General features: G+C 71.0%; 97 protein-coding genes, 4 tRNA genes, 1 other RNA gene and 4 pseudogenes (1 of these 106 cut by a window edge). 38 read left to right on the top strand and 68 right to left on the bottom strand.

Annotated features, from left to right (window positions below):
• Nucleotides 1-306, top strand: partial view of a DUF4191 domain-containing protein gene (locus IGS67_RS12075; RefSeq protein ID WP_192281395.1) — the end only. Its footprint begins 429 nt before the window's first position; only the last 306 of its 735 coding nucleotides appear in the window; the start codon falls outside the window, past its left edge; it ends in the stop codon at nt 304-306.
• A gap of 78 nt (nt 307-384) precedes the next feature.
• On the opposite strand, the gene IGS67_RS12070 is transcribed toward IGS67_RS12075, so the two are convergent.
• Nucleotides 385-819 (bottom strand): RDD family protein, encoded by a 435-nt coding sequence (locus tag IGS67_RS12070; RefSeq protein ID WP_192281392.1) that lies wholly within the window; start codon nt 817-819, stop codon nt 385-387.
• 166 nt (nt 820-985) lie between these two features.
• Here IGS67_RS12070 and glnA point away from each other — a divergent pair, with 166 nt between their 5' ends.
• Nucleotides 986-2,410 (top strand): type I glutamate--ammonia ligase, encoded by a 1,425-nt coding sequence (gene glnA / locus IGS67_RS12065; RefSeq protein WP_192281389.1) that lies wholly within the window; start codon nt 986-988, stop codon nt 2,408-2,410.
• Between the two features lie 108 nt (nt 2,411-2,518).
• The gene (locus tag IGS67_RS12060) at nt 2,519-3,721 is read left to right on the top strand and encodes an AI-2E family transporter (protein ID WP_328742607.1); all 1,203 of its coding nucleotides are present in this window, start codon (nt 2,519-2,521) and stop codon (nt 3,719-3,721) included.
• On the opposite strand, the gene IGS67_RS12055 is transcribed toward IGS67_RS12060, so the two are convergent.
• Entirely contained in the window at nt 3,709-6,795 is a 3,087-nt protein-coding gene (locus tag IGS67_RS12055) for a bifunctional [glutamine synthetase] adenylyltransferase/[glutamine synthetase]-adenylyl-L-tyrosine phosphorylase (RefSeq protein ID WP_328742606.1), read from the bottom strand. The genes IGS67_RS12060 and IGS67_RS12055 overlap by 13 nt on opposite strands.
• A 16-nt stretch (nt 6,796-6,811) precedes the next feature.
• Nucleotides 6,812-8,149, bottom strand: a complete 1,338-nt coding sequence (locus IGS67_RS12050; protein WP_192281386.1) for a glutamine synthetase family protein — start codon at nt 8,147-8,149, stop codon at nt 6,812-6,814.
• 101 nt (nt 8,150-8,250) lie between these two features.
• Between IGS67_RS12050 and IGS67_RS12045 the strand changes: the two genes are divergently transcribed.
• Nucleotides 8,251-9,957, top strand: a complete 1,707-nt coding sequence (locus tag IGS67_RS12045; RefSeq protein WP_192281383.1) for an NAD+ synthase — start codon at nt 8,251-8,253, stop codon at nt 9,955-9,957.
• Nucleotides 9,954-10,790, top strand: a complete 837-nt coding sequence (gene panB, locus IGS67_RS12040; protein ID WP_407925826.1) for a 3-methyl-2-oxobutanoate hydroxymethyltransferase — start codon at nt 9,954-9,956, stop codon at nt 10,788-10,790. The genes IGS67_RS12045 and panB overlap by 4 nt, the downstream gene beginning before the upstream one ends.
• 65 nt (nt 10,791-10,855) lie before the next feature.
• Here the strand turns inward: panB and IGS67_RS12035 are convergent, their stop codons facing one another.
• Both IGS67_RS12035 and IGS67_RS12030 read right to left on the bottom strand, forming a co-directional pair.
• On the bottom strand, nt 10,856-11,797 hold the full coding sequence (locus tag IGS67_RS12035) for a hypothetical protein (RefSeq protein WP_192281380.1): 942 nt from the start codon (nt 11,795-11,797) through the stop codon (nt 10,856-10,858).
• Entirely contained in the window at nt 11,790-12,005 is a 216-nt protein-coding gene (locus tag IGS67_RS12030) for an SPOR domain-containing protein (protein WP_192281377.1), read from the bottom strand. Before IGS67_RS12030 ends, IGS67_RS12035 begins: the two co-directional genes overlap by 8 nt.
• Nucleotides 12,006-12,175: 170 nt before the next feature.
• On the opposite strand from IGS67_RS12030, the gene map reads away from it, so the two are divergent.
• The gene (gene map / locus IGS67_RS12025; protein ID WP_192281375.1) at nt 12,176-13,048 is read left to right on the top strand and encodes a type I methionyl aminopeptidase; all 873 of its coding nucleotides are present in this window, start codon (nt 12,176-12,178) and stop codon (nt 13,046-13,048) included.
• Nucleotides 13,045-13,815: a polyphosphate--glucose phosphotransferase gene (gene ppgK / locus IGS67_RS12020; protein ID WP_192281373.1), complete on the top strand. Its 771-nt coding sequence runs from the start codon at nt 13,045-13,047 to the stop codon at nt 13,813-13,815. The genes map and ppgK overlap by 4 nt, the downstream gene beginning before the upstream one ends.
• 30 nt (nt 13,816-13,845) lie before the next feature.
• On the opposite strand, the gene IGS67_RS12015 is transcribed toward ppgK, so the two are convergent.
• Entirely contained in the window at nt 13,846-14,220 is a 375-nt protein-coding gene (locus tag IGS67_RS12015) for an STAS domain-containing protein (RefSeq protein WP_192281371.1), read from the bottom strand.
• A 304-nt stretch (nt 14,221-14,524) separates the two neighbouring features.
• Nucleotides 14,525-14,896: RNase P RNA component class A (gene rnpB, locus IGS67_RS12010), an RNA gene on the bottom strand.
• A gap of 60 nt (nt 14,897-14,956) precedes the next feature.
• On the opposite strand from rnpB, the gene IGS67_RS12005 reads away from it, so the two are divergent.
• Nucleotides 14,957-15,727, top strand: coding sequence for a YaaA family protein (locus tag IGS67_RS12005; protein WP_192281369.1), 771 nt, complete (start codon nt 14,957-14,959; stop codon nt 15,725-15,727).
• 35 nt (nt 15,728-15,762) lie between these two features.
• On the opposite strand, the gene IGS67_RS12000 is transcribed toward IGS67_RS12005, so the two are convergent.
• The 6 genes from IGS67_RS12000 to IGS67_RS11975 all read right to left on the bottom strand — a co-directional run bounded on the left by IGS67_RS12000 (nt 15,763) and on the right by IGS67_RS11975 (nt 23,838).
• Nucleotides 15,763-16,485: a histidine phosphatase family protein gene (locus IGS67_RS12000; protein ID WP_328742602.1), complete on the bottom strand. Its 723-nt coding sequence runs from the start codon at nt 16,483-16,485 to the stop codon at nt 15,763-15,765.
• 2 nt (nt 16,486-16,487) lie between these two features.
• Nucleotides 16,488-17,228 carry a zinc ribbon domain-containing protein gene (locus IGS67_RS11995; RefSeq protein ID WP_192281367.1) on the bottom strand — a complete coding sequence of 247 codons (741 nt, stop codon included), beginning with the start codon at nt 17,226-17,228 and terminating at the stop codon, nt 16,488-16,490.
• Nucleotides 17,229-17,354: 126 nt separating this feature from the next.
• Nucleotides 17,355-18,206: a Nif3-like dinuclear metal center hexameric protein gene (locus IGS67_RS11990; protein WP_192281365.1), complete on the bottom strand. Its 852-nt coding sequence runs from the start codon at nt 18,204-18,206 to the stop codon at nt 17,355-17,357.
• A 5-nt stretch (nt 18,207-18,211) separates the two neighbouring features.
• Nucleotides 18,212-19,063 (bottom strand): SDR family NAD(P)-dependent oxidoreductase, encoded by an 852-nt coding sequence (locus IGS67_RS11985; protein ID WP_192281363.1) that lies wholly within the window; start codon nt 19,061-19,063, stop codon nt 18,212-18,214.
• Between the two features lie 111 nt (nt 19,064-19,174).
• Nucleotides 19,175-21,589: a GH36-type glycosyl hydrolase domain-containing protein gene (locus tag IGS67_RS11980; protein WP_192281360.1), complete on the bottom strand. Its 2,415-nt coding sequence runs from the start codon at nt 21,587-21,589 to the stop codon at nt 19,175-19,177.
• Between the two features lie 56 nt (nt 21,590-21,645).
• A complete protein-coding gene (locus IGS67_RS11975; RefSeq protein ID WP_192281357.1) occupies nt 21,646-23,838 on the bottom strand; it encodes an NTP transferase domain-containing protein in 2,193 nt (730 codons plus the stop codon).
• Nucleotides 23,839-24,036: 198 nt separating this feature from the next.
• On the opposite strand from IGS67_RS11975, the gene IGS67_RS11970 reads away from it, so the two are divergent.
• On the top strand, nt 24,037-25,023 hold the full coding sequence (locus tag IGS67_RS11970; protein WP_192281354.1) for a diaminopimelate dehydrogenase: 987 nt from the start codon (nt 24,037-24,039) through the stop codon (nt 25,021-25,023).
• A 145-nt stretch (nt 25,024-25,168) separates the two neighbouring features.
• Here the strand turns inward: IGS67_RS11970 and IGS67_RS11965 are convergent, their stop codons facing one another.
• From IGS67_RS11965 to IGS67_RS11950, 4 genes are all read right to left on the bottom strand, one after another.
• Nucleotides 25,169-25,408 carry a glutaredoxin family protein gene (locus tag IGS67_RS11965; protein ID WP_102508335.1) on the bottom strand — a complete coding sequence of 80 codons (240 nt, stop codon included), beginning with the start codon at nt 25,406-25,408 and terminating at the stop codon, nt 25,169-25,171.
• A 73-nt stretch (nt 25,409-25,481) separates the two neighbouring features.
• Nucleotides 25,482-26,411, bottom strand: a complete 930-nt coding sequence (locus tag IGS67_RS11960; RefSeq protein ID WP_192281351.1) for a cation diffusion facilitator family transporter — start codon at nt 26,409-26,411, stop codon at nt 25,482-25,484.
• A gap of 1 nt (nt 26,412) precedes the next feature.
• Nucleotides 26,413-26,775, bottom strand: a complete 363-nt coding sequence (locus tag IGS67_RS11955) for an ArsR/SmtB family transcription factor (protein WP_192281348.1) — start codon at nt 26,773-26,775, stop codon at nt 26,413-26,415.
• Nucleotides 26,776-26,815: 40 nt separating this feature from the next.
• Entirely contained in the window at nt 26,816-29,587 is a 2,772-nt protein-coding gene (locus tag IGS67_RS11950; RefSeq protein WP_192281346.1) for a cation-translocating P-type ATPase, read from the bottom strand.
• A 156-nt stretch (nt 29,588-29,743) separates the two neighbouring features.
• Between IGS67_RS11950 and pdxY the strand changes: the two genes are divergently transcribed.
• Nucleotides 29,744-30,595 carry a pyridoxal kinase PdxY gene (pdxY, locus tag IGS67_RS11945; protein ID WP_192281344.1) on the top strand — a complete coding sequence of 284 codons (852 nt, stop codon included), beginning with the start codon at nt 29,744-29,746 and terminating at the stop codon, nt 30,593-30,595.
• An 88-nt stretch (nt 30,596-30,683) separates the two neighbouring features.
• Here pdxY and IGS67_RS11940 read toward each other — a convergent pair whose 3' ends face one another.
• The 4 genes from IGS67_RS11940 to IGS67_RS11925 all read right to left on the bottom strand — a co-directional run bounded on the left by IGS67_RS11940 (nt 30,684) and on the right by IGS67_RS11925 (nt 33,367).
• Nucleotides 30,684-31,553, bottom strand: a complete 870-nt coding sequence (locus tag IGS67_RS11940; RefSeq protein ID WP_192281342.1) for a hypothetical protein — start codon at nt 31,551-31,553, stop codon at nt 30,684-30,686.
• Nucleotides 31,554-31,607: 54 nt separating this feature from the next.
• Nucleotides 31,608-32,585 (bottom strand): LLM class flavin-dependent oxidoreductase, encoded by a 978-nt coding sequence (locus IGS67_RS11935; RefSeq protein WP_192281340.1) that lies wholly within the window; start codon nt 32,583-32,585, stop codon nt 31,608-31,610.
• A gap of 34 nt (nt 32,586-32,619) precedes the next feature.
• Nucleotides 32,620-32,811 (bottom strand): hypothetical protein, encoded by a 192-nt coding sequence (locus tag IGS67_RS11930; protein WP_328742593.1) that lies wholly within the window; start codon nt 32,809-32,811, stop codon nt 32,620-32,622.
• Nucleotides 32,812-33,281: 470 nt separating this feature from the next.
• Nucleotides 33,282-33,367: transfer RNA gene (locus tag IGS67_RS11925), tRNA-Val, on the bottom strand.
• Nucleotides 33,368-33,387: 20 nt separating this feature from the next.
• Between IGS67_RS11925 and IGS67_RS14525 the strand changes: the two genes are divergently transcribed.
• The 3 genes and pseudogenes from IGS67_RS14525 to dnaN all read left to right on the top strand — a co-directional run.
• Nucleotides 33,388-33,651, top strand: a complete 264-nt coding sequence (locus IGS67_RS14525; RefSeq protein ID WP_407925825.1) for a DnaB-like helicase C-terminal domain-containing protein — start codon at nt 33,388-33,390, stop codon at nt 33,649-33,651.
• Between the two features lie 452 nt (nt 33,652-34,103).
• Entirely contained in the window at nt 34,104-34,307 is a 204-nt protein-coding gene (locus IGS67_RS11915; RefSeq protein WP_192281338.1) for a hypothetical protein, read from the top strand.
• Nucleotides 34,244-35,221: pseudogene (dnaN, locus tag IGS67_RS11910) on the top strand (DNA polymerase III subunit beta); the annotation flags it as partial. The gene IGS67_RS11915 and the pseudogene dnaN, both read left to right, overlap by 64 nt.
• Before the next feature lie 175 nt (nt 35,222-35,396).
• Here dnaN and IGS67_RS11905 read toward each other — a convergent pair.
• Nucleotides 35,397-35,708 (bottom strand): hypothetical protein, encoded by a 312-nt coding sequence (locus tag IGS67_RS11905; RefSeq protein ID WP_192281336.1) that lies wholly within the window; start codon nt 35,706-35,708, stop codon nt 35,397-35,399.
• A gap of 172 nt (nt 35,709-35,880) precedes the next feature.
• Between IGS67_RS11905 and IGS67_RS11900 the strand changes: the two genes are divergently transcribed.
• Nucleotides 35,881-36,105, top strand: coding sequence for a hypothetical protein (locus IGS67_RS11900; protein WP_192281334.1), 225 nt, complete (start codon nt 35,881-35,883; stop codon nt 36,103-36,105).
• A gap of 89 nt (nt 36,106-36,194) precedes the next feature.
• Nucleotides 36,195-36,842: a hypothetical protein gene (locus IGS67_RS11895; protein WP_235978309.1), complete on the top strand. Its 648-nt coding sequence runs from the start codon at nt 36,195-36,197 to the stop codon at nt 36,840-36,842.
• A 2-nt stretch (nt 36,843-36,844) separates the two neighbouring features.
• Here the strand turns inward: IGS67_RS11895 and IGS67_RS11890 are convergent, their stop codons facing one another.
• Entirely contained in the window at nt 36,845-37,246 is a 402-nt protein-coding gene (locus tag IGS67_RS11890) for a hypothetical protein (protein WP_192281331.1), read from the bottom strand.
• 17 nt (nt 37,247-37,263) lie between these two features.
• Here IGS67_RS11890 and IGS67_RS11885 point away from each other — a divergent pair, with 17 nt between their 5' ends.
• A complete protein-coding gene (locus IGS67_RS11885) occupies nt 37,264-37,848 on the top strand; it encodes a terminase large subunit domain-containing protein (protein WP_192281327.1) in 585 nt (194 codons plus the stop codon).
• Between the two features lie 52 nt (nt 37,849-37,900).
• On the opposite strand, the gene IGS67_RS11880 is transcribed toward IGS67_RS11885, so the two are convergent.
• The 3 genes from IGS67_RS11880 to IGS67_RS11870 all read right to left on the bottom strand — a co-directional run bounded on the left by IGS67_RS11880 (nt 37,901) and on the right by IGS67_RS11870 (nt 39,003).
• Nucleotides 37,901-37,974 (bottom strand) — tRNA-Val (locus IGS67_RS11880).
• Between the two features lie 131 nt (nt 37,975-38,105).
• Nucleotides 38,106-38,585: a peroxiredoxin gene (locus IGS67_RS11875; protein ID WP_328742588.1), complete on the bottom strand. Its 480-nt coding sequence runs from the start codon at nt 38,583-38,585 to the stop codon at nt 38,106-38,108.
• On the bottom strand, nt 38,569-39,003 hold the full coding sequence (locus IGS67_RS11870) for a DUF3052 domain-containing protein (RefSeq protein ID WP_192281324.1): 435 nt from the start codon (nt 39,001-39,003) through the stop codon (nt 38,569-38,571). The genes IGS67_RS11875 and IGS67_RS11870 overlap by 17 nt, the downstream gene beginning before the upstream one ends.
• A 342-nt stretch (nt 39,004-39,345) precedes the next feature.
• Here IGS67_RS11870 and aceE point away from each other — a divergent pair, with 342 nt between their 5' ends.
• Nucleotides 39,346-42,093, top strand: a complete 2,748-nt coding sequence (gene aceE, locus IGS67_RS11865) for a pyruvate dehydrogenase (acetyl-transferring), homodimeric type (RefSeq protein ID WP_192281321.1) — start codon at nt 39,346-39,348, stop codon at nt 42,091-42,093.
• Nucleotides 42,094-42,204: 111 nt separating this feature from the next.
• On the opposite strand, the gene IGS67_RS11860 is transcribed toward aceE, so the two are convergent.
• Nucleotides 42,205-42,900, bottom strand: a complete 696-nt coding sequence (locus IGS67_RS11860) for a hypothetical protein (RefSeq protein ID WP_192281318.1) — start codon at nt 42,898-42,900, stop codon at nt 42,205-42,207.
• Between the two features lie 121 nt (nt 42,901-43,021).
• On the opposite strand from IGS67_RS11860, the gene IGS67_RS11855 reads away from it, so the two are divergent.
• The 5 genes from IGS67_RS11855 (at nt 43,022) to IGS67_RS11835 (ending at nt 47,952) form a co-directional block, all read left to right on the top strand.
• Nucleotides 43,022-44,215 (top strand): PucR family transcriptional regulator, encoded by a 1,194-nt coding sequence (locus tag IGS67_RS11855; RefSeq protein ID WP_192281315.1) that lies wholly within the window; start codon nt 43,022-43,024, stop codon nt 44,213-44,215.
• 88 nt (nt 44,216-44,303) lie between these two features.
• Entirely contained in the window at nt 44,304-45,281 is a 978-nt protein-coding gene (locus tag IGS67_RS11850) for an ACP S-malonyltransferase (RefSeq protein WP_192281312.1), read from the top strand.
• On the top strand, nt 45,278-46,282 hold the full coding sequence (locus IGS67_RS11845) for a beta-ketoacyl-ACP synthase III (RefSeq protein ID WP_192281309.1): 1,005 nt from the start codon (nt 45,278-45,280) through the stop codon (nt 46,280-46,282). The genes IGS67_RS11850 and IGS67_RS11845 overlap by 4 nt, the downstream gene beginning before the upstream one ends.
• A gap of 92 nt (nt 46,283-46,374) precedes the next feature.
• Entirely contained in the window at nt 46,375-46,623 is a 249-nt protein-coding gene (locus IGS67_RS11840; RefSeq protein ID WP_102508315.1) for an acyl carrier protein, read from the top strand.
• A gap of 84 nt (nt 46,624-46,707) precedes the next feature.
• On the top strand, nt 46,708-47,952 hold the full coding sequence (locus tag IGS67_RS11835; RefSeq protein WP_192281308.1) for a beta-ketoacyl-[acyl-carrier-protein] synthase family protein: 1,245 nt from the start codon (nt 46,708-46,710) through the stop codon (nt 47,950-47,952).
• Nucleotides 47,953-48,297: 345 nt separating this feature from the next.
• On the opposite strand, the gene IGS67_RS11830 is transcribed toward IGS67_RS11835, so the two are convergent.
• The 8 genes and pseudogenes from IGS67_RS11830 to IGS67_RS11795 all read right to left on the bottom strand — a co-directional run bounded on the left by IGS67_RS11830 (nt 48,298) and on the right by IGS67_RS11795 (nt 57,106).
• Nucleotides 48,298-48,798 carry a DUF3145 domain-containing protein gene (locus tag IGS67_RS11830; RefSeq protein ID WP_102508313.1) on the bottom strand — a complete coding sequence of 167 codons (501 nt, stop codon included), beginning with the start codon at nt 48,796-48,798 and terminating at the stop codon, nt 48,298-48,300.
• Between the two features lie 161 nt (nt 48,799-48,959).
• Nucleotides 48,960-49,448, bottom strand: coding sequence for a peptide deformylase (def, locus tag IGS67_RS11825; protein ID WP_102508311.1), 489 nt, complete (start codon nt 49,446-49,448; stop codon nt 48,960-48,962).
• A 73-nt stretch (nt 49,449-49,521) separates the two neighbouring features.
• The gene (locus IGS67_RS11820) at nt 49,522-50,367 is read right to left on the bottom strand and encodes a hypothetical protein (RefSeq protein ID WP_192281306.1); all 846 of its coding nucleotides are present in this window, start codon (nt 50,365-50,367) and stop codon (nt 49,522-49,524) included.
• Nucleotides 50,364-51,038 carry a SatD family protein gene (locus tag IGS67_RS11815; protein ID WP_192281304.1) on the bottom strand — a complete coding sequence of 225 codons (675 nt, stop codon included), beginning with the start codon at nt 51,036-51,038 and terminating at the stop codon, nt 50,364-50,366. Before IGS67_RS11815 ends, IGS67_RS11820 begins: the two co-directional genes overlap by 4 nt.
• Nucleotides 51,039-51,117: 79 nt before the next feature.
• Nucleotides 51,118-52,623: pseudogene (gene kdpA, locus IGS67_RS11810) on the bottom strand (potassium-transporting ATPase subunit KdpA); the annotation flags it as partial.
• Between the two features lie 243 nt (nt 52,624-52,866).
• Complete coding sequence (locus IGS67_RS11805) at nt 52,867-54,516, bottom strand: ABC transporter permease (RefSeq protein WP_192281302.1); 1,650 nt, start codon at nt 54,514-54,516, stop codon at nt 52,867-52,869.
• Nucleotides 54,513-55,436: an ABC transporter ATP-binding protein gene (locus IGS67_RS11800; RefSeq protein WP_192281299.1), complete on the bottom strand. Its 924-nt coding sequence runs from the start codon at nt 55,434-55,436 to the stop codon at nt 54,513-54,515. Before IGS67_RS11800 ends, IGS67_RS11805 begins: the two co-directional genes overlap by 4 nt.
• 557 nt (nt 55,437-55,993) lie before the next feature.
• A complete protein-coding gene (locus tag IGS67_RS11795; protein ID WP_407925824.1) occupies nt 55,994-57,106 on the bottom strand; it encodes a fatty acid desaturase family protein in 1,113 nt (370 codons plus the stop codon).
• 299 nt (nt 57,107-57,405) lie between these two features.
• Between IGS67_RS11795 and IGS67_RS11790 the strand changes: the two genes are divergently transcribed.
• Genes IGS67_RS11790 through mobF form a run of 4 tightly spaced genes read left to right on the top strand, consistent with a single transcriptional unit; the run spans nt 57,406 to nt 59,718 of the window.
• A complete protein-coding gene (locus tag IGS67_RS11790; protein ID WP_192281297.1) occupies nt 57,406-57,945 on the top strand; it encodes an FHA domain-containing protein in 540 nt (179 codons plus the stop codon).
• A gap of 3 nt (nt 57,946-57,948) precedes the next feature.
• Nucleotides 57,949-58,458, top strand: coding sequence for a hypothetical protein (locus IGS67_RS11785; RefSeq protein WP_192281295.1), 510 nt, complete (start codon nt 57,949-57,951; stop codon nt 58,456-58,458).
• A gap of 24 nt (nt 58,459-58,482) precedes the next feature.
• Entirely contained in the window at nt 58,483-58,959 is a 477-nt protein-coding gene (locus IGS67_RS11780; protein ID WP_192281293.1) for a DUF421 domain-containing protein, read from the top strand.
• A gap of 9 nt (nt 58,960-58,968) precedes the next feature.
• Nucleotides 58,969-59,718 (top strand): MobF family relaxase, encoded by a 750-nt coding sequence (gene mobF, locus IGS67_RS11775; RefSeq protein WP_192281291.1) that lies wholly within the window; start codon nt 58,969-58,971, stop codon nt 59,716-59,718.
• A 782-nt stretch (nt 59,719-60,500) separates the two neighbouring features.
• On the opposite strand, the gene IGS67_RS14520 is transcribed toward mobF, so the two are convergent.
• A complete protein-coding gene (locus IGS67_RS14520; RefSeq protein ID WP_407925823.1) occupies nt 60,501-61,232 on the bottom strand; it encodes a hypothetical protein in 732 nt (243 codons plus the stop codon).
• Nucleotides 61,233-61,700: 468 nt separating this feature from the next.
• On the opposite strand from IGS67_RS14520, the pseudogene IGS67_RS11765 reads away from it, so the two are divergent.
• A pseudogene (locus IGS67_RS11765) lies at nt 61,701-62,908 on the top strand (IS3 family transposase).
• On the opposite strand, the gene IGS67_RS11760 reads toward IGS67_RS11765, so the two are convergent.
• From IGS67_RS11760 to IGS67_RS11735, 6 genes are all read right to left on the bottom strand, one after another.
• Complete coding sequence (locus IGS67_RS11760; RefSeq protein WP_192281288.1) at nt 62,887-63,267, bottom strand: hypothetical protein; 381 nt, start codon at nt 63,265-63,267, stop codon at nt 62,887-62,889. The pseudogene IGS67_RS11765 and the gene IGS67_RS11760 sit on opposite strands and share 22 nt — an antisense overlap.
• A 151-nt stretch (nt 63,268-63,418) precedes the next feature.
• A complete protein-coding gene (locus tag IGS67_RS11755) occupies nt 63,419-63,886 on the bottom strand; it encodes a hypothetical protein (protein WP_192281286.1) in 468 nt (155 codons plus the stop codon).
• 152 nt (nt 63,887-64,038) lie between these two features.
• Nucleotides 64,039-65,367 (bottom strand): chymotrypsin family serine protease, encoded by a 1,329-nt coding sequence (locus tag IGS67_RS11750; RefSeq protein WP_192281284.1) that lies wholly within the window; start codon nt 65,365-65,367, stop codon nt 64,039-64,041.
• Between the two features lie 318 nt (nt 65,368-65,685).
• The gene (locus IGS67_RS11745; protein ID WP_192281282.1) at nt 65,686-66,189 is read right to left on the bottom strand and encodes a hypothetical protein; all 504 of its coding nucleotides are present in this window, start codon (nt 66,187-66,189) and stop codon (nt 65,686-65,688) included.
• Between the two features lie 158 nt (nt 66,190-66,347).
• Nucleotides 66,348-66,420: transfer RNA gene (locus IGS67_RS11740), tRNA-Asn, on the bottom strand.
• A 43-nt stretch (nt 66,421-66,463) separates the two neighbouring features.
• Entirely contained in the window at nt 66,464-67,021 is a 558-nt protein-coding gene (locus IGS67_RS11735; RefSeq protein ID WP_192281280.1) for a hypothetical protein, read from the bottom strand.
• Nucleotides 67,022-67,142: 121 nt separating this feature from the next.
• On the opposite strand from IGS67_RS11735, the gene IGS67_RS11730 reads away from it, so the two are divergent.
• Both IGS67_RS11730 and IGS67_RS11725 read left to right on the top strand, forming a co-directional pair.
• Entirely contained in the window at nt 67,143-68,375 is a 1,233-nt protein-coding gene (locus IGS67_RS11730; protein ID WP_192281278.1) for an MFS transporter, read from the top strand.
• Between the two features lie 162 nt (nt 68,376-68,537).
• Nucleotides 68,538-68,614 (top strand) — tRNA-Ile (locus tag IGS67_RS11725).
• A 64-nt stretch (nt 68,615-68,678) separates the two neighbouring features.
• Here IGS67_RS11725 and dnaG read toward each other — a convergent pair.
• The 6 genes from dnaG to IGS67_RS11695 form a co-directional block, all read right to left on the bottom strand.
• Nucleotides 68,679-70,619, bottom strand: coding sequence for a DNA primase (dnaG, locus tag IGS67_RS11720; protein ID WP_192281276.1), 1,941 nt, complete (start codon nt 70,617-70,619; stop codon nt 68,679-68,681).
• 161 nt (nt 70,620-70,780) lie between these two features.
• Entirely contained in the window at nt 70,781-72,043 is a 1,263-nt protein-coding gene (locus tag IGS67_RS11715) for a deoxyguanosinetriphosphate triphosphohydrolase (protein ID WP_192281274.1), read from the bottom strand.
• Nucleotides 72,044-72,149: 106 nt separating this feature from the next.
• Complete coding sequence (locus IGS67_RS11710; protein ID WP_235978239.1) at nt 72,150-74,096, bottom strand: glycoside hydrolase family 13 protein; 1,947 nt, start codon at nt 74,094-74,096, stop codon at nt 72,150-72,152.
• Nucleotides 74,093-75,031 carry a sugar ABC transporter permease gene (locus tag IGS67_RS11705; RefSeq protein WP_192281272.1) on the bottom strand — a complete coding sequence of 313 codons (939 nt, stop codon included), beginning with the start codon at nt 75,029-75,031 and terminating at the stop codon, nt 74,093-74,095. The genes IGS67_RS11710 and IGS67_RS11705 overlap by 4 nt, the downstream gene beginning before the upstream one ends.
• A 1-nt stretch (nt 75,032) precedes the next feature.
• Nucleotides 75,033-76,664, bottom strand: coding sequence for an ABC transporter permease subunit (locus tag IGS67_RS11700; RefSeq protein ID WP_192281270.1), 1,632 nt, complete (start codon nt 76,662-76,664; stop codon nt 75,033-75,035).
• A gap of 147 nt (nt 76,665-76,811) precedes the next feature.
• Nucleotides 76,812-78,077 carry a sugar ABC transporter substrate-binding protein gene (locus IGS67_RS11695; protein ID WP_192281268.1) on the bottom strand — a complete coding sequence of 422 codons (1,266 nt, stop codon included), beginning with the start codon at nt 78,075-78,077 and terminating at the stop codon, nt 76,812-76,814.
• A 250-nt stretch (nt 78,078-78,327) separates the two neighbouring features.
• On the opposite strand from IGS67_RS11695, the gene IGS67_RS11690 reads away from it, so the two are divergent.
• Both IGS67_RS11690 and IGS67_RS11685 read left to right on the top strand, forming a co-directional pair.
• A complete protein-coding gene (locus IGS67_RS11690) occupies nt 78,328-79,365 on the top strand; it encodes a LacI family DNA-binding transcriptional regulator (RefSeq protein ID WP_235978237.1) in 1,038 nt (345 codons plus the stop codon).
• A 233-nt stretch (nt 79,366-79,598) separates the two neighbouring features.
• On the top strand, nt 79,599-81,329 hold the full coding sequence (locus IGS67_RS11685; protein WP_407925822.1) for a glycoside hydrolase family 13 protein: 1,731 nt from the start codon (nt 79,599-79,601) through the stop codon (nt 81,327-81,329).
• A 138-nt stretch (nt 81,330-81,467) separates the two neighbouring features.
• Here the strand turns inward: IGS67_RS11685 and IGS67_RS11680 are convergent, their stop codons facing one another.
• The 3 genes from IGS67_RS11680 to IGS67_RS11670 all read right to left on the bottom strand — a co-directional run bounded on the left by IGS67_RS11680 (nt 81,468) and on the right by IGS67_RS11670 (nt 85,724).
• Nucleotides 81,468-82,994, bottom strand: a complete 1,527-nt coding sequence (locus IGS67_RS11680) for an alpha-amylase (protein ID WP_192281264.1) — start codon at nt 82,992-82,994, stop codon at nt 81,468-81,470.
• 83 nt (nt 82,995-83,077) lie between these two features.
• A complete protein-coding gene (gene dusB / locus IGS67_RS11675) occupies nt 83,078-84,262 on the bottom strand; it encodes a tRNA dihydrouridine synthase DusB (RefSeq protein ID WP_192281262.1) in 1,185 nt (394 codons plus the stop codon).
• Between the two features lie 73 nt (nt 84,263-84,335).
• A complete protein-coding gene (locus tag IGS67_RS11670) occupies nt 84,336-85,724 on the bottom strand; it encodes a glycine--tRNA ligase (RefSeq protein ID WP_192281259.1) in 1,389 nt (462 codons plus the stop codon).
• 172 nt (nt 85,725-85,896) lie between these two features.
• Here IGS67_RS11670 and IGS67_RS11665 point away from each other — a divergent pair, with 172 nt between their 5' ends.
• From IGS67_RS11665 to IGS67_RS11645, 5 genes are read left to right on the top strand one after another with little or no spacing between them, the layout of a single operon-like run.
• Nucleotides 85,897-86,967: a metal ABC transporter substrate-binding protein gene (locus tag IGS67_RS11665; protein WP_192281256.1), complete on the top strand. Its 1,071-nt coding sequence runs from the start codon at nt 85,897-85,899 to the stop codon at nt 86,965-86,967.
• Nucleotides 86,960-87,808: a metal ABC transporter ATP-binding protein gene (locus IGS67_RS11660; RefSeq protein ID WP_192281253.1), complete on the top strand. Its 849-nt coding sequence runs from the start codon at nt 86,960-86,962 to the stop codon at nt 87,806-87,808. Before IGS67_RS11665 ends, IGS67_RS11660 begins: the two co-directional genes overlap by 8 nt.
• A gap of 1 nt (nt 87,809) precedes the next feature.
• On the top strand, nt 87,810-88,709 hold the full coding sequence (locus IGS67_RS11655; protein WP_192281250.1) for a metal ABC transporter permease: 900 nt from the start codon (nt 87,810-87,812) through the stop codon (nt 88,707-88,709).
• 11 nt (nt 88,710-88,720) lie between these two features.
• Nucleotides 88,721-89,134, top strand: a complete 414-nt coding sequence (locus IGS67_RS11650) for a Fur family transcriptional regulator (protein WP_328742561.1) — start codon at nt 88,721-88,723, stop codon at nt 89,132-89,134.
• Nucleotides 89,135-89,136: 2 nt separating this feature from the next.
• A complete protein-coding gene (locus IGS67_RS11645; RefSeq protein ID WP_192281244.1) occupies nt 89,137-89,904 on the top strand; it encodes a DedA family protein in 768 nt (255 codons plus the stop codon).
• Here the strand turns inward: IGS67_RS11645 and IGS67_RS11640 are convergent.
• The 10 genes from IGS67_RS11640 to IGS67_RS11595 all read right to left on the bottom strand — a co-directional run bounded on the left by IGS67_RS11640 (nt 89,871) and on the right by IGS67_RS11595 (nt 103,355).
• Nucleotides 89,871-90,689 carry an isoprenyl transferase gene (locus IGS67_RS11640; protein WP_192281241.1) on the bottom strand — a complete coding sequence of 273 codons (819 nt, stop codon included), beginning with the start codon at nt 90,687-90,689 and terminating at the stop codon, nt 89,871-89,873. The two genes, IGS67_RS11645 and IGS67_RS11640, sit on opposite strands and share 34 nt — an antisense overlap.
• Before the next feature lie 211 nt (nt 90,690-90,900).
• Nucleotides 90,901-91,671 carry a DNA repair protein RecO gene (gene recO / locus IGS67_RS11635; RefSeq protein ID WP_192281238.1) on the bottom strand — a complete coding sequence of 257 codons (771 nt, stop codon included), beginning with the start codon at nt 91,669-91,671 and terminating at the stop codon, nt 90,901-90,903.
• 166 nt (nt 91,672-91,837) lie between these two features.
• A complete protein-coding gene (gene leuA / locus IGS67_RS11630; RefSeq protein ID WP_235978229.1) occupies nt 91,838-93,613 on the bottom strand; it encodes a 2-isopropylmalate synthase in 1,776 nt (591 codons plus the stop codon).
• 256 nt (nt 93,614-93,869) lie between these two features.
• Nucleotides 93,870-95,759 (bottom strand): variant leucine-rich repeat-containing protein, encoded by a 1,890-nt coding sequence (locus tag IGS67_RS11625; protein WP_192281232.1) that lies wholly within the window; start codon nt 95,757-95,759, stop codon nt 93,870-93,872.
• Between the two features lie 58 nt (nt 95,760-95,817).
• A complete protein-coding gene (locus IGS67_RS11620; RefSeq protein ID WP_192281612.1) occupies nt 95,818-97,920 on the bottom strand; it encodes a DUF7937 domain-containing protein in 2,103 nt (700 codons plus the stop codon).
• A gap of 117 nt (nt 97,921-98,037) precedes the next feature.
• Nucleotides 98,038-99,594, bottom strand: coding sequence for an alpha/beta hydrolase family protein (locus IGS67_RS11615; protein WP_328742555.1), 1,557 nt, complete (start codon nt 99,592-99,594; stop codon nt 98,038-98,040).
• 2 nt (nt 99,595-99,596) lie between these two features.
• A complete protein-coding gene (era, locus tag IGS67_RS11610) occupies nt 99,597-100,505 on the bottom strand; it encodes a GTPase Era (RefSeq protein WP_192281229.1) in 909 nt (302 codons plus the stop codon).
• A complete protein-coding gene (locus IGS67_RS11605; RefSeq protein WP_192281226.1) occupies nt 100,502-101,785 on the bottom strand; it encodes a hemolysin family protein in 1,284 nt (427 codons plus the stop codon). The genes era and IGS67_RS11605 overlap by 4 nt, the downstream gene beginning before the upstream one ends.
• A complete protein-coding gene (gene ybeY, locus IGS67_RS11600) occupies nt 101,782-102,234 on the bottom strand; it encodes an rRNA maturation RNase YbeY (protein WP_192281224.1) in 453 nt (150 codons plus the stop codon). Before ybeY ends, IGS67_RS11605 begins: the two co-directional genes overlap by 4 nt.
• On the bottom strand, nt 102,231-103,355 hold the full coding sequence (locus tag IGS67_RS11595; RefSeq protein ID WP_192281221.1) for a PhoH family protein: 1,125 nt from the start codon (nt 103,353-103,355) through the stop codon (nt 102,231-102,233). Before IGS67_RS11595 ends, ybeY begins: the two co-directional genes overlap by 4 nt.
• A 223-nt stretch (nt 103,356-103,578) precedes the next feature.
• Here IGS67_RS11595 and IGS67_RS11590 point away from each other — a divergent pair, with 223 nt between their 5' ends.
• Complete coding sequence (locus IGS67_RS11590; RefSeq protein ID WP_192281218.1) at nt 103,579-104,064, top strand: Gmad2 immunoglobulin-like domain-containing protein; 486 nt, start codon at nt 103,579-103,581, stop codon at nt 104,062-104,064.
• A 79-nt stretch (nt 104,065-104,143) separates the two neighbouring features.
• Here the strand turns inward: IGS67_RS11590 and IGS67_RS11585 are convergent, their stop codons facing one another.
• From IGS67_RS11585 to hrcA, 3 genes are read right to left on the bottom strand one after another with little or no spacing between them, the layout of a single operon-like run.
• On the bottom strand, nt 104,144-104,911 hold the full coding sequence (locus IGS67_RS11585) for a 16S rRNA (uracil(1498)-N(3))-methyltransferase (protein ID WP_192281215.1): 768 nt from the start codon (nt 104,909-104,911) through the stop codon (nt 104,144-104,146).
• Nucleotides 104,912-104,955: 44 nt separating this feature from the next.
• A complete protein-coding gene (gene dnaJ, locus IGS67_RS11580; protein WP_192281212.1) occupies nt 104,956-106,068 on the bottom strand; it encodes a molecular chaperone DnaJ in 1,113 nt (370 codons plus the stop codon).
• 59 nt (nt 106,069-106,127) lie between these two features.
• A complete protein-coding gene (gene hrcA / locus IGS67_RS11575) occupies nt 106,128-107,162 on the bottom strand; it encodes a heat-inducible transcriptional repressor HrcA (protein ID WP_192281209.1) in 1,035 nt (344 codons plus the stop codon).
• A 152-nt stretch (nt 107,163-107,314) separates the two neighbouring features.
• Here hrcA and IGS67_RS11570 point away from each other — a divergent pair, with 152 nt between their 5' ends.
• Nucleotides 107,315-108,178 carry a DUF3097 domain-containing protein gene (locus IGS67_RS11570; RefSeq protein ID WP_192281206.1) on the top strand — a complete coding sequence of 288 codons (864 nt, stop codon included), beginning with the start codon at nt 107,315-107,317 and terminating at the stop codon, nt 108,176-108,178.
• A gap of 74 nt (nt 108,179-108,252) precedes the next feature.
• Here IGS67_RS11570 and IGS67_RS11565 read toward each other — a convergent pair whose 3' ends face one another.
• The 4 genes and pseudogenes from IGS67_RS11565 to IGS67_RS11550 all read right to left on the bottom strand — a co-directional run.
• On the bottom strand, nt 108,253-109,173 hold the full coding sequence (locus IGS67_RS11565) for a DUF2189 domain-containing protein (RefSeq protein ID WP_192281202.1): 921 nt from the start codon (nt 109,171-109,173) through the stop codon (nt 108,253-108,255).
• A gap of 140 nt (nt 109,174-109,313) precedes the next feature.
• Nucleotides 109,314-110,591, bottom strand: a complete 1,278-nt coding sequence (gene hemW / locus IGS67_RS11560) for a radical SAM family heme chaperone HemW (protein WP_192281198.1) — start codon at nt 110,589-110,591, stop codon at nt 109,314-109,316.
• Complete coding sequence (lepA, locus tag IGS67_RS11555) at nt 110,588-112,483, bottom strand: translation elongation factor 4 (RefSeq protein ID WP_235978227.1); 1,896 nt, start codon at nt 112,481-112,483, stop codon at nt 110,588-110,590. Before lepA ends, hemW begins: the two co-directional genes overlap by 4 nt.
• Before the next feature lie 189 nt (nt 112,484-112,672).
• Nucleotides 112,673-114,703: pseudogene (locus IGS67_RS11550) on the bottom strand (hypothetical protein); the annotation flags it as partial.

The raw sequence follows: 114,703 nt of genomic DNA, 5'->3' as shown, positions 1-114,703 counted from the left end.
GTCGTCCTCTTCGTCGAGGCGCCCGCGGCGCGCGCACAGCGTGTCGGCGAGAACGAGCGCAAGCGTACGGTGCGCGTCCTGCCGAACGTCCCTGTGACGGTCGTCCAGATCGGCCGCGAGCCCGGGCAGATCCCTCTGCCCAAGCTCGTCCGCCACGTGACGAAGCTCAAGCCGGCGATCAACAAGCACGAGATCTCCGTCGTCCTCAAGCGCCTCCAGGCGCTCGGGACCGCGCGACTGCCGATCCCCAAGGGCATCGACCCCACGCGCATGCGCGTCGACCGCAAGGGCATGCGCGGCCGCTGATCCACCCCGCTCCGACGGCGTGAGGCGCCCACCCCAGGCGGGGTGGGCGCCTCACGTCGTCGGAGCGTCCGGACGCTGTCAGAGACGCACGAGCACCGTGCCCGCACCGCGGTCGTGCAGGCCACGACCGTCGCCGTCCCACACGACGGCGGGGATGACGAGGCACAGGAGGACCGACCGCACCGCGGCACGCAGCGGCCCGACGAACGGCGCGCGGTCGAGCCGGCGCACACCGATGCCGAAGATCCTGTGACCGAGGGTGAAGCCGAGAAGCCCGACGAGCACGACGTTCTCGGCGAGGAACACGAGCAGCGTCGCGGTCGCGTTCCCGTCGAACAACAGCGCCGACACGCCCATGCACGCGAACCAGTCGAGGAACAGCGCGGGCACGCGCCGCCCGAGGGTCGCGAGCGAGCCCGGGCCCTCCGCGGGAAGCCCGAGCCTCTCGCCCGCCGGGCCGTCGCCCGCCGGGGCGCCCTCCAACCATGAACCGATGTCTTCTCTCGAGACCACGGCACCAGCCTACGTGGGCCGCACGGGGCTTCCGTTCACACGAAACTCACGTGCGGGCCGCACGCGTAACACGTCCGAAACATCAGGGTCACGGTCGAGAAATCGCGCCCTCCTAGGTTGGGACATGCCCGATCGAGGGCGCCCCACTCTCCCCAAGGAGCTACGGATGTTCACCACCGCCGAGGAGGCCATCGCCTTCACGCGTAACGAGGGCGTCGAGTTCGTCGACGTGCGCTTCTGCGACCTGCCCGGAGTGATGCAGCACTTCAACATTCCGATCGCGCAGTTCGAGGAGTCCGCCTTCACGGACGGCATGATGTTCGACGGGTCCTCGATCCGCGGCTTCCAGGCCATCCACGAGTCGGACATGAAGCTCATCCCCGATGTGACGACCGCGTACGTCGACCCGTTCCGCAAGCGCAAGACGCTCATCGTGAACTTCTCGATCGTCGACCCCTTCACGGACGAGGCCTACTCGCGCGACCCGCGCAACGTCGCGTTCAAGGCCGAGGCCTACCTGCGCTCGACGGGCATCGCCGACACTGCGTTCTTCGCTCCCGAGGCCGAGTTCTACGTCTTCGACGACGTGCGCTTCGCGACGACGCAGCACTCCGCGTTCTACTCGCTCGACTCCAAGGAAGCCGCGTGGAACACCGGCCGCGAGGAGGAGGGCGGCAACCTCGGGTACAAGACGCGCTACAAGGGTGGCTACTTCCCCGTCTCCCCCAACGACCAGATGGCCGACCTGCGTGACGACATGTGCGCGGTCCTCAACGAGGTGGGCCTCGAGGTCGAGCGCGCCCACCACGAGGTCGGCACGGCCGGGCAGCAGGAGATCAACTACAGGTTCTCCACGCTCACCGCGGCTGCGGACGACCTCATGAAGTTCAAGTACGTCATCAAGAACGTCGCGTGGGAGGCCGGCAAGTCCGTGACCTTCATGCCGAAGCCCCTCTTCGGGGACAACGGCTCGGGCATGCACTCCCACCAGTCGCTGTGGAAGGACGGCAAGCCGCTCTTCTACGACGAGGCCGGCTACGGCGGCCTCTCCGACATCGCGCGCTGGTACATCGGCGGTCTCCTCAAGCACGCGCCCGCGCTGCTCGCCTTCACGAACCCGTCGGTGAACTCCTACCGTCGCCTCGTGCCCGGCTACGAGGCCCCGGTCAACCTCGTGTACTCGGCCCGCAACCGCTCCGCGTGCATCCGCATCCCGGTGACGGGCTCCAACCCCAAGGCGAAGCGCGTCGAGTTCCGCGTCCCGGACCCGTCAGCCAACCCGTACCTCGCGTTCGCGGCCCAGCTTCTCGCGGGCATCGACGGCATCAAGAACCGCATCGAGCCCCCGGAGCCGATCGACAAGGACCTCTACGAGCTGCCCCCGGAGGAGCACGCGCTCATCCAGCAGGTCCCGGGCAGCCTCAACGAGGCGCTCAAGGCCCTCGAGGAAGACCACGACTTCCTCACCGTCGGCGGCGTCTTCACGCCCGACCTCATCGAGACGTGGATCGACTACAAGCGCACGCGCGAGCTCGACCCCATCCAGCTGCGTCCGACGCCGCACGAGTTCGAGCTCTACTACGACTGCTGACATCACGTAGCCGTTCCTGGCGGGGCCCGCACGCAGATCCTGCGCGCGGGCCCCGCCGTCGTTGCGGTAGGTTCGCTCTGCCCGCACCATGCTCCGTTGGAGGACCCCGTGACTGCTCCCGACGTCCAGCCGCGCTACCTCGACGAGGTCGACCCTGCGTCACGGCCCCCGCGCTGGCTGCCGAAGGCGCTCGTCATGTGCGTCGTCGCCGTCATCGTCGGCGTCCTCGCGTGGCGCGCGATGGGCATGCTCACGGCCCTCTTCACGAACCTCGTCATCGCGCTGTTCATCTCGCTCATGCTCGAGCCGATGATCGCGTGGCTCGTGCGCCACCGATGGAAGCGCGGCGCCGCGACGGGCGTCGTCATGGGCGGTGCGTTCCTCGCGATCGTCGCGATGATCGCAATGTTCGGGACGATGTTCGTCACGCAGGTCATCGAGCTCGGCAAGTCCGTCCCCCAGACCTACGAGAACATCCGCACGTGGGCGTCCGAGAGCTTCGGCGCCGAGCTGCCCGAGAAGGAGAAGCTTCTCGGTCAGGCGATCGACGGTTGGGGCGACGACATCGCGTCGTCGGCGCTCGGCATCGGCAGCTCGCTGCTCGGCTTCATCTTCGCCGTCATGACGATCGGCCTCGTCGTCTACTACCTGTGCGCCGCCGGCCCGAAGTTCCGGGCCGCGATCTGCTCGTGGCTCGCGCCCCGCAACCAGGTGACGGTCCTCCACCTGTGGGAGATCACGCAGGTGAAGGTCTCGGGCTTCATCAACTCGCGGCTCGTGCTCGCGTTCCTCTCGACGGCGTTCACGCTCGTCTTCCTCATCATCCTCGGCATCCCGTACTCGCTGCCGCTCGCCCTCTTCACGGGCATCGTCTCGCAGTTCGTGCCGACGATCGGCACGTACATCGGTGGCGCGCTGCCGGTCCTTCTCGCGCTCGCGCAGAGCCCCATGAAGGCGCTCGCGGTGCTCGTCTTCATCGTCGTCTACCAGCAGATCGAGAACTACATCTTCTCGCCGAAGATCTCGCAGAAGGCCCTCGAGATGAACCCGGCGGTCGCGTTCGTCGTCGTCCTCGCGTTCGGCGCCGTCTTCGGGGCGCTCGGCGCGTTCCTCGCGCTGCCCGTCGCCGCGACGATCCAGGCCGTCGCATCGACGTACCTGCGTCGGCACGAGCTCGTCGACTCGGCGATGCTCCGCGAGCACGAGCCCGCCGACGGGTGGAAGGGCACCGCGGACCCTGACGACGGTGTCGTGCGGGTCCCGACGATCGCGGCGGACGCCGACGGGACCGGGTCGCCTCAGGCGCCGTAGAAGATGCGGTCGACGACCGCGCGGCAACGGCGCGCGGTCCGCAGGTACGTCTCCTCGAGGTCATTCGCGTCGCGCCCGAGAAGTCGCGCGATGCCCTCGAGGTCACGCCGCGCCGCGGGCAGCACGTCCGTGCCCGCACCGTCCGCACGCCCCGACCACAGCACGTTCGCGTGACGGACCGACGATGCGAGGAGCCACGCCTCGCGCAGGACCTCGGCGTCAGTGGCCTCGACAAGACCCTCGTGGGCGAGGACGTCGAGAGCGTCGAGCGTCGATGTCGTCCGCAGGCCTGGCACCCGCCTCGCATGCTCGAGCTGAAGCAGCTGGACGGTCCACTCGACGTCCGCGAGGCCCCCGCGTCCGAGCTTGACGTTGCGCGCCGGGTCGCTCCCCCGCGGCATCCGTTCAGCCTCGACACGTGCCTTGATCCGGCGGACCTCCCGCGCCTTCTCGGGCGACAGCTCCGCCGGGTAGCGGATCGGGTCGACGATCGCAGCCACCTCGTCCCACAGCTCCTCGGGGCCCGCGACGCAGCGCGCCCGCAGGAGGGCCTGCGCCTCCCACACGAGGGACCACCGTGAGTGGTACTCGGCGAACGACGCGACGGACCTCACGAGCGGCCCGTTGCGCCCCTCGGGACGCAGTGTCGCATCGACCTCGAGCGACGGCTCCGGACCGACCTCCCCGAGCAGCTGGCGCAGCCGAGCGCAGACCGCGGTCGCGTACGCGTGCGCGTCGGACTCGTCGACGCCTGCGCGCGCCCGGTGGACGAACTGCACGTCAGCGTCCGAGCCGTAGCCCGACTCGTGACCGCCGAGCCGCCCCATGCCGACGACGAGGACGTCCGCGAGCGGCCCGTCGAGCCCGCGCTCCGCTCGGACCGCGTGGTGAGCGATGCGCAGCGCCGACGCCAGCACGACGTCGGTGACCCCGGAGATCGCACGAACCGCGCCGAGGACGTCGACGAGTCCGAGCGCCTCGCCCGCGCCGGTCCGGGCCAGTTCACGTCGACGCAGGGCGCGGACCGACTGCGTCGCGAACTCAACCTCGTCCGAACGCGTGAGCACCGCGTCGATCTCGATCGCGAGCCGCTCCGCACCGGGCGGCGCGAGCTCGGCGTCGTCGCCGAGCCACGACACGGACTCGGGCGAGCGTGCAAGCGCGTCCGCGAGGTAGCGCGCACCAGCGAGCAGCCGTGCGAGCCGGTGCGCGGCCGTTCCCGAGTCGCGCAGCAGCTTGAGGTACCAGTGGCTCGAGCCCAGCTCGTCGGACAGGACGCGGAACGCGAGCAGCCCCGCGTCAGGGTCCGCGCCCTCGGCGAACCAGCCGAGCATGACGGGCAGCAGCTGCCGCTGGATCGAGGCACGCCGTGAGACGCCCTCGGTGAGCGCTGCGATGTGCCGCGCCGCGCCCGCCGGGTCGCGGTAGCCGATTGCCGCGAGCCGCGCGCGAGCATCCTCCGGGCGTAGCGACACCTCGGTCGCTGAGAGGCGCGCGACCGCGGGCAGGAGCGGCCGGTAGTAGAGACGCTCGTGCATCGTGCGCACCACGTGACGGGTGTCACGCCAGGCGGCTAGCAGACCGTCAGCACCCCCCGCACGCAACCCGACCGAGCGCGCGAGTCGTCGCAGGTCGGTCTCCGCGGTCGGCAGGAGGTGCGTGCGAGCGAGGCCGGACAGCTGCAGGCGGTGCTCGAGCACGCGCAGGAAGCGGTAGCAGCGTGCCATCTCGTCCCGGTCGTCACGCCCGACGTAGCCGGCGTCGGTGAGAGCGTCGAGCGCCGTGAGCGTCGTCGCCGCACGGATCGAGCTGTCGGTGCGCCCGTGCACGAGCTGGAGGAGCTGGACGGTGAACTCCACGTCACGCAGACCGCCCTTGCCGAGCTTCACCTGCCGGTCCGCCTCGGCGGCCGGGACGTGGTTCTCGACGCGGCGGCGCATGGCCTGCGCGTCGGCGACGAAGTTCTCCCGCGCCACCGCCTGCCACACCATCGGCGAGACCGCGTCGAGGTACGCCTGGCCCAGCGCGGCGTCGCCCGCCACAGGACGTGCCTTGAGGAGCGCCTGGAACTCCCACGTCTTCGCCCACCGCTCGTAGTACGCGCGGTGCGACGCGACGGTCCGCACGAGCGGCCCGTCCTTGCCCTCGGGCCGCAGCGCTGCGTCGACCGTCCACAGCGGGGGCTCCCCCGACGGCTGCGCACAGATGCGCGCGAGCGCCGCCGCGAGTCGCGCACCGTCCTGGAGGGCGACGGTCTCGTCGCCGCCGTCGACGGGCTCGGCCACATGGATGACGTCGACGTCCGAGACGTAGTTGAGCTCGCGGGCCCCGCACTTGCCCATCGCGACGACCGCGAGACGCGTCCCGGCACCATGCCCAGGCAGGCCCGCCCGGGCGATCGCGAGGGCCGCCTCGAGCGCGGCCGCCGCAAGGTCCGAGAGTGCCGCCGAGACAGCAGGCATGACGTCCTCGGGCGAGGGCGACGCGAGGTCCCGTGCGGCGATCCGCGCAAGCCGCCGACGGTAGGCGCGACGCATCGCGTCGGTCACCGACGCGAGATCAGCGGACGAGGCCGCCTCCCCGGAGCCACCGGCCGTGAGCGCCCCGACGAGTGCGACCGGCACGTCCGCCGACGGGTCCGCTCCGACCGCCCGCAGCAGCTCGGCGCGCACGGCACCAGAGTCGACGCCGAGAGGCGTGGCGTCGTCGAGCACGTCCCCGAGGACGTCGGGGTGCCGGACGAGCTCGTCGCCGAGCGCGACCGACGCGCCGAGGACCGCCAGCAGCCGCGCGCGGGCGTCGTCGTCGGTCGCGAGCGCACGACGGAGCGCCGCCTCCTCGGGGCGCCCCGCGACGGCCTCCGCAAGCCTCACGAGTGCGAGCAGCGCCGCATCGGGGTCCGCGACCGGAGCGAGCGCCACGACGAGCGCATCCGTGTCGACGACGACGCGAGCAAGGGCAGCATCGGCGAGGAACGACTCGGCCCGCGCCACCTCGAGGAAGCCCGCGCGGCGTAGACGTGCGCCGGCCGACTCGCGCCGACCGCCCCCCGCACCAGGCACCGGGACGCTCACCCGCCGACCGCCACGCTCACAGGACGGGCAGGAAGCGCTCGAGCTCGAACGGCGTCACCTGCGAGCGGTACGCCTCCCACTCCTGACGCTTGTTGCGGAGCACGAAGTCGAAGACGTGCTCGCCGAGCGTCTCGGCGACGAGCTCCGAGCGCTCCATGAGGCGCACGGCCTCGTCGAGCGACTGCGGCAGTGGTTCGATGCCGGCCGCACGCCGCTCGGCGTCCGTGAGGAGCCATACGTCCTCCGCCGACCCCTCGGGCAGCTCGTACCCCTCCTCGATGCCCTTGAGCCCCGCGGCAAGCAGGACCGCGAACGCGAGATACGGGTTCGCCGCCGAGTCGAGCGCCCGGTACTCGATGCGCGAGGAGTTCCCCTTGCCCGGCTTGTACATCGGCACGCGCACGAGCGAGGAGCGGTTGTTGTGGCCCCAGCAGATGTAGCTCGGCGCCTCGGCGCCGCCCCACAGCCGCTTGTAGGAGTTGACGTACTGGTTGGTGATCGCCGTGATCTCCGCCGCGTGCGTGAGGAGGCCCGCGATGAACGCGCGTCCCGTCCTGCTCAGCTCGTGCTGCGCGCCCGGCTCGTGGAACGCGTTGCGGTCGCCCTCGAACAGCGAGAGGTGGGTGTGCATGCCCGAACCGGGGTGCTCCGCCATCGGCTTCGGCATGAACGACGCGTACACGCCCTGCTCGAGCGCGACCTCCTTGATGACCGTGCGGAACGTCATGACGTTGTCGGCGGTCGTCAGGGCGTCCGCGTAACGCAGGTCGATCTCGTTCTGGCCCGGACCCGCCTCGTGGTGCGAGAACTCGACCGAGATGCCCATGGACTCGAGCATCTGGATCGCAGCACGACGGAAGTCGTGCGCGTTGCCGCGTGCGACGTGGTCGAAGTAGCCGGCCTGGTCGACCGGCACGAGCGGATCACCGGCGGAGAGCGGAGCCTTGAAGAGGTAGAACTCGATCTCGGGGTGCGTGTAGAACGTGAAGCCCTTGGCGGCCGCACGGTCCATCGCACGCTTGAGGACATGGCGGGAGTCCGCGAGCGAATGCGTACCGTCCGGGTTGAGGAGATCGCAGAACATCCGCGCCGTGCCGTTGCGGTCCCCGCGCCACGGCAGCGTCTGGAACGTCGACGGGTCGGGGCGCGCGACCATGTCGGCCTCATAGACGCGCGTGAGGCCCTCGATCGCGGACCCGTCGAACCCGATGCCCTCGGCGAAAGCGCCCTCGAGCTCGGCCGGGGCGATCGCGACGGACTTGAGCATGCCGAGGACGTCGGTGAACCAGAGACGGATGAATCGGATGTCGCGCTCCTCGACGGTGCGAAGCACGAACTCCTGCTGCTTGTCCATGCGCCCATCCTGCCCGACAAGTGTTACGAGCACGTTGCGTACCCCGCGTCGGACGGCATCCACCTGCGTCGTCGGTCGCCGGCACGTCCTAGGCTGGAGCCATGCTAGATCTGCGCATCGCGCTCGCCCAGGCCGACACGTGCGTCGGTGACCTCGAGGGCAACGCCCGCCTCGTCCTCGACGCGGTCGCCGCCGCCGCGGCCGACGGCGCACGCCTCGTCGCCCTGCCCGAGATGACGCTCACCGGCTACCCCGTCGAGGACCTCGCGCTGCGCGCCGCGTTCCGCGACGACGCCGGGACCGCGGTCGACGTGCTCGCGCGCGACCTCGCCGAGGCCGGGCACGGCGACGTCACGGTCATCGTCGGCACCCTTGGCACGACGACGACGCCCGACGGGCCCCGGCCCACGAACCGGGCCGTCGCGCTCCGCGACGGCCGCGTCGTCGCGACGTACGACAAGCGCCACCTGCCGACGTACGGCGTCTTCGACGAGGCCCGGATCTTCGCCGCGGGCACGACGACGACCGTGCTCGACGTCGACGGACACCGCGTCGGCCTGCTCGTCTGCGAGGACCTGTGGCGGGCGGACGGCCCCGTCGCCGAGCTCGCGGACGCTCACCTCGACCTCGTCGTCGTCGTCAACGGCTCCCCGTACGAGGAGGGCAAGGACCTCGAGCGGCTCGCGCACGCACGCCGCGTCGCTGCGACCCTCGGTGCACCCGTCGCCTACGTCAACCAGGTCGGAGGCCAGGACGACCTCGTCCTCGAGGGCGGCAGCTTCGTCCTCGACGTCGCGGGCGAGGTCGTCGCCCGCTCGCCGCAGTTCACGCCCGACCTCCTCGTCCACGACGTGCCGACACGCGGCGGCGCGCTGCGCCGCGGACGCGTCGCTCCTCCGCTCCACCCCGACGAGGAGGTCTACCGCGCCTGCGTCGCCGGCCTCTCCGGCTACATCCGTAAGAACGGCTTCCGCTCGGTCGTCCTCGGTCTCTCGGGCGGCATCGACTCCGCGCTCGTCGCCGTCATGGCGGCCGACGCGATCGGGGGCGAGAACGTCGTCGGGGTCTCCATGCCGTCGGCCTACTCCTCGCAGCACTCGAAGGACGACGCGGCCGACCTTGCGCAGCGGATCGGTGCCGACTACCGCGTCCAGCCGATCGGCGGAACCGTCGACGCGTTCATGCGCGACCTGCCGCTCGACGGCGTCGCCGCCGAGAACCTCCAGGCGCGCGTCCGCGGCACGATCCTCATGTCCCTCTCGAACGCGGAGGGCCACCTCACGCTCGCGACGGGCAACAAGTCCGAGCTCGCCGTCGGCTACTCGACGATCTACGGCGACGCCGTCGGCGGCTACGCCCCGATCAAGGACGTCCTCAAGTCCCGCGTGTGGGCGCTCGCCCGCTGGCGCGACGACCATGCGCTCGACCACGGTGAGATCCCCCCGATCCCCGAGTCGTCCATCACGAAGCCGCCGTCGGCCGAGCTGCGCCCCGGGCAGGTCGACCAGGACTCCCTGCCGCCGTATGACCGCCTCGACGCTGTCCTCGAGGACTACGTGGGCCGCAACCTCGGCCACGACGCCCTCGCCGCCGCCGGGCACGACCCCGCGACGATCGCCCTCGTCCTGCGGCTCGTCGACCGCGCCGAGTGGAAGCGCCGACAGTACCCGCCGGGACCCAAGATCAGCGCGGTCGCGTTCGGCCGCGACCGTCGCCTGCCGGTGACCAGCCGGCGGCGCGAGACCCCACCGACCCCTGACGTGGCCCCCACCCCGAGCACCACGACCCCGAACCTGGAGCAGCCATGAGCGACCCCACTCCCACGCCCGGCATGACGACACCGCCCCGCCGGGTACGCGTCCACCATCTGAGGGAGGCCAAGGAGCACGGGCGCCGGCTCACGATGCTCACCGCGTACGACCTGCCCACCGCGCGCATCTTCGACGACGCGGGCGTCGACATGCTCCTCGTCGGCGACTCCATGGCCGACAACATGCTCGGCCACGAGAACACGCTGCCCGTGACGCTCGAGGAGATGATCCCGGCCGCGCGCGCCGTGGCACGCGGCGCACGCCGCGCGCTCGTCGTCGCGGACCTCCCCTTCGGCACGTACGAAGCATCGCCCGAGCAGGCTCACGCGAGCGCCGTCCGCATGATGAAGGAGGCGGGCGTCCACGCCGTGAAGATCGAGGGCGGACGCCGCATCACCGACCAGGTGCGGCTCCTCACGCAGTCCGGCATCCCGGTCGTCGGCCACCTCGGCTTCACCCCGCAGTCCGAGAACGTCCTCGGCGGCAAGCGCATCCAGGGGCGCGGCGACGCGGCCGAGCAGCTGAAATCCGACGCGCTGGCGCTCCAGGAAGCCGGCGCGATCGCCGTGGTCCTCGAGATGGTGCCCGCTCCCGTCGCGCGCGACGTCACCGAGATCCTCCACGTCCCGACGATTGGCATCGGCGCCGGGGCCGACTGCGACGGCCAGGTCCTCGTGTGGCTCGACATGGCTGGCATGGGTGAGTGGTCGCCGCGCTTCGCCAAGCAGTTCGGGCAGGTCGGTGCGGCGCTCTCGCAGGCCGCGAAAGACTACGTCGCCGAGGTCACAGGAGGAACGTTCCCCGGGCCCGAGCACACGTACACGAGCTGACCTCACAATCGAGCGCCCGGCCCCGCGCGTGCGGGGCCGGGCGCTCAACCGTGGTCTAGCCCCCGTCAGAAGACGAGGAACGCGCTCGACCGGAGCCAGAACCCGTGCCCGGTCGCGTCGTTGCGACAGGCGACACCCTCGGCCGAGGACGCGCACGAGAACCCTCCCGCACGCGTCGACTCGCCGTAGCGCAGGACCGTGCCGCCGCCGAGAGCCGACCAGCCCTCGAGGCACCCGGGCGACCCCGGGCCCGAGCCGACGGTGACGAGGCCGCCCCAGCGCCCCATGCACGCACCCGCAGGGTCCGTGCCGAAGTCGGCGTCCGCGATCTCGCACCGTGCGCCGTCCCCCCCGATCGCGCACGCGATGTTGCCCGACGGAAGCATGAACTGCTGGACGCTGCGCGACGCAGACTCACCGACGAGCAGGTTCGCGGGCACGCCCACCGCGAGCTCGTCGCGCGCCGCCGCCGCGTCGACGCTCGAGCGTGCGCCACCGTTGGCGACGTATGCGGCGAGCGGCCCGGAGACGACCGCGGGCAGCCCGAGCGCACCGACGACGGCCGACGCGTGCGCCGAGCCGCAACGTTCCGCGAAGACCTCGACCGGCTGGCCGACGGCACCGTCGAGCACACCTCGGTCGATCCACGTCGCGGCCTCGCCGAGCCCACTGATCGCTGCGAGGAGCGCGGCCGTGTCGGCGGCGGCGTCCTCGCACGTGCTGCTCCCGAGCGCCCCCGTGACCGCTGCCGCCGCAATCTCGAGCGCGGTGCCCGACGCCTCCGTCGGCTCGTCGCCCGGCGCGGGACGCCCCGCGGCGTCATCACGCGAGACCGCGGTGACGGCCGGCCCGTCAGGGACGCTCGGCACGGTCGCACCGGCAGTGGCCGCAGCGTCGGGACGGCCCGTGAGCATCGACGCGGCCGCGATCGCGCACACGAGGACGACGAGCGCCGTGACCGCCGCCACCACGACCGTGAGCGGGCTCGCGGTGCGCGCGTCACTCATCGTCGTCGTCCCACTCGTCGCGCTCCGCCTCGTCCGCGGCGTCCCACGCCTCCGTGCGGGCGCGGGCGCTCTCGAGCGCCGCAGCAGCGGCCTCGCGCGTCGGGTACGGACCCATGAGGTGCTGAGCGGCGTGCTGCCGCCCGTGCTCGACCTCACCCGTCGTGAGGTTGTAGAAGAACGCGACGTCGTCGTCGGGCCCGTGCCCCATCGTGACCTCTTCGTCAGTGGCGCGCCTGCGCCGTGGATCAGCGCCGGCGGTCGCCGGGCTGCGCCCCTTGCGGGGCACAGGTTACTCCCTCCGCGCGTTCCCGCGCGCGGGAAGCCGCCCACCGTGTCGGCAGGGCCCGTCCGCGCGTCGGCGCACGTAGAATCACCTGCATGACGACACCCCGACGTTCCCGCGACCCGCTCGAACCCGGGGCCGTCAGCCCCCGCCGCGCCGTCCCCGCCTCGATCGCCCGGCCCGAGTACGTCGACCGTCCCGCGCCGCGACCCTTCACGGGGTCCGAGATCAAGACGCCCGAGACGATCGAACGCATCCGCGTCGCCGCGCGCCTCGCCGCTCAGGCGCTCGAGGTCGCAGGCGCAGCAGTGGCACCGGGCGTGACGACCGACGAGATCGACCGTGTGGGCCACGAGTTCCTCTGCGACCACGGCGCCTACCCGTCGACGCTGGGGTACCGCAGCTACCCCAAGTCGCTGTGCACCTCCGTCAACGAGGTCATCTGCCACGGCATCCCCGACTCGACCGTGCTCGTCGAGGGCGACATCGTCAACATCGACATCACCGCGTACATCGACGGCGTCCACGGCGACAACAACGCGACGTTCGCGGTCGGCGAGATCAGCGAGGACGACGCGCTGCTCGTCGAGCGCACCCGCGAGGCCATGATGCGCGGCATCAAGGCCGTCCGCCCAGGCCGCGAGGTCAACGTCATCGGCCGCGTCATCGAGAAGTACGCCGCACGCTTCGGCTACGGCGTCGTGCGGGACTTCACCGGCCACGGCGTCGGCGAGTCCTTCCACTCGGGACTCATCATCCCGCACTACGACTCGGCGCCCGCGTACGCGGACGTCATCGAGCCCGGCATGGTCTTCACGATCGAGCCGATGCTCACCCTCGGCACCCACGAATGGGTGCAGTGGGAGGACGGCTGGACAGTCCTCACGAAGGACGGCTCGCGCACCGCGCAGTTCGAGCACACCGTCCTCGTCACCGAGACCGGGACGGAGATCCTCACGCTGCCATGAGCCACCTCGACACCACCCCCCAGATCGCCTTCGGCATCGACATCGGCGGATCAGGCATCAAGGGCGCCCCCGTCGACCTCACGACGGGCGAGTTCACCGCGGACCGCGTCCGCATCCCCACCCCCGGCGTGTCGACCCCGGCCGCCGTCGCGGCCGTCGTCCGCGAGCTCGTCGACGGGTTCGACCTGCCGTCCGGGACACCCGTCGGAGTCGCGTTCCCCGGGCCGATCCACCACGGGCGCATCACGTTCATCGCGAACCTCGACGAGTCGTGGACGGGCGTCCACCTCTCCGACGTCCTCTCCGACGCGCTCGGCCGGCCCGTGCACGCCGTCAACGACGCGGACGCGGCCGGCTACGGCGAGGCACTCTTCGGGGCAGCCCGCGGGGTAGCCGGCACGATCATCGTCACGACGCTCGGCACCGGCATCGGCTCGGCGATCATCGTCGACGGGACGCTCGTGCCGAACACCGAGCTCGGTCACCTCGAGATCGACGGATTCGACGCCGAGTCGCGCGCCGCGGAGTCGGCGCGCGAGCGCGAGGACCTCTCCTACCCCCAGTGGGCCGAACGCCTCCAGCGGTACTACTCGACGCTCGAGATGCTCTTCTCCCCCGACCTCCTCGTCGTGGGCGGCGGCATCTCCAAGCACCACGAACGCTTCCTGCCGCTCCTCGACCTCACGGCGCCCATCGTCCCGGCGACGCTGCGCAACCGTGCCGGGATCGTCGGCGCTGCGGCCCTCGCGGGCGGTGCTCGCCTCTGACGGGCTCAACCCGTCCAGGCGCTGGAGTGGTCAGCTGACGAGGCGGGTGAGCTCGCTCACCTCGCTCGCGCTCGGCTCAATCCCGAACCGGTCGTCGAGGCCGATCATCCGTAGGACGTCGATGACGATCTCCGACGGTTCGACGAGGGTCACGGGGAAGCCTTCGTCGGCACCGATCGCCTGAACCTGCACGAGGAACGCGATCCCCGAGGAGTCGATGAACGTCACCTCGGCCGTCTCGATCTCGACCGGCACGGCTGCCGTGACGACCGCGGCAAGCGCCCGGCTCGCCTCGTCGCGCCGTGCCCCGTCGATCTCACCGCGGAGGACGAGCCTCGCGCGGTCGTCGTCGACACGGATCTCGATGGTGCCGTGGTGCTCGTCGTCGAACCCCGTGGATGTCATGGCCACCTCCTGCTCCGTGGTCGACACTGCCACACGCAACCGACTCGAGCAAGAACACGCCTTGACCGTTACATGACTCTCACGCGTCGGGCAGGCGCCGGAGCGGCACGGGGGTTCTCACCGCTCGGTGTCGGGCCCGTCCGGCGCCGCCACCTGAGCGGCGTGCGCCGTCGGTGACTCGACGACGGCCTGATGGAGCGACGACACCTGGCGTGCGAGTCGACGTGCACGGCCGGTCCGAGCGGTTCGCCCCGATGATGCCCCGGCGGAGCGTGCCCGAACAGTGCGCGCTCATGAGGTGGAGCAGACGAGCCGGCCTGTACGCCGGGTTCTGTGCCTGCCGAGGTCGCCCTCGTGCAGGTGACGGCCATCCATCTAGGCCGTGCGTCACCGCACGGCTCGAGCGACCTACCCGGATGCTCGGGCGAGCAACCCTCGAACACATCCTGTCTGGTCTTGCTCCGGGTGGGGTTTACCGAGCCGCACCGGTCACCCGGCACGCTGGTGGTCTCTTACACCACCGTTTCACCCTTACCCGTCCGAGGACGGGCGGTCTGTTCTCTGTGGCACTGTCCCGCGGGTCACCCCGGGTGGGCGTTACCCACCACCCTGCTCTATGGAGCCCGGACGTTCCTCGGGACGCCCGAAGGCGTCACGCGGCCGCCCGGCCGGCTCGTCTGCAGGCCCCACACTACCCCGCTCCGGGCGGTCCTCCGCACCGACTACGCTGGTTCGCGTGATCGTCCTGCTGCCGCCCTCCGAGGGCAAGTCCGCCCCGACGACCGGCTCCCCCGTCGACCTCGACGCCCTCACCCTCCCCGACCTCACCGCCGAGCGGCGCAAGGTCCTCGAGGCCCTCGCCACGGTCTCCGCGCTCCCGGACGCCCTCGAGGTCCTCGGTGTCGGTGCAAGCCTCGCGGGCGAGGTCGCACGCAACGTCGACCTCGAGATCGCACCCACCGCACCAGCGGCGCGCGTCTACACAGGCGTCCTCTACGCGGCGGCAGACCTCGGCGGCACGCTCACGGACGCGCGGGCCGCAGCGCGTCTCCGCTCCGTCCTCACGGTGTCCGCCCTCTGGGGCGTCGTCACCCCGACCGACGCGATCCCCGCCTACCGTCTCTCGATGGGCACCGACCTTCCGGGCGTCGGCCCGCTCGCGCGCTTCTGGCGCGATCCGCTGCGCTGCCTCGACGAACGCGCCGCGGGCGACGTCGTCGTCGACTGCCGCTCGGCGGCCTACGCGGCGGCCTACCGGCCGCGCGGCGCCGAGCACGTCACCGTCAAGGTCCTCCGCGAGCTCGACGGGCGCCGCTCGGTCGTCTCGCACAACGCCAAGCACACGCGCGGCCTGCTCACCGGTCACCTGCTGCGCCGCGCGGGTGAGCCGCCGACGACCGCGGCCGGGCTGCTCGAGGCCGCGACCGAGATGGTCGGCGGCGCGCTGCGCGAGGCGACGCTCCATGCGGGGCGTGGGGGCGCGTCGACGCTCGAGCTCGTCGTCTAACGCCACGGCGACCTCACCTGGCCCGGTCCCGGGCCTCAGCCTGGGACGACGCCGCTGGCGACGAGCTCCCCGACACCGTCCGCCCAACGTCGCACGATGACGACGCCGCCGGGCGGGATCCGCACGCGACTGATCGACGACGCGGGCAACCCGAGCACCGACGCGACGACGGACCGCACGACGATCGTGTGGCCGACGAGCACCGCCGCCCGCCCCTCACGACCCGGGACGAGACGCGCAAGAAGCGCGTCGACCCGCTCCGCGACCTCAGCGGGCGACTCCCCGTCGGGCGCGGCGAGCGTCCCCTCGGCGTGCCAGGTGCGGACGGCGCCCGGCACGAGCGCGTCGATCTGCTCGCCCGTGAGGCCGTCCCACGCACCGAGGTCGACCTCGCGCAGGTCGGGCTCGGTCGCGACGTGGAGCCCGAGCCGCCTCCCGATGGCGGCCGCGGTCTCCTGGGTGCGGACCGTCGGCGACGCGAGGATCTCGCTGACGCGTGGCAGGTCGGCCCACCGGTCGCGACCGATGCGCGCCACGAGGTCGGCCGCCCGCGCGGCGTCGATCCTCCCGCCGGACGACAGGCCCGGACCGGGCTGGGTCCCACCCGTCCAGAGGCCGGCCTCGGTCCCTGCGGTGCGGCCGTGCCGGACGACGACGAACGTTGCGGGCTCGCCCGTCGACGCACCCCGGCGCATGCCGCCGGAGGCCGCGTGCTGCGACGGGGTCGACGCGGGCACAGGCTGGTGCGGACCGGGCACGGTCAGAACGCGTCCTCGCCGCGCACGAGCAGCCGGCCCGTGTCCTCGCAGTAGACGAGCTCGTCGGGGCCGAGAGCCTTGATGCGCGAGAGCTCGACGGGGCTCACCGGCATGCCCGACGCCTCCGACCGGCCATGACGCAGCGCGGCGACCGCGACGCCGCCGAGGCGGGCGCGCAGCTTCTCGTACGTCGTCACGAGAGTCGTGTCGAGCCCGTCGACCGTGGTCGCACGCTGGGCCGCGACGTCACGGGCTTCCCCGTCGAGCTCGGCGTACGCGGCGTCGCGCTCGGCGACGACGCCCTCACGTGCCGCAACGAGCTCGTTGTGCGCCTGCTCGACGCCCGCGAGGGCGGTCTCGTGGGCCTCGAGGCGCTCCATGACGTCGAGCTCGATCTCCTCGAGCACCTCCTGACGCTTCGCGAGTGACTCGTTCTCGCTGAGGAGCGCTGCCGCGTCCTTCGCCGAGACAGCACCGGAGTCGAGCCGCTTCTGGTTGCGCTCGGCGCGCTCACGCACCTGCGTGACGTCGTCCTCCGCCTTGGTGAGCTCACGACGCAGGTCTGCGACCGCAGTGCGCGACGCGACGAGCGACGCGTGAAGGTCGGCAAGCTGACCGTCGAGCTCTGCGATCCGCGCGAGCGTCGGGTGGTGCGACCGCTTGTGCGCGATCTGGTCGAGTCGCGTGTCGAGCGCCTGGACGTCGAGCAGCCGAGCCTGGTCCGCGGCGGGAGCGGTCGCCATGAGGTTCTCCTCGGGTCGGAGTGGTGGCGCGGGCCAGGAGGCCTGCGCCGGTGCGTGCTGGGGTCCACGCTATCGGGTCCGGCCCCCACCTCGGACCGCTGCGCACGGGAGGGTGCCGCTGGGGAACTAGGGGTGCCCCGGGGACGCGACGCGCGCGGTCCACGGGTCGGTGCGCAGCTCGCTCACGCGCACCTCGACGTCGTGCCCCTGCGCGGCGAGCGCTGCCGCGAGCCGGGCCGCGACGACCCGCAGCCACGGCGACTCGCTCGCCCAGTGGGCGGTGTCGACGACGAAGGGCCGCCCGTCGCCGAGGAGCGCTCGCTCGCGCTGCTCGGAGACCGGGTGGTGCTTGAGGTCGGAGGACACGTAGACGTCGGCCCCCGCCGCGGCAGCCTCCGCGAAACGTGTGTCGTCCGAGCCCGGCAGCACCGCGATCGTCCGCACCTCGGCGTCGAGGTCGCCCGCGACACGCAGCCCCTGCGGCGTCGCCGGAAGGACAGCGGCCGCATGCGCCGCGAACGCGCGCAGCGTGGCGGGAGAGGGCAGCTCGCCCATCCGGCCGGCGCCGGTCGCGCCGCCCGGTGAGTCAGGGACGACGGGCCGGACGCCCGTGAGCCCGAGCAGGCCCGCAAGCGCCTCCGCGACGCCGCCGTCGGCGACGTCCGCGTTCGTGTGCGACGCGAGGAGCGCGCACCCGCCACGCACGAGCCGATGGACGATCGCGCCCTTGGGGTCGTCGGCCGTCACGGCGTGCACGCCGCGCAGCAGGAGCGGATGGTGCGTGAGCACGAGGTCCGCGTCCCACGCGAGCGCCTCGTCGACGACCGCCGCGACCGGGTCGAGCGCGACGAGGATCCGCCGCACCGGCTCCGCGGGGTCCCCCGCGACGAGCCCGACGGCGTCCCACCCCTCGGCGGTCGCAGGCGGGTACCAGGAGTGGACGAGGTCGACGACCTCGCCGAGGGTCGGCTGCGACATGCTTCTCAGTCCCTTCCCGCAGGAGCGGATGCGCGGCCTCGGAAGTCGTCCATCGACCCGTAGACCTTGAAAACCCTGTCCGCGACGACGTCCCACGCGGCGAGCGGCAGCAGCCCGCGCACCGTTTTCCCGAGCCCAACCGTCCACGGGGTGAGCCGCTGCGCGCGCCCCGCGAGCATCGCGCGCCACGCACGGTCGACCGCGACCTCGGGCGTCATGAGCGGCGTGAGCAACGGACTCTTCGCGCCCTCGAACATACCGGTCGAGATGTAGGACGGGCAGAACGTCGTCACGCGCACATGCCCGTTGCCCGTGCGCTCGAGCTCGAGCCGCAGCGAGTCGGACCAGCCGAGCAGCGCCCACTTCGAGGCCGCGTACACGCTCATCCGCGGGTTCGCGAGGGTCGCCGCGGCCGACGCGACGTTGAGGATCCGACGATCGGCACCGTCGGCGAGCATCGCGGGCAGGAGGGTGCGCACGAGCACCATGGGCCCGACCGCGTTGATCGCCATCGTGCCGACGACGTCACGATCGACGTCGTGCTCCCAGAACAGCGCACCCCGCACGACGCCGGCGTTGTTGATGACGACGTGAGGCGCCCCGCGCTCCGCGAGGTGCGTCTCCGCGGCCGCCACGACAGCGGACACGTCGCCCATGTCGACGAGGGTCGTCGACACGTGCGCGCCCGGGGCGGACGCCGCGAGCTCGGCGGCCGTCGACGCGAGCCGTCCCGCATCGCGGTCCCACAGGTCGACGTGCGCGGCGCCCTCGCGCAGCGCCCGCTCGGCGTAGAGGCGGCCCATGCCGAGGGCGCCACCCGTGACGAGCACCGACGTGCCCGTGAGGTCGAGTCTCATGGCGACATCCTCCCCCACCGTCGAGCGCCGTGCGGCCAGGCACGACGGCACGAACGACGACGCCCGGCCCGACGCACCGCGGGGTGCGCCGGACCGGGCGTCGGTGGAACGTTAGCCGAGGACGACCTCGACCTTGACGACCGAGCCAGCCGGAGCGGCCGGGATCGCTGCCGTCGGGTCCAGGTCGACACCGTCGACCGTGATCGAGGCGACGCCCGAGCTCACGTGGTTCGGGTTCGTCACGACGATCTCGTACGTCGCGTCGCGCCACTGACGCGTCACCTCGAAGCCGTCCCAGTCCTTCGGGATCGACGGGGAGACGACGAGGCCGTCGAGCGTGAGGCGCACACCGAGGATGTACTTCGTGGCCGCCGTGTACATCCAGCCGGCCGTCCCCGTGAGCCACGGGTTCTGGGCCTTGCCGAACCACTCGTGGTCGCGGCCGTAGATGAACTGGACGTAGGCGTACGGCTCGGCGCCACGGACCTCGATGTTCTCGTTCTGGTTGTACGGGAGGATCGCGTCGTAGAGCGCAACCGCCTCGTCACCGCGCCCGAGCAGCGCCTCGGCGATGATCGGCCAGGCGTTCGGGTGCGAGAAGATCGCCGCGTTCTCCTTGATGCCCGGGTAGACGCGCGTGACGAAGCCGACCGTGTCGTCGACCTTCGTGAACGCGGGCCAGTTGAGGTGCGAGCCGTACTCGGAGCCGAGGAGCTTCGTCACGGAGTTCATCGACGTGATGCCGCGCTCCTGGGAGGTGATGCCGGCGATGACGGGCCACGCCTGGTGCTCGAGGAAGATCTTGCCCTCCTCGTTCTCCTTCGAGCCGATCTTCACGCCGTCGCGCGTGTAGCCGCGGATCCACCACTCGCCGTCCCACAGCTGGGTGTCGGCAACCTTGGCGATGCGCTCGCGCTCGGCCTCGAAGCGCTCGACGTCGGCCGTGCGCCCGAGCGGGCGGGCGATCTCGAGGAACGCGCCGATGGCCCACGCGTGGAGGAACGTCACGAGCGACGTCTCGCCGCCGCCGAGGTTGAGGCAGTCGTTCCAGTCGGCGCGCAGGCCGAGGGCGACGCCGTTCGCGCCGATCTGCTTCGACGAGAAGTCGAGCGCCGCAACGAGATGCTCGTACACGGTGGCCTCGGGCCCGTCCGCGAAGGGGATGACGCGGTCGAGGAACGCGAGGTCGCCCGTCTCCTTGACGTACTCGACGACCGACGGCACGAGCCACAGGTGGTCGTCCGAGCACGTGTCCTCGAGGCCGTGGATGAGGTCGGCCGCATTGCCGCGCGGGACGATCGTCGGCGACGGGACGTCGGGGAGCGGCTCGGCGTCCGGGTTGAACGCCTCCGGGTCGAAGAGGTGGAGCCCGTAGCCCGAGGACACCTGCGCGCGGAGCAGCTCGACGATGCGCTGGAGCGTCTTCGTCGGGTTGGAGTGGATGACGCTCATGACGTCCTGCGCCGTGTCGCGGTAGCCGAGCCCGGCACGCCCGCCGACCTCGACGAACGACGCGAAGCGCGACCACTGCACGCACGTCTCCGCCTGGAGCAGCGTCCAGGAGTTGATCATCGTGTTCATGCCCTCGTGGGGCGTACGGATCTGCAGCTTGTCCTGCTTGGCGCGCCAGAAGGCCCGCAAGCGGGCACGCTCGGCGTCGACGTTCGCGGGGATCGAGTACTTGGCCTTCATGGCGCGGCCGGCCACGTCGCGCGAGCCGTAGCCGAGCATGAAGACGAGTCGCTTGCTCTCGCCTGGCGCGAGCGTGACCTTGTGGAGCAGCGCGCCGCAGTGGTTCTGCGTCGTCGCGCTCGTGTTCGACCCCTCACCCCGCTCGATGGCGATGGGGTTCGCCTCGTCACGGTACGGGCCGATGAAGTTCTCGCGCAGCGAGTCGTACGAGCTGGGCTCCTCCGACGACGCGAAGAAGTGATAGGTCCACGGCTCGTAGTAGAAGTCGTACTCGATGATGCCGTCCTCGTAGGACGTGCCCGACGAGTACAGCGACATCTGGAGGTTCTGGTTGTCGATCGTGATCGTGTGGAACGAGAACTCCACGTACGAGCCGACCGTGAGCGTCCGCTCGACATCGGACGCGTTCGTCACGGTCGTGTCCCAGATCTCGACGTCGTCGTCGACGGGGATGAAGATCGTCTGCGACGCATCGATCCCCTTGTACGACGCCTCGAACGTCGAGTAGCCGAGCCCGTGCCGCGTCGTGTAGCTGGCTGCGCCTTCGCCCTCGAGCGGCTTGCCGACCGGCTGCCACGAGACGGACCAGAAGTCACCGTCAGCGTCGTCCCGGAGGTAGACGTAGTGACCGGGGCGGTCGAGGGGCACGCTGTTCGGACGGAAGCGTGTGATGCGACCCTGCTGCGAGCTCTTGTAGTACGAGTAGCCCCCGCCGTTGTGCGAGAGCACCGTGCAGAGGTTCTTCGAGCCGAGGTAGTTGGTCCAGGAGACCGGGACGTCCGGGCGCTCGATCACGTATTCGTCGACGGCAGTGTCGAAGTGGCCGTACTTCATCGTGGGTGATGGTCCTTCGTGAGGGGTGGTCTGTGGTCAGTGGTGGGACGTGCCGGTCAGGCGGTGACGAAACCCTTGAGCCAGTCCATGAGCTCGGTGGCCTTCTCGGGGGTGTCCGCCTCGACGAACATCCGCAGGACGGGCTCGGTCCCCGAGAACCGCAGGAGTGCCCAGTTGTCGTTCTCGAGGAGGATCTTCGTGCCGTCGGTGTGGTCGATCCCGACGACGGGGTACGCGCCGACGTGCGTGAGGGGCGCGGCTGCGAGGCGGCGCGGGACGGCGATGCGCATGTCCGGGGTTGCGGGAACGCCCGCTTCCTCGGTGTGGAGGCGTCCCGTGATCTCGTAGATCATCTCGCGCAGCTCGGAGATGCGCTTGCCCGTGCGGGCGAGCATCTCGGCGACGAGAGCGCACGCGAAGATGCCGTCCTTGCCGAGGATCCAGCCGCGGATGGTGAGGCCGCCCGAGGACTCGCCGCCGAGGACGGCGCCGATCTCCTCCATGCCCGCGATGACGTGCTTGAAGCCGACCTTGCACTCGAACGACTTCTCGCCGAAGTGCGCGGCGAGGCGGTCGAGCAGGTGGGTCGTCGCGATGTTCCGGACGACGCCGCCCTTCTCTCCGCGGACCTCGTGGAGGTACCAGTAGAGGAGCAGCAGGAGGTCGTTCGTCGAGATGTACTCGCCGGTCTCGTCGACGATGCCGATGCGGTCGGAGTCGCCGTCGGTCGCCATGCCGAGGTCGTAGCGACCGTCGCCGTTCTTGATCATCTGGATGAGCGCCGAAAGCCGCTCGAGGTCCGGGGCGGGGGCGACACCGCCGAAGAGCGGGTTGTGGGTCGCGTGGATGAACTCGGCGCGCACGCGCATGTCGGTGAGGATCGTGCCGAGCGTCAGCTGCGACGTGCCGTACATGGGGTCGACGACGACGCGCAGGCCCGAGCCGCGGACGGCGTCGATGTCGATGATCTCCTCGATCGCGTCGACGTACGGCTCCGTGAGGGTGCGGTCGACGACGACGCCGGCCCTGCGGGCGAGGTCGAGGTCGAGGGTGATGACCTCGGCGGCGCGCAACGCATTGGCCTCGTCCTGGAAGCGGTCGGTCTCGTCATCGAGCGGCAGGGAGCCGTCCGCGCGGAAGACCTTCATGCCGTTCCACTCGGGCGGGTTGTGCGAGCTCGTGATGATGATGCCGTACGCGGCGCCGAGGTAGGGCGCGGCGAATGTCACGAGCGGGGTGGGGACGTCGTCCGGCAGGAGGGTCACGGGGATGTTGTTGCCGGCGAAGACCTCCGCGGCGGCCTCGGCCGACTCGCGCGAGAGGAAGCGGCGGTCGCCGCCGATGACGACGCCGAGGTGGTCGATGCCCTTGCGGGTCGCCTCGTTCGCGATGGCCTGGCAGAGCTTGCGGACGTTGCCGAGCGTGTAGCCCTCGCCGATGACCGCGCGCCAGCCGCCCGTACCGAAGACGATGTGTGTGTCGGTGTTCTTGCGTGGCATGAAGAGGCGGCGCAGGACGATGTCGGCGGCAGCGTCGAGCTCGTCGCGGGAGTTGATGCCCTGGACCTCGTCCGTGTCGACGATCTTGTAGGTGACGACCTTGGCTCCGTCGTCGATGAGGCGTCGGACGGCGACCGTGAGGCGGTGCTCCCCCGCGCCGGCGAGCGCGTCGACCTCGGCGAGGATCGTCGAGGGGGCGGCCGCGTAGGCACCGACGTTGATCTCGAGGGCGTCGTCGGTCGACGGGGTGAGGTCGGAGCGCTCGACGATGCCGGTGATCTGGCCGGAGGCGTCGCGCGTGACGCGCCCGTACGGCAGCGGCTTCTCGACGACGGCCGTGAGGAGCGCGAGGTCGGCCCCGAGCAGGTCGTGGCGGTTGAGCAGGCCGCGGAGCGACTCGGGGCGCAGGAGCGGGGTGTCGGCGTAGGCGACGAGGAGCGCCGAGGTGTCGGCGGGGATCGCAGCCCGCGCGCACGTGAGCGCGTGGCCGGTGCCGAGGGGGGCGTCCTGCTCGACGTAGGTGAGGTCGTCGCCGAGGAGTGCGCGGATCTCGGTGTCGCCCTGGGCGACGACGACGACGATGCGGTCGGCGGGGAGCACTGCGCGCACGTTGGCGAGGGCCAGTTCGACGACGGTCGCGTCGCCGAGCGTGCTCGTGAGGAGCGCACGGGACTCGTCGTCGGCACCCGCAGCGAGGACGACGGCTGAGGCACCGCCGGACGGCGCCGCGTTCGGGTTGGGCTTGTGCATCGTTGGTCTCGCTTCCCGTGCTCGGCCTGGGACATCAGAAATGTCAGCGACCTTCGGCGGCCGACGGCCGGTCTTTGTTAGGAAGCCTAACAGTCTTTGTCGTCGGAGCACAGACCTGCTGCGCGACACGCGGCACCAGGATCGCGCAGACCGGTAGCGTGACCTACCGAACCTTCCCCGAGCACGGACGGACTCCCCATGACCAGCCCCCTGCGCATCGCGATCGTCGGCCACGGCAACCTCGGCCGCGGCGTCGAGGCCGCGCTCCTCAAGACCGCCGACGCCGAGCTCGTCGGCATCTACACACGGCGCGACCCCGCCGCAGTCACCCCCGTCACCCCCGGCGCGAGAGTCCGGCCTCTCGACGCGCTCGAGAGCGACGCCGACGGCATCGACGTCGCGATCTGCTGCGGCGGTTCCCGCAGCGACCTGCCCGAGCAGACGCCCGCGATCGCGCGCTTCCTGCCCGTCGTCGACTCGTTCGACACGCACGCGCGCATCCCCGAGCACTTCGAGCGCGTCGACGCCGCGGCGCGCGCGGGCGGCAACGTCGCGCTGATCTCGGCGGGGTGGGACCCGGGGCTCTTCTCGATCAACCGCCTCTACGGCGAGGCGCTCCTGCCCGATGGCGACACCTACACGTTCTGGGGCCGCGGCCTCTCGCAGGGCCACTCCGACGCGATCCGGCGCGTGCCGGGCGTCGCGGCCGGCGTCCAGTACACGCACCCCGTGCCGGCCGCCGTCGACGCCGTGCGCTCGGGTGCGCGCCCGACGCTCACGACGCGCGAGAAGCACACGCGCGAGTGCTTCGTCGTCCTCGAGCCGGGCGCGGACGGCGCCGCCGTGCGCGAGGCGATCGTCACGATGCCCGACTACTTCGCCGACTACGACACGACCGTGACGTTCGTCGACGCCGACGAGCTCGCCCGCAACCACGCCGGCATGCCCCACGGCGGCTTCGTCATCCGCGCCGCCGAGACCTCCGCGGGGACGCGCCAGGTCGTCGAGTACTCGCTCCGGCTCGAGTCGAACCCCGAGCTCACCGCGGCCGTCCTCGTCGCCTCGGCGCGCGCGGTCGCGCGGCTCCAGGCGCGCGGCGAGACGGGCGCGGTGACGCTCCTCGACGTGCCGCCCGCGCTGCTCTCGCCGCGCTCGGCCGCCGACCTCCGGCGCGACCTGCTCTGAGTCCAGCCCTTCCGGCGGAGACGCACGGCGGCCCCTCTGTCGAGGGGCCGCCGTGGATCTGTCGGGCCGGGTCTGCGAGCGCCACGCTGACACCGTGGACGTCGCCCCGGCGCGGCGCACGCGCGCCGCGGGCGTCACGCTCGACTCAGCCGCGCACCTTGGCGAGCAGCTCGGGGTTCGACGGCTCGACGAGGTGCGAACCGTCATCGAAGACGATGACGGGGATGTTCTGACGCCCGGCGATCTCGATCGCGCGCTCGCGCGCGGCCTCGTCGGCCTCGACGTCGACGTACGTGTACGCGACGCCCTCGCGGTCGAGCAGCGCCTTGGCGCGCGTGCAGTCGCCGCACCAGTCGGCGCCGTACATGGTGATGGTCCCGGCCATGGGGTCCTCCTCCGGTCTCAGGTGCGCACCCGTGCGGGCACGCGTTTCCCTCCACGGTACGTCGGCCGACGCGTCAGCCGTGCCGATGGGTCTCCTGGGCGGCGTGCTCGGCCGTCTCGATCTGGAACGTCGAGTGCTCGAGCGCGACGGGGAAGTGCGTCGCGACGCACTCGGCGAGGCGCTGGAGGATCTCCGGCGCGTGGCCGGTCCGGAAGCACTCGTCGTCGACGACGACGTGCGCCGAGATGACGGGCAGCCCGGTCGCGACGGTCGACGCATGGAGGTCGTGGACGTCGACGACATGGTCGACACCGAGCATGTGTTCTCGCACCTCGCCGAGGTCGAGGCCGCGCGGGGTCTGCTCGAGGAGGATGCCGCCGGCCTCGCGGAGGATCGTCACGGCGCGTGGCACGATGAGCGCCGCGATGAGCAGGCCCGCGAGAGCGTCCGCCTGGAGCCAGCCCGTCGTGCGGATGACGATCGCGGCGACGATGACGCCCACGGAGCCGAGCGCGTCGTTGACGACCTCGAGGAACGCGGCGCGCATGTTGAGGTTCGCGTCGCGGCCCGACGCGAGCACCGCGATCGCGACGATGTTGCCGACGAGCCCGACGACGCCGAAGACGAGGAGCTCGGTTGGTGCGATCTCGGGCGGCGTCCAGAGGCGTCGGACGCCCTCGACGGCCGCGTAGACGCCGACCGCAAGGAGCACCGCCGCCTGCGTGAGCGCGGCGAGGACCTCGACGCGCCGGAAGCCCCAGGTGAGCCGCTCGGTGGGAGGGCGCGCCATGAGCGTCGCGGCGACGAGCGCGACCGCGAGCCCGCCGGCGTCCGTGAGCATGTGGGCGGTGTCGGTGAGGAGCGCGAGGCTGCCCGTGAGGAGAGCCCCGACGGCCTGGGCGACGAGGATCGTCGCCGTGACCCCGAGGGCGATCGCGATGCGGCGGCGGTGCCCGGGCGCCGCGGGGTCGCCCACGTGGCTGTGGTCGTGCCCGTGGCTCATGTCAGCTCGCCTCCGGTCGCACGAGGTGGCTGCACAGGCTCACGCGTGCACCCGTCGCGCCGAGGAGGTCCTCGGTCGCCCGGAGGAGTGCGGCGAGGGGTGCGGGTGCGGCGAGGCTGAGGACCGTCGAGCGGCCCTCGGGCCGGGCCGCGACGAGCCCGCACTCCTTGAGGCACGCGAGGTGCGCGCTCACGGTCGACTGCGCGAGGCCGAGGTGCTCGACGAGGTCGCGCACGCGGTGCTCGCCCGTCGCGAGGTGCTGGAGGATCGCGAGGCGGGTGGGGTCGGAGAGCGCGTCGAAGAGGTGGGCGTACGTGGCCGTCGCCGCGGCATCGACCTCCACGCCCGCGAGATTCATCGTCATGCAGCGATCCTATCGGCGCGCGACGATGAATGCCAGTGCGTCAGTGCCGCTTTCTCGTCAGGCCCCGGCTCACGACCTTCGCGAGCTCGACGACGAGCAGCACACCCACCGACACCGCCACCGCGACACCCCAGTGCGCCGCACCGATCGACGCCGACGAGAACCACACGTGCATGAACGGCGCATAGACGAACACCATCTGAAGCACGAGCAGCGCCCCCGCCGAGAGCCACAGCACCCGGTTGCCCCGGAGCACGGCCAGCGTGAGGCTCGACCGGTCGAGGAACCGACAGCTGAAGAGGTACGCGAGCTGCGCGAGCGCGAGCGTCGTCACGGCCGTCGTCCGCGCGACCGCGAGCGGCTCCCCCGCCCGCTCGAGCCACATGAACACACCGAGCGCCGCAGCACCGATCGCGAGCGACGCGACGACGATCTTGTTGACCGCCGCAGCATCGAGGATCCCGCTCCGCGAGTCGCGCGGAGGCCGTCGCATGATGCCCGGCTCCGCCTGCTCGTACGCGAGCGCGAGCGACAGCGTCACCGCCGTGATCATGTTGATCCACAGCACCTGGACCGGCAGCAGCGGCATCGTGAGCCCCGCGAGCACCGCGACGAGCACGACGAGCGACTGCGCGCCGTTGGTCGGCAGGAGGAACAGCACGGACTTGCGGATGTTGTCGTAGATCCGTCGTCCCTCCTCGACCGCGCGCTCGATCGTCGCGAAGTTGTCGTCCGCGAGCACGACCTCCGCGGCGTCCTTCGTCACCTCGGTGCCCTTGATACCCATCGCCACACCCACGTCCGCCTGCGTGAGCGCGGGCGCGTCGTTGACGCCGTCACCCGTCATCGCGACGATCTCGCCGTGCGACTGGAGCGCCGCGACGATGCGGATCTTGTGCTCGGGGCTCGTGCGCGCGTAGACGTCGACGTCCCGCACGACCTTGCGGAGCTCGGACGTCGTCAGCTCCTCGAGCTCGGCGCCCGTGAGCACCCGCGCACCCGGCCGAGCGATCCCCATCTCCTGCGCGATCGCGAACGCCGTGCCCGCGTGGTCGCCCGTGATCATCTTCACGCCGATCCCCGCCGCGTGACACTCCGCGATCGCCTCGATCGCCTCGGGCCGGGGCGGGTCGACGATCCCGACGAGCCCGCACAGCTCGAGCCCGTCCGCGACATCGTCCGCGGCGACCGTCGTCGCCCCCGGCTCCGCAGGCTTGCGCGCCGCAGCGAGCACACGCAGACCGCGCGACCCGAGCTCGTCGATCCGCTCGAGCCACAGGTCGCGGTCGAGCGGCTCCCGGCCGCCCGTCGCCGACGTCTGCGCCGAGCAGCGCTCGAGCACACGGTCAGGAGCGCCCTTGATGTGGATGACCGTCGACTCCTCCCCGCGCCGGTCGAGGGTCGCCATGTACTTTGTCGCCGACTCGAACGGCAGCACAGCGAGCCGCTCCCACTCCCCCGACGCCGCGCCAGCCTTGAGCCCGAGCACCGCGAGAGCGCCCTCGGTCGGCTCGCCGACGAGGCCCCAGCGGCCGTCGTCGCCCTGCTCGACGCGCGCGTCGTTGCACAGCGCCATGACGTCCGTGAGCGCGTCGAACGCCACGTGCTCACCGCGCACCACCTCGGCGTCACCGGCCGTGAGCCGGCCCTCGGGCGCGTAGCCGAGCCCCTCGACGTCGACCGTGAGGTCCGCCGTGAGCACGGTGCGCGCCGTCATCTCGTTGCGCGTGAGCGTCCCCGTCTTGTCCGAGCAGATCGTCGTCACCGACCCGAGCGTCTCGACCGCCGGCAGCTTGCGCGTGATCGCGCGGCGCCGCGCCATCTGCTGCACCCCGAGCGCGAGCGTGATCGTCACGAGCGCCGGCAGGCCCTCCGGAACCGCAGCGACCGCGAAACCGATCCCCGCCGAGAGCAGCTCGTCGACCGGCTGATCGTGGACGAGCCTCCCGACGAGCACCATGAACGCGCCGAGCCCCAGGATCGCCACCGCGATGACCTTGCCGAAACGGTCGAGCTGGCGCGTGAGGGGCGTCTTGACGTCCGTCACCTCGGACATCATCGTCTGGATCCGACCGATCTCGGTGTGCTGGCCCGTCGCGACGACGACCCCCGACCCCTGACCGGCCGCGACGAGCGTGCTCGAGAACATCATGCTCGTCCGGTCGCCCACGCCCGCGTCGGGCTCGACCGCGCCCGGATGCTTCTCCGCGGGCACCGACTCGCCCGTGAGCGCCGACTCCTCGATGCGGAGGTTCGTCGCGTCGAGCACCCGCACGTCGGCCGGCACGCGGTCACCCGCCCGCACGCGCACGATGTCACCCGGCACGAGGTCGTCCGCGTCGATCTTCGACCACTGCCCGCCGCGCAGTGCCTCCGCGTGCGTCGAGAGCATCGTGCGCAACGACGCGAGCGCCGACTCCGCCTTGCCCTCCTGGACGAAGCCAATGCCCGCGTTGATGACCGCCACGGCAAGGACCACCGCGAAGTCGACCCAGTCACCGACGACCGCCTTGAGGACCGCCGCGACGAGGAGGACGTAGATGAGCACGTCGTCGAAGTGGACGAGGATCCTCTTCCACAGCGGGTCACGCTCGGGCGGGGGCAGACGGTTCGCTCCGTGCTGCGCGAGCAGCCGTGCCGCGTCGTCGGCCGTGAGTCCGTCCGGGCCCGTGCCGAGCTCCGCGAGGACCTGCCCCGTGGACTGCGCCCACGGGACGTGCCCGGCACGCTCCCCCGGCGACCCGTCGGGGAGCGCAGCGCCGGGCTGCGACGGGTCCGGCTGCGCGTGCGCTGACTGCGTGGCGTCGTCCATGGTGTCCATCGTCACCCGAGCACGGGCCGACCGCCACGTCCTTGGGTCCCATCGACGCACGTCGCACGCCTCTCGGACACCCCGCGACGCAGGCGGGGCGGTTCCACGGGCCGACCGTCCCGGCGGGGCGGGCCCCCGGGGTCGTACCCTTCCGGGGTGAAGATCCTCTCCATCCAGTCCTCCGTCGCGTACGGCCACGTCGGCAACTCCGCGGCGGTGTTCCCGCTGCAGCGCATCGGCGTCGAGGTCATGCCCGTCCACACCGTGAACTTCTCCAACCACACGGGCTACGGCGCGTGGCGCGGACCGCTCATCGACCCGGCCGACGTCCGCGACGTCGTCACGGGCATCGAGGAGCGCGGCGCGTTCGCCGACACCGACGCGATCCTCTCGGGCTACCAGGGCGGCGAAGGCATCGCCGACGTCATCCTCGACGCGGTCGCCCGCGTCAAGGCCGCCAACCCGGCCGCGCTCTACGCGTGCGACCCCGTCATGGGCAACGCGAAGAGCGGCTGCTTCGTCGCCCCCGCGATCCCCGTGCTGCTGCGCGACCGCGTCGTGCCCGCGGCGGACATCATCACGCCCAACCAGTTCGAGCTCGGGTTCCTCACCGGCACGGAGCCCGACACGCTCGCCTCGACGCTCGAGTCGGCCGACCTCGCGCGCGCGATGGGCCCGTCGGTCGTCCTCGTGACGAGCGTCGAGCGTCCCGACCGGGAGCCCGGCACGATCGAGATGCTCGCCGTCACGCCCGAGGGTGCGTGGCTCGTGACGACCCCGTACCTGCCGCTCAAGGCCAACGGCTCGGGCGACGTCACGGCAGCGCTCTTCACCGCGTACTACGTGCGCACACGCAACGCCGCCGAGGCGCTCGCCCGCACGACGTCGTCGGTGTTCGACCTGCTCCGCACGACGCACGAGTCCGGACGCCGCGAGCTCGAGCTCGTCGCCGCGCAGGAGTTCTACGCGCACCCGCAGCTGCAGTTCGAGGTCCGCCAGGTGCGCTGAACCCCACCGGGTCCCACCGTGAGGGGCCGTGCACGCAGATGGCGTGCACGGCCCCTCACGGTCGTCGGGTTCCCGGTCCTGGCGGGCCTCAGCCGGTGATGGCCTTCCCGATGATCTCTTCGATCGCGTCGGTGTCGATCGGCTCGCCCCAGTCCTCGTAGATCACCTCGGAGACCGCCGTGCCGTCCGTCGTGACGATCTTGGCGGTCGGACCCGGGACCTCCGTGTAGTAGGTGACCTCGGTCGCGAAGCCCTTGACGAGCTCGATCGGGGTCGCGGACACGATGCGCCACAGCGAGCGCGCTGTGCCACCCGCGACCTCGACCTCCTCCCGCCCCTCGACGACCCACTCGGACGAGAGCCCGAGGATGTTGTTGTAGAAGTCGGGCTGGAACATCCGACGCGATTGGTCCGTCATGTCGGCCACCCACATCGCTTCGCTGTCGCCGTTGGGATCTGCCTTGACCACCTTGCCGCCGACGCGCATCCACGCGTCCGTCGGGGTGATGACGATGAGCGAGTCACCGCCCGTGACCATCCCGTACGTGCCGTCGTCGGCATGAAGCCACTGGTAGTGCCCAGGCTCGGAGTCAGCCGTCACCTTGATGGTGCGTGTGCCCGTGCGGGCAGCCCGCGCGAAGTCCTCGAGACACTGCGCGAAGTCTGCGGCGGCGATGCGGGCGCCCTCGACCATCGCGATCGATGAACAGCTTGCGGGCATCACCGGCCCCGCAGGTACGTCCTGCGTCGGCCCAGAGCCCTCCGGGAGAGACACGCCTCCCTCGGCCGCGGTGCTCGCGGCGACCGTCGACGAGGCGCTCACGCCTTCCGCGGCCGGGCCCGCCGCGCAACCGCCGACAAGCGCAACCACGAGGGCAGGCAGTGCGACGGCACGCACGAGGACCGACCGGGTCGGCCCAGGGGCGAGGCACTTCAGGAGCGAGTTCATGTCGGACATGCGCGCGATGTTAGGTGGGCCTGCTCACGCCCGCGACCTGAGAGGGACCCCGTCTCAGGCGAGCGCCTCCGCGAGCAGCTCGATGCTGCGGACCCGCGCCGCGAGGTCCGGCACCTGGTGGGCGACGATGAGCTCGTCCGCGCCCGTGCGCTCGACGAGCGCCCCGAGGTGGTCGCGGACGTCCGCGACCGTCCCGACCGCGCTCACCGACATCATGTGGTGGATGCGCTCGCCGTGCGGGCCGTCGAGGATCGACTCGACGTCCGCGTCGGAGAGTTCGACGCCCGGCCTCAGCACGAAACGCCTCACCCGCTCCCGCAGGACGGCGCGGAACGTGCGCGCCGCGTCGTCCGCGTCGTCGGCGGCGACGACGTTCGCCGCGACGATCGCGTACGGCTCGGGGCACGACGCCGACGGGCGGAAGTCCTGCCGGTAGGTGGCGAGCGCCGCTTCGAGCGCGTCGGGCGCGAAGTGTGACGCGAACGCGTACGGCAGCCCGAGCTGAGCGGCAAGCTTCGCGCCGAAGAGCGAGGACCCGAGGATGTAGAGCGGCACGTTCGTGCCGCGGCCCGGGTACGCGTTGACAGCCTCGGCGGGCAGCCCGTCACCGAGGTACGACGCGAGCTCGACGACGTCCGTCGGGAACCGCTCGGAGTCCTCCGGCCGACGCCGCAGGGCCGCAAGCATCGCGAGATCACCCCCCGGCGCACGCCCGAGCCCCAGGTCGATCCGGCCCGGGTAGAGCTCGGCGAGCGTGCCGAACTGCTCGGCGATCGCGAGCGGCGAATGGTTCGGCAGCATGACGCCACCCGCCCCGACCCGGATCGACGAGGTGTGCGCCGCGACGTGCCCGACGAGCACGGACGTCGCAGACGACGCGACGCCGCGCATGTTGTGGTGCTCCGCGTACCAGACGCGGTGGTAGCCGGCCGCCTCGGCCGCGCGAGCGGCAGGGACGATGTCCAGGAGAGCCTCGCGCACCGTCCGACCCGGGGCGGACGTCGCAAGGTCGAGCATCGAGAAGAGCGTCATGCGAGGTCAACCCCGACGAGGGCCGCGATGTTCCTCACGCCCGCCCGCGCGGCCCGCGCCGAGCGTCGAAATCGTCGTCGGTGAGCTCCCGCACGACGCGCGCCGGGTTGCCCACCGCGAGCACGCCCGCGGGCAGGTCGCGCGTGACGACCGAACCCGCCCCGACGACGGTGTTCTCGCCGATCGTCACGCCCGGGCACACGACGACCCCGCCGCCGAGCCACACGTTGTCGCCGATCGTGATGGGCAGCGCGCTCTCGAGCTAGTCGCGGCGCGGCGTCGGCTGCAGCGGGTGGACGGGCGTGAGCAGCTGGACGTTCGGGCGACGAGCACGTCGTCACCGAGACGGATCGGGGCGACGTCGAGCGCGACGAGGTTGTAGTTGACGAACGTCCGCGCCTCGACGTGGACGTTGACGCCCAGGTCGACGACGAACGGCGCGCGGATGCGCGACTCCGCACCGAGCGAGCCGAGCAACCCCGCGAGAACCGCGCGTGCCGCGGCCGGGTCCGTGCGGCTCAGCTCCGCGTAATGGTGGATCGCCTCGGAAGCCTGCGCGACCGCCTCGCCGATCCGTGGATCATCAGCGACTTAGAAGTCACCGGCCATCATCCGCTCGTAGCTGCTGCGCTCGTCACCTGCGAAGTAGTCCATCCCACGAACGTAGCGGCCGCGGAGCACGTCACGGGACTTGGGTGGGCCCGGAGGGACTCGAACCCCCGACGTCCACGGTGTAAGCGTGGCGCCTGGGGTGCGTCTGCGCAGGTCAGCGCCACGAGACCTGGCTTTGTGTGCTCTCTGTGTGGTGACGCTGCTCGCCGATGTACGCGCTCATCCGCGCCGACACCGTCTCGAGCTCCTGCTCGAACAGTCCCGCGTACACGTCCAGGGTGATCGCGGCGGATGCGCCGTCGTGCTCCTGCACCGACCAGACGCCGTCGACAACGAGTCCTCACGCGCGGGCGAGATCGACTTCATCATCGCGAAGCAACGCAACGGCGGGACGGGAACCGTGACGCTGGCGCATCAGATGCACTACTCGCGGATCGTCGACATGGCCGCCTGAATCCGTGTCACGGAATCCGATTCCGTGACACGTAATACCCCCCACCTCACACTCCCGGAGTGGCACGCACCCCCGACGGATCAACCCCGCGAACGATATTCATCCACGTCCGCCTCACCGAAGACGGACGTCGCATGGTCGACCTCGCACGCGGCCCCGTCCCCGTGTCCACGTACATCCGCAGGCTCATCGCCGCTGACTGCGAGAGTCGCCGCATCGTCCTCGAGGAGAAGCCATGAACGACACCTGCCCTGACCCATGCCAGTCCCCCAACGAGTGCCGCGACTGCTACGTCATGAAGCGGACGTGCCCGTACTGCAAGCTGACGCACCTCGCCCCCGGCGCCAAGCGCGCATGCCGGAACGCCCACATGCGTGGGGAAGCGTCATGACCATCGTCGACGCACTCGCGATCGTCCTCGTCGCCGCCGCGATCTACATCCTCAACGCAGCATGACCGCCCTCATCATCCTCTGGGCACTCATCACCGCAGGGTGGGCCGCATGCATGATCGCCGCCTCCCGCCTCTGGACCGAAGAAGGCCGCACCACCGAAGCGCGCTACGCCATCGCCGGCGCCCTCATCGCCTGGGCATGGCCCGCCCTCCCCATCACCGCCCTCACCATCTACCTCACCTACAGGAAGCGACTCCCGTGAAGCTCACCATCGACCGCGACGTCCTCGCTGACGCCACGCACGCTGCCGCCCGCATCATCCCGGCCCGACCAGCCGCCCCCGTCCTCGCTGGCATCCTCCTCGAAGCCGACGCCACGTCCCTCACGCTCAAGGCGTTCGACTACGAGACCAGCCACCGCTCGACGATCCGCGCCGACGTCGACGCCCCCGGGCGCGTACTCGTCCAGGGCAGGCTGCTCGCCGACGTCGTCAAGTCCCTCCCGAACAAGCCCGTCACCCTCGAGGTCACCGGCAGCACGGTCGTCATCAAGGCTGGCGCCGCGCGCTTCTCGCTGCTGACGATGCCCGTCGAGGACTTCCCCTCCCTCCCGGAGATCCCGCCACTGACGACAGAGCTCGACGCTGGCGAGTTCGCGCACGCCCTCACCCAGGCCGCTGTCGCAGTGTCCCGTGACGACACGCTGCCGATGCTCGCCGCACTCCGCGTTGAAGCCGTCGACGGTGCCATCGACATCCTCGCTACCGACCGGTACCGGCTCGCGCACCGCACCCTCCCCCACCCCGGCACCATGGCCGGCACGTGGCAGGTCCGCGCCAAGGCACTCCTCGACGCCGTCAAGGGCCGCACCGGCCCCGTCCAGATCGCCCTCACCGACCGGCTCATCGCACTCACGTACGGCGCCACCACCATCACCACCGTCCCCGTCGACAGCGACTACCCGCCCGTCCGCCGCCTCTTCCCCGACGAGACACCCACGGTCGCGCACGTCAACGTGTCCGAACTCGTCGACGCCGTCAAGCGCGTGTCCCTCGTCGCCGAACGCAACACCCCCATCCGCCTCGCATTCACCGCAACAGAGGTGACGCTCACGGCGGGCAGCAACGACTCCGCCGACGCCACCGAGACCCTGCCGTGTGAGACCGAAGGCGACGACATGTCGGTCGCGTTCAACCCGACGTTCCTCATCGACGGCCTCACCGCACTCGACACCCCCACGCCCAGATCGGGTTCACACACCCGTCGAAGCCCGTGCTCTTCACCGGGGTCAACGCCAACTCGGAGCCCGTTGACGACTACCGATACCTGCTCGTCCCCATCCGCTTCTCCAGTTAGAGCACCGCCAACACCTGCTCGACGAGCACGTAGAGCGCCGCGATGCACAGCAGGCCCCACGAGTACAGGAACCTCCGCAGACGACGCCACGCAGCACGCTCAGTCGGGCTCTCCTCCAAGAGCTGCTTCACGATCGCGCGTTGCTCACGCCGCAGACGGACCCTCCGCCGAGGGACCTCATCACGAAGATCCTGCACGGCAACAGCTAAGACCGCGTCCTCCGTCGCCGCCATGTCGACGAACGCCTGCCACGCCTGCAACCCCGTACCCACTGCAGCCGCCAGGGCCGCCACCACACCAAGGAACATGGGCGAACCGTAGCGGACCGTGAGCCCAACGCCTGAGTCTCGCCGCGCCCATCCCCTGGTCCCTGCAATCGATCGGGAAGCCGCCCACAGCGGTACCCGCCGTTGTCCGTCCCTCCCGCTACGGTGTGACCCACACGCCCACACCCAGGGGGCAACAGGGAAGGGAACTCACATGGCAAGAGTCAGGACGCAGGATCTCACCCGCCGCCACATCGGGCACATGGCCCAAGTAACCTCCACCAACGGGTCGACCGCGACAGGCACCATCGAGCGGATCGAGCACTTCGCCAGCGGGGTAGCAAACACGTCAAGCAGTACGTCGGTGACCCTCAGGGTCGTCAGGCAGCAGCTCGAGATCAGCGGACCAGGATTCGAGGAGATCGTCATCCTCGACTGACACCCCCACACGGACACTCCCCCCGACCCCACACCACGGGCCGGGGGGAGTTTTCTGTATCACGAAACCACCCCCTCGGATCACATTCCGTGACACACAACCCCTCGGATCGGAGACACATGGACCGCCAATGCACCGCCACCAGCAAACGATCCGGTGAGCGCTGCAAGAAGTGGGCCATCAAGGGCGCCAAGACGTGCCTCGCACACGGGTCGGGATCGAAGAAGGCTCGCGCGGCCGCGGCACGCAGGGTGGAGGAGGAGAAGGCCGCCCGGCAGGCGCAGAAGGCCGTCGAAATGCTCGGCATCCAGCGCGACATCTCCCCGTCGGAAGCGCTCCTCGAAGAGGTGCGGTGGACGGCCGGCCACGTCGACTGGCTTCGGGACCGGGTGAAGGAGTTTGTGCGGCAGCAGCTCGTGTGGGGGAAGACGAAGGAGAAGTCGGGCGTGCTGGACGCGGATGGGTATCCGGCGTCGGAGGTGACGGAGGCGAGTGTCCCGTCTGTTTGGTACACGCTGTACGAGAAGGAGCGTGCGCACCTGGTGGCGGTGTGTTCCGCGGCGCTGCGTGCGGGTGTGGAGGAGCGTCGGGTGCGGTTGGCGGAGGCTCAGGGTGAGCAGGTCGCGGCTGTGATCCGCGCGATCCTGGATGACCTTGGACTCACGATCGAGCAGCAGCAGAAGGTGGCAACCGTCGTTCCGGCACGGCTGAGGCTGCTGGCTAGCGGTGGCGCCTGATGTCAGTCGGGATAGACGACGCCACCTACGTCGATCACTTCGTTCTCAGCGGAGACCTCGAGCCAAGAGATCTCGAGCGTCCCGCTCGCAGGAAGGTGAACCGCGACACCCGACTTCGTCATGATCGGGGAGTCCCCAGCGCGCCAGCGAAGCTGGCCATAGTCACCGCCGGGGCCGACGGCGTACCAGTGCTTCTCGCGGCGCTCGACCCTGATGCGGTCGCCCAGATCGAGTTCACGGACGCGCTCCGTCGCCGTCCCCGCCTTGAAGCCATGCATCGGTGGCGTGCCATCGTTCCAGCGGTCCTCGCTCAGTGGGCCGTAGTCGCCAACCTTCTTGCCGCTCGCGCTCGTCGTTCGGAGCACGTTCGCGGACTTCCATCGCTTACCCCGTCGACGCCACATGCTCCGAGTATCGCGGCATGACGGCGCACACGGCCACAGCCTCGTGGGCGGAGCACGCCGCACGCATGTTCGACCCGCCATCCCACCCCCGCTGGGAAACACCGGGCGAACTCGCTCGCGCGATCGATCCCAAGTCCCGGCAAACCCCGGCGCTCGACGTCATCGACGCCGCCCTCGTCGAAGCGTTCAACACACCCGACTCGCGGCTCGTCATTTCCATGCCGCCACAGGAGGGCAAGAGCCCGCGCGCCTCACGACGTTTCCCCCTGTGGGCACTCACCCAAAACCCGGACCTGCGCGTCGGCATCGCGTCGCACGAATCGAACATCGCCCGCCGGTGGGGCCGCGCCATTCGCGACGACATCGCACAACACGGCGACACACTCGGCCTCACGGTCCGATCAGACCTGTCAGCGCAGAACGAATGGCAGCTGGCCGGCCACGACGGCGGCGTGTTCACCGGCGGTGTGGGAGGCCAGTTCACCGGCCGGCCCGTCGACATCCTCATCATCGACGACCCCGTCAAGGGTCGCGAGGAAGCCGATTCCGAAGTCATGTCCCGCGGCTCCTGGGGAACCTCAGATCGTGCCTGCAACCGCTGATCTGGCCTGCCGGACACCGCGTGAACCGCGGAATCCTGCCGTTTTCGAAGGGTGGGCCCGGAGGGACTCGAACCCCCGACGTCCACGGTGTAAGCGTGGCGCTCTAACCAGCTGAGCTACAGGCCCTTGAAGCGGTCACACGATACCCGTTCGGCGTCGGCGCGTCGCGCAACCTCCCGCATCCTGAGCACGCCGAGCGCCGGCCGCCCGGGAGGTCGTCCGTCGTCGTGCCGCGCCTCAGCGCAGCTCAGCGCAGCTCAGACGAGCGTGAGCGCCTGGTGGTAGCCGGAGAACGCGCGCTTCTCGCCGGGAGCGTTGACGATGCTCCATCGGATGACACCGTCCTCGTCGACGAGGAAGCTGCCGCGGATCGCGAGGCCTCGGTTCTCGTCGAGCACGCCGTACGCCCGCGCGACCTCGCCGTGCGGCCAGAAGTCGCTCAGCAGGTCGAAGTCGTAGCCCTCCTGCTCGGACCACGCGCGCAACGAGTAGACGGGGTCGCACGAGATCGCCAGCACGCGGACGCCCGCGTCCTCGAAGTCCTCGAGGTTGTCGCGGATCTCGCACATCTCGCCCGTGCAGATCCCCGAGAACGCGAACGGGAAGAAGACGACGAGCACGGGCGTGCCACGCAGGTCGGAGAGCGTCACGGGCGTGCCGTGGACGTCCTGGAGCGTGAAGTCGGGTGCCGGCTCGCCGACCTGCGGGATGCCCGTCACGTCAGCGGCCTCGGCCACGCGTGCCGAGCTTCGTCGCCGACCAGTCCTCGGCGAGCGAGAACGTGCTCGTCGCGTGCAGGCCCGCGGTCGTCGCCGCCTCCTGGATGTCGCTGTGGCCGACGTGGCCGCGACGCCCAGGCTTGGGCGTGAACACCCAGATGGGCGCCCCGTCGTCGAGCACCGTCTGGACGTCGACGAGGGTGTCCGTGAGGTCCTCGCCCTCACCGTCGCGGAACCAGACGATCGCGCCGTCGACGACGTCGTCGAAGTCCTCGTCCGCGAGGTCAGCACCCGTGAGATCGGCGATCGCATCGCGGACGTCGTGGTCGACGTCCTCGGCATACCCGAACTCCTGGACGAGATGCCCGTCCTCGAAGCCCAGCCTGTCCACACCCGTCGCGCCCGTCGCGCTACCCGGGTCCGTGCTCGTCGCCACCTGTGTCCGCCTTCTCTCGCATCCTCCGACGACGGCAGCCGCCTGGGGCGCCGTCGCCGTGGGCCCGGAACGGGGCCCACGCACCCAACCTAGTCCACGGGACGGGCCTCCGTCCCGGTGTCCGCCCTGCGACGCGCCCCGCCGCGCCCGGTGGTCAAAACGTAGAGTGTCATGGACGTCACGCCCGTTGGAGGCCCCGTGGGTGTGACTTTGCCGCCCTGTGGTGAACACAATGGTTCGGCACCACCCGACGCGGGCAGCGGCACACCGCACCGCCGAGGACCGGCCCGGCCCCTCCCGCACCTGCGGGTGCGGGCTCCCGAGGAGATGAAGAGGTTTCTGGTGGCATCGCACGACGAGACGCGCCCGCTCATCAACGGCCTGCTGAGCCAGGTCCCCGACTTCGACCCCGCCGAGACGGCGGAATGGGTCGAGGCGCTGGACGGGCTCATCGACGACCGTGGCGGCCCGCGCGCACGCTACGTCCTGCTCAACCTGCTCAAGCGGGCCCGGGAGCGCAACGTTGCGATCCCGACCTCGTTCGCAACCCCGTACGTCAACACGATCGGCGTGCACGAGGAGCCCTACTTCCCGGGCGACGAGGTCATGGAGCGCCGCTACCGCTCGTGGATCCGCTGGAACGCCGCCGTCATGGTGACGCGCGCGCAGCGACCGGGCATCGGCGTCGGCGGCCACATCTCGTCGTACGCGTCCGTCGCGACGCTCTACGAGGTCGGGCTCAACCACTTCTTCCGCGGCAAGGACCACCCCGGCGGCGGCGACCAGGTCTACTTCCAGGGCCACGCCTCCCCCGGTGTCTACGCGCGCGGACTCCTCGAGGGCCGCCTGAGCGAGCACCAGCTCGACGGCTTCCGCCAGGAGCACTCGCACGAGGGCGGCGGCCTGCCGTCGTACCCGCACCCGCGCCTCGCCCCTGAGCTCTGGGAGTTCCCGACGGTCTCGATGGGCCTCGGCCCGTCGTCCGCGATCTATCAGGCGTGGACGAACCGTTACCTCCACGAGCGCGGCATCAAGGACACGTCGCAGCAGGACGTCTGGGCGTTCCTCGGCGACGGCGAGATGGACGAGCCCGAGTCGCGCGGCATGCTCCAGCTCGCTGCGCAGCAGCAGCTCGACAACCTCACGTTCGTCGTCAACTGCAACCTCCAGCGCCTCGACGGCCCCGTCCGTGGCAACGGCAAGATCATCCAGGAGCTCGAGGCACAGTTCCGCGGCGCCGGCTGGAACGTCATCAAGGTCATCTGGGGCCGCGAGTGGGACGTCCTGCTCAACGCCGACAAGGACCGCGCGCTCGTCAACCTCATGAACCAGACGGTCGACGGCGACTACCAGACGTTCCGCGCGAACGACGGCGCGTACATCCGCGAGCACTTCTTCGGCCGCGACCCGCGCACCAAGGCGCTCGTCGAGAACATGTCGGACGACGAGATCTGGGCCCTCAAGCGCGGCGGCCACGACTACCGCAAGATCTTCGCGGCTTACGCCGCGGCGCGTGCCCACACGGGCCAGCCGACCGTCATCCTCGCGCATACCGTCAAGGGCTACGGCCTCGGCTCGGGCTTCGCGGGACGCAACTCGACGCACCAGATGAAGAAGCTCAAGAACGCTGAGCTCAAGACGCTGCGCGACACGCTGCACATCCCGATCACGGACGAGCAGATCGACGCCGAGCCGTACATGCCGCCGTACTACAACCCCGGCCCCGAGGACCCGACGATCCAGTACATGCTCGAGCGCCGCCGCGCGCTCGGCGGGTTCGTCCCGGAGCGCCGCACGAAGCACACCGAGCTCACCCTGCCCGGCGACAAGGCCTACGAGCTGCTCGCCAAGGGCTCGGGTCAGCAGGAAGTCGCGACGACGATGGCGCTCGTGCGCCTCTTCAAGGACCTCGTGCGCGACAAGGAGTTCGGCCACCGCATCGTCCCGATCATCCCGGACGAGGCGCGGACCTTCGGTCTCGACTCGATCTTCCCGAGCGCGAAGATCTTCAACACGCTCGGCCAGAACTACACGCCGGTCGACGCCGAGCTCATGCTCTCCTACCGGGAGTCCGAGTCCGGCCAGATCATGCACACAGGCATCAACGAGGCCGGTTCGGCTTCCGCCTTCCAGGCCGTCGGCACGTCGTACGCGACGCACGGCGAGCCGCTCATCCCGTTCTACTTCTACTACTCGATGTTCGGGTTCCAGCGGACGGGCGACCAGTTCTGGGCGGCCGGCGACCAGCTGACGCGAGGGTTCCTCATCGGTGCGACCGCAGGCCGCACGACCCTCACGGGCGAGGGCCTCCAGCACGCCGACGGCCACTCGCCGCTCCTCGCGGGCACGATGCCGCACATGGTCCACTACGACCCCGCGTACGGCTACGAGATCCGGCACATCGTGCGCGACGGTCTCGAGCGCATGTACGGCCAGGACAACGGCGGCCGCGACCGTGACGTCGTCTACTACCTCACGGTCTACAACGAGCCGATGCGTCAGCCTGCCGAGCCGGCGGACGTCGACGTCGACGGCATCCTCAAGGGCATCCACCGCATCCACCGTGCCGAGGGAGAGGGCCCGCGCGCGCAGATCCTCTCGTCCGGCGTCGGTGTGCTCTGGGCCCTCGAGGCCGCCGAGATCCTCGCGGCCGACTGGGGCGTCCAGGCGGACGTGTGGTCGGTGACGAGCTGGCTCGAGCTGCGCCGCGACGGCCTCGCCGTCGACGAGCACAACTTCCTCCACCCTGGCGAGGAGCGTCGGACGGCGTACCTCACGCAGAAGCTCGCCGACGCTCAGGGCCCGTTCATCGCCACGAGCGACTACGACAAGCTCGTGCAGGACCAGGTCCGTGCCTGGATCCCTGGCGAGTACCACGTGCTCGGTGCGGACGGCTTCGGCTTCTCCGACACCCGCGCCGCGGCGCGCCGCTACTTCAAGATCGACGGGCCCTCGACGGCCGTCCGCGTGCTGCAGGCCCTCGCGGCCCGCGGCGAGGTCGCGGCCGACGCCCCCGCGCAGGCGATCGAGAAGTACCGGATCCACGACGTCACGGCCGGCACGTCCGGCTCGGTGGGCGGCGACTCCTGACGGAGCCCGTCCTCGCTGACGAACGGCAGGAGCCCCGCACCGTGAGGTGCGGGGCTCCTGCCGTTCGTGCGAGAGTCTCGCGGCAGCCGGACGCGCGTGGCGCGCGCGGGTTCAGGCCGTCGAGCTGTCCGACGCCTCGTCGAGCGCCGCGCGGAGCTCGGTGTGCATCTGCGCCGCCCGCAGCCGGTCCGGGTGCTGGTCGATCGCCGCGAGGTGACGCTCGGCCTCGTCCGGGCGACCGGCCTCAAGCGCGGCGAGGACGAGGTGGCGTCCAACCTCGAGGTCGTGCTCGCGGGCACGCCAGTGCCCGGTGCCGAGCGCAAGGGCCTCGTGAGGTCGGTCTGCGTCCCGCAGAACTCCGAGACCGTGCGCGAGGGCCGTGCCGGTCGTGTCGCGCTCGTGCGCGGTGACGAGCCTGCGCACGGCCTGCTCGTGGTCCTCCGCGACCGAGAGCCTCGCCAGCTCGACGAGCGGGTACCAGGCGCGTGGGTGCCCCGCGAGCTCCTCGGCGAGCGCCCACACGGCAAGGTCACCGCGCCGGGCGCGCTCCTGCTCCGCAGTCTCGACGTCCTCCGCGGGCACGAGCGGGTCCTCGGCAGGGGGCGGGCCGTCGGCGCGGCGTCGGACGAGCTCGGCGAGCTCGCGGAACGCACCCACGTCGTTGGGATCGCTCGCGAGCCGCGACCGCAGCCGGTCCTCCCGGGGCTCGTCCCCTGCCGGCGTCGCGCTCGTCGGACGCCGTGCGCCGACCCGTGAGACCGGGGCAGGTCGCTGGAAGAGCTTGCGGAACTTCGGGAAGACAGCCATGACTTGACCATATCCGCTTCAAGGTCTGGTGTCCCGGGCAGATCCGCCCCGTCTCGCCGCCCGAGAGCGGCATACCCCGGGTTTTGTCGCTACCCCACAACCGGGGCCGTATGCTCACCCCATGACCCCGCCCCTGGCCATGCCCGACGACGCACACGTCGACGACGAGAACCTTCGCCGTGTTCGTGAGGGCGCGAGCATGCTCACGAAGGCCGCGCTCGCCCAGCTCGACGCCGAGCTCTCGTGGTACCGCGACCTGCAGGCCGACGACCGCTCGTGGATCGGCGTCGTCGTGAGCTCGGCGGTCTCGGCGTTCATCGAGTGGTACACCGACCCAGCGAACGCGACGGGTGTCGGCGAGATCTTCTCGGCCGCGCCGCCCGAGCTCACGCAGGCGATCTCGCTCCAGCAGACGCTCCAGCTCGTGCGCCTCGCGGTCGAGGTCGTCGAGGCACACTCCGACCGGCTCGCTGTCCCCGGTCAGGAGCGCGACCTGCGGGAAGCCGTCCTGCGGTACTCGCGCGAGGTCGCGTTCTCCGCTGCCGAGGTCTACGCGCGTGCCGCCGAGATGCGCGGCGCGTGGGACGCACGCCTCGAGGCGCTCACGGTCGACGCGCTCATGCGCGGCGAGAACGACGACGCAGTCCGCTCGCGCGTCGCGGCCCTCGGCTGGTCGGGCGCCGCGAACGTCCTCGTCATGGTCGGGACGACGACGACCAGGCTCGACGAGGTGCGCTCGGCGGAGCTGCGACGCGCGACCCGCCGGCTCGTCGACGACGTGCTCGTCGGCATCCAGTCGGACCGGGTCGTCCTCGTCCTCGGCGGCGGCGACAACCTCCTCGAGGCGGCCCGCTCGCTCGTCGCCCGCTTCGGCCCCGGCCCCGTCGTCATCGGGCCCGTCGTCGGCTCGATCTCCGAGGCCGGGCGCAGCGCGGCCGCGGCCCTCGCCGCGCTCGCCGCGGCCCCCGCGTGGCCGCAGGCCCCCCGCCCCGTCCACGCCGACGACCTCCTGCCCGAACGCGTCCTCGTCGGCGACCGGCTCGCCCGCCGGACCCTCGTCGACACCGCCTACGCGCCGCTGAGTGCAAGCACGGGCTCCGTCCTCGAGACGCTCTCGGCGTACCTCGGCACGGGGCGTTCGCTCGAGGCTGCGGCGCGCTCGCTCTACGTCCACCCCAACACCGTGCGCTACCGCCTCCGGAAGGTCGCCGAGCTCACAGGCTGGGACCCGCTCGACGCCCGGGAGTCGTTCGTCCTCCAGGTCGCGCTCGCCCTCGGCGAGCTCGAGCGTCACGAGATTCCCCGCCTTCCCTAGGTCTTGTAGGTTTCTCACAACGTCGTCTCGCACACTTGGTGCGCGTCGTCACGGGCCGCACGCACCCCCCGGAAGGCAAGGTTGACGAGTGATCGCCGTACTGTGCCCAGGCCAGGGCTCCCAGACCCCCGGCATGTTCGCCCCGTGGCTCGAGATCGACGGCGTGCGTGCACGCCTCGACGAGCTCGGGGCCGCCGCCGACCTCGACCTCGTCGCCCACGGCACGACGTCCGACGCCGAGACGATCCGGGACACGGCAGTCGCCCAGCCCCTCATCGTCGCCGCCTCGCTCGTCGCGCTCCGTGAGGTGCTCGGTGACGCCCCTGCAGCGGGCACGGTCGACGTCACCGCTGGCCACTCGGTCGGTGAGCTCGCCGCCGCGGCCGTCGCCGGTGTCCTCACCGACGCGGGCGCCGTCGGGCTCGTCGCCCGACGCGCCCGCGCGATGGCGGTCGCCGCTGCCGCCGAGGCGACCGGCATGAGCGCTGTCCTCGGCGGCGACCCCGCCGAGGTCCTCGCCGCGATCGAGGCCGCTGGCCTCGTCCCCGCGAACGTCAACGGCGCCGGCCAGGTCGTCGCCGCCGGCTCGCTCGAGGGCCTTGCGCGCCTCGCCGAGCAGCCCCCGACGCGCGCTCGCGTCATCCCGCTCCAGGTCGCCGGCGCGTTCCACTCGCCGTTCATGGAGGCCGCGCGCGCCGAGTTCGCGCCCGTCGCCGCCGCGTGGGACGCCGCCGACCCGACGCTCCCCCTCGTCTCGAACCTCGACGGCGCTGCCTACACCGGCGGCGCCCACGGCTTCGGCACGGCCGCGCAGGTCCTCGACCACCTCGGCCGCCAGGTCGTCGCCCCCGTCCGCTGGGACCTCTGCCAGGAGACTTTCGCGTCGCTCGGCGTCACCGCGATCGTCGAGCTCGCCCCCGGCGGCGTCCTCACGGGCCTCGCTAAGCGCGCCCTCAAGGGCGTCGAGCTCGTCGCCGTGAAGTCTCCCGACGACCTCGCCGCAGCACGCGACCTCGTCGCCCGCCACTCCGGCACCACCATCCCCACCGAGGAGATCCCCGCGTGACCGCGCAGCTCACCCAGGCCACCGGCCCCCAGTTCTCGCGCATCCTCGCGATCGGCGGCGTCCGCGGCGAGAACGTCGTGACGAACGACGACATCGCAGGCCCGATCGACTCCTCCGACGAGTGGATCCGTCAGCGCACGGGCATCGTCACGCGCCGCCGTGCGGGCACCGACACGGACGTGCTCGACCTCGCCGAGGCCGCGGCGCTCGACGTCCTCGCGAAGGCCGGTCTCACAGGCGCCGACATCGACGTCGTCATCCTCTCGACCGTCACGTACTTCGCGCAGACCCCCGCGGGCGCCGCGATCGTCGCCGACCGCATCGGCGCGAACCCCGCCGCCGCCTACGACATCTCGGCCGCGTGCGCGGGCTACGCGTACGGCATCGGCCAGGCCGACGCGCTCGTCCGCTCGGGTGCCGCGCGCCACGTGCTCGTCATCGGCGCCGAGAAGATGAGCGACTTCATCGACCCGACCGACCGCTCGATCTCCTTCCTCCTCGGCGACGGCGGCGGCGCCGCGATCGTCGGCCCCTCCGACTTCCCCGGCATCGGCCCGACGGTCTGGGGCTCGGACGGCTCGAAGGCCGACGCCATCCGTCAGACGGCGCCGTGGAACGAAACCGCGGGCGTCGAGGGCGCCGAGTGGCCGACCCTCCGCCAGGACGGCCCGTCCGTCTTCAAGTGGGCCGCCTTCCAGATGGGCCCCGTCGCTCTCAAAGCCGTCGAGGCCGCCGGCCTCACGCCCGCCGACATCGACGTCTTCGTCCCCCACCAGGCGAACATGCGGATCATCGACCAGATGATCAAGCAGCTCGGCCTCCGCGACGACGTCGTCGTCGGCCGCGACATCGCGGACACGGGCAACACGTCGGCCGCGTCGATCCCCCTCGCGACCGAGCGCCTCGTCCGCGAGGGCACCGCGAAGAGCGGCGACGTCCTCCTCCAGATCGGCTTCGGCGCCGGCCTCGTCTACGCGGCCCAGGTCATCGTCGTCCCGTAGCCCCACCACGTCCGTCGCCGCCCGCGGCGACGGGAAGCAGCACCCTCACCACCCCACCGCCGCACGCGGCGACCAACCGAAGGAGCAACCCCATGGCTTACACCGAGAACGAGGTCCTCGCCGGGCTCGCCGAGATCGTCGCCGAGGAGACGGGCCTTCCGGCCGACACCGTCACCTCCGAGAAGTCCTTCACGGACGACCTCGACATCGACTCGCTGTCGATGATGACGATCGTCACGCACGCCGAGGACAAGTTCGGCGTCACCATCCCCGACGACGACGTCAAGAACCTCGCCACCGTCGGCGACGCCGTCTCGTTCATCACGAACGCCCAGGCCTGAGCCGTCTGCGTCCCGGGCCGCACGCGGCCCGGGACCGGCGCCCAGCCAACCCTGCACGACCCCAGCTTTCCTGAGGAGACCACCATGACCACCCCTCGCGACGTCGTCGTCACCGGCCTCGGCGCCACCACCCCCCTGGGTGGGGACGTGGCCTCCACCTGGCGCGCCGCCCTCGCAGGCGAGTCCGGCGCCCGGACTTTCGACAACGACTGGTCCGTGAAGTACGGCATCCCCGTCGAGTTCGGCGCGACCATCAAGGTCGCTCCCGACGAGGTGCTGCCCCGCCCCGAGATCAAGCGCATGGACCCCTCGACGCAGTACGCGATGATCGCGGCCCGCGAGGCGTGGGCCGACGCGGGCTCACCCGAGGTCGACGGCGACCGGCTCGGCACTGTCGTGTCCTCGGGCATCGGCGGCATCTGGACGACGCTTGACGCGTGGGACACCCTGCGCGAGAAGGGTGCGCGCCGCGTCCTGCCCATGACGGTCCCCATGCTCATGCCGAACTCGGCGACCGCGTTCGTGTCGCTCGAGCTCGGTGCGCGCGCCGGCGCTCACGCGCTCGTCTCGGCCTGCGCGTCGGGCGCGGAGGCCATCGGCTACGGCCTCGAGATGATCCGCTCGGGCCGCGCCGACATCGTCGTGTGCGGCGGCACCGAGGCGACGATCCACCCCATGCCGATTGCGGCCTTCGCTGCGTCGCGCACGCTCTCGCTGCGCAACGACGACCCCGCGGGGGCGTCACGCCCCTACGACACCGCACGCGACGGCTTCGTCATCGGCGAGGGCTCCGGCATCGTCGTCCTCGAGGCCGCCGAGCACGCCGCGGCACGCGGCGCGCGCGTCTACGCGAAGATCGCGGGCGTCGGCCTCACCGCCGACGGCTACCACATCACGTCCCCCGAGCCGACGGGTGATGGCCAGCGCCGCGCCATGGCGGCCGCGCTCGCCGAGTCGGGTGTCACCGCGAAGGAGGTCGTCCACGTCAACGCGCACGCGACGTCGACCGTCGTCGGCGACCTCATCGAGGCCCGCTCGATCCGCGGCGTCCTCGGCGACGACGCCGACCACGTCGCGCTCTCGGCGACGAAGTCGATGACCGGGCACCTGCTCGGGGGTGCGGGCGCGCTCGAGACAATCTTCACGGTGCTCGCCGTCCACGACCGTCAGGCTCCGCCGACGATCAACGTCTCCGACCCCGACCCCGAGCTCGTGCTCGACCTCGTCCGGGACACGCCGCGCGCGCTGCCCGAGGGCGACATCGCGGCGATCAACAACTCGTTCGGCTTCGGCGGGCACAACGTCGCGCTTGTCGTGACGAACGCCTGACGTCGGCGTGCACGGCCTGCGGGCCGCGCACGCCGACGTGTGCATGCCGCAGGGCGGCGCTCCCCGGGGAGCGCCGCCCTGCGGCATGCTGGAAGGCGGTCCGATAGCGGATCCATACGCGCGACGCGTACGGATCCGCTATCGAGCGCGATGCGGCCGCGCTCGATAGCGGATCCGGACAGGTGAGGTGGTCGGATCGGCTCTCGAGCCACACAGGTGACGGGGGATGGACGCGTACCGCGCGTCGAACGAGGGCACGGCGTCGATCCGTCCGAGAGAGCACGAGCGCGGGTGGAGACGACCCTCGTGCGCGCGCTCCCCCGTCGGCGAGGTGTGGGGCTGGGCTCAGCCCACGCGGTGGAGCCAACGGACCGGCGCGCCCGCACCCGCGTAGCGGAACGTCTCGAGCTCGTCGTCCCACGCCTGGCCGAGCGCGAGCGACAACTCCGTCCGCATGCGCACGGGATCGTCCGCGTGCTCGAGCGCCGCGCGCACTCGGTCCTCCGGCACGACGACGTTGCCGTGGACGTCCGTCGCCGCGTGGAAGATCCCAAGCTCAGGGGTGTGGCTCCAGCGGGAGCCGTCGGTGCCGCGGCTCGCCTCCTCGGTCACCTCGTAACGCAGGTGCGCCCAGCCACGCAGCGCGGACGCGAGACGTGCGCCCGTGCCGGGCTCACCCTGCCACGACAGCTCGGCGCGCAGCATCCCGGGCGCGACGGGCTGCTCGATCCAGTCGAGGGAGACGCGCACGCCAAGAACGTTCTCGGTGGCCCACTCGACATGAGGGCACAGTGCACGCGGCGAAGAGTGCACGAAAAGCACACCGCGGGTCGACGAACCAGCCATGGTAGGCCTCCTTGTGTCTCGAGGGTCGTCTTCCCCAACGTCCTCAGATCACAGGTGACCAGCGGTCCTGCACGGTGCAACGGCACCATCATGCCCCATCGGGGCCCGTCCTGGCGAGAGGCCGGCGCGACCGACGTGCGGCCGCGCCGTCTCCCGACGGCTCAGAGCTGCTCGCGAAGCGCGCGCATCGCCTTCTTGCGCACCGACTTCTCGAGCCTGTCGAGGTAGAGATAGCCGTCGAGGTGGTCGACCTCGTGCTGGAGGCAGCGCGCCATGAGCTCCTCACCCTCGACCACGACCGTGTTGCCGTCGAGGTCGACGCCCTCGACCTTCGCGTACCACGCGCGACGCGTCGAGAACCACAGGCCCGGCACCGAGAGGCAACCCTCGTCACCGTCCTGGTACTCGTCCTCCGAGAGGTCGACGATGCGCGGGTTGAGGACGTAGCCGATCTCGTCGTCGATGTTCCACGAGAACGCGCGAAGGCTCACGCCGATCTGGTTGGCGGCGAGACCCGCACGCCCCTCGTCGTCGACCGTCTCGACGAGGTCCGCGACGAGCTGCCGCACCCTGTCGTCGACCTGCGTGATCGGCTCGCAGGGCGTGCGCAGGACGGGGTCGGGCAGAACGCGGATGTCTCTCATGGCCATGGGGTGATTGTTTCACGGGTCGCGAGCGGTCCGGGGCCACGTCTCTCCCCCACTGCCGGCGTCGGCGACGACCTCAGCCGAGCCCGCTCACCCGGACGAGCAGCACGCCCGCGCCGGCACACGCCCACGAGACGAGCGAGCCGACGAGGAACTCCTCGGCCTTGGTGCCGCGCGCCCGGTCCGCCGAGATCTCCGGGAAGCGCACGACGCCCTTCGCGGCGAGGACCGCTGCGATGACGCCGTACGCACCCGTGAGTGCGAGCACGAGCACGAGGACGCGCTCGAGGGGCCCGATGTACCGGCCGCCGCGCATGACGGGACCGGTGCGGGGCTCCGGCGGGGCCTCGACGGGGCTGAGGGACGCGACGTCACGGCCGCGCACCGCGAGGCGCCAGCCGGTCGGGCGTCGGTTCGTCGGCCGGCCCGCGTCGTCGACGACGGGCACGTTCCCGTCAGGGGCCCGGCGGGCGCGCGCGAGCGCGGCGCGCGTCACGAGGTTCGCGGTGCGCGTGAGCCCGACGAGCACGACGAGGACGGCGAGCGCGACCGCGACGGGGACGCCCGCGCGACCGGGGACGGTCCGCGCCCACGCGTCGACGAGAGGGCCTGCGGGCTCCGGTGCAGGGACGAGCGCGGCTGCGACGAGGATGACGGCGAGCGCTGCGGCGGGCCACGCGCGAGGAGGCGCGACGGCAGCACCCGCGGCAGCTCCCACCTGGGGCACGAGCAAGGACCACGCGGCGGCGGCGACCACGCCGACGACGACCGTGACGACGTGCGCGCCGAACCCGACGACGAGGGTCGTGCCGACGGCCGCGACGACGAACGCGGCGAGCGCCCGGCGCGCCCGCGGTGCGAGCCGGGCTCCCCGCGAGACGTCTGCCGCGACGACGAGCGCGAGGACGACGGTCGCGGTCACCGGGCCGCCTCCTCGAGGAGCGCGAGCGCCGCGAGGAGCGCCGTGCCGCCCGAGCGACGCAGCCCCTGGGAGACGGCAGGTTGCGTGACGCCGTGCTCCGCGGCCACTTGGGCCTGGGTGCGGCCGAGCGCGGCGGAACCGACGTAGGAGCGCTGGGGTGAGGTCATGCCGTCGATCATCCTGTCCGTGACGAGAAGCTGCGCGTCGACGACGGCCACGGACGGGTCGTGGCCGCTCGTCCTCGTCGCTTCGTCGGTCACGGGTCCGTCGAGGAACCACGTGCGCACCCACGGGGACTCCTTGCGGTCGGCGCGACGGTGGGCCTCGTCGATCGCGTCGCGCGCGGCCCACCACGCGGAGCCGTCCTTGATCGCGGGCCCGTCCCCGTCCTGCGCGACGTCGCGGGTCTCGCCGCGTCCGATCCCGACGCGGACGTCGAGCCCGTCGGGCAGGAGGAGGCGGCCGACGGTCGCGGTCCAGAGTGCGGCGGGCAGGGTGTCCGCGAGCGCCTGGAACTCGTCGCCGACGGTCGCCCACAGGGGGGTGGCGAGCGGGACGACGTCGTGGGCGCGCGCGAACGCGTCGAGCACGGCGGTCTGCGCAGCGGCGCGGTCGGGGACCTCGCGCGAGCGGACGATGTCGACGATGAGGGCGTACCGCAGGCTACTCATGACGCCATGATAAGCAGATCGCTTATAGTGCGCCAGGTATAACGCCTTCGGTGGTCTCGGAGCGATCCCCCATGCCCGGGCTCGTCAGCAGGTGCTGCGGCACCGCCGGATCCTCCTCGTGCTTGCGACGCAGCTGCGCGACATACACCCGCAGGTAGTGCGTGTCCCGCACCGCCGACGGCCCCCACACCTCCCGCAGCAGCTGCTCGCGCCCCACGACCCGCCCCCGGTGCCGCACGAGCAGCTCCGGGTCGCCGGCTGCTGCGTCGGCGGCGGGGACGAGGACGGCCGTCGCGGACCCGAGGAGGACGAGCGCGGGCACCGTGAGGACGTACCCGGCGACGAGCGTCATCTCGTGCCGCCCGATGCGCTTGCCGAGGTACTCGGGCGTGCGGCCGACCATGAGGCCCGCGAGGAAGACGGTGAGGACCGCAAGAACGAGCATGCCGGCGAGGCCCGATCCGACACCGCCGGGCGCGACCTCGCCGAGGAGCATCGTGAAGAGGGCGACGCCTCCGCCGGGGGCGGTGAGCGAGTCGTGGGCGGCGTTGACCGCGCCGGTCGACGTGCCCGTCGTCACGGCGGCGAACAGCGCCGAGGCGGCCTCGCCGAAGCGCACCTCCTTGCCCTCGAGCGCTGCGCCGGCGGCGGTCGGGACGGCCCCCGGTGCGGCGAGCTCCGCCCACGTGAGAAGGGTCGCGGACCCGACGAGCAGGGTGGTCATCGTCGCGAGGACCGCGTGCCCCTGGCGGCGGTCGCCGACGATGATCCCGAAGGCCCTCGGCAGCGCCGTGGGGATCGCGAGGATGAGGAACATCTCGAGGAGGTTCGTCCACGGCGTCGGGTTCTCGAACGGGTGCGCAGAGTTCGCGTTGACGTACCCGCCGCCGTTCGTGCCGAGCAGCTTGACGGCCTCCTGCGAGGCGATCTGCCCGCCCATGACGGTCTGCGTGCCGCCCGCGAGCGTCGTGACGTCGGCCGGCGCGTGGAGGTTCTGCACGACTCCCCCGGCGACGAGCACGAGGCCCGCGACGGCGGCGACGGGCAGGAGCACGCGGACGACGGTCCGGACGAGGTCGCGCCACACGTTGCCGACACGACCGTCGGTCCCGGCGCGGGTGAAGCCGCGCACGAGCGCGACCGCGACGACGAGGCCGACGGCTGCCGAGACGAAGTTCTGCACGGCGAGACCCGCGGAATGGAGCACCGGGGTCGCGGCGGTCTCGCCCGCGTAGGACTGCCAGTTCGTGTTCGTCGCGAAGCTCACCGCGGTGTTCCACGCGGTGTGCGGGGCCATCGCGGGGACGTCCCCCGCGAGCGGCAGGCGGTCCTGCGTGCGTGCGAGAAGCATGACGGCGACGATCGAGACGAGCGTGAGCGCGAGGATGCCGCGTAGGTACGCGGTCCAGCGCATCTCGGCGTCGGGGTCGACGCGCAGGACGCGGTAGACGACGCGCTCGGCGCGAGTGTGGTGCGGGCTCGTCAGCGTCCGGGCGAGGTAGGAGCCGAGCGGTACGTGGACCGCAGCGAGGGCGCCGACGAGCAGGAGCGCCTGGCCGACGGCGAGGAGCACGCTGGTCGTCACCGTCGTTCACCCCCGTCGCGGGACGGGCGCACGACGAGCGCGAGCGTGACGACGACGAGCGTCGTGAGGAGCAGGTAGGCCAGGTCGGCCATGACGGGACCTCTCCGAGCAGGGCGACGCGGGGGGCGTCGGCGCACGGCGTGCGCTCCCCTCAGGACTACGCCTCCCGCGCCACGGCGGCGGGCGTCTTGACGGAACTCTGACGCGGCGGGGCGTCGTGCTGACGGGGCCCTGACCGGCGGCTCAGAGGGCCGGCACGTCCCGACGTCGGAACCCGACGATCCCGAGCGCGCCGAGACCGAGAGCGAGCGCCGCCATGACGAGCGCGCCCGTCCACGACGCCCCGGGACCGGGCAGCACGGGCGAGTGCGTGAACGGCACGACGTCGAGAAGCCAGCCGGGCAGCTGCAGCAGGCCGCCGTACACGGCCGCGACGGCCGAGAACCCGTACCAGCCCCACACGAGGCCGCTGCCGCGCGGCCACCAGCCGTGGACGACCACGGCGACGGCGACGAGCAGCGCGACGGCGGGCACGTGCCCGAGCGCCGCGACGACGTAGGCGCCCGCGGACACCGAGCCGTCGCCGACGCTCACCGCACCGGCCCACAGCCCCAGCCCCGCGAGCACGAGCAGCACGACGGACGCGCCGAGCGTCACGGCGAGCTGGGCGCCGAGCCAGCGCGTGCGGGCCACGGGCGCCGACAGGACGACCTCGAGCCGGCCCCGCTGCTCCTCGGTGCGGACGCGGTGGAACGACGAGAGCGCGAAACCGGCGACGAGCACGACGAAGAACATCACCATGAGCGCGGCGAACGCGTCGACGAGCGCGCCGACGTCGCCGAGAAGGTCCCCGAGCTGAGGCAGCTTGCTCACCATCCCGGAGACCGAGTCCGTGAACGTGCCCGTCGCGACCGCGCCGAGGCCGACGCCCGCGGCCCACGCGAGGATCGAGCCCCGCTGGAGACGCACCGCGAGCGCGACGCTCCCCGCGAGCGACGCCCGCGCGTACGCGCGCCCGGGGCGCGTCGTCACGAGTCCCGCTCCGAGGTCGCGCCGGCCACCGAGGCGGGCCCCGAGCACGAGGAGGACGACAGCACCGACGACGAGCAGACCGAGCGGCCACCAGCGGGTGTCGACGCAGGCACGCGTCTGCAGCGCCCACGCGAGCGGCGACGCCCAGGACAGCGGCGACCCGCCCTGCGCGCGAAGATCACCGGCGGCACGGACGACCCAGGCGAGACCGAGGACCGCGAGCGCGAGCCCGCTCGCGGAGCGCGCGTGCGTCGTCAGCTGGGCCGTGACGATCCCGACCGCGCCGAAGAACAGGCCGGTCGCGGCGCCCGCGGCGCCGAGCGCAGCCGCTCCCCCCGGGGCGAGCCCGACTGCGACGAGCACCCCCCACGTCCCGACGCCGATGACGACGTTGACGGCGACGACGAGGAGGTAGGCCGCGACCGCAGGCGCATGGCGTCCGACCGTCGAGGCGCGCAGGATCTCGGTCGCGCCCGTCTCCTCCTCGGCGCGCGTCGAGCGCACGGCCGTCTGGATCGCGAGGAGGGCGAGCGCGAGCAGCACCATGAAGCCCATCTCGTTGGCGACCATCGCACCGAGCGTGTAGTCGTCGAGGCCGAATCCCGAGCCGGTGAGGATGACGGCCGCGGGCGAGCTCATGAGCTGGCCGCGGAGCTGGCGGTCCGCGGCGGTCGGGAAGAGGCTGTCGAGCGCGACGGCCGCATATCCCCACATGATGAGGATCGATGCGGTCCACACCAGGAGGCGCACGCGGTCGCGACGTGCGGCGAGACGCAGCAGCGCCCAGGTGCCGTCCAGACCGCCCGGACGTGTGGCGTCCCGTACCCGGACGCGGTGCACGTCGGGTGCTGCCGTGGTCATGCGACATCCCCGTAGTGGCGCAGGAAGAGCTCCTCGAGCGACGGGGGTTGCACCGTGAGGTGCCGGGGCCCGAGCGTCGCGAGCGCGGCGAGCAGCCCGGGCAGGTCGGTGTCCTCGACGTCGAGGCTCACGCGCGCGCCGTCCGGGTGGTCGTCGACCCGGAGTGCGTGCACGCCGGGCAGGTGGGCGAGGTGCGCGGGGTCGTCGGCGGTCACCGCGGTGACGGCGGAGCGCGTGAGCCGGCGCAGCTCGGCGAGCGAGCCAGCCTCGACGGTTCTCCCGGCCCGGACGATCGTCACGGTGTCGCAGAGCTTCTCGACCTCGGCGAGGACGTGGCTCGAGAGGAGCACCGCGGTGCCGCGACCCGCCGCCTCGCGGACGCAGTCCTGGAACACGGCCTCCATGAGGGGGTCGAGGCCGGAGGTCGGCTCGTCGAGGAGGAGCAGCTCGACGTCGGCCGCGAGCCCGGCGACGAGCGCGACCTTCTGCCGGTTGCCTTTGGAGTAGGTCCGCATCTTCTTCGTCGGGTCGAGGTCGAACCGTTCGACGAGCGCGTCCCGTCGGGAGGTGTCGACCGGGCCTCGGAGTCGCAGGAGGACGTCAAGAACCTCTGCTCCGGTGAGGCCTGGCCACAGGTCGACCTCGCCGGGGACGTAGGCGAGCCGCCGGTGGAGAGCGACGGCGTCGTGCCAGGGGTCGCCGCCGAGGACGTGGGCCGTGCCGCCGTCGGCGCGCAGGAGGCCGAGGAGGACGCGGATCGTCGTCGACTTGCCCGCACCGTTGGGGCCGAGGAAGCCTGCGACCTCGCCGGGGCGGACCACGAGGTCGAGGCCGTCGAGCGCGCGGACGGTGCCGAACGACTTCGTGAGGCCGTGCGCCTCGATGACCGGGCCTGCTGTGCGGGCTCTCTGCGTGGGCATGCGTGACCTCCGCCGTGAGGCCGACCGTGCTGCGCGGTCGGGACGTCTCCGACGCTAGGCCTGACGGCGTCGGACCTCAAGGTTCGTCGGTGAGCGCCCGTGGGTGGGGTGCGGAATGCGAGCGGCCGGGCACCAGGGAGAGTGGTGCCCGGCCGTGGCCGCGCGCGGGCGCGGCGTACCGACGGGTGTCAGCGCTGCGCGGACCACGCGCACGCACGCGTGGCCTGGCGCGCGGCTGGGCCCTGCGCGGCCGGTGACGGGGGATCGACCGGCTGCAGGGCCTGGACCCGCGTCGGGGTCAGGTGGTGGGAACGTGTGCCGGGCGCCGTGGTGCGGACCGCGCATCGAGCGCTGTCCCCTGCTGTCCGTCGCTCGTCCATCGTCCCCGCCGGAGTTTGAAAGGTTCCCTTACCAACTTGGAGTGTAGTCTCGAGAACCGTCACGTCGAGGGCGTCGCGGGGTGATTCACGTCGCACGACGCGCCTCGCCGGAGCGGGCAGAACGGGCGATCTCAGCCCGAAAGCCGCCAGCGCGGGCAGGGCCCCGAACTGAGCACGCTACGGCTGTCGGCGCAGCTCGCGGAACATCGGGCAGTCGAAGGGGTCACGCGCACCGAGGCCCACCTCGTTGAGGTACCGCACGACGATCCCATACGAGCGCACGAGGCTCGTCTCCGTGTACGGCATGCCGATCTGTGCGCACCGCTCACGCACGATCGCCGCGGCCCGTGCGAGGTGCGGACGCGGCATGCTCGGGAAGAGGTGGTGCTCGATCTGGAAGTTGAGGCCACCCATGAGGATGCTCATGACCCGCCCGCCGCGGATGTTGCGGGACGTCAGCACCTGCTTCGAGAGGAAGTCGAGCCGCGAGCTCGCCGGGATGATCGCCATGCCCTTGTGGTTGGGCGCGAACGACGCCCCCATGTACACGCCGAACACGGCGAGCTGGACCCCGAGGAACGCCGCAGCGAGCCCGAGCGGAAGCGCCCAGAGGACGAGCCCGAGGTAGACCGTGAGGCGCACGATGATCGTCGCGAGCTCGAGCATGCGCGTCCGCAGGTCGGCGCGGCCGACCTGCGAGCCCGTCGCGAGAGAGCGGATCGCGGTGACGTGGAGGTTGATCCCCTCGAGCGTGAGGAGCGGGAAGAACAACCAGCCCTGGTGCCGCGTGAGGAGCGCCATGAGCCCCGTGTGCTGCGCAGCACCCTCGGGGGTGAAGACGATCGTGTCGTTCTCGATGTCCGGGTCCTTGCCGACCTGGTTGGGGTTGCCGTGGTGACGCGTGTGCTTGTGCATCCACCACGTGTAGGAGATCCCCACGACGACGTTCGCAAGGAATCGCCCGGCACGGTCGTTCGTCGTGTTCGACGCGAAGACCTGACGGTGGGCGGCCTCGTGCGCGACGAACGCGAACTGCGTGAGCACGAGACCGAGGCCAGCGGCGACGAGCAGCTGGAACCACGAGTCGCCGAGGAGGACGAACGCGGTGACGAGCCCGCCGAGCGCAGCTGCGAGGGTGCCGAGCGTCCAGACGTAGTAGCCCTGCGCGCGACGGAGAAGGCCTGCGTCCTTGACGGTCTTCAGCAGCGCGCTGTAGCTGCTCGTGAGGTTCGGCATATCCTCGGCCCGCGGGCTCGGACGCTCGGCGTAGCGCATGGTCTCGGCTGACATCAACGTCTCCCGGCGGTGCAGGTGGCGACTTCCCAGCCGTGAGTATGAGCGGGCGCTCGTCGTGCGGATGACCCAACCCTACGGAACCGTAGGTTAGGCGTCCACGGGAGTCCCGTCCGTGGACACGGAGACCTCGTGGAGGTGCTGCACGCATGCGCACGGCCGCCTTCTCCCCGCAGCGGTTGCGGAACCACCCACCACGACGCAACGTGAGGTGACGCGGCCGGCGGGTACGTTCGAAGCCCGCAGACCGGACGCCCAGGTTGCAAGACGAGCACCGTCCCCCGAGGAGGCCCAGCATGATCCGCCACGACGACACTCACGAGGGCACGTACGACGACACCGGCCGGCCCCACCCCACGACGACCCACGCGGCACCAGGCTCCGGCCACCCGAAGATCTTCGTCTCGACCCTCGTCGACGACGGCACTGCCCCGCGCGAGGTGCCGATCACCTCGGAAGAGCTGACTATCGGTTCCGGCCCCGGCGTCGACCTCGAGCTCGACGGCCTGCTGCCCCACCACGTGACGATCTACCACGACGCCCGTGACGAGTACCGCGTCCGCGCGCTCGGCGCCGTCGGCGGCGGCTCCGCCTCCGACGACGGCGACCGCGCCCTGCGCACCGGCGCCCGCATCGAGGTCGACCCGTGGGTCCTCACCTTCTGGCGCGAGGAGCGCGCCGACCACGGACGCCCCTACGGCGGACGTCAGGGCGGCGAGTTCTCGGAGGGCCGAACGCAGGCGCCGCGACCCGCCGACCTCGCCGCTGGTCTCGCCCCGAGCGTCGCGCCCGGCACGGAGGTCGACGACGACGCACCGGGTCCGATCACGGACTGAGCCATGACGTCGAGCACGGTCGCTGACGTCGAGCCGCGGGCGCGCACGCCGTGGCTGATCCGCACGGTCGGGACCGTCGCGCTGCTCGGCGTCATCGGTGCTGCACTACTCGGTGCGTTCGGCACGCGCACCGCCGAGGCTTCCGCGGCGCAGGACGGCTGGACCGTGAGCGTCCGCCACGCCGCCGTCGCCCGAGCCGGGCTCGACGTCCCCGTGACGATCACGGTCCACCGCGCCGGCGGCTTCGACAACGACGTCGTCGTCGCCGTCACCTCGGACTACCTCCGGTTCCTCGACCAGCAGAGCACCGGACCCGAACCCGCCGAGCAGACCCGCGACGCCTCGTGGACCTACCTGACGTTCACACCACCCGCCGGCGACACGCTGACGATCGACATCGAGGCCTACGTCCGCGCCCTGCACCACACCGACGCCGCCGGGACCGTCGCCGTCGTCACCCCCGACGGCAACCTTGTCGCACCCGTCAACATCCGCACCCGCCTCATCCCCTGACCATCACAGACCCGGGAGGCCTCCGTGGAGACCGTCGTCCGCGCCGCCGTCGTCTTCCTCGTCCTGTGGGCCATCACCCGCGTCGTCGGCCGCTCGACGCTCGGCGAGCTCAGCTCGTTCGAGCTCATCGTCTTCATCACCATGGGCGACCTCGTCCAGCAGGGCGTCACAGGCCAGGACTCCTCGGTCACCGGAGCGATCCTCGCCGTCGGCACGATGGCCTGCCTCACGATCATCCTCGCCTGGTTCAACGCGCGATCCCGTCGCCTCCACGCGATCGTCACCGGCAGACCCGTCGTCGTCGTCACCCGGGGCGTCACCGACCGCGGCGCCCTGCGCCGCGAGCGCCTCGCCTACGACGACCTGCTCGGAGCCGCACGTCAGCAAGGCATCGAGGACCTCGCCGGCGTACGGCTCGCGGTGCTCGAGCCCAACGGCAAGATCTCGTTCTTCACGACTGACGGGACGTCCGGAGCGGCCGACGGGACGGATGCGGGCTGACCCTACGATGTGGCCTCGCAGAGCCACCGATGCGAGGAGGGACCACCGTCCGCGACGATCACCGGGATCGAGGCTTCCCGGCATTTCAAGGAGTTCCGCCACCCCTCCAGTGGCGCCCAGCTCGGCGGCAAGGCCCGCCCGGAGGGCTCGGTGGCGGGCTTCGACCTGACGTTCACGATCCCCAAGTCCGTCTCGGCGATCTGGGCACTGGCCGACGGCCCCACGCGGGCCCGTATCCAGGCCGCGCACTCTGCCGCGATCGACCAGACACTCACCTTCTTCGAGGAACGCGTCCTCCAGACCCGCTCGGGCTCCGGCGGCGTCGCGGCCGAGGCCACGCGCGGTGTCCTCGCTGGCGTCTTCCACCATTTCGACACCCGCGACGGCGACCCGCACCTGCACACCCACGTTGTCGTCGCCAATCGCGTCCAGCGCGCTCGTGACGGCAGGTGGCTCACCGTGGATTCCCGCGCCGCCTACAAGGCCGCGGTGTCGCTGTCCGAGACGCACGAGAACCTCCTGCTCGACGAGCTCGCTCGCACCTGCGGCATGGAGTTTGCCGAGCGCGAGGGTCGGGCTGCCTCGACGAGCTCGGCGGTCGTCCTGGACGCCGTCGGCGTGCCCGAGACGCTGCTCGAGGCGTTCTCCTCCCGGGACCGTCCGGTCAAGGGTCTCGGCTGCTGCCAACCTCCTGGCCGACCGCACCTAGAACGGGCGTCTATCAACGGCCCCGCACCCAGCGCACGAGTTCCGAAGTAGCTGCACGCACCGCACTGCCGGCTCTTCTTCTCCACGAAATCTGAACAGCCTCAGGAAAGTCATCGTTGGCGCGCGCGATCAACTCAGCGGACGGGCCTGCGCCAAGGCGGAGCAATACGACTGAAGCATCGTCAATCGTGAGCAAACCACGCTCGCCCACGATCGTCACCGCCACCGACTCCGGTCCAAACTCGACTATCCAGCGCAGCAGCGGTTCCCACCATGGATCCGCCGCTGTGAGATGAACGCGCTGGGAAGCGCGCACCTGTCGGCGCAAGGCAGGACTCAACGCTTGAGATCCCTGCTGATATCTCGCATACCACGGATACCAATCGACTGTCGCCTCGACCGGGCGAACCAGCGGAATCCATATAGAGAGGACTCTCGACGCTTCCGATATGTCCTCATAGTCGAGATAACGCCACTCTAGTGGCCGAGTGCGAGGCATATCCATCCTCCTAGAGTCTGGACCATGGTATCCCCGCACCAGCGATCGAATGGCCCCCGGGAAGACCCACGCCTCGCATTCCGACACTGCCTCCGCCGCGCGATATCCCCCCACGAGCCACGGAACGCGTGGCACTTCCCGCCTTCCTTCTGGTGCCTCTCGCCCCATCCTTAATGGCGTCAGCCACACCCGTCCGGACCGGCAAGTGGCTCGACCCGCGGTTATAGTGCCAGCTATTCCTAGGGTTCCACTCAATCCTACGGCTATGGTTCTGGCAATGAAAAACCGGGCGCCCCTTTCGCATAACGAAGTTAGGCGTGAAGTCACGCTGACGCTATACAGAGGTTCGGATACTCTCGCGGTCGGGCAGCTTCCACCGCGAAGCTCTGCCGTCGAGGTCGAGCTTGTTGATCGGGTCGTTCGGGTAGCCGTAGACCGACTCGTTGCCACCGACCACAGGGTCGAGCGCGGTGAACAAACCCGTGACCGAGTTGAACAGGCGCACCCCCATGAGCACAACCCCCGAGGCATCGCTCGCGCGCGCCTTGCCACCCAGCCACCCGTAGTCCAGCGCCCCGGCCTTCACCCCGGCACCCGTACGGTTGCCGTACTCGTCATACAGCGCCAGGCCCGAACCGTCCCCCGGCAGAGCGGTCCGCGCACCGCTCACGTCGCTCAGCGTGAGGGTGGCTACGACCGAGCCGATCGGGTCGGCGATCCCCACCGACGTCAGCGTCGCCTCAGTGGAGTCCACCTGCGTGTAGAGCACGTCGCCGGCGATCGCACACGCATACGAGCTCGTGCGCACCTGCCCGCCGGCCACCTCACGGGCCCCGGTCGGGTTGTCGGAGGTGTCGGAGTACACCCGCGTCACCACGCCCGAGTTCCCGCCCGTGGTGGTCGTCACCGAGCGGCGTGCCAGCGCGTCCAGGTCGAACGTCGTCGACGTTCCCCCTGTGGTGATCGACCTCGCGAGGTCGTCGTCGAAGTAGGCGATCTCGATGTCCGACCCACCCGGCCCGTCCCCGGCCGGCACCAGCGTCTGACGGCCCAGCGCGTCATACACGTAGGAGCCCTGGCCCGTCCCGGCGTTCTGGACACGGTCGGCCTTGTCATAGCTCCACGACCGCGACACTTCCGTGCCGCCAGCGCACTCACCGTCACCAGCGTCGGTCGTCAGGCTCGTACGGTTGCCCGCGGCGTCGAAGGTGTAGTTCCGGCTCGTGCAGACCCCGCCCGCGGTGTCCTTGACCTGGGTCAGGCGACCCGGGCGGTCATACCTGTAGGACTGGACACGTCCGTTGCCGTCGGGCGAGGGACCGTTCATCTGTGTGATCCGCCCCTGCTCGTCACGACCCAAGGCCCAGCTGTACGCCTCGACGCCGTTGATCGCGTAGGACAGCGCGGTCTCCTGGCCGGTGCGGTCATACGTGCTGGACTGCACCACGCCCCCCGGCATCGACTGGCTCCGCAGGTGGGACTGCTGCACGAACAGGTGACACCCACCCGTGGGCTGACCAGCACCGCTGAGAGGATGTCCCCATGTCCAAGCCCTATCCCCGCGAGTTCCGCGGGTGACGTCGTGCGCGTCGCCCTCGCCCGCGACCCCGGCGTGCCACTCGCCCGCATCGCCGCCGACTTCGGCATTGGCAAGTCCAGCCTGCAGAACTCCGATCCGAGAAGCCACCCAGCAAGCCCAGGCAACGACGACTTCAACGGCCCCCTCCGACACGCTCGAGGCCCGCGAGCTGCGACGCCGGGTCAAGCTCCTCGAACAGGAGAACGAAGTTCTGCGAAGGGCTGCGGCCTACTTCGCCCAGGCTCACCTACCGGGAGAATGAGCTACCCGCTCGTCCGTGACCTTGCCGCCGACGGGATTCCCGTCGCGGTGACGCGGGCGGGTGCTCAACCTCGCTCGCCAGCCCTACTACCGCTGGCTGAAGAACCCCATCACCGCTGCCGAGGCCACGCAGGCCTACCGCGCGAACGCGTTGCTCGACGCCCACCGCGACGACCACTGGGTTCGGGCACCGGATCCTGGCCGACGAAGCTCGCACGGCCGGGCATCCGATGGTTGATCGCACCGCGTGGCGTATCACTTCGGCCAACGACTGGTGGTCGGCGTTCGGCAAGAAGCGCGGCAAGAACGGCCGCCGCCCGGGCCCGCCCGTCCACGACGGCCTCTGCGCTCAGGTCGACGAGCACTGCCGCGCTCGCCACGTCTTTGCCGCCGGCGGCCCCGACGAGCTGTGGTTGACCGACATCACCGGGCACTCCACAGCCGAGGGCAAGGTCTACATGTGCGCGATCAAGGACGCCTTCTCCGGGCGGATCGTGGGCTACTCGATCGACTCCCGGATGAAGTCCCGACTGGTTGTGCGCGCGATCGAGAACGCGGTGGCGATGCGCGGGAACGTGGCCAGATGCGTCGTGCACTCCGACAGAGGGTCGCAGTTCCGTAGCCGCAAGGTTCTGCGGGTCCTGGCTCGTCACGGGCTCGTCGGATCCATGGGCGGGGTCTGCGCGGCGGGTGACAACGCGGCGATGGAATCGTTCTTTGCGCTGCTGCAGAAGAACCTCCTTGACCGCCGTGCATGGAGGACGCGGGCCGAGCTGCGGATCGCGATCGTCACCTGGATCGAGAGGACCTATCACCGCCGGAGGCGGCAAGACCGTCTGGGGCGGTTGACCCCCATCGAGTTCGAGACCATCCTGACCACTCAGGTCGCACTCGCAGCCTGAACCTGACTGTCACCTAACCGTGAAGCAGTCCCGACGTTGGTCAGCAGGACCCCGTCCAGATCGAGCGCGGCGCACGCCTCCAGCAGCAGCTCTCGGGAGCGGGCATCCCAGCCGATCCCTGCCTTGCGCATCGAGGCGCGGTACTTGCTCACCAGCTTCTCGGCGTCGGCAGTCTGTCCCTCTGCCACCGCCAGTCGACCGGCGTGCTCAGTGTCCCGCCACTGGATCTGCATCGCGTGGCCGTCGCTGAGCGCTTGCCGCTCCTGCGCGGCCGCGATCGCTTGGGCCACCGCCGCACGTCGGCTTCGTCGCAGGCTCACCGCGAGTCCCACGACGCACACGAGCAGCACAACCGTCACACCGATCCACACTGACCTGACCCAAGTCAGGTCAAAGTCGAAGGTATCGGCGCAGAAGAGACCACTACGAGGCACGCCTGTAGTTGGCCTCGGTGCCGCGACGTCCATGCAAGTCAGGAGTCACGATCGAGCAGAAGCGCCAGCATCCACCCTACCCGGCGGCCGGTGCAGTGACCTCGTCCGCAGGGAGCGGCTCGATGTTCACGGGAACATCCGTGGCTACTTGCGCCAGGCTTCGGAGCCGATCGACTTGCGCGTCTGTGAGGTCGGGCGGCGTCACCTTAAGCGTGATCAACGAGCCGTCCCTTGCCGTGTCTACCTTGAACACACTCACGCCCTCGGCGACGCCGGCCGCCCCTTCGACCGCCTCTGTCGCCGCGCGCGCTGCCGCATTCAGCTCACCTAGGCTGTGAACCGCGCTACGCACTTCGCTCGAAGCGTCGGGATGCTGCGCCAGAACATCGGACACCGAAGATGGGGGGGCACCCTTCCACCAGAGCACTACCTTGCCTCGATCGAGTTCGAGGGCCAGGAATCCCCTTCCCTCTCCGTCGAGAAAAGAGCCCACACTCCTGTCATCGGGGTCGATCAAGTCCACAAGCGCCTTCTCGAGCTCCAAGTTGGCAACCCCGTTGTCATCATCATTGCCGCTCGAACTGGGTGCACATCCTGACAGCACGAGCAGCATCCCGAGTACCGCTGCCACAGCGCGGCTAGACCACCGGTTACGCATTGCACACCACCTCGGTTCGGTTCGGATGTCGCAGGCCACTATCCCAGTCTCACACTGAAGTGCTTGAGGATCGTGGGGAGACTGGCGAAGATCACGCTCGATCCGCAGTTTCCAGTGCCACCCTTCAACCATGACCCGGAACAGCTGTACAAGCCGGAGATTGAGTTGATGATTCCAACACCATACTTCTCCCCTGACATCGAACGATAGACAGGCCCTCCGCTGTCACCTTGAGCCGCGGCTGCGACGCCTGCAACCTGAGTTGAGGCCACCGCATGCGTTCCAAAGGTCACGCCCATGGGGGAGAGTGCGTAGACGTTCTTCCCCGTGACCTTTAGGAGACAATGCTCGCCTGACTTTGCACCGCTCGTGCAGACGTAGGAGCCGAGCACAGTTGTTGCCGCACCAGCGAGTGCGCCAGACGTCGAACTGTTATAGGCCCCGGTGTAGATGCGATTTGACACTGACTGTGACGCCGGACGGACCATGGTCGCGTCAAGGCTCGGGGCGTTGCGGGCGGGCGAGCTGCTCCAACTTCCCAGCGTCGCCCCAGTTGGAGTCTTGACCGTTCCCGAACTCCCTGCTGGTAGACAGTGCTGTGCAGTGATGATGTACTTTTCTTTTGTGCTGTCTTTGGTCACCCCGAATCCAGAGGTGCACACCGCGTCCGACAAGTGGATCGCGGCGCCGCCGTACCACGGGCTAACGTCGGCCTGCCTCGACGCAGCGGAGACCGGCACTGCTGATTGAGACGCGTTGATGGCTACCTGCACACCTGAGACTTCGCTGAGTGTTCGGGCTGATTCCTGGTCCCCGGTCCCCACAGCGCGCGCATCGGCCCTCGAGGCAACTACGACCTCCAGCCCGTCCCAGGTTGAGGCTGCGGCGACGACGCGGACGTCAATCCCGGACGTCGCGAGCGCGCCAGCCTCTGCTGCGGCGACTACGCGCAGCTGAGCGGCGGTCAGCTCGTTGAGCGAGTAGCGGGTTCGGTGCGTCCTGACATGCACCTCCGGGTAGCGCGAGAGGATCTCCTGAACGGTCGGCGGAATGTCTCCGCTCCAGTAGAGATCGATGAGGTTCTCGACCGGGTCGATGACAACTGCGGTGAACCGGCTCTCAGCTCCGTCGATCGGGGCCGCTGTTCCCGTGCCGTACCGATCAGTGACTCTATCGATCTCGTCGGTGACCCGGATCAGGTGATCCTGGTTCCGCAGTATCACCTGATGTGAGGTGTCCGGGTCTCTGGAGTCAGCGGCGGAGGCGGGGACCCCTAGCCCGCTCGATACCACCGCAAGAGTCGCGGCAACAGCCGCAATGATCCGTGCGACCCGAGGTGTACGCCGCCTTCGCTGCATACTGCCCATGACTCGCTTGCCCCTTTGGAGAGCTCCCTGATGGTGACTGGAACCTACCGACGATGCACACATGCGGTCAAGAGGATGTGTTTTCGCGTTTCTCATATTGGGACGATGAGCGTTTCGTGACGGTTGGAGCTCGTCCCGTGCGCGTTCAAGCCGGAGTGCTGATTGACATGGCCACTCGAGCCCGCAGGCGGCGCAGTACGCGGTCCCGGTTGGTCCCTGGGCTTTGCCACCGGGCGATCGACTTGAACCCTTCGGGGCCATCACCAACATGACCAGACCCGCCGGTGCCCGTACCGATGACGACGCGGGCACCGGACCTCACAGGGCCATACCAGCGTCCTTGGGGTCACCCCACCGCTCGAACATCCACTCCTCGTCCGGGGACAGCTCGAACCTCTCCAGAGCCAGGTCAGCGCGCTCGGCCGGCAGGCCGACCTCCCGCGCGAGCGCCGCACCCTCGCGGATGGCTGCACCCATCTGCTCCGGTGGCAGGCCTTCAGTCACGTCCTGGCAGATCGAGCGCAGCAGACTCCCCTGAACGCCGGCGTCTGCGTGGGCCCAGGCGATCTCCTGCCCCCACGCGCGGATGACGTCGGCCGGGATCGGACCGGCGCCGTCGTGCCCACGCGCCCACTCCGCACCGAGCGCTGCCGCCGCAAGCAGCGAAGAGTTGGGCCACGACGCCTGCAGCTCGCACGTGAGCTCTCGGCACACGTAGTCGTCCTGCATCGCCCGCTCCATGACCAGCGGCACCAGCCTGGGGTCGTCCGCCAGGACCCAGCCCACCTCGACATCACGAACCGGAGGCTCCAGCGGCGGCACAGACCTACTGGAGTCGTCGCCTCACGGGGAGGGTGGCGTTCGACGTAGACGATCTCTCGCAGATCGCCGACCTCATCGGCGTCGAGCCGTCGAACTTCTTTGCCACGTCAAACGAGAGGAGCCTCCGCCCTCGTGGTGAGGGCGGAGGCTCCGTTACGCTCCCGCGACTGGACTTGAACCAGTGACCGTCCGATTAACAGTCGGATGCTCTGCCAACTGAGCTACGCGGGATCGCGTGGCCTGCCGTAGCGGGCCGAGAAGAACTATAGCAGCGTTACAGCGGTAGTCCGACCGCGCTCCGCACCCGCGCCTCCGTGGCCTGCACCACAGCCCTCGTCGCAGGGTCATCAAGGTCGACATAGCCGTCACCCAGCACCTCGGAGAACAACTCGTCATGCTCGTCGCGGCGGACCGCGACGCGAACGGTGCCACCTCCCGGCAGGTCGGCGCTCTCGCGGTGGACGACGCTCGCGACGACACGTTCGCGCAGCGTGCGAGCGAACGCCTGGGGCGTGCGGTCGACGAGGTGGAGGCGGGTCGGCGGTGTGCCGTCGGCCCAGCGGATCGACAGCACGTTGATCTGCGCGTCGACGGCGGCGTGATCGACGTCGCACCAGCGGCGTACGAGAGGATCTCCGTCCCGTTCGACGACGACGTGGTGAGCGGTCGCGAGCGCCCACCGCTCGGGCAGGTCGGCGATGCGCACGTCGTCGCGCGGCGCGACGCCGTCGGGCAGGATCTCGACGCGCGTCCCGGCGACGGCCTTCTCGCCGACGGCGCGGAGGGCAAGGTCGGCCTGGACGGCGGGGACGGGTCTGCGGAAGAGCGCCATGGGTCCACGGTAGCCCGCCGTCGGTGTCCGACACGGTCGCGTGAACGTTCACAGCGCGTCGTAGGATGACCGCGGCCGCACGACGACGTCGGCGCCCCGCCCCGTCGTCCGAAGGTCCGCCGTGCCCACCGAGAACTCCCCCACCCCACTCTCCTCCGCCCGTCGAACGCTCGCTCTCCTCGCGCTCGCCCTCGGCGGCTTCGGCATCGGCTGCTCCGAGTTCGCGTCGATGGGCATGCTCCCGCAGATCGCCGCCGACCTCGTCCCCGGCTTCGCGACCGACCCGGAGGTCGCGATCGCCCACGCGGGTCAGCTCATCAGCGCGTACGCCCTCGGCGTCGTCGTCGGTGCCCCGACGCTCGCGGCGCTCGCCGCACGCGCCTCGCACACACGCCTCACGCTGTGGCTGCTCGCGGCGTTCGTTCTCGGCACCGCCGCGTCGGCGCTCATGCCGACGTTCACGACGACGCTCGTCGCCCGCTTCGTCGCCGGGCTCCCCCACGGCGCGTACTTCGGAGTCGCCTCGCTGCTCGCCGCTCGCCTCATGGGCCCCGGCAAGCAGGGTCAGGGCATCGCGCTCGCTCTCTCGGGGCTCACGGTCGCAAACATCGTCGGGGTGCCCGCCGTGACGTGGCTCGCGCAGACCTCCGGATGGCAGACGGCGTACCTCGCGGTCGCGGGCATCTTCGCCGTCGCGTTCGTCGCCGTGCTCCTCACCGTGCCGCACGTCCCGGGCGACCCAGGACGCGACCCGCGGACCGAGCTCGCGGCCTTTCGCCGCGGACCGCTGTGGCTCATGATCGCGGTCGCCTGCATCGGCTTCGGCGGGTTCTTCGCCGTCTACTCCTACATCGCCGAGACCGCGACCCGGCGTTCCGGGCTCACCGAGAGCGCCGTCCCCTGGCTCCTCGCGGCCGTCGGCGTCGGCATGACCGTCGGTAACCTCGTCGGCGGTCGCTACGCGGACCGGGCACGCGACCGCGCGGCAGTCGTGGGTTTCGGCGCGTACATCGCCGCCCTCGCGCTCCTAGCGATCGCCGGCGGCTCCCCCGTCGGGCTCTTCGTCACGACGTGCGTCCTCGGCTTCACGTCGAGCCTCCTGCTGCCGGCCGTGCAGTCACGGCTCATCGGCGCGGCAGGCGACGCTGCGCTGCTCGGCGCCGCGACGAACCACGCCGCGTTCAACGTCGGCAACTCCCTCGGCGCGGCGCTCGGCGGAGCCGTCATCGCCGCGGGCTTTGGCTACCTCGCGCCCGCCTGGGTCGGGGTCGTGCTCGCGACGCTCGGCCTCGCGCTGCTCGGCGCGTCGATCGCGTGGGAGCGTCGGACGTGGCCGACCGGGCTCGCGGCCTAACGCCCCGGCTCCCGCTCCCGGCGTCCGCTCCCCGCTCCCGGCTCCCGCTCTCAGAAGAATCCGCGTAGACGGTCGACGGCAGATGCCATCGACGCGGATTCTTGGTGCGGCAGGGGCACCTCGCGCGGGGCGGTAGATTGTTCCGGGGTCGCACGACCCCCAGAGGCATTAGCTCAGTCGGTCAGAGCAGCGGACTCATAATCCGTCGGTCCTGGGTTCAAGCCCCAGATGCCTCACCACAGCGCCCACCCCCCGGGTGGCGACCACGCGCTCAGGCGGGCCCTGCCACCCGGGCCCGGAGCCTCACTGCCCCGCGGACGCCTCACGCAGCAGCCGCCGCTGCTGCTCGAGCCGCAGCAGCTCGGCAAAGATCTGCTGGTAGGACTCGGGGTCGCGCTCCGCGTCGGTGCGCTGGAGCGCCGAGCGCTGGTCCGCGATGCGGCGCGTCACCTGCATGTCGACGAGGGCGTGGACGACGCCACGCACGTAGTCGCCGACGGCGCTCTCGCGGTCCTCGGGCAGCGGCGACACGGCCAGCTCCCCGACGAGGCCCGCGACGGGCCCCGCAGATTCTTCGACGACGGCCGCGACCCAGCGCGCCGGGTCGGCGGCCCCGACGGCACGCACCCCTCCGGCGGCCCGGATCGCCTCGTGGACGGCCCGCCACGCCGGCACGGAGAACGCGTCGGAGCCGAGGTCGTCGAAGACGTCGGGCGTCTCCCCGGGGTGCTGGAGCACAGCCTCGAGCACCTGCCGCTCGAGGCGCGCGACGGGGTCCCGCCGGTCGGGCACGGTGAACCCGGCGCCCGCCGCCCCGGGTGCGAGGTCGGCGACGACTGCGCCCGACGGGACGTCGTCGGCCGCGTGCCGTGGCTGCCCCAGCGAGCGTTCTGCCGCGAGGACGGCACGCCGGACGACGTCGGCCTCCATCCCGAGCCACCCCGCGAGCTGACGCGCGTACTCCGCGCGCAGGGCGCGGTCCCGGATCCCGGCGACGACGGGCGCCGACGCGCGGAGCGCGGCGATCCGACCCTCGGCGTGTGCGAGGTCGTGGGCCCGTAGCGTCGAGCGCACGACGAACTCGAAGAGCGGCTCGCGCGCGTCGACGAGCGCCTGCACCGCCTCAGGGCCGTGTGCAAGACGGAGGTCGCACGGATCCATGCCGTGCGGTTCGACCGCGACGAACGTCTGGGCGTAGAAGCGCTGGTCCTCGTGGAAGGCTCGCAGCGCGGCCTTCTGCCCGGCAGCGTCGCCGTCGAACGTGAAGATGATCTCGCCGCCCGTCGAACCGCCTCCCGCGAGCTGGACCCCGGCGCCCGAGGACGTGTCGCCGACGAGTCTCCGTACGACACGCACGTGGTCGCTGCCGAACGCCGTGCCACACGTCGCGATCGCCTGCCCGACGCCCGAGAGGTGGGCCGCCATGACGTCCGTGTAGCCCTCGACGACGACGACGCGCTTGGTCCGCGCGATCTCACGCTTGGCGAGGTCGAGCCCGTAGAGCACCTGTGACTTCTTGTAGAGGACGGTCTCCGGGGTGTTGAGGTACTTGGGTCCCTGGTCTTCCTCGAGGAGCTTGCGGGCACCGAAGCCGATGACCTCGCCGGTGACGTCACGGATCGGCCAGATGAGCCGCCCACGGAAACGGTCGTAGACGCCGCGGGTGCCCTGGGAGACGAGTCCCGCAGCGAGGAGCTCCGCCTCGGTGAAGCCGCGCCCGCGCAGGTGGGTGAGGAGCGAGCTCCAGCCCGCGGGAGCGAAGCCGACGCCGAACTGCTCGGCGACGGCCCGGTCGAAGGACCGCTGCGCGAGGAACTCGCGGGCCGGTGCGGCGCCCGGGGTGAAGAGCTGCTCGGCGAAGAACTGCGCGGCGGTGCGGTTCGCCTCGACGAGCCGCTGGCGGCGCCCCGGTTCTTCGCCGCGACGCTGGCCGCCGCCCTCCTCGTAGCGCAGCGTGATGCCGGCACGGCCTGCGAGGTACTCGACGGCCTCGGTGAAGCCGAGGCCGTCGATCTTCTGGACGAAGCTGATGACGTCGCCGCCCTCGCCGCAGCCGAAGCAGTGCCATCGACCGACCTGAGGGCGGACGTGGAACGACGGGGTGCGCTCGTCGTGGAAGGGGCACAGCCCCTTCTGTGACCCGACGCCCGCAGGCTTGAGCGTCACGTAGGAGCCGACGATCTCCTCGATGCGTGCGCGCTCGCGGACGGCGTCGACGTCCTCCCGCTTGATCAACCCGGCCACGTGGCGAGTCTAGTCGGCCGCGTACGGCGGTTCCGCCCCGGTGGGCGCACGACGAGGTGCCCACAGGCGGCCGCTCATGCACGTCGTCCACAGGTTCCCACCACCGCGCAAGACGCGAACGAGTGCTCTCTCAACGCCCGCGTCCCGCGGCCGCCGGCGCGTCAGAACACGGGGCCGACGAGCCGCGCGTGCCATTTCGCCGCCGAGACGTCGGTGAGCGACGCGACCTGGTCGATGATGACGCGGAGTCGCGCGCCGTCGTCGGCCGCCTCGTGCCAGTCGGCCGCGAACGCGTGCTCGAGAGCTGTCGGAGCTCGGTCGACGAGCACCTCGACGAGCTGCCGGAGCACCTGCCGCTGCGCCATGTAGAGCGGCTCGGACTCACGTGGTGCCATGACGTAGGCGACGGCGACGCCCTTGAGGACCTGAATCTCGGCGGCGGTCTGGTCAGGTACGACGAGGCTCGCCGCATAGCGCGTGAGCGGCCCCTCGCCGTAGCGGGCGCGGGTCGCGTCGTGCGCAGCCCCGCAGAACCTGCCGATGAGCTGGCTCGTCGAGTCCTTGAGGCGCGCGAGCGAACGCCGCGAACCATCGAAGCCCATCGGCCACAGACCGTCGTTCGCGAGCCGCGCCATGGCGGCATCAAGCTCGTCGGGGGTGAACCGGTCGCCGTACCACGTGGTGACGGCATCGATGACCCGGCTGCGCTCGGCGTCCTGCGTCATGAGCGCGAGGTCGAGCTTGCCGCCGACGATCGCGTCCTCGACATCGTGCACTGAATAGCTGATGTCGTCGGCGAGGTCCATGACCTGCGCCTCGATGCACTTGACGCCGTCGGGCGCGCCCTGACGCAGCCAGTCGAACACCTCTTGATCGTCCGGGTAGACACCGAACTTGTGGGTGAGCCGGCCCTGCGGCCCTTCCCAGAGCCGCCACGGATACTTCACCGAGGCGTCGAGGCTCGCGCGCGTGAGGTTGAGACCGACCGGGCGTCCGTCGGTGTCGAACGTCTTGGGCTCGAGCCGGGTGAGGAGCCGGAGCGTCTGGGCGTTGCCCTCGAACCCTCCGATGTCCTTGGCGACCTCGGCGAGCTCGCGCTCACCGTTGTGCCCAAAGGGCGGGTGTCCGAGATCGTGCGCAAGGCACGCCGAGTCGACGACGTCCGGGTCGCAGCCGAGCTGCTTGCCGAGCTCGCGGCCCACCTGAGCGACCTCGAGCGTGTGCGTGAGGCGCGTCCTGATGAAGTCGTCGCTCGACGGTCCGAGCACCTGGGTCTTGGCGCCGAGCCGGCGCAGCGCCGAGGAGTGCACGAGCCGAGCGCGGTCACGCTCGAACGGCGTCCGCGCCTTCGACTTTGGCGGTTCGGCCGCGAGACGTTCGACGTCACAGACGTCGTAACCGGGGATCGCAGGGTCGAGGGGCACGGGACAACCCTAGTCGAGCAGGCGTCGTGTGCTCACGGGCGGGCCACCAGCTCGCAGAGGATCGCGACGCCGAGCACTCTCGGTGCGAGCAGCACGGCAGCGCTGCTCACGTCAGCCGCCAGACCCCGACGTGGGGTCCGGCACCGGGCACGACGAGCCCGTCGGTGCTCGGTGACGCGTCGTCGGACGCGGCACCAGCTCCTGCACCGACACCTGCTCCGCGCCCGGCACCGGCACCCGCGTCGCGTACGGCACCGAGCTCGAGCGACCCGAAGAGCCGTTCGGCCGAGCCGCCGAGCGGCAGCACCGCCCCGGTCCACGGGGCGCGCGCCGCGACGACGAGGATCGTCTCGTCGCGGGTCTCGCGCACGTAGCCAAGGGCGTCATCGTCGACGAGCACCCAGCGCAGCGAGCCCTCGCGGAGCGCACGGTGCGCGTGCCGCAGTGCCGCGAGGCGCCGGTAGACGTCGTGGGTGTGCTCGTCCCGACGCGCGGGCTCATCCCACGGCATCGTCGCGCGCGCGTGCTCGCCGGTCGTTCCCGTGAGGCCGAACTCGTCGCCCGCGAAGACCACAGGCACGCCGAGGTACGTGAAGAGGATGCCGGCGGCGACCTCGTGCAGCTCCCGGGACCCGACGAGCGTGCGGATGCGCGGGGTGTCGTGCGAGCCGAGCATGTTCCACTGCCGGACGAGCACGTCCCACGGGAGGCCGCCGTCGAAGTCACGCATCTCGGCGACGACCTCCGCTCCCTGGCGTCGGGGCACGGGAACCCCGTGCATCGCCTGGTAGGAGACGTCGCTGCCCTCGGCGGACAGCCACGTCCACAGTGGGTTGGAGAACGCCGTGTAGTTCATGTTGGCGTGCCACGTGTCGCCCGCGAGGTCGTCGCGCGCGTCGTGGAAGTGCTCGGAGATGAGCGCGCCGTCCGCGTTGACCTGCTCGATCGTCGCGCGCACCGCGGCAGCGACGTCCTGGTTGAGGTCGAGCGCCCCGTACCGGCCGGTCATGTTGGCGACGTCGATGCGCCAGCCGTCGAGGGCGTACGGCTCCTGGAGCCAGCGCCCGACGACAGAGTCGCGCCCCTCGACCATGCGTGCACGCAGCTCCGGCGAGCGGAAGTCGAGCTTGGGGAGGTGCGCGTGCCCGATCCAGCCGACGTACCCGGGACCGCCGTCGGGAGCATCGGGCTCGGTCCACAGGTAGAAGTCGCGCTCGGGCGACGCCGGGTCCTCCTGGGCGCGCACGAACCACTCGTGGGAGGCGCCGGTGTGGTTGGTCGTGAGGTCGCCCATGAGTCGCAGGCCGCGGGAGTGGAGAGCGTGCGAGAGGCGCGCGTAGGCCTCGTTCCCTCCGAGGAGCGGGTCGACGTGATCGAACGTCGCGGCGTCGTACCGGTGGCACGTCCGCCCGGGGAAGACGGGCGTGAGGTAGACGGTCGTCACGCCGAGGTCGCTCACGTGGTCGAGGTGCTCGACGATGCCGTCGAGGTCTCCCCCGTAGAGCTGCGTCCCGGTCTCGCGACCCCGGGCGATCGGCTCGTCGTCCCACGCTGCTGGGACCGCCCAGTCGGGAACAGGACGGTCTGCGGCCGCGGAGCGCGCGAAGCGGTCGGGGAAAATCTGGTAGACGATGGCGTCGCGCAGCCACGTCGGGCCCGGTGCGTGCGTCGAGATACGGAAGTCGTGCGCGTCGGTGACACCCCGGTCGTGGATGCCGTCGGCGGAGAGCCAGGCGACGCCTCCGTCCCGGACGAGCGCGAAACGGTAGTGCGTGACGGGGTGGTGTACGAGGACGTCGGCCTCGTACCAGACGTCGCGCCCGTCCTCGTCGACGACGGCCGCGCGGCGCATGCGGGGCTCCGCGTCCTGGACGGTGCGGAGCCACACCTCGGTGACCTCCGACGTGCGCGGCACGCGCACGCGCACGGGGACGGTGTCTCCCAGGCGATGAGGACCCGGGGCTGTATAGAGCTCGGAACCGTCGTGGTGAGGCAGGGCGCGCAGCATCGCGCGCCCTGCCTCGGCGACGGGCCCGGAGGACCCGTGGTTCATCCCTTGACCGACCCCGCAGTGAGGCCGGAGACGATGTACTTCTGGAGGAACATGAAGAGGATGATGACGGGGATCGCCGCGATGACGGCACCTGCCGCGAACTGGGCCCACGGGGTGACGAGCGGGCGGGTCGCCCACTGGTACAGGCCGACTGCGATCGTGTAGTTGTTCTCCTGCGTCATGAGCACCTTGGCGATGATGAAGTCGCCATACGTCCCGACGAACGACAGCAGGCCGACAACCGTGAGGATCGGCAGGACGAGCCGCAGGATGATCGTCCAGAAGATCTGGGCGTGCGAGGCGCCGTCGATCTTCGCGGCCTCGTCAAGCTCTCGAGGCACCGTGTTGAAGAAGCCGTACATGAGGAACGCGTTCGACCCGAGCGCTCCGCCGAGGTAGATGGCGATGAGAGCGACGTGGTTGTTCTCGCCGAGGAACGGGTAGACCTCGCCGAGCGACCGCACGAGGAGGAAGATCGCGACGAACGCGAGCATCTGCGGGAACATCTGGACGATGAGCAGCGCCGTGAGGCCACCGCGCCGCCCGGCGAACCGGAAGCGCGAGAACGCGTACGCGGCGGCCGATCCCATGAGGACCGTGCCGATCGCCGTGATGCCGCAGATGATGAGCGAGTTCAACGCCCAGCGCGGGAAGACGGTCTCGGTGAAGAGCATCTCGTACGTGCTGAGGTCGAACGCCGTGAACATGCGCTGGTCACCGACACCGTTGAGCGAGGCCGTCGGACCCTTGAGAGACATCGAGAGCGCGAAGAGGATCGGCAGGAGCACGATGGGGATCATGAGGAGCCCGACGAGGTGCCTCCAGCCGAGTTCGCGCGCCCACCGGGCGAAACGCTCGTTCGGGGTGAGCTGCGTGACTTCGTAGACCACTGGTGCGTCTCCGGACGTCGTGGGAGAGATCTGCGTCGTGGACATGTCAGTTGATCTCCTCGAGCTGGCGGGTCTTGCGGAACCCGATGTAGGAGACGAGCCCGACGATGACAAAGATGACGATGGACATCGCGCTCGCGAGTCCGTAGTCCTTTGTCCCGCCGGCCTCGACCGCGATCTTGTAGACCATCGAGATGAGGATGTCCGTGCTCCCGAGGTTGTACTCGTTGCCCACGAACTTCGGTCCACCGCTCGTCAACATGTAGATGAGCGAGAAGTTGTTGAAGTTGAACGCGAAGCTCGCGATGAGCAGCGGTGTCACTGCGACGAGGAGGAGCGGGAGCGTGAGGCTGCGGAAGGACCGGAACGGGCCAGCACCGTCGATCGTCGCGGCCTCGTAGATGTCGGAAGGGATCGCCTGCAGGGCGCCCGTCGAGATGAGGAACATGTAAGGGAAGCCGAGCCACAGGTTGACAGCGAGGATCGACACCTTGGCAAGGACGGGATCACCGAGCCACGCGATGTCGGCCCCGCCGAGCAGCTCCTGGTTGATGTAGCCGAAGCTCGTGTTGAGCATGCCGGCCCAGATGAGCGCGGAAAGGAACCCGGGGAACGCGTACGGGAGGATGAGCATCGCGCGGTACCAGGCTCGCGAGCGCATTCTCATGTTGTTGAAGGTCACAGCGAGGAGGAGCCCGGCCGCGAAAGTCGTGAGGACCGAGAGGAACCCGAAGACGAAGGTCCAGGCCATGGTCTTCGCGAAGGGCTCTGCCAGCTTGCCGTCGGTGACCATGCGCGCGAAGTTCTCGAACCCGACATTGACGCGCCAGCCCGGCAGGAGCTCGGTGCCGTCGGGGGCGACGAAGGATCCGCGGTCACCCTCCGTGTAGACCACACCGGTCTCGACGTTCGTCATCGTGCCCGCCGCCGCGTCGTACGTGAGCGCACTGACGTTGCGGAGGCCGATCGTGCCGTTCGTCGTCCGGAGCGAACCGTCAGCCGAGTCGTCCGACCACGGGACGCGGATCTTTGTGACATCCTCGGGGAGCCCGAGGAGGTCGGCGAAGCCGAGCGCGCGGAAGCCCTCGACGGAGTCGATGCGGGCTCCGGCGCCCTCGCCCGTGACGGTCGCTCCCTCGACGGGTGCGAGCGGCTCGTCGGCCGAACCGACCTTCGCGACGCCGCCGTCGACGATGCCGAAGGAGATCTCGCCGTCACGCTCGAGGACCGTGAGCTGGTAGGTCGGCGAGTCGGGCATCTGCCGTTCGTTGTACTCCTGGATGCGTTCGATCGCCTGGTCGCGCGTGATCGAGTGGGACGTGCCGTAGTTCGTGAAGGCGACGTACGCGGTGTACGCCATCACGAACACCTGGAACACGAGAAGGAAGATGAGACCAGGGACGAGGTACTTCGCGGGGATCGCACGCCGCGAGAAGTAGACCCAGTTGACGACGACGAGGATGGCCACGGTCCCGGCGAGCACACCCCACGCCTGGGCCGACACCGCGCTCATGATGCCGAAGACGAGGAAGGCGTTGACGAGCATCATGAGCAGCAGCTTGACCAGGAAGCCGGGCTTGATGTCGCGCGCGTGGTGGGTCTCCGGCCGTCCTGGTGGAGACTGCCCGGTGCGTGCGGGCGACGTCTCGGCCTCTGGAGCCTTGCTCCGGTCCATCATGACTTCCTCCTGGGAGGCCCGCAACGATGCGGGCGCTGTCTCATACTTACGCAGCGGACGCCGGGACACCAGCCTCAAGAGGGTGCCCCGGCGTCTGCGAGAGGTGACCCGCCCGTCCGCTGCGGGACGGACGGGTCACCTTGTCGGTCAGAAGAGACCGTTGACCGTGTTGGCCAGGTCGGACCAGGTCTTCGCCGGGTCCTTGGCCTTGCCGTCGATGATCTGGATCTGGGCGGAGCCAATGGCACCCCAGACCGCGTCCATCTCCTTGAAGCCAGGCTGCGGGACGGCGTTGACGCCGGCCTCGGCGAAGCCCTTGAGGATCGGGTCGTCGACAGCGGCGGCCGAGACGGTGTTCACCGGGATCCGGCCACCCTCCTTGTAAAGCTTCGTCTGGACGTCACTCGTGCCGAGGTAGGCGGCGAAGGCGTTCGCGGCGAGGGCGTTCTTCGACGTCGCGTTGACGAAGAAGCCCTGGAAACCAGCGAACGGACGCGAGACGTCCCCGCCGGCGGAGGGCACGGGCAGGACGGAGACGTCCATGCCGGACTCGACGAAGCGACCCTTGTCACCGACGACGTTCCACGGGCCGGTAACGATGTACGGCGTCTTGCCCTCACGGAACGCGGAGGCGGCGACGTCGCCGGAGATGTCACCGGAGAGCCAGCCGGCGCCGCCCTTGCCCTGAGCCGCGAGCCAATCGGCGAACTTCGTGCCCTGCTCGCCGCCGAAGCCGGCCTCGGTGATGTACGTGCCGTCCTCGGCCTGCTTGAAGAAGGAGATGCCGAAGGAGGTCATGAGCGGGTACAGGTGGTAGGCGTCACCGTTCTTCGCGTCCTGCTGGACGACGATCGGGTAGTCCTTCTTGAGCTCGTCGTTCTGCTTGAGGAGCTCCTCGAACGTCTCAGGAGTGTCCTTGACGATCTCGTTGTTGCGGATGAGCGCGATGTTCTCAACGGCGTAGGGAACGCCGTAGAGGGCGCCCTCGTTGCTGAACGCTGCCTTGCCGCCGTCGGAGAGCTCCGAGGCCGCGTCACCGAGCTGGATGGGGGCGACGAGACCGTTGGCGACGAGCTCGCCGGTCCAGTCGTTCGCTCCGACGACGACGTCCGGGCCACCCTCCTGGGCACCCTGGGAGATGAAGTCGGTCTTGATGTCGCCAAAGGCCTTCTGGGTGAGGTTGACCTTCACGCCGTACTCGGCCTCGAAGTCGGCCGCGACGCCCTTGAGGTCCTTGATGCGCTCCTCGTCGACCCACATCGAGAGCTCGCCCGAGAGCTTGGGAGCCTCCGACGTGGTCGCCTGCGGGGCGGGGGTGGTGGTCGGGTTCTTGCTGCCCGTGTCGCCCGAGCAGGCGGTGAGGGCGAGGCCGAGGCCAAGTGCCGCGGCAACGATGGGGATGCTCCGTCGCATCTGAGTGTTCTCCCGTTTCTCTGCATCTTTGCGACCACCCACATCGGTGGGCGCCGCCCTGATGAGACTGACGCTAGACGTCGGAGTGCACAAGATGCAAGCCGTTGCGGTAACTTTCATGCAACGGTTGCCGCACTCACCCGACCCGGGGAGTCCCCGGACGACCGGTCGTCGCCGACGCGTTCCGCATGACGCCCGCAGCACCACGCGGATCCGTCGACACGAACGAGGACATGGCAAGGAGGCCCTCTTGTCCCGTACCCTGCACACCGTGCGCACCCGACTCACCGATCTGGCCCAGCAGGCTGGCGTGAGCACCGCGACGGTCTCCCGTGTGCTCAACGGGAAGGCCGGCGTCTCGAGCGAGACGCGCCAAGCGGTGCTCGCTGCCCTCGACCTCCTCGGCTACGAGCGACCCGAAAAGCTCCGCGGCCACTCAGCCGGCCTCGTCGGGCTCATCGTCCCCGAGCTCACCAACCCGATCTTCCCTGCGTTCGCGCAGGCGATCGAGTCGCGACTCTCCGAGCACGGGTACACACCGCTCCTGTGCACCCAGTCCCCCGGCGGGACGACCGAGGACGAATACATCGAGATGCTCCTCGAGCACGGCGTCGCTGGCATCGTCTTCGTCTCGGGCCTGCACGCCGACACGTCCGCGAGCCGCGAGCGGTACCACCGCCTGCGCGAGCGCGGCGTCCCGCTCGTCATGGTCAACGGCTTCGCCGAGGGCGTCGACGCGTCGTTCATCTCGAACGACGACGTCACCTCGATGGAGCTTGCCGTCCGCCACCTCGTCTCGCTCGGCCATCGGAAGATCGGGCTCGCGATCGGCCAGGAACGCTACGTCCCCGTGCACCGTAAGCGCGAGGGATTCGCCGCCGCGATCGCCCGCCACCTCGGCATCACCGACGCGAGCCCGCACGTCGCGACGTCGCTCTTCACCGTCGAGGGTGGTGCCGCCGCGGCGGGCGAGCTCGTCGACTCGGGCCACACCGGCATCATCTGCGGCTCCGACCTCATGGCGCTCGGCGCGACGCGCGCCGTCCGGGCCCGCGGCCTACGGACGCCGCGCGACGTCTCCGTCATCGGTTTTGACGACTCCCCGCTCATCGCGTTCACCGAGCCCCCGCTCACGACGATCCGGCAGCCGGTCACCGCGATGGGCACCGCCGCCGTCACGTCGCTCGTCGCCCAGATCACTGGCGAGACGGTCTCGCGCTCGGAGATCCTCTTCCACCCCGAGCTCGTCGTTCGCGAGTCGACGGGGGTCGCACCGAGCGGCGACTGACGGTCGGCGCACACCCGCGCGGCCCGCTCCCCAGCGGTCGGGACTAGCCTCGGTCGAGGGCGCGACGCGGTCGGCACCACGGGTTCCGCAGAGTCCACACGTGCGCTCCGTCGGCACCCGCGCACCGCCGGTTCGCAACGCGCCTGGGACTTGCAGCAAGCCCCAGGCATCGGGTTACGCTGAACGCCTCGAAACGATTCGAGCACCTCGTCCGAGTCCAGGAGCGTCGACCCGTGTCCACCATCGCCCCGTCGCAGACCCTCGCGACGACCCTTGCCCACGCCGCGCGCCCCCGGGGCGAGTGGTGGCGCAACGCCGTCATCTACCAGGTCTACCCCCGGTCTTTCGCCGACGGCGACGGCGACGGCATGGGCGACCTCGCCGGCATCACCCGCCGGCTCGACCACCTGGCCGCGATCGGCGTCGACGCCCTGTGGCTCTCCCCGTTCTACCGCTCCCCCCAGGCCGACGGCGGCTACGACGTCGCCGACTACCGCGACGTCGACCCGCTCTTCGGCACGCTCGAGGACTTCGACGCGCTCCGCGCCCGCGCAACCGAGCTCGGACTCCGCGTCATCGTCGACCTCGTCCCCAACCACACCTCCGACCAGCACGCCTGGTTCCAGGAGGCGCTCCGCGCCGGCCCCGGCTCCCCCGCTCGCGACCGCTACCTCTTCCGCGAGGGCCGCGACGGCGGCGAGACGCCGCCCAACAACTGGACCTCGATCTTCGGCGGGCCCGCCTGGACGCGCGTCGACCAGCGACCCGACGCGGCCGAGCTCGGCCTCACGGGCGACCGCCAGTGGTACCTCCACCTCTTCGACACGACCCAGCCCGATCTCGACTGGACGCGCGAGGAGGTCCACGCCGAGCTCCGTTCCGTCCTGCGGTTCTGGCTCGACCGTGGGGTCGACGGCTTCCGCGTCGACGTCGCGCACGGCCTCGTCAAGAAGCCCGGCCTGCCCGACTGGGACTGGTCGACCGCCATGGTCACCGGTTCCGACGGTGCCGCCGCGCAGCAGACGAGCCTCTCCCCCATGTTCGACCAGCCCGGCGTCCACGACATCTACCGCGAGTGGAACGCCGTCCTCGCCGAGTACGACGGCGACCGCGCCCTCGTCGCCGAGGCCTGGGTCGAGCCGCTCTCCTCGCTCGCCGACTACGTCCGTCCCGACGAGATGCAGCAGGCCTTTAACTTCCCCTACCTCACGACACCCTGGGACGCCGCCGCCCTGCGCGCGACGATCGACGAGTCGTTCCGCGTCTACGACGCCGTCGGTGCCCCCTGCACGTGGGTGCTCTCCAACCACGACGTCGTGCGCCACGCGACGCGTCTCGCGCTGCCCGCGGGTCACCGCCCCAACGGGATCCGCGCGCACGACCCGCAGCCCGACGCGACGCTCGGGCTGCGTCGGGCCCGTGCGGCGACGCTCCAGATGCTCGCGCTCCCGGGCTCCGCCTACCTCTACCAGGGCGAGGAGCTCGGCCTGCCCGAGCACACCGCGCTCGACGACTCGCTGCGTCAGGACCCCACCTGGTTCCGCACGGGATACCAGGAGGCGGGGCGTGACGGCTGCCGCATCCCGCTTCCGTGGGAGGCCGACAGCCCCGGGCTCGGCTTCGGCCCGACCGGTGCGACGTGGCTCCCCCAGCCCGAGTCGTACCGCGAGCTCGCGGCCGACGCCCAGACGGGCGTCGAGGGATCGACGCTCGAGCTCTACCGGGCGGCCCTCGCGCTGCGCCGCGCGCGCGACCTCGGGGACGGGGCGCTCGCGTGGGTCGACGAGTTCCGGGACGACCCGTCGGTCCTCGCTTTCTGCACGGACGAGCTGCTCGTCCTCACGAACCTCGGCGAGGCGCCCGTTCCGCTCCCCGCAGGTTTCGAGGTCGTGCTCGCGAGCGCAAGCCTCGACGAGGGGCGCGTGCCGACCGACACGACGGTCTGGGCGCTGCCTACGCTCTGAGACGCTCGTCCAGGAACACGTTCCGGGGACGAACGGGGGGCGGTGGCCACCGGCCACCGCCCCCGCGCTCCGCCGCCCGGGCGCGCGTGTCCGTCCACGACACGCGCGCACCCGGTGCGGCAGCTTATGCGCCGATGGTCAGCTCGTGCGACCCTCGGAGTGGACCGCGACGAATCCGTCGGCGGGAACCGTGGTGCTGAGCGTGCCATCGGCAGCGACCTCGATGGTAGCGCCTGAACACCCCTGAGGGGAGACAGGCCCGCCCGCGACGTCGCAGTACTCACCCGGGGCGAGCGTCGTCGGCCAGGAACCGACCGCCTCCTCGTCGCCCCGATTGACGATGATCGTCCCCAGCTCTCCGCGCGAGAACGCGAGGACGTCGTCCGCAGAGTCGTCGACCGCGACGAGGCCTGCGCCATCCGTGACGCGCCGCCACTCGAGCATCCCTTGGATCGCGGGCCAGCGCTGCTCACACGTCCACGCTCCGTTCTCGAGCGACGTGGCGGGTCCCGGGGCGTCGGGGCACGACGCGTCGAGGACCTTGCCGTCACCGTCCTGGACGGGACCCGCGTCCCGGTCGTCGAACACGTAGCCCGAGTAGAGGACGGGCGTCCCGTAGGTCCCTGCGAGCATGAGGACGTTCGCGAGGAGGTACTCGTCGTCCCGCGACGTGAGCATCTCCCCGTTGCGCTCCGTGTCGTGGTTGACGACGAAGACGACGGCGTCGTCCGACGGCAGCATGCCGCGCTCACCGAGGGTGAGCGCCTGGCGGAAGGTCGAGCCACCGAGGAGCCCGACGAGCTCGCGCCCGTAGCCGAACTCGAAGACCTGACCGTTGCCGACGTACTGCTCCGGGGTCACGGGCTCTCCGCCGCCACGGATGACCTCCTGCCAGACGACTGCTCCCTCGGGGAGGTCGGCGACGATCGCCGCGACGTCCGCGGGCGGCATGTGCTTCGCCGCGTCGACGCGGATGCCGGCGACGCCGAGGCTCACGAGGTCCGCGAGGTAGGCCTTGAGCGTGTCGCGGACGTGCTCCGTGCCCGTCGCGAGGTCTGCGAGGTTGACGAGTTCGCAGCCCTGCACCTGCTCGGCGTCCTTGTAGTTCTGGATGTCGCCGTCCTTGGCGTCGCAGTGGTGGAAGTCGCCGTCCTCGTCGGAGAAGAGCCCCGGGTACTCGTAGTGCTCGTACGACGACCCGGCCCAGCCGGTGCCCGGACGTTCCTGCCCTGTCATGTGGTTGACGACGGCGTCGGCGACGATCCCGACGCCCGCGCTGCCGCACGTGGAGACCATGTCGGCGAACTGCTCGCGCGACCCGAGCCTCGAGTCGACCCGATGACTCACGGGCTGGTACGAGGTCCACCACTCCTCACCCAGGATGTGCTCCTGCGGCGGGGACGTCAGAACCCAGTCGATCCCTGCGGGGCCGAGCGTCTCGGTGCACTCCCGTGCGATCGCGTCCCAGCTCCACTGGAAGAGCTGGATCCCGACGCCCGGCAGCGGGCCCTCGTCGGGAGCCGCCGTCGTCGCGGGAGCGCCGCTCGATGCCGGGGGCTGCTCCGAAGGGACCTTGCCGTCGCTCGCGCCGCCGGAGCACGCCGCGAGCAGCGCGGCGAGCACGGCTGCTGCAGCGACGTGGTGCGTGGTGCGTGCGGTGCGCATCGGAACTCCCTGGTCGACGGTGACGTCGCAAGGATACAGAAAACTTGCAGCTTGTCACGCACGTGACCGCCACGGGCTCGGGTTCAGCCACCCGAGACCGCGAGCTCCGCCTCCGCGAGACGCGCCCGGAACGTCTCGTCGAGCTCGCGCGAGTCGAGCCAGCCTTCCGGCAGGTGCGGCGTCTTCGGCGTCCCCTGACGGCCGCGCGTGCCCTCGGCGGCCTTCCCCGGGTACGGCGCCTCGAGGTCGAGCGCGTCGAGCAGCGTCCGCAGCTCGACGAGCGAGGAGACCATCGCAAGGCCGCGCCGTGCGTCACCGCCGACCGGATAGCCCTTGAGGTACCACGCCATGTGCTTGCGCAGCTCGCGCACCCCACGGTCTTCCTCGCCGAACTCCTCGACCATGAGCTCCCCGTGCCGGTAGATCGTCTCCGCGACCATCGCGAGCCCGGGCTGCAGTCGCTCGGAACGTCCTGCGAACGCCGCCGCGAGGTCGTGGAACAGCCACGGCCGCCCCTGGCAGCCCCGGCCGACAACGACGCCGTCGCAGCCCGTCGTCCGCACCATCTCGAGCGCGTCCTCGGCCGACCAGATGTCGCCGTTGCCGAGCACCGGGATGCTCGTCACGGTGCGCTTGAGCTCGGCGATCGCTGCCCAGTCGGCGTGGCCCGAGTAGTGCTCCGCTGCCGTCCGCGCGTGGAGCGCGACCGCCGCGACGCCGAGGTCCTCGGCGAGCAGCCCCGCCTCGAGGTACGTCTCGTGGTCGGCGTCGATACCCTTGCGCATCTTGATCGTCACCGGGACGCCGTACGGCGCTGCAGCCTCGACGGCCGCCCCGACGATGCGCGTGAAGAGTTCCGTCTTCCACGGCAGCGCTGCGCCGCCGCCCTTGCGCGTCACCTTGGGCACGGGGCACCCGAAGTTGAGGTCGATGTGGTCGGCGCGATCCTCGCCCGCGATGATCTTCACGGCCGCCGCGACCGTCGCCGGGTCGACGCCGTAGACCTGCGCCGAGCGCACGGCCTCGTCCGGCTCGAACGTGACGATCCGCAGCGACTCCTCGTTGCGCGCGACGAGCGCGCGCGACGTCACCATCTCCGCGACGTAAAGGCCCGCGCCGTGCTCGCGGCACAACCTGCGGAACGCGCTGTTCGTCACGCCCGCCATGGGTGCGAGGACGACGGGCGTGTCGACCGAGTGCGGGCCGATGCGCAGCGGTGGGAGCACGTGGCCGTCGGGCGCGGGGGTCTCGAGGGTCGGGGTGGTCATGGGTTCCATCCTCGCACCGGACGCCCGAGGGGCCGACGTGGCTTCCGCCACGCCGGCCCCTCGGGATGTGCTCTCAGGCGCCGATGAGACGCGCCGCGAGGAACGGCACGACCTGGTCGAGCGCGACTCGCTCCTGCTCCATGGAGTCACGGTGGCGGATCGTCACGGCACCGTCCTCGAGCGTGTCGAAGTCGACCGTGATGCAGAACGGCGTACCGATCTCGTCCTGACGGCGGTAGCGGCGGCCGATCGCGCCGGCGTCGTCGAAGTCGACGTTCCAGTGCTTGCGCAGCTCGGTCGCGAGCGCCCGCGCCTTGGGCGAGAGGTCGGCGTTCCGCGACAGGGGCAGGACGGCAGCCTTGACGGGCGCGAGACGGTGGTCGAGGCGCAGCACGGTGCGGACGTCGACGCCGCCCTTGGCGTTGGGCGCCTCGTCTTCGGCGTAAGCCTCGACGAGGAACGCCATGAGCGAGCGCGTGAGACCTGCAGCAGGCTCGATGACGTAGGGGTAGTACCGCTCGTTCTTCGCCTGGTCGAAGTACGAGAGGTCCTTGCCCGAGATCGTCGAGTGCGTGCGCAGGTCGAAGTCGGTGCGGTTGGCGATACCCTCGAGCTCCCCCCACTCCGAGCCCGTGAAGCCGAAGCGGTACTCGATGTCGACGGTGCGCTTGGAATAGTGCGAGAGCTTCTCGGCGGGGTGCTCGTAGAGGCGGAGATTCTCGGGGTCGATGCCGAGGTCCGTGTACCAGGCCATCCGCGTGTCGATCCAGGTCTGGTGCCACTCTTCGTCCGTGCCGGGCTCGACGAAGAACTCGAGCTCCATCTGCTCGAACTCACGTGTGCGGAAGATGAAGTTGCCGGGGGTGATCTCGTTGCGGAACGACTTGCCGATCTGGCCGATGCCGAACGGGGGCTTCATGCGCGACGCCGTCTGGACGTTGCCGAAGTTCACGAAGATGCCCTGCGCGGTCTCGGGACGGAGGTAGTGCAGACCCTCCTCGTTGTCGACGGCCCCGAGGTACGTCTTGAGGAGGCCCGAGAAGTTCTGGGGCTCGGTCCACGCGCCGCGCGTACCGCAGTTCGCGCACACGACGTCGGCGAGGCCGTTCTCCGCGGCGCGACCCTTCTTCTCCTCGAACTCCTCGAGGAGCGTGTCGGCGCGGAAGCGCTTGTGGCAGCTCGTGCACTCGACGAGCGGGTCGGTGAAGACCTCGACGTGGCCCGAGGCCTCCCAGACCTTGCGCGGAAGGATGACGGAGGAATCGATGCCGACGACGTCGTCGCGGCCGCGGACCATCGACTGCCACCACTGCCGCTTGATGTTCTCCTTGAGCTCGGCGCCGAGGGGTCCGTAGTCCCAGGCCGAGCGCGAACCTCCGTAGATCTCACCTGCCTGGAAGACGAAGCCTCGGCGCTTGGCGAGGGAGATGACGGCGTCGAGACGCTTGGAGGTGGAAGCCACTGGTGATCACTCCGTTTGGATCGTCGGCGCCACGCATGGCGTGCGGGGCGGGGAACAACCCTCCCAGGATACCGGGCCACCAGCGGGCGGCAGGCCCGTGCGGGCGTGGCGCGGGCCGCGTCACACCGGACCAAGTTGACAACGGTTCTCAGTCTTATTGAGAATGGAGATCATGCACCCCTCAGCACCGCCCCGGCGCACCCACCGCACCGCACGCACCGCCGGCGCCCTGGCCGCGCTCCTCACGCTCACGGCATGCGGGACGGCCGCATCGGACGACGGCAGCCTCGAGGTCCTCGCCTCGTTCTACCCGCTCCAGTTCGTCACCGAGCAGGTCGGCGGAGACCGCGTCACCGTCACGAACCTCACTCCCCTCGGCGGCGAGCCCCACGACCTCGAGCTGTCCCCCGCCGCCATCGGCCACCTGAACCGCGCCGACCTCGTCGTCGTCCAGTCCGGCTTCCAGCCCGCCGTCGACCAGGCCGTCCTCGAGGGCCACCCCGCCCGCACCCTCGACGCGACCGCCGTGCTCGAAGCCGCCCCCGCGGCCGAGCCCGCGCTGCCCCCGCACGACGACGACCACGTCGACGCTCACGACGAGCACGAGCACGAGCACGAGCACGAGCACGACGAGCAGGCGCACGACGAGCACGACCACGACCACGACGCCGGGCTCGACGCCGGCCACGCGGCCGACGACGGTCACGACCACGGCGGCGTCGACCCGCACTTCTGGCTCGACCCGACGCGCCTCGCGCTCCTCGCCCCCGCAGTCGCCGAGTCGCTCGCCGCAGCGGATCCCGCGGGCGCGGACGAGTACCGCAGCCGTGCCGACACGCTCGTCGACGAGCTCACCTCGCTCGACGCCGCGTTCACGGCAGGCCTCGCGTCGTGCACGCACAGGACGCTCGTCACGAGCCATGCCGCGTTCGGTCATCTCGGCCAGCGCTACGACCTCGACCAGGTCTCGGTCGCCGGCCTCGACCCCGACACCGAGCCGTCGCCGCGTCGCATCCGTGAGGTGGCCGACGTCGTCCGCGAAGCGGGCGTCCCGACGATCTTCTTCGAGTCCGCCGCGACGGCCAAGGTCGCCGAGGTCCTCGCCGAGGACGCCGGGGTGACGACGGCAGCCCTCAGCCCGCTCGAGTCGCTCACGCGCGAGCAGGCCGCCGCGGGCGACGACTACCTCACGATCATGACCGCGAACCTCGCGGCGCTACGGACAGGACTCGACTGTGCCTGACACCTCCACGACGTCGGCCGCCGTCCCGAGCGGCGCCACGGCTGGCTCCGGCCCGGCCGCTACTCCGGTCCTCGACGTGCGAGGCCTCACGACGCACCTCGGCGGGCAGCAGATCCTCGGCGGCGTCGACCTGCGCATCGACCGAGGCGAGGTCGTCGCCCTCCTCGGGACGAACGGCTCTGGCAAGTCCACGCTCGTCCGGACGCTCGTGCGGGCCGTGCCCGCGAGCGGCGGCACCGTAAACGTCCTCGGTGCGCCGCTCGGCCCCCGCGTGCCCTGGCACCGCATCGGCTACGTGCCCCAGCGCCTCGGTGCCGCCGGCGGCGTCCCCGCGACCGTCCGCGAGATCGTCATCTCGGGCCTCCTCGGTCCGCGCACCCTCCGCAAGCCGCGCGACTGGCGTGCGCGCGTCGACGCCGCCCTCAGCGAGGTCGGCCTCCTTCACCGCCGCGACCAAGCAGTGTCTGAGCTCTCGGGCGGCCAGCAGCGCCGCGTTCTCATCGCGCGGGCCCTCGTCCGCGACCCCGAGCTGCTCATCCTCGACGAGCCCGTCGCTGGCGTCGACCAGCCGAGCCAGGAGGCGTTCGCCCGCACGATGACCGCGCTCGTCGCGCGCGGCGTCACCGTCCTCGTCGTCCTCCACGAGCTTGGCGAGCTCGAGCACCTCATCACGCGCACCGTCGTCCTGCGGCACGGGACCGTCGTCCACGACGGGCCCGCGCCGCGTGCCGCGCGCGGCCACGACGACCCTGACCACGACCACGAGCACGCGCACGGCGACCCCACGCTCGCGCCGCCAGCCGTCGTCCTCACCGACCACCCCTTCTGCGAGGCCGACTGACATGGACCAGATCCTCGACATGCTCTCGACGCCCCTCATGCAGCGCGGCCTCCTCGCCGCGCTCCTCGTGGGAATCGTCGCGCCCGTCATGGGCACGTTCCTCGTGCAGCGACGACTCTCCCTCCTCGGCGACGGCATCGGTCACGTCGCCCTGACGGGTGTCGCACTCGGCTGGCTCGTCGGCGCGGCCGCCGGTGTCACGCCGGTCGACGCGCTCGCGGTTCCCGGCGCCGTCGTCGCGGCCGTCGGCGGCGCCGTCGGTATCGAGATCGTCCGCGAGCGGGGCCGCACGAGCGCCGACGTCGCGCTCGCCCTCCTCTTCTACGGCGGCATCGCGGGCGGCGTCATCATCATCCAGCTCGCGGGCGGCCAGAGTTCGAACCTCATGGCGTACCTCTTCGGCTCAATCTCGGTCGTCACGACGTGGGACCTCGTCCTCACCGCGGTGCTCGCGCTCGTCGTGCTCGGGCTCGGCGTCGGCCTGCGGCCCGCCCTCTTCACGGTCTCGCACGACGAGGAGTTCGCTCGCGCAAGCGGCCTGCCCGTGCGACTGCTCAACGTCGCGATCGCCGTCATGGCTGCCCTCACGGTGACGGTCGCGATGCGCGTCGTCGGACTCCTGCTCGTCTCCGCGCTCATGATCGTGCCCGTCGCGGTCGCCCAGCTCCTCACGCGGTCGTTCGTCACGACGATGCGCCTCGCGATCGGCATCGGTGTCGTCGCGTGTGTCGTGGGGCTCTCGGCGACCTATTGGTGGGACGTCTCGCCCGGTGCGATGATCGTCGTGTTGACGATCGCGGCCTACGCCGTCGTCGCCACGCTCCTTCCGGTGCTGCGCGGGCGGCAGGGCCGGCGTGATCCGCACCCCGACCTGCCCGCCGACGTCGTCCTGGAGGGATGAGCGTGCAGCGCATGACCCGCCAGCGACTTGCCGTGAGCGAGACGCTCGCCGAGATCCCCGAGTTCGTCTCCGCACAGCAGCTGCACGACGAGCTCACGGCGCGGGGCGACGCGGTCGGTCTCGCCACCGTCTACCGGACGCTGCAGGCCCTCGCGTCCGCCGGTGAGGTCGACGTCCTGCGGCTCTCCGACGGTGAGCTCGCCTACCGGCGCTGCGCCCGACGCGAGCACCACCACCACCTCGTGTGCCGCGCGTGCGGGACGACCGTCGAGATCGACGGCCTCACCGTCGAGGCGTGGGCGTCTCTCGTCGGCGACAGTCACGGCTTCACGCGGATCGAGCACACGGTCGAGCTCTTCGGGCTGTGCCCCGAGTGCTCGGCCGAGGACGCCGCCGATCCCGAGACCGTCGGCGAGGCGCGCTGAGCATGCTCGCCACGGGACTGATCCCCGACGCCTCGACGACGCCCCTCCTCGGGATGTTCACGTTCTTCCTCTTCATCGTCGTCGTCCGCACCCAGATCACCTACTGGCTCGCGCGCACGCTCACCGAGCGTGCCGTCACCAGGGGCGAGCCCCGCTCACCCCTGCTGCGGCGGTTCAAGCGGTGGCTCACCGAGGGCGGCGTCGACTCCGGCGTCGCGGCCCTCAACCGCTGGGGGCTTCTCGTCGTCCCCCTGAGCTTCCTCTTCACGGGGACGAAGACCGTCGTCAACGCGGCCGCCGGCGTCACCCGCATGCCCTACGGCCGGTACACCGCGGCGATGCTCGTCGGCTGCGTCACGCACGCGACGATCTATGCGACGGTCGGCTGGGCCGCATGGACCGCCGTCGTGAGCGCGGCCGCCGGGTCGCCGTGGGCGCTCCTCGCGCTCGTGGCAGCCGTCGCTGCCGTCGTCACCGGCGTCGTTCTCCACCGGCGGCACAAGCTTGCCCGCCGGTCGCGCACCGAGCTCGACGCGGCCGGTGGCCCGCTCCAGGCCGTGCGTGAGATCCACGGCCGCGCAGCCGAGGCGCACGACGCGGGCCTGCCCTACGGCACGCACGTCACGGGTGAGCACGACGTCACGACGGAGCCCGTCGTCTCGTCCGAACGCACGGACCGCACGTCCGGCCCGGCCGACGCGCAGAACGGGATCTCCCTGCCCGAGAACCCCTCCGGTCATCCCTCGGGACGGTCGACCGCAGCCCCGTAACGCCGGTCCCGGCGCGCGTACTCCTCGACCGCGCGCCACAGCACCCGACGGTCGACATCGGGCCACGGCTCGGGCAGGAACACGAGCTCCGCGTACGCCGACTGCCAGATCATGAAGTTCGACGTCCGCTGCTCGCCCGAGCTCCGGAGGAACAGGTCGACGTCGGGCAGGTCCGGCTCGTCGAGGTACCGCTGGACGGTGCGCTCGGTGACCTTCTCCGGGTCGAGCCGACCCGCCGCGACGTCACGCGCGATGTCCCGCGCGGCGTCCGCGATCTCGGCGCGGCCCCCGTAGTTGACGCACATCGTCAGCGTGCACACATCATTGTCACGCGTGCGACGCTCCGCCTCCTCGAGCTCGGTGATGACCGACTTCCACAGGCGCGGCCGCCGGCCCGCCCAGCGCACGCGCACCCCCCACGAGTCGAGGGTGTCGCGCTGGCGGCGCAGCACGTCGCGGGAGAAGCCCATGAGGAACCGCACCTCCTCGGGGCTGCGCTTCCAGTTCTCCGTCGAGAACGCGTACGCCGAGACGTGCGTGACGCCGATCTCGATCGCGCCCGCGACGACGTCGAGCAGCGCGGCCTCGCCTGCCGCGTGCCCCGCGGTGCGGGGCAGGCCGCGCGCGTTCGCCCAGCGCCCGTTGCCGTCCATGACGACGGCGACGTGCCGCGGCACGAGCTCGCTCGGCAGCGTCGGCGGCAGGGCTCCCGACGGGTGAGGGTCCGGGCGCTGCGGCGCAGGACGCGGCGAGGTGCGCGCGGACGGACGGGGCGGACGAGGCATCGGCGAGAACCTCCGGAGGGCGGGGACGACGAGCGGCAGATGAACCGGCGCGCGACGGGAGCGAGACGACGGGGTGGGACGACGGGGCGGGACGACGGGGCGGGATGACGGGCGGGCCGGGACAGCGGGGGCGACGCGACACGGAGCTGGCCGTTCGCACGCGCGGCGGAGCTCCGCTCGGCGCGCGGCACCAGAGCCTTGCGGTTGAACGCTACCCGCTACGCCCGGGAGCGGGTGGCCGCGACGCGTGCGCGTCCCGGTCGACCATGCGCAGCGACCGCAGCGAGCGTTCGAGGTGGTACTGGCTGTACGCCGCGACGAGACCGGAGGCCTCGCGTCGTGTCCGTGGTTCCGTTGCCGACGCGGTCTCCCAGTCGCCCTCGAGGAGCGCCGCGAGCAGCGCGAACGTCTCGGGTGCGGGTGCCGGCGAGCCCGGCGGACGGCAGGCGGGGCACACCGCACCACCGTGCGCGACCGAGAACGCACGGTGCGGGCCCGGCGCCCCGCAGCGGCCGCAGCGCGTGAAGCTCGGGGCCCAGCCGGCGACGGCGAGCGCGCGCACGAGGTAGGAGTCGAGCACGAGACCCGGGTCCTGACGGCGTTCGCTCAGTGCGCGCAACGCTCCGACGAGCAACCAGAACTGCTGGACCGACGGCTCGCGCTCGTCGGCGACGACCCTCTCGGCGGTCTCGAGCATGACGGCGCCGACCGTGTAGAGCGCGTAGTCGTCGCAGATGGGCCGCGCGAACGCGCCGAGCGTCTCCGCCTGCGTGACGACGTCGAGGCTACGGCCGACGTGCAGCTGGAGGTCCACGTACATGAACGGCTCGAGGCGCGCGCCGAACCGCGAGGACGTGCGGCGCACGCCCTTGCCGACCGCACGGACCTTGCCGTGCTCGCGCGTGAGCAGCGTGACAATGCGGTCCGCCTCGCCCAGCTTCTGGGCGCGCAGGACCACTCCTTCGTCACGGTAGAGGGGCACAGGTCCATCCTCCCTCATGCCACCGACATGCCCGTGCCCGGCCAGGAACTCCTGGCCGGGCACCGGTCGCTCGGGCGCCGAGGGCCGTACGCGCGCCGCGGGGCTGACGCACCGCGGTCAACGACGTCCACCCGCCGACGCCGGGCGGATCGCGCGGCTCCGTAGGTCAGGCAGCTGCGCGGCCCGCCCGGTTGATCGCTGAGATGATGGCCTTGAGGGACGCCGTCGTGATCGACGGGTCGATGCCGACGCCCCAGAACACGGCGCCGTCGACCTCGCACTCGACGTACGCGGCCGCCGTGGCGTCGCCGCCCTCGGACAGGGCGTGCTCGGCGTAGTCGAGCACGCTCACGTGCACGTCGACCTGTGAGAGTGCGTCGACGAACGCCGCGATCGGTCCGTTGCCATGCCCCTCGAGCGTCACCGCCACGTCGCCGTCGACGAGGTCGACCGCGATGGTGTCGGGCCCGTCCTCGACGCTCGTCGACCGCGTGCCGCGCAGGGCGAAGCGTCCCCACGGCTCGAGGGTGCCCCCCGGCGCCGCGGGCAGGTACTCGTCGGCGAAGATCGTCCAGATGTCGTCGCCCGAGACCTCGCGTCCCTCGCCGTCGGTCACGCCCTGGACGACGCGCGAGAACTCGATCTGGAGCCTGCGGGGCAGGTCGAGATGACGCTCCGACTTGAGAAGGTAGGAGATGCCGCCCTTGCCGGACTGCGAGTTCACGCGGATGACGGCCTCGTAGGAGCGCCCGACATCCTTGGGATCGATCGGCAGGTAAGGCACGCCCCACACGAGGTCGTCGACGCCGACGCCCTGCTCCTCGGCGCGCGCCGCCATGTCGTCGAGGCCCTTCTTGATCGCGTCCTGGTGCGAGCCGGAGAACGCCGTGAAAACGAGGTCGCCCGCGTACGGGTGACGCTCGTGGACGCCGATCTGGTTGCAGTACTCGACCGTGCGACGGATCGCGTCGATGTCGGAGAAGTCGATCTGCGGGTCGACGCCCTGGCTCGCCAGGTTCATACCGAGCGTGACGAGGTCGACGTTGCCCGTGCGCTCGCCGTTGCCGAACAGGCAGCCCTCGATGCGGTCGGCTCCCGCGAGGTAGCCGAGCTCGGCGGCTGCGACGGCGGTGCCGCGGTCGTTGTGCGGGTGCAGCGAGAGGATGACGTTCTCGCGGTGCGCCAGGTGGCGGCTCATCCACTCGATCGAGTCCGCGTAGACGTTGGGCGTCGCCATCTCGACCGTCGCCGGCAGGTTGACGATGACCTTGCGCTCGGGCGTCGGCTCGAGGACCTCGAGGACCGCGTTGCAGACGCGCACCGCCACCTCGAGCTCGGTCCCCGTGTACGACTCGGGCGAGTACTCGTAGAACACCTGCGTGTCCGGGATCGTGTGCTCGTACTTGCGGCACAGCTTGGCGCCGTCGACGGCGATCTCGGTGACGCCGGCCTCGTCCGTGCGGAAGACGACCTCGCGCTGGAGGATCGACGTCGAGTTGTAGAGGTGGACGATCGCCTGCTTGGCGCCCTCGAGCGACTCGTACGTCCGCGCGATGAGGTGCTCACGCGCCTGGGTGAGCACCTGGATGACGACGTCGTCAGGGATGTGCCCGCCCTCGATGAGCAGGCGGACGAAGTCGAAGTCGGTCTGCGAGGCCGACGGGAAGCCGACCTCGATCTCCTTGTAGCCCATGTCGACGAGCAGCTTGAACATCGTGAGCTTGCGCTCGGGGTTCATCGGCTCGATGAGGGCCTGGTTGCCGTCGCGCAGGTCGACTGCGCACCAGCGCGGAGCCTGGGTGATCGTCCGGGTGGGCCACGTGCGGTCCGGCAGGTCGACGACGATCTGCTGGGCGAACGGGAGGTACTTGTGCACCGGCATCCCGGAGGGCTGCTGCGGGCCGCCGGGAAATCCGTCGTGCGTGGGGACGTGCGTGTTCATCATGGGGTCCTTCGTCTGGTGCTGCTCAGCGGGGTTTGCCGGTCGGCACACCAACCACCGCGACGAGGATCCGACCGATCAGGCCTCGTCGCGGCAGCGAAGGAGCAGCAGATGCTGCGCAGCACGGCGCACCCGGTCACTGTACTCCGCACGGCTCCTGGTGCTGCAACCGCGTCCGGGACCCGGGACGCACGCAGCCCGGGGTCGGGTGCCGTCGCTGTGCGCTCCGGCGACCCGACGCCCGTGACGTCGCGTGCTACCCGGAGAAGCCGGCACCGTCCGTGCCGCTGCCGTCCTCGAAGCCCTCGAGTCCCTCAAGCCCCTCAAGACCCTCGAGCCCTTCAAGACCTTCGAGGCCCTCAAGACCCGTCCCAGGAAGCCCGCCCATGAGCATGCTCGGGTCGAGCTGCGACGCGAGACCCGCGAACAGCGGCTGCGCAGCGAGGTACTCGAGGAGTGCCGTCGAGCGCTCCTCGAGCCACTTCGGGTCGTCGAGCTTGCCGGCCTTCTGCAGCGCGGTGGTCGCCTCCGACGTGACACGGGCTGCCTCGACGAGAGTCTCGGTCGGGCTCACGAACCACGTGCCCCCCTCCTCGACAGCAACGAACCCGAGCTTCGAGAGGCCGAGCTCGTTGAGCAGCGGCGCCTCGTCGGTGCAGATCCGTCCCTCGACCTCTGAGGTGCGGTCGACGATGGTGAGGCACGTTCCGTCGAGCGTCACCGACCCGGCCGGGTCGGCGCTCGTCACAGTGAGGTTCTTCGGGACGAGGAGCGCGCGGCCCTTGCCGCTGTCAGTCGATGTGAACGTGCCGGCAACCTCAACAGGGAGCGCGCTCGTCTCGACGGTCGGCATGTAGACCGACAGCGCACGACGCTCGGGCAGCGGGAGCGCGGCGATCACGGAGTCGAGGTTGCCCGAGACGACCGCGGCGAGGAGCCCGTCAGCTGCGGCAACCGGCGAGGCGAACCCGGTGCCCTTCCCGTCGCCGAGCATCGTCCCGCGCGGTGCGGTGGTCCCGCTCGAGAGGTACGCGGCCTCGCCGACGGAAAGGTAAGGGCTCACGTACCAGGAGCCCTTCTCCTCGACGGTGACGACGAAGAACGGGTTGCCCTCGCGGGCGAGGTCCGTGAAGCTCTCCGTGGCAGGGAGCGCCTCGTCGAGCATCGCGACGAGCTCGGCGCGCAGAGCCTGGGGGTCGGAGGACTGGCCGCCGCCGTACGTGTCGATGAGGTCGGTGAGCTCGGGGTTCTGCGCGAGGATCTCCTGCCAGAGTGCGAGGAACGCGTCGCCGAGCTTCTCGACGTCACCGTCGAGCGTGATCTCACCTGCCGAGACCTCGACCTTGGTGAGGCCTTCCTGGAGAGTCGTCTCCGTGGTCGTCACGCCGGAGGTCGTGATCGTCAACGCGTCGAGTGCGTCGGTGAACGCCTTGATGCTCGTCGCGGAGGACGAGCCCTCGGCGCTCGTGAGAGACGCTTCGAGCATCCCGGAGAACGACGAGACCTCGGCCGGAGACATCGCGCCGAGCATCGCGAGCGCGTCCTTCTTCTCGAGGCCGGTGACGAGCTGCTCGAACGCCGCACGCGGCGTCTCGGAGCCGTTGACCTTGTCGAGGACGAAATGGTTGACCGCGAGGGCTCCGCCGCCGAGGAGCACCGCGACACCGGCGGCGGCTCCGGCAACGACAAGGCCCTTGCGGCGGCGCGGGGCCGTCGGGATCTCGTCGGCAAAGCTCACCGCGCCCGTGCCGAACGGCTCGGCTCCCGGGGCGAAGGACCCGGGTGCCACGGAGAACGTCGAAGGCTCCGGGGTGAACGTTCCGGCAGTCGGGACGAACGCCGCCTGGCCGCCGGCGGCAGCCTCAGACCCAGAAGCAGCAGGCACAGGCTGCGCACCAGGGCTCAATGAGCCCTGGCCGGCAGGAAATCCGGGCGCGGGCGGAGGAGCCGCCGCTGACCGGGCGTCGACCGCGGCGACGACCGCCGGGTCGCCCAGCCCACGCAGCCAGGCGAGGAGCTCCGGGTACGCCTGCGGGTGCGCCGCGACGAGCGCCCGGAGATCGGGCCGGTGCGTCGCGATCTCCGCGAGTTGTGCCGCGGGTGTCGCCGGGTCGAGCGCGAGGTCGCGCGCCTGATCCTGTGTCATGTATCTCCCCCTGTGCGCCGTGCCGTCCGGCCTGGCGCGATGTCGTCGTCGTGCGAAATCAGGACGAGCGTGATCCTAGCGCCTCGTTGATCTCGGCGTCACCGAGCTGTCCGAGCCAGTCGAGCAGCGCCGGGTACGTCGACGGGTTGAGCGCGAGCGCCGCACGCAGCGTCGGCGCGTCCTGGGCGATCTGCGCGAGCGTCGTCGCCGGGGTCTGCGGATCGCATGCCTCGGCCCACGTGAAGCCGGCCTCGGTCCGCTGCGTCCGGTCGTCACCCGCCCCCACCGTGGCGGTCATCGCGGGAAGCTCCGCCCCGGACGCGTCGGACTGGTCGAGCCGGAGCACCTCGGTGACCTGCTCGCCCGCCGGCACACCGGCCTCGGCCGACGAGGTCGCGTCGGTGACGGTATCCGCGGCACCGGCGTACGGAGCCGCAGCCCCGTGCTGGGCACCAGCGGGCCCGGCGACGACGTGCTCAGCAGTGACGTGCTCAGCAGTGACGGCAGGCTCAGCGTGGGTCGCGGGCGCGCCACTCTCGACGGAAGCGCCGAACGCGACGGGCGCTGCCGGAGCCTCGTAGCTGAGCGGCTGCGCGGGAGCGACGTCACCGGCAGAGCCGAACGGCGCGCCATAACCAGCGGGCGCGGCCGGCGCGGACGGTGCCGACGGGGCAGGTGCCGAGGGCGCGCTCGGCGCCTGGGCGAGCGGAGCGACCCGCGGGTGCCAGACGTAGGCCGACGCCGTACCCCCGGCTCGCGGGGTCGCAGGGTTCGCCTCGACGTGCGCGCGCACCGTGGCCGGCAGCGTGAGGCAGGCGATGACCGCGACCGGCAGGCCGACCCCGACGACGAGCGTGAGGAGCGCGACGTGCTGCGACGGGACGAACGCGCTCACCTCGTCGAGACGTGCGACGACGACGAGGACGATGCCGAGACCCACGAGCGCGACAGACGCCGCGAGCGCAGGACGTCGTGCGTCGGCGGGACGGCCGACGAGCATCGACCGGACCTTGAGCGCGACGCCCGCGACGATGAGGGCGACGACAGCGCCCGGGATGAGCGATGCGAGTCCCGGCGACGCGTTCCCGAGGAGGAACGAGCCGTGCGGCGGCGTGCGGTCGTCGATCGCGACGACGAGGGTCGCGACGGCGAGCACACCTGCGAGCACCGCGGTCAGCGAGAGGAGGCCCCTGGCCGTGACGAACCAGCCGATCGCCGGGTCACCCTCGTCCTTCGCCGCGCGCACGACCGCGGGCGACGTCGCGAGAACCGCGACCGCGCCCACGAGGAAGAGGCCGTAGCCGAGGACGGCGGCGCCGACGATGTACGTCTCGCGGCCGTCGGCGGCCGTCACGAACGTGCGGACCGACTCGAGCGGCTCAGAGCCGACCCGACCGCCGGACGCAAAGAGCGCGGCCGCCCAGGTCGACGCGACGACGACCGCGGCACGGCGCCACAGCGCAGTCCGCGAGAACGCCGCAAGCACGGCCGGGGCGACGAGCGCGCCGACGACGAGCACGGTGACGAGGGTGAGGACGACGATGACGCTCGTGAGGTCGTCGATCTTCCGGATCGACTCGGGGACCTGCAGCCGCTCGACGACGATGACCGCGAGCCACGCGACGGGGGCGAGCACCGCGAGGAGGCCGAGCACGACAGTCGTCCCGCGCCAGGACCGCGTGGCCGCGGCATCGAGCGCGAGCGGACCGAGCTCCGAGACGCGAGGGACGGCCGCCAGAGCAGCCGCCGTGAGCGCGATGCCGACGGCCGGGCCGACGCCCTCGTTCCCGCCGACGCGCAGGGAGTCGAGGACGATCTGCGCGACGGCGGAGCCGACTGCAGGGAGTGCGAGGAGGACGCGCGCCCGACGGGTCGAGTGCACGGTCCACGCAGCGGGCAGGGCGCCGAGACGCGCGAGGTACGGGAGCGCGAGCGGGACGACGAGGAGCAGCAGCGAGGCGAGCGCCCACGGCACCGCCGTCGCGCCGCCGGCAGCGCTCCACGGGAGCTGGAGCGCCAGGACGAGGGCGAGCACCCCGAGCAGGTCACGCACGTGGTCCCCGTCGGTGATGTCGTCGAACCGCCCGCGGGGAGCGGTGTTCTCGGCCGGAGCCGACTCGGTGGTGTCACCGAGCGGCGTGCCGCCCACGTTCTCGTCCATGTGGAAGTCCTCCTCCGTCTGCCACGCCCGCACGGCATGCTCGACCGGACACGCCCTGAGCGCGTCGGGGCGAATCTACCGTGACCTTCGCGTGACCGCCCGCCGAACCTCTGAGCGTCAGATCCCGAGCTGGTAGACGCCCCAGTACGCGAGGATGAGTACGACGATGCTGGTCCCGGCGACGGTGGCGCCCGTGGCGCACCAGGCGGCGCGCCCCCGGACGAGCACGCGTGGGGGCTCCTCGCCCAGCTCGAGTGCCTCGCGCGTTCCCGCACGGTGGTCGATGACCCGCTCGACGAGCACCGCTGCGACGACGAGGACCGCGAGGCCGACGAGACGCACCGCGAACCACCCGCCCCACACGACCCAGGCGTCCCGCTCGTAGTCGACCGCGAGGCGGGCGATCGCGACGAGGTAGGCGACGAGCCCGGCGAGCGTCACGAGGGCGAGCACTGGGAGCAGAACCAGCTGGCGCGCGACCACCCCGTCGACGCCCCGCTCGGCCCGCGGGACCACGCGCCTCCGGTCCCGGACCCTCATGGCCGCCGTGATCACCCCACCGGCGCCGACGAGGCTGAGCCCGACGAGCACGATGATGAGCACCGTGTCGCCCGAGCCGAACCAGTGGGGTGCGGGGACGTCAAGGGCGAGGTACCTCTGGAAGGGCTGCGCGCCGGCCACGCGCGGCGTCCCGGACCCGGTCTCCGGCAGGCCGAGGACCCACCCCGTGAGGTCGGCCGCGAACGCAGGCGAGAGCCGTCCGTCGACCTTGATCCCGTGGTTCGCACCGCCGTAGAAGCGGACGAGCACGTCGCCGTTGCCGGCGGTCGTGAGCGCCGAGATGATGTCCCGCGTCCCCTGGACGACGGGCATCGAGGAGTCGTCGGTCCCGTAGGCGACGAGCACGGGCATCTGGAGCGCAGGCAGGTACGGGTCGACGTCGAAGTCCGCGTAGTCGATCCCCCCGCCGGGCAGCTCCATGCCGACCGCGCGCGGGATCGCTCGGAACACGGACTCGGGCACGCCCGTGTTGCGCAGGTAGCTGTCGACCGCGAACGCGGCCTGGGCGCGCGGTGGCACGACGGGCGCGGAGACGAGCGCGACGAACGCGAGCGTCGGGTCGTCACGCGCCATGAGCGGCGCGATCCACGTCCCCTCGGACTCCGCGTAGACGCCGACCCGGTCCGGGACGACCGTCGGCAGCGTCCGCAGGTAGGCGACCGCGGCTGCGTAGTCGCGCGCCATCTCCTCGTAGTCCCGGTGCCTGAGCGACGAGAACTCTGGACGCTTCGCCGGGACGACGGTCGTGACACCGGCGCTCGCGAGCGCGACCGCCTGCCCGACGAAGGCCTTGTCCGACTCCTTCGTCCCGGCACCGTGGACGAAGACGACGCCCGGGGTGCCGGCGACGCCCGCGGGCGAGCGGACCGTCGCGTCGACGTCGTCGTCGCCGATCGTGAGGACGACCCGCTCCGTGACGACGTCGTGCGTCCCCACCGGTGTCGTTCCCTCGGCACCCGCGATCGACGTGTCCGTGACGCTCACCCGGAGCTGTTCCGGCACGGGGACCGGGTCCCACGTAGGTCCGGCGACCGCGCCGACGACTGCGAGCAGGACCGCGAACGCCGCCGTCGTCGTCGCCGTCCTCCCCCAGCCGCCTCGTGCGCGCGCCACGCTCAGAAGCCCAGCCGACCCAGCTGCTTGGGGTCGCGCTGCCAGTCCTTGGCGACCTTGACGTGGAGGTCGAGGAAGACCTTCTGGCCGAGGAGCCGCTCGATGCCCGTCCGGGCGCGGGTCCCGACCTCGCGCAGTCGTGAGCCGCCGCGGCCGATGATGATGCCCTTCTGCGAGTCCCGCTCAACGAAGAGGTTGACGCGCACGTCGACGACCCGGCCGTCGGCGCGCGGCACGATCTCGTCGACGACGACCGCGAGCGAATGCGGCAGCTCGTCGCGCACGCCCTCGAGCGCGGCCTCACGGACGAGCTCGGCGACCATGACGGCCTCGGGCTCGTCGGTGAGCTCCCCGTCGGGGTAGAGCACGGGGCCCTCCGGGAGGTGCCGCACGAGGACGTCGGTGAGCTCGGTGACCTGGAACCCGTCACGTGCTGAGACGGGCACGACGTCGTCCCACTCGCCGAGGGCCGCGACGGCAAGGAGCTGCTCGGCAAGCTCGGCGCGCCCGACCGTGTCCGACTTCGTCACGGCAGCGACGACGGGCGTGCGCCGCCGACCGGTCATGAGGGGCGCGAGCTCGCTCGCGATGAAACGGTCCCCCGGCCCGACCTTCTGGTCGGCCGGGAGGCAGAAGACGACGACGTCGACCTCGGCGAGCGTGTCCCGCACGAGCGTGTTGAGGCGCTCGCCGAGCAGCGTGCGCGGACGGTGGAGGCCGGGCGTGTCGACGAGCACGAGCTGGGCATCGTCGCGATGGACGATGCCGCGGATCGTATGGCGCGTCGTCTGCGGACGGCCCGACGTGATCGCGACCTTCTCGCCGACGAGCGCGTTCGTGAGCGTCGACTTGCCCGCGTTCGGGCGCCCGACGAGGCAGGCGAACCCGGAACGGTGGTCGGTGGCGGTCATGCGTCGGTCCTTCGGTCGGAGGGGGCGGGGCGGTCCTCGGCGTCGTCGTCCTGGTCGGGCTCGAGCCGCGTGACGAGGATCGAGGACACGCGCTTGCGTCGTCCCTCGACCTTCTCGGCGACGAGGTGGAGACCGGCGACGTCGGCGCTCGAACCTAGCAGCGGAACACGCCCGAGAGCCTTCGCGAGCAGACCTGCGACCGTGTCGACGTCGTCGTCCGTGACGACCGTGCCGAGCAGCTCGGAGAGGTCCCAGAGGCTCGTGCGTGCCGGCACACGGAAGACCCCGGGTGAGACCTCGACGGCCTCGACGGCCGCCTGGTCGTGCTCGTCGGTGAGCTCACCGACGATCTCCTCGATCGCGTCCTCCATCGTCACGAGACCTGCCGTGCCGCCGTACTCGTCGATGACGAGCGCCATGTGCGAGCGCGCCGTCTGCAGGTCACGCAGAAGGTCGTCCGCGGGCCTCGACTCGGGGACGAAGTACGCGGCACGCATGACGTCCGCGACGGTGCCGCCGTCCTCTGCACCCTCGACCTGGAGGCGCGCGACGACGTCCTTGAAGTACACGACGCCGCGCACGTCGTCCTCGGAGTCGCCGACGACCGGCACCCGCGAGAAGCCCGAGCGCAGGAAGAGCTTGAGCGCACTGCGCAGCGGTGTCGAGGCGGGCGTCGTCACCATGTCAGTGCGCGGGACCATGACCTCGCGGGTGAGGGTCGAGCCGAGCCCGAAGACCGACCGGATGAGCTCGCGCTCCTCAGCCTCGATGACCTCCGACTCGTTGACGCGGTCGACCATCTCGCGCAGCTCGTGCTCGGTGTGCTCCTCGGTTGCGACGAGCTGCCGGTCCGCGCCGGCGGCCCAACCCGCGAGCCGCAGCGCGACCGCAAGAAGACCCGAGAGCGCCGTGAGGACCTTCGCGGGGTGGTGACGGCCGAACGACCTGGGGCTCAGCCGCACGAGGACGAGCGCGACGAGGGTCGAGACGACGACGGCGAGCCCGAGGACCTGCCACCAGACGTCGAGCATCTCCTCGAGAGAAAGGGTGATGCACGCGGTCGCGACCATCTCCCCGAGGATGCGGAGGAACGACGCGGCGGACGCGGTGCGGCGCCGGTCGGCCGCGAGGCGCTCGACGCGGCGGGCGCGCGGCCCGCCCTCGGCGGCGATGAGCGCGACGGATGCACGGGTCACCCTGAGGACCGCCGTCTCGCCCGCGCTGAGGAGGGCTGCGAGGACGATGCCGGCGGCGGCGAGCGCGAGGAGCAGGCCCGTCATCGGGAGGCGAGGAACGTCAGCAGGAGGTGTCGCTGAAGCGCGAACATCTCCTTCTCCTCCTCAGGCTCGGCGTGGTCGTAGCCGAGGAGGTGGAGGATCCCGTGCGTCGTGAGGAGGAGCATCTCCTCCTCGGTCGAGTGGCCGGCCCTGACCGCCTGGGCAGCCGCGACCTCGGGGCACAGCACGACGTCACCGAGGAGCCCTGCGGGCGTCGGCTCGTCCTCGGACCCGGGACGCAGCTCGTCCATGGGGAAGGACAGGACGTCGGTGGGGCCCGGCTCGTCCATCCACTGCACGTGGAGGTCCGTCATGACATCGGTGTCGACCATGAGGATCGAGAGCTCGGTCTGCGGGTGGAGGTGCATCGCGTCGAGCACGAAGCGTCCGATCGCCGCGAACTCGGCCTCGTCGACCTCGAACCCGGACTCGTTGTTGACCTCGATCGTCATGATCGCCTCTCGGTGCGCCCCGGACCTTGCCGGGGGTCGGAGGTCCCGCGGGACGCGGGACCGGGCTGGGTGACGTCCCAGCGTGCGTATGCCTCGATGATCTCACCGACGAGGCGGTGCCGGACGACGTCCTGGCTCGTGAGGTGGCAGAACTCGACGTCGTCGACGCCGACGAGGACGTCCTCGACGACCTTGAGGCCCGAGCGCACGCCGCCGGGCAGGTCGATCTGCGTCGTGTCGCCCGTGACGACCATCGTCGAGCCGAAGCCGAGTCGGGTGAGGAACATCTTCATCTGCTCGGGCGTCGTGTTCTGCGCCTCGTCGAGGATGACGAACGCGTCGTTGAGCGTGCGACCGCGCATGTAGGCGAGCGGCGCGACCTCGATCGTCCCGGCCTCGAGGAGCCGTGGGATCGAGTCGGGCTCGAGCATGTCGTGGAGCGCGTCGTAGAGCGGGCGCACGTAGGGGTCGATCTTCTCGGTGAGCGACCCGGGCAGGAAGCCGAGCCGCTCGCCGGCCTCGACCGCGGGCCGCGTGAGGACGACGCGTGACACCTTGTGGTCCTGGAGCGCCTGGACGGCCTTCGCGACCGCGAGGTACGTCTTGCCGGTGCCTGCCGGCCCGATGCCGAACGTGATCGTCGACGCGTCGATGGCGTCGACGTAGCGCTTCTGCCCGACGGTCTTGGGGCGGACCGTCCGGCCGCGCGACGAGACGATGTCGACCGTGAGGACGTCCGCGGGGCGCGCGCCGCCGGGCTCGGTGAGCATCGCGATCGACCGCGCGACGACGTCGGGCCCGAGCGGGGTGCCCGACGAGCACACCTCGACGAGCTCATCGACGAGACGCACCGCGAGGCCCACGTCGCCCGCGGGGCCTGTCACCGTGATCTCGTTGCCGCGGACGAAGAAGTCGACGCGCGCGAAGCCGTCCTCGAGCGCGCGCAGCACGGCGTCGCCCGTGCCGAGGAGCGCCACCATGGGGACCTGGGGCGGCACGACGATCCGGTGCTCGAGCCGAGCCTGTCCGCGGGTGCGCGGACCGTCGTCCGTCGGCGTCGACGACGTGGGAGGTGTGCCGCGACGGCGTCCTGCGGCGGGGGTGCGTGTGCGATCGTCCATGGGGCGCGTGCGCTGTCGACCTTCCGGGAGCGTGCGACGCCGGGAGGCGCCGTCGGTCCGAGTCTACCGAGCGGCGCTGCGAGCTCTCACGGACCGCGGGTCTCGTCGCTGTCTCACGTTGGTCTCGGCTCGGCCACGAAGTGGTTTTCGACGCGGCACCTGCACGGACGTCGGGTGACGATGGAAGCACCCCATCGCCTTCCCCTCCGAGAGGTTCCCTCTGATGCGCCGCCGTCCCACCCTTGTCCTCACGCTCGCCGCCGCTGCCGCGGTCATGGCGGGCTGCGCGACAGGCGCGGACCCAGCGCCCACGGGGCCGACGACGGGGACGTCCGTCGCCTCGAGCAGCGAGACGCCCGTGTCCGGCACACCGACGACCCCGCTCGTCACGGTCACCCCCGCCGTCAACGACACGACGCTTCTCGCCGCCCCGCTCGAGGGCGCGACCGTCGAAGGCCCCTCGGTCGAGGTCACGGGCGAGGCCACCGCGTTCGAGGGCACGCTCTCGTGGCTCGTCTACCCGGTCGGCGGCAGCGCCGAGGACCCTGCGCAGCAGGGCTCGGCCGACACCGGCGCGAACGGTGAGATCGCGCCGTTCGCGTTCACGGTCGACCTCGAGCCGGGCGAGTGGGTCGTCCAGGTCTTCGAGGCGAGCGCCAAGGACGGCACGCCCCTGCGTCCCGTCGCCGTGACGTTCACGGTGTCCTGACCGAGCCGCGCACCGCCCGGGACACGACGGAGCCCGCACGGTCTGCCGTGCGGGCTCCGTCGTCGTCGGCGTCGCATTCTCAGCCCCAGCGGCCGAGCCGCTGGGCGAGGAGCGCGAGCGCGACCGGTCCGGCCGTCGACGTCCGCAGGACGTGCGGGCCGAGGAGAACGGTCTGAGCTCCCGCCTCCTCGAGCTCCGTGAGCTCATCGGCGGCGATGCCGCCCTCCGGGCCGACGACGACGAGGATCTCGACGCCCTCCCCCGGAGCCGGCACACGAGCACCCGCGAGCGGCTTCTCGGCCGACTCGTGGAGGACGAGCACGGCACCGCCCGCCGCGACGACCTCGCGCGTGCGCGCCGCGAGCGACGTCGTCGTCACGGACTCCTCGACGCGCGGCAGTCGCGCCCGGCGCGACTGCTTCGACGCCGCGCGCACGGTCGCGACCCAGCGAGCGCGCGACTTCGCGGCGCGGTCGCCACGCCACACGACGATCGAGCGCGACGCCTGCCACGGCACGACGGCGTCCGCGCCGACCTCCGTGGCGGCCTCGACCGCCATCTCGTCGCGGTCGCCCTTCGCGAGCGCCTGGACGAGTACGAGCGCCGGCTGCGGGAGCGGCTCGTGGACGACCTCGTCGACGGCGAGCCTCACCTTCGACTCGTGCACCGACTCGATCGTGCAGCGGGCACGCACCCCGGCGCCGTCGACGACGTCGACGGCCTCCCCCGGCCGGCGCCGCTGGACGACGCCCGCGTGCCGGCCCTCTGGCCCGTCGAGAAGGTAGTGGTCGCCCGCCGCGAGCTGGTCGATGCCGGACGCCTCGGCGAGGAAGACGGGTGCGCTCATGGTCGTCGACCCTAGCCTTTCCGCGACTGTGCCGCCGATGTCGCTCAGCGACCGGAGAGCTTGTCCTTAAGACGGCTGAACACGCTCGGGTGCGCCGAGGCGACCTTCGCCTCGGGACGCTCCTCGCCGCGCAGCGCGGCGAGGCGGCGCAGCAGCTCGGCCTGCTCGTCGTCGAGGTCGTGCGGGACGCGCACGTCGACATGGACGTCGAGATCGCCGCGTCCACCGACGTGGAGGTGCCCGACGCCGAGGTCGGCGAGCGTCACGACGTCGCCCGGCTGCGTGCCCGGCGGGAACGTCACGTCTCGCGGTCCGTCGAGCGTCTCGAGCTCGATCGTCGTGCCGAGCGCCGCCGCCGTCATCGGCACCTCGAGCGTGCAGTGGAGGTCGTCGCCCCGACGCACGAACACCGGGTGCTTGCGCTCCCGGATCTCGACGTAGAGGTCACCAGCCGGACCTCCCGCCGGGCCGACCTCGCCCTGACCGGAGAGCTTGATGCGCGTGCCCGTGTCGACGCCCGCCGGCACGTCGATCGAGATCGTCTGGCGCGTCCGCACGCGACCCTCGCCCGCGCAGTCGACGCACGGCTCGGGGATCGTCGTCCCGTGCCCCTGGCACGCCGCGCACGGCTGCGTCGTCATGACCTGGCCGAGGAACGAGCGCGCGACACGCTGGACCGAACCACGGCCCTGGCACACGACGCACGTCTGGACCGACGTGCCGGGGCGCGTGCACGCGCCGCCGCACGTCGAGCACACGCGCGCGGTGTCGATCGTCACTTCCTTGCGAGCCCCGAACGCGGCCTCCGCAAGGTCGATGTCGAGGCGCAGGAGCGCGTCCTGGCCGCGCCGCGTGCGCGGCACGGGGCCGCGCTGGGCCTGACCACCACCGAAGAACGTCTCGAAGATGTCCTGGAAGCCGAAGCCGCCCGCCTGGCCGCCACCCGGCGCCGACGGATCCGTGCCCATGTCGTAAGCCTGGCGCTTCTCCGCCGTGCCGAGCACCTCGTAGGCGCGCGTCACGTCCTTGAAGCGGTCCGCGCCCTCCTCGCCGGCGACGTCCGGGTGGAGCTCGCGCGCGAGCTTCCGGTACGCCTTCTTGATCTGGTCCTGCGTCGCGTCACGCGGCACACCGAGGATCTCGTAGTAGTCCGTCACAGGGGTTCTTCCTGGTGGTGGGTGGAACGGTCAGGGGACGGCGGCTCGCGCCGGCCCGGTCACGTCGTGATGATGCGGGTGAGGTAGCGCGCGACCGCGCGCACCGCGGCGATCGTCTGCGGATAGTCCATGCGGGTCGGGCCGATCGAACCGAGGAGCGCGACCGCGTCACCCTCGGCGCCGTAGCCCGCCGTGACGACCGACGTCTCGGAGAGGCCGACGTGCGGCATCTCGTGACCGATGCGCACCGCGACGCCCGCCGAGTCCTCCGTCATCTCGGTGAGGAGGCCGAGGAGCACGACCTCTTCCTCGAGCGCCTCGAGCACGGGTCGCAGCGCGTGCTCGAACCGCATCCCGGAACGCGCGAGGTTCGACGTCCCCGCGAGGACGATGCGCTCGTCGGACTCGAGGCCGAGCGTGTGGACGAGAAGGTCGGAGATCTCGCGGAGGAGCGGCCGTTCCTCAGGGACGAACTGCTCCGGGAGCGACTCGAGCGCGGTGCGCATCTCGGGGAGCCGCCGGCCGAGGCACGCCGCGTTGAGGCGCGCCCGCAGGCGTGCGAGCGATTCCTCGTCGACGTCGGACGACAGCTCGAGCGTGCGCTGCACGACGCGGCCCGTGTCGGTGATGACGACGACGAGCAGCCGCGAGCCCTCGACGGGCACGAGCTCGAGGTGACGCAGCCCCGATCGTCGCAACGACGGGTACTGGACGACGGCGACCTGCTGCGTGAGGTGCGCGAGGAGGCGCGAAGCACGGACGATGACGTCGTCGAGGTCGACCGCACCGTCGAGGAATGACGTGATCGCACGGCGCTCGGGCTGCGAGAGCGGCTTGACCTCGGCGAGGCGGTCGACGAAGAGGCGGTAGCCCTTGTCCGTCGGCACACGCCCGGCCGACGTGTGCGGCTGCGCGATGAGGCCCTCCTCTTCCAGGACGGCCATATCGTTGCGGATCGTCGCGGGCGAGACACCGAGGCGGTGCCTCTCAGCAAGCACGCGCGAGCCGACGGGCTCGCGCGTCGTCACGTAGTCCTCGACGATCGCGCGGAGCACGTCGAGGCGGCGGTCCGCAGCCGTCCCGTGCGTCGACATCATGCTCCTCCCTCAGCTCTCACACCCCCGAGATTCGCACTCTCAGGGTCCGAGTGCCAATCCTACCCGCGTCCGGACGCAGACGGTCAGCGACGCACGCCACACACCCGACGCTCCCTCGCGCGCCGACCCCACCGCCTTAAGGTGTCGGGATGCACGACCGCTACGGATCCGACGTCCTCGGGGGCGACCCCGCGACCCACCACCGGCGCCGCCCAGTCGCGCGCCCCGTCGCCGCGCAGCGCGGGACGGTCGTCGAGGAGGTGACGACAGGCTGGGTCGGCGCCGTCGTCCGCGTCGAGAAGTCGGGCGGCATGCACGTCGTCGAGCTCGAGGACTCCCTCGGCCGCACCCGCACGTTCCCGCTCGGCCCCGGGTTCTGGATCGACGGTGAGCCCGTGATCCTCGAGGCGCCCGTCATGTCCCGGGCGCCCGCCGCACCCACGCGCACCGCCTCCGGCTCGGTCGCCGTCCGCGGCGCCCAGGCGCGCGTCGCCCGCGGCTCGCGCCTCCTCGTCGAGGGACGCCACGACGCCGAGCTCGTCGAGAAGGTCTGGGGCGACGACCTGCGCGTCGAGGGCGTCGTCGTCGAGCTCCTCGACGGCGTCGACAACCTCGAGGCCTACGTCCGCGACTTCGCACCCGACCGCACCCGCCGGCTCGGCGTGCTCGTCGACCACCTCGTCGCGGGGTCCAAGGAGCAGCGCGTCGCCGACACCGTCCTGCGCCTCGTGCCACCCGGCACCGTGAGGATCGTCGGGCACCCCTACGTCGACGTCTGGGAAGCCGTGAAGCCCGCGCGTGTCGGGCTCGAGGCCTGGCCGCGCATCGACCGCTCCGTCGAGTGGAAGGTCGGGATCCTCCGCCACCTCGGCTGGGCGCACGCCGACCAGGCCGATGTCGCCCACGGCTGGAAGCGGATCCTCGGCACCGTCCGCTCGTGGACCGACCTCGAGCCCGCGCTCATCGGGCGCGTCGAGGAACTCATCGACTTCGTCACCGAGCCAACGGGCTGACGCACGCCTCGAACGCTGTCGGCCCGGCCCCCGCGGACGGGGTGCCGGGCCGACGTGCCACGCGGACGGGAACGTCAGGCGGGCTGCTCGCCGATGACGCGGCGGTAGGCGAACGCGAGTGCGACGAGCGCGATCGGGGTCGTCACGAGCGATCCGACAAACACGATGCTGCCCGCTGCGGAGACGATCGCGACGACGATCGCAAGCAGGATGGCTGAGCCGAGGTTCTTCTTGACGACATCGATGCTCGCCTTGATCGCGTCGATCGCGCCCATGCCCTTGTCCATGACGAAGTGGAGCGCGAAGAGACCAAAGAACATGACGACGAGCGGTCCGATGATGGTGATCGCCGTGATCGCCGCTGCCAGGCCGAGGACGGCGGAAGCAAGCACGACCTGACCGAGGTTGGGAATCTTGAAGAAGTCGCCGAACGACACCCGGCCGGTCCGCGTGACGACGAGCGACGCGTTGACCTGCCCCGCTTGCGCGAGGAACCCGAGGACGAGGCTGAGCACGACGAGGAGGATGAATCCACCCCCGAGGCCGGCCGCAAAACCGCCCGCCGCGTCAGGGTTGCTGAGCGCCGCAAGGAGGCTTCCCCCGACAAGCACCGCCGAGAGGATCGTGATGACGATGCTCACTCCCGCGAGCCACGCGAGCGTGCCGAGGATCAGTGCGGCGACATTGGACGTAAAGCGCTCCCAGCCGTAGGAGAGCGCGGAACCGATGTCGAACGGGTCGGCCGCGGCTCCGAAGTTCTGCGGCGCACCATACGACTGCTGCTGGCCGTACGGCTGCTGCGGAGCACCGTAGGGCTGCTGCGCGCCGTACGGGTCAGCAGGAGGCGTCGTCCCGAAGGCGGGCTGCCCGGCAGGCGGAGGCGGCGTCGCACCGTACGGCGCCGAAGGGTCCGGCTGCGCGGGCGTACCGGCAGGCTGCTGCCCGTAAGGGTCCGAGGACCCGCCCGGGTACGGAGGAACGTTGCTGTCGGACATGGGATGCTCCTTGGATCGGGGCAGGACGGACCGGGTTCCCCTCGAACCCGGTTCGACGCGCACGAATGCACGTCACCGCCCACAGCGTAGTGATCCGCGCCACCGTCCGCGCGTCGAAGGCGCGTGTGTCGCCGGTCGTCTCAGTCCGTGAGGTCACGGACGACGGCATCGGCGAGCAGCCTCCCGCGCCTCGTGAGGAGAGCACGTCCCCCGATCGCGGCGCGACCGTCGAGGAGGCCCGCCGCGACCTGGCCGGCCACCGCGCGCCGGCCAGCGGCCGAGAGCTCGGCAAGATCGAGACCCTCGGCAAGACGTACTCCGAGCATGACACGCTCGAGCGTGGCCGTCGGGGCGTCGAGCAGCTCCCGTCCCGCCGCCGGGCTCTGCCCGGCGGCGAGCATCGTCGCGTAGCGCCGCGGGTGCTTGACGTTCCACCAGCGCACGCCCGCGATCTCGTCGCCGTCGTCCCCGACGAGGGGTCCGCCGACGTACGAGTGCGCGCCCGGACCCACGCCCCACCAGTCGTCGCCGCGCCAGTATGCGAGGTTGTGCCGGCACGCCGCGACCGACCCGTCGGCGCGCTCACGCGCCCAGTTCGACACCTCGTACCAGCGCAGGCCCGACGCCGTGAGGAGCTCGTCGGCAAGTTCGTACTTCGCGGCCTGGTCGTCCTCGTCGGGAAGCGTGAGCTCACCCCGGCGCACCTGCACCGCCATGCGCGTGCCCGGCTCGACGACGAGCGCGTACGCCGAGACGTGGTCGACGCCTGTCGCGAGCGCCGCCTCGACGCTCGTCCGCCAGTCGTCGAGCGACTCCCCCGGCGTGCCGTAGATGAGGTCGAGCGACACGTCGAGCCCCGCGTCGCGCGCCCACGCGACGACGTCGGGGATGCGCGCCGGGTCGTGCGTGCGCTCGAGCGTCGCGAGGACGTGCGGGACCGCGGACTGCATGCCGAAGGACACGCGCGTGAACCCCGCGTCCGCGAGCGTCCGCAGGTACTCCGGGCTCACGGAGTCCGGGTTCGCCTCCGTCGTCACCTCGGCACCGTCCGCAAGACCCCACGCGTCACGGAGACCGTCGAGGATCCGCGCGAGGTCCCCCGCCGGGAGGACCGTCGGCGTTCCGCCGCCGACGAACACCGTCGAGACCTCGCGTGCCGGCAGACCCGCGTCCGCGAGGACGTGTGCGCCGAGCTCGATCTCCGAGAGCGCCGTCGTCGCGTACGAGTCCTGGCTCGCGCCCCCGCCGAGCTCGGTCGCCGTGTACGTGTTGAAGTCGCAGTAGCCGCAGCGCACCGTGCAGAACGGCACGTGGACGTAGACGCCGAACGCGCGCTGCGGCGCGCCCGAGCCGCCCGCCCAGCGGGGAAGCGCACCGTCCGCCGGCGCAGGATCCCCGTCGGGCAGCGCGGGACTCACTTCTTGCCCTTGTCCTTCGGATCCGCGGCGTCTGACGAAAGCGCGGCGATGAACGCCTCCTGGGGGACGTCGACCCGCCCAATCGTCTTCATGCGCTTCTTGCCCTCCTTCTGCTTCTCGAGGAGCTTGCGCTTGCGCGAGATGTCGCCGCCGTAGCACTTCGCGAGGACGTCCTTGCGGATCGCGCGGATCGTCTCGCGCGCGATAACGCGCGCACCGACCGCCGCCTGGATCGGCACCTCGAACTGCTGCCTCGGGATGAGTTCCTTGAGCTTGCCCGTCATCATGACGCCGTACGCGTACGCCTTGTCCTTGTGGACAATCGCGCTGAACGCGTCGACCTGCTCGCCCTGGAGGAGGATGTCCACCTTGACGAGGTCCGCCGCCTGCTCGCCGACGACGTCGTAGTCGAGCGACGCGTAGCCACGCGTCTTCGACTTCAGCTGGTCGAAGAAGTCGAAGACGATCTCTGCGAGCGGCAAGAAGTACCGCAGCTCGACGCGGTCGGCGGACAGGTAGTCCATGCCCTGGAGGTCGCCGCGCTTCGTCTGGCAGAGCTCCATGATCGCGCCGATGAACTCGCTCGGCGCGAGGATCGTCGCCTTGACGACAGGCTCGCGCACCTCGCCGATCTTGCCGCCCGGAAACTCGGACGGGTTCGTCACCGTGACGACGCTCCGGTCCTCCATCGTCACGTCGTAGATGACGTTGGGGGCCGTCGAGATGAGGTCGAGGTCGAACTCACGCTCAAGACGCTCACGGACGATCTCGAGGTGAAGCAGGCCGAGGTAGCCGACGCGGAAGCCGAAGCCGAGCGCCACCGACGTCTCGGGCTCGTAGACGAGCGCCGCGTCGTTGAGCTTGAGCTTGTCGAGGGCGTCGCGCAGGATCGGGTAGTCCGAGCCGTCGATCGGGTAGAGACCCGAGAAGACCATGGGCTTGGGGTCGCTGTAGCCGCCGAGCGCCTCCGCCGCGGGCTTGAGCGCGTTCGTCACGGTGTCGCCGACCTTCGACTGGCGCACGTCCTTGACGCCTGTGATGAGGTAGCCGACCTCACCCACACCCAGACCGTCCGTCGGATGCGGCTCGGGCGCCGAGACACCGATCTCGAGAAGATCGTGCGTCGCACGCGTCGACATCATCGAGATGCGTTCGCGCGGGTTGAGCTTGCCGTCGACGACACGCACGTACGTGACGACGCCGCGGTACGTGTCGTACACGGAGTCGAAGATCATCGCGCGTGCAGGTGCGTCGGCGTCACCGACGGGCGGCGGCACGGTCTCGACGATGCGGTCAAGCAGCGCCTCGACGCCCACACCTGTCTTGCCAGACACCTTGAGGACCGACTCCGGGTCGACGCCGACGAGGCCCGCGATCTCCTCGGCGTACTTCTCTGGCTGGGCGGCTGGCAGGTCGATCTTGTTGAGGACCGGGATGATCGCGAGCTCGTTCTCCATCGCGAGGTAGAGGTTCGCGAGTGTCTGCGCCTCGATGCCCTGCGCTGCGTCGACGAGCAGCACCGCGCCCTCGCACGCCGCGAGCGACCGCGAGACCTCGTACGTGAAGTCGACGTGCCCGGGGGTGTCGATCATGTTGAGCGCGTACGGGGTCCGTGTTCCGTCCGTGCCCTCGAGCACCCACGGCATGCGGACCGCCTGGGACTTGATCGTGATGCCGCGCTCGCGTTCGATGTCCATGCGGTCGAGGTACTGCGCGCGCATGGCACGCTGCTCGACGACGCCCGTGAGCTGGAGCATGCGGTCGGCGAGCGTCGACTTGCCGTGGTCGATGTGGGCGATGATGCAGAAGTTGCGCAGGAGCTCCGGCGCGGTCGCGGCGGGCTGGATACGTGCCGTCTCGGCTGCGGAAGGGATCGGAGTCACGGACCCCATTCTCCCACGGGTGCGGGGCGGCGAGGACACCGTTCCGAGCGTCGTGCCGGGATCCGGGTCGGGCACGGCAGCGGCCTCGTCCGGCGGGAGTCGTCTGTGCGCGATCGGGAACGCCCACGGGGTGGGCGGCAGCGCCGCCCACCCCGTGGGTCTGTGCTGGTCGGCCGTCGGCCGACCGTGATCATCGCGTCAGCGGCGAACGATCTTCAGGGACGAGCGCCCCTTGAAGCTCGACGTCGACGTGTAGGCCTTCGACACCGTGTCGGGGCGGTACGAGACTCGCACCGCAGGCTTCTTGCCGACGCCAATCTTCGACGCAGGGATGCGGACGGCGTACGTGCCCGCCTTCTTCACCGTCGTCCGGACGGTCGCCTTGCCGACCTTGATGGTGAGGAGGCCACGGACACGAGGAGCGTTCGTCGCCGACACCCGGACCTTGACGAGGACCGTGCTGCCGTACTTCTTCGTGCCCTTCGACACGCTCACCTTGATCTTCGAGGCGATCTTCGGGACGGCGACGGTGCGGGCAGACTTCGAGGTGGCCTTCGTGTAGCCGTCACGCGTTCCCGAGACGACCACCGAGATCCTCTTGCCGACCTGCTTCGTCGTGACCTTGAGCTTCGACTTCGTCGCGCCCTTGATGGCCTTGCCGCTCGCGTACCACTGGTACGTGACCTTGCTCGGCTTCTCGGTCCACGTGGTGCGTGCGGTGAGCGTCGAGCCCACCTTGCGCTTGCCGTCGACCTTGACAACAGCCGGGGCGAGCTTCTTCGCCGCGACCGTCACAGGTGCCGAGGTGGCCGAGGCCGCCTCGTAACCGGCGACCGTCGACGTCACGACGACCGCAACCTTCGCACCCACGAGCGCAGGCGCAAGCACGAGCTTCGACGAAGTCGCACCAGCGATCGCGACACCGTTCTTCGTCCACGCGTACGTCACCGTGGCGCCCTCGACCGTCGTGGCCTTCGCCGTGAGCGTCGAGCCGACCTTCGCCTCACCCGAGACGACGACCGACACCGCAGGCTTGGCACCCTTGGCGACCGTCACGGCCTCCGAGGTAGCCGACGCCACCTCGTAGCCGGCGACCGTCGACGTCACGACGACCGCAACCTTCGCACCCACGAGAGCAGGCGTGAGCACGAGCGTCGCCGAGGTGGCGCCGTCGATGACCGCACCGTTCTTCGTCCACGCGTACGTCACCGTGGCGCCCTCGACCGTCGTGGCCTTCGCCGTGAGCGTCGAGCCGACCTTCGCCTCACCCGAGACGACGACCGACACCGCAGGCTTGGCACCCTTGGCGACCGTCACGGCCTCCGAGGTGACGACCGTCTCCGCGTAGATGCCGGCCGGGTACGTCACGACGACGGCGATAGCAGCACCGACCATCTCCGGCGTGAGCACGAGCGTCGCCGAGGTGGCGCCGTCGATGACGGCACCGTCCTTCGTCCACGCGTACGTGGCGGCGGAACCCTCGACCTCGGTCGCGGCCGCAGTGAGCGTCGAGCCCACCGTCGCCGTGCCCGTGACAGTCACTGCAGCGTCAGCCGCGGCGCCCTGCCTGAAGTCGGACGTGACGCCCCACACCGTGATCGTGGAGACGGTGACGGTCGCGGCCGAGTAGACGCCGTAACCGATGACGTCCACCGACGGCGCGTAAGCGGCCGACGCATACGTCGCCGACGCAGCCTCAAGAGCCGCGACGATGACGCCGAGGTCGTGAGCACCAGCAGCCAGACGGACCGCGCCGCCGTTGTCGTAGATCGCACGCGACGTTGTCCAGACATCACCCTCGACCGTGACATCCTTGCGGAGCGTCGTGAACTGCTCGTCCTTCGCCGCGTCAGCCTTCTTCGTGGGGCCGTAGTACAGCGGAACCTGGTGGAAGAGCTCACCCGCCTCAGCATCCGCCTCGACCGCGACCGAGTCGATGAGCGTCTGGAGCGAGACGCCCGCAAAGCGGGCCGCGTCGCCCTTGATGAGCTGGTTGACGCCACCCGTGAGGACCGCACCCGCAGGCGAGAGCGTGATCGTGCCGAGCTCGGACTCCTTCCAGTGACCCTGGTGCCATGAGTCGTAGTTCTCTTCCGTCTCCGGGAAAGGCTTGATCGAGCCGTGCGGGACCTTGACGGTCGAGTCGGTGGGCAGCGCAACGCCGAACGTCGTCGTCTCGCCCCACACCGTGATCGACTTCACGAGCACGGACGAGCCCGCACCCGAGTA

This window comes from Flavimobilis rhizosphaerae, assembly GCF_014852685.1.
Classification (GTDB): Bacteria; Actinomycetota; Actinomycetes; order Actinomycetales; family Cellulomonadaceae; genus Flavimobilis; species Flavimobilis rhizosphaerae.
Note: the sequence above shows the minus strand (reverse complement) of the source record. Positions and strands in the feature narration are given on the sequence as shown.

Excerpts from the sequence above, each read along its gene's own strand:
- glnA (WP_192281389.1), top strand. The coding sequence starts at position 986 with ATGTTCACCACCGCCGAGGAGGCCATCGCCTTCACGCGTAACGAGGGC.
- IGS67_RS12050 (WP_192281386.1), bottom strand. The coding sequence starts at position 8,149 with ATGGACAAGCAGCAGGAGTTCGTGCTTCGCACCGTCGAGGAGCGCGAC.
- IGS67_RS12045 (WP_192281383.1), top strand. The coding sequence starts at position 8,251 with ATGCTAGATCTGCGCATCGCGCTCGCCCAGGCCGACACGTGCGTCGGT.
- panB (WP_407925826.1), top strand. The coding sequence starts at position 9,954 with ATGAGCGACCCCACTCCCACGCCCGGCATGACGACACCGCCCCGCCGG.
- IGS67_RS12035 (WP_192281380.1), bottom strand. The coding sequence starts at position 11,797 with ATGAGTGACGCGCGCACCGCGAGCCCGCTCACGGTCGTGGTGGCGGCG.
- IGS67_RS12030 (WP_192281377.1), bottom strand. The coding sequence starts at position 12,005 with ATGGGGCACGGGCCCGACGACGACGTCGCGTTCTTCTACAACCTCACG.
- map (WP_192281375.1), top strand. The coding sequence starts at position 12,176 with ATGACGACACCCCGACGTTCCCGCGACCCGCTCGAACCCGGGGCCGTC.
- ppgK (WP_192281373.1), top strand. The coding sequence starts at position 13,045 with ATGAGCCACCTCGACACCACCCCCCAGATCGCCTTCGGCATCGACATC.
- IGS67_RS12015 (WP_192281371.1), bottom strand. The coding sequence starts at position 14,220 with ATGACATCCACGGGGTTCGACGACGAGCACCACGGCACCATCGAGATC.
- IGS67_RS11995 (WP_192281367.1), bottom strand. The coding sequence starts at position 17,228 with ATGGCGACCGCTCCCGCCGCGGACCAGGCTCGGCTGCTCGACGTCCAG.
- IGS67_RS11990 (WP_192281365.1), bottom strand. The coding sequence starts at position 18,206 with ATGTCGCAGCCGACCCTCGGCGAGGTCGTCGACCTCGTCCACTCCTGG.
- IGS67_RS11985 (WP_192281363.1), bottom strand. The coding sequence starts at position 19,063 with ATGAGACTCGACCTCACGGGCACGTCGGTGCTCGTCACGGGTGGCGCC.
- IGS67_RS11980 (WP_192281360.1), bottom strand. The coding sequence starts at position 21,589 with ATGAAGTACGGCCACTTCGACACTGCCGTCGACGAATACGTGATCGAG.
- IGS67_RS11975 (WP_192281357.1), bottom strand. The coding sequence starts at position 23,838 with ATGCACAAGCCCAACCCGAACGCGGCGCCGTCCGGCGGTGCCTCAGCC.
- IGS67_RS11970 (WP_192281354.1), top strand. The coding sequence starts at position 24,037 with ATGACCAGCCCCCTGCGCATCGCGATCGTCGGCCACGGCAACCTCGGC.
- IGS67_RS11965 (WP_102508335.1), bottom strand. The coding sequence starts at position 25,408 with ATGGCCGGGACCATCACCATGTACGGCGCCGACTGGTGCGGCGACTGC.
- IGS67_RS11960 (WP_192281351.1), bottom strand. The coding sequence starts at position 26,411 with ATGAGCCACGGGCACGACCACAGCCACGTGGGCGACCCCGCGGCGCCC.
- IGS67_RS11955 (WP_192281348.1), bottom strand. The coding sequence starts at position 26,775 with ATGACGATGAATCTCGCGGGCGTGGAGGTCGATGCCGCGGCGACGGCC.
- IGS67_RS11950 (WP_192281346.1), bottom strand. The coding sequence starts at position 29,587 with ATGGACGACGCCACGCAGTCAGCGCACGCGCAGCCGGACCCGTCGCAG.
- IGS67_RS11940 (WP_192281342.1), bottom strand. The coding sequence starts at position 31,553 with ATGTCCGACATGAACTCGCTCCTGAAGTGCCTCGCCCCTGGGCCGACC.
- IGS67_RS11935 (WP_192281340.1), bottom strand. The coding sequence starts at position 32,585 with ATGACGCTCTTCTCGATGCTCGACCTTGCGACGTCCGCCCCGGGTCGG.
- IGS67_RS11915 (WP_192281338.1), top strand. The coding sequence starts at position 34,104 with ATGACCGCCCTCATCATCCTCTGGGCACTCATCACCGCAGGGTGGGCC.
- IGS67_RS11905 (WP_192281336.1), bottom strand. The coding sequence starts at position 35,708 with ATGTTCCTTGGTGTGGTGGCGGCCCTGGCGGCTGCAGTGGGTACGGGG.
- IGS67_RS11900 (WP_192281334.1), top strand. The coding sequence starts at position 35,881 with ATGGCAAGAGTCAGGACGCAGGATCTCACCCGCCGCCACATCGGGCAC.
- IGS67_RS11890 (WP_192281331.1), bottom strand. The coding sequence starts at position 37,246 with ATGTGGCGTCGACGGGGTAAGCGATGGAAGTCCGCGAACGTGCTCCGA.
- IGS67_RS11885 (WP_192281327.1), top strand. The coding sequence starts at position 37,264 with ATGACGGCGCACACGGCCACAGCCTCGTGGGCGGAGCACGCCGCACGC.
- IGS67_RS11860 (WP_192281318.1), bottom strand. The coding sequence starts at position 42,900 with ATGGCTGTCTTCCCGAAGTTCCGCAAGCTCTTCCAGCGACCTGCCCCG.
- IGS67_RS11855 (WP_192281315.1), top strand. The coding sequence starts at position 43,022 with ATGACCCCGCCCCTGGCCATGCCCGACGACGCACACGTCGACGACGAG.
- IGS67_RS11840 (WP_102508315.1), top strand. The coding sequence starts at position 46,375 with ATGGCTTACACCGAGAACGAGGTCCTCGCCGGGCTCGCCGAGATCGTC.
- IGS67_RS11835 (WP_192281308.1), top strand. The coding sequence starts at position 46,708 with ATGACCACCCCTCGCGACGTCGTCGTCACCGGCCTCGGCGCCACCACC.
- IGS67_RS11830 (WP_102508313.1), bottom strand. The coding sequence starts at position 48,798 with ATGGCTGGTTCGTCGACCCGCGGTGTGCTTTTCGTGCACTCTTCGCCG.
- def (WP_102508311.1), bottom strand. The coding sequence starts at position 49,448 with ATGGCCATGAGAGACATCCGCGTTCTGCCCGACCCCGTCCTGCGCACG.
- IGS67_RS11815 (WP_192281304.1), bottom strand. The coding sequence starts at position 51,038 with ATGAGTAGCCTGCGGTACGCCCTCATCGTCGACATCGTCCGCTCGCGC.
- IGS67_RS11805 (WP_192281302.1), bottom strand. The coding sequence starts at position 54,516 with ATGACCACGGCAGCACCCGACGTGCACCGCGTCCGGGTACGGGACGCC.
- IGS67_RS11800 (WP_192281299.1), bottom strand. The coding sequence starts at position 55,436 with ATGCCCACGCAGAGAGCCCGCACAGCAGGCCCGGTCATCGAGGCGCAC.
- IGS67_RS11795 (WP_407925824.1), bottom strand. The coding sequence starts at position 57,106 with ATGTCAGCCGAGACCATGCGCTACGCCGAGCGTCCGAGCCCGCGGGCC.
- IGS67_RS11790 (WP_192281297.1), top strand. The coding sequence starts at position 57,406 with ATGATCCGCCACGACGACACTCACGAGGGCACGTACGACGACACCGGC.
- IGS67_RS11785 (WP_192281295.1), top strand. The coding sequence starts at position 57,949 with ATGACGTCGAGCACGGTCGCTGACGTCGAGCCGCGGGCGCGCACGCCG.
- IGS67_RS11750 (WP_192281284.1), bottom strand. The coding sequence starts at position 65,367 with ATGGGCAGTATGCAGCGAAGGCGGCGTACACCTCGGGTCGCACGGATC.
- IGS67_RS11735 (WP_192281280.1), bottom strand. The coding sequence starts at position 67,021 with ATGGCGCTCTTCCGCAGACCCGTCCCCGCCGTCCAGGCCGACCTTGCC.
- IGS67_RS11710 (WP_235978239.1), bottom strand. The coding sequence starts at position 74,096 with ATGAACCACGGGTCCTCCGGGCCCGTCGCCGAGGCAGGGCGCGCGATG.
- IGS67_RS11705 (WP_192281272.1), bottom strand. The coding sequence starts at position 75,031 with ATGTCCACGACGCAGATCTCTCCCACGACGTCCGGAGACGCACCAGTG.
- IGS67_RS11700 (WP_192281270.1), bottom strand. The coding sequence starts at position 76,664 with ATGATGGACCGGAGCAAGGCTCCAGAGGCCGAGACGTCGCCCGCACGC.
- IGS67_RS11695 (WP_192281268.1), bottom strand. The coding sequence starts at position 78,077 with ATGCGACGGAGCATCCCCATCGTTGCCGCGGCACTTGGCCTCGGCCTC.
- IGS67_RS11680 (WP_192281264.1), bottom strand. The coding sequence starts at position 82,994 with ATGCGCACCGCACGCACCACGCACCACGTCGCTGCAGCAGCCGTGCTC.
- dusB (WP_192281262.1), bottom strand. The coding sequence starts at position 84,262 with ATGACCACCCCGACCCTCGAGACCCCCGCGCCCGACGGCCACGTGCTC.
- IGS67_RS11665 (WP_192281256.1), top strand. The coding sequence starts at position 85,897 with ATGCACCCCTCAGCACCGCCCCGGCGCACCCACCGCACCGCACGCACC.
- IGS67_RS11655 (WP_192281250.1), top strand. The coding sequence starts at position 87,810 with ATGGACCAGATCCTCGACATGCTCTCGACGCCCCTCATGCAGCGCGGC.
- IGS67_RS11650 (WP_328742561.1), top strand. The coding sequence starts at position 88,721 with ATGACCCGCCAGCGACTTGCCGTGAGCGAGACGCTCGCCGAGATCCCC.
- IGS67_RS11645 (WP_192281244.1), top strand. The coding sequence starts at position 89,137 with ATGCTCGCCACGGGACTGATCCCCGACGCCTCGACGACGCCCCTCCTC.
- IGS67_RS11640 (WP_192281241.1), bottom strand. The coding sequence starts at position 90,689 with ATGCCTCGTCCGCCCCGTCCGTCCGCGCGCACCTCGCCGCGTCCTGCG.
- leuA (WP_235978229.1), bottom strand. The coding sequence starts at position 93,613 with ATGAACACGCACGTCCCCACGCACGACGGATTTCCCGGCGGCCCGCAG.
- IGS67_RS11625 (WP_192281232.1), bottom strand. The coding sequence starts at position 95,759 with ATGACACAGGATCAGGCGCGCGACCTCGCGCTCGACCCGGCGACACCC.
- IGS67_RS11620 (WP_192281612.1), bottom strand. The coding sequence starts at position 97,920 with ATGGACGAGAACGTGGGCGGCACGCCGCTCGGTGACACCACCGAGTCG.
- era (WP_192281229.1), bottom strand. The coding sequence starts at position 100,505 with ATGACCGCCACCGACCACCGTTCCGGGTTCGCCTGCCTCGTCGGGCGC.
- IGS67_RS11605 (WP_192281226.1), bottom strand. The coding sequence starts at position 101,785 with ATGACGGGCCTGCTCCTCGCGCTCGCCGCCGCCGGCATCGTCCTCGCA.
- ybeY (WP_192281224.1), bottom strand. The coding sequence starts at position 102,234 with ATGACGATCGAGGTCAACAACGAGTCCGGGTTCGAGGTCGACGAGGCC.
- IGS67_RS11595 (WP_192281221.1), bottom strand. The coding sequence starts at position 103,355 with ATGGACGATCGCACACGCACCCCCGCCGCAGGACGCCGTCGCGGCACA.
- IGS67_RS11590 (WP_192281218.1), top strand. The coding sequence starts at position 103,579 with ATGCGCCGCCGTCCCACCCTTGTCCTCACGCTCGCCGCCGCTGCCGCG.
- IGS67_RS11585 (WP_192281215.1), bottom strand. The coding sequence starts at position 104,911 with ATGAGCGCACCCGTCTTCCTCGCCGAGGCGTCCGGCATCGACCAGCTC.
- hrcA (WP_192281209.1), bottom strand. The coding sequence starts at position 107,162 with ATGTCGACGCACGGGACGGCTGCGGACCGCCGCCTCGACGTGCTCCGC.
- IGS67_RS11570 (WP_192281206.1), top strand. The coding sequence starts at position 107,315 with ATGCACGACCGCTACGGATCCGACGTCCTCGGGGGCGACCCCGCGACC.
- IGS67_RS11565 (WP_192281202.1), bottom strand. The coding sequence starts at position 109,173 with ATGTCCGACAGCAACGTTCCTCCGTACCCGGGCGGGTCCTCGGACCCT.
- lepA (WP_235978227.1), bottom strand. The coding sequence starts at position 112,483 with ATGGGGTCCGTGACTCCGATCCCTTCCGCAGCCGAGACGGCACGTATC.